Raw genomic sequence first — 112,641 nt, 5'->3', positions numbered from 1 at the left:
CGCGTCGCCGAAGCCTTCGTAGCTGGCCGACTTGGCCAGCGTGCCGTCACGGACCTGGTCGGCCACTTCGGGATCGGCCAGGGCGGCGGTCAAGGTGGTGGCGACCTCGCGCAGCACCGGTTCGCCGACGGGCCGGTCGTGCTCGGCGGCCAGCTCGCCCGCACGCCGGGCCAGCGCGTTGACCACCTGTTGACGTTGCCTGGTCAGTGTGCGTAGGTCGTCGCCGGACAGTTCCCGCTGCGCCTCGCGCAGGGCCTCACCGAGCCGCAGCAGCGCGTCCACCTCGTCGGGCGCCTCGCGGGCCAGCAGGTTCACCGTCCAGGCGGCGACGGTCGGTTTGCGCAGTTCGGCCACCGCGGCGGCCAGCTCGCTCTCGCCCGCCCGTTTGGCATGCGCGGCCCGGTCCTTGCGGGCCGCGACGAATTCACCCGGGTCGAGCCCGTACAGTTCGGCCGCGATCTCGCTGAGCCCCATACCCCGAGCCTAACCAGCGGACCGAGCTATGCGGTTCCGGTCGCGTCGGTGTCGTGGTCGGTGCGCAGCAGGAACGCCGAGGCGCGGTCGAGGACCTGCTCGCGGGTGCGGCCCTCGTGTTCGGCGGCGATCATGTAGGTGCCGACCGCCAGACTGAAGGCCAGCAGGCTGCGGGCCTCGACCTCGTCGGGGTCGGAACAGAAGGTACTCAGCAATTCTCGCAGGTAACCGATGCGATAGTTGTCGACCCGGCGCAGCCGCTCGGCCACCGCGTCGTCGCGCCGGGCCCAATCGCGCACCGCGAGGTCGATCGGGCGCAGCCGGTCGTCGGAGAAAGTGAGCACACCGGCGCGCCTGGCCTTCGCGCGTGCGTCGCCGCCCTCACGTTCCACCCGCTCCCGGACGTCGAAGGTGGCCTCGTGCTCCCAGGTGTCGAGCATCTCCTCGAGCAGCGCGTTGCGGTCGGCGAAGTGGCCGTAGAACCCGCCCTTGGTGACGCCGAGGGCCTGCGCCAGCGCCTCGATGCGGACCGCGTCGGGCCCGCCGGCGGCGAGTGCGCGCAGACCCTGCTCGATCCAGCTGGACCTCGGGGTTCGGGTGACGGCGACCATAGCTTCAGTATCGCCGACGCCGTTGACACCCGGGGCGGCGCCGCTACGATCAACGTATACGGCACCGTATATTTGCGAATTCCTGCCACACCACTGATTTCCGGGCGCCGGCCGTGTGACGGTCCGGGCCACTGACGGATGGAGACTCGACGATGCGACTCCCGCGCAGCGCACACACCTCTCGCCCCTGGCGGATCCACGAGGTGGCCCCCGATTTCCTCGTCGAGGACGTGTGGGCGCTGCCCACCCCCGGCGGACCCGGCGAGTTCGACCGCCTGGTCACCATGATCGCCGCGCCCGACCGTGCGCACGGCGAGTCACCGGAGTTGATCTATCGGGTGCTGTTCGCGATCCGCTGGAAGCTCGGCGCCCTACTCGGCTGGGACCGCGACGATTCCGGTGTCGGCGCCCGCGTCCCCAGTCTGCGCGAGCGGCTGCCCGCCGACCTGCGCGACGGGCCACGCGGTCCGTCGTTCGATTCGGTGCCGTTCCAATCGGTCTACCGCACCGATGACGAATGGGCCGCCGAGATGGCCAACCGCACCGTGCACGCGCTCATGCACATCGGCTGGGTCCCCGACGACAACGGCGGCTATCGCGGCCAGATGGCGGTCATGGTGAAGCCCAACGGATTCTTCGGCCGCGCCTATATGGCGGCGATCCTGCCGTTCCGTTATGTCCTGGTGTACCCGGCGCTGATGCGGATGTTCGCCCGTGGCTGGGAGCGCAGCGCCGAGACCGCCGTCGTCGCCACCCCTGAACCACCGGCGTCGTAAGGCTCTGCCGCACAGCGTAACTCGCGGTCGGCAGACCGCGCACACCCGCGCGCGAAATCCGCTGGATCAGCGGCGTGCACTCTGGTAGCCATAGCCGGATGACGCACCCCGCTCCGGCCCTCGCCCATACGGCTGCCACCCGGCTCGCCGAATCCTGCTCGGACACCCTCGGCACCGCGACCAGATCGGTGATCCTGCACGGCTCACTGGTGACCGGTGACTTCCGGCCGCATCGCAGTGACATCGATCTGCTGGTGGTCAGCGACACGGAACTGACCGGCGATATGCGCGTGGCACTGGAAACGTCGGTGCGGCAGGCCGAGGTCGGCCCGGCCAGCGGCATCGATCTGCATGTAGTGCTGACCGATGTCGTCGCGGCACCCACTCGCACGCCGTCCGCTCAGTTCCACATCGGCCGCTACGACGGATCTTCCCCCGGCGTCGAGGTGCAGCAGGTGATCGCGGAGGATCCCGACCTGCCCGCCGAATTGTCGATGGCCCGGCAGGACGGCCGCGCGCTCATCGGCGAGGCGCCGGCGGCGGTGATCGCCCCGGTGCCGCCCGAATGGATCGTCGAGCGCGGGCGCTACTGGTTGCGGCAGTGGCGCACCCGCCCCGATGACGCCGAGAGCGCCGCGCTCATGGTGCTCACCGCCTGCCGCATCTGGCATTTCGCCTGCACCAACCGCCATATCGGCAAGGCCGCGGCGGCCCGCTGGGCGCTCGAACGCGAACCCTCGGCGACGGCTGTTCGCCAGGCCCTCCATCAGTACCTCGACGATCCGTCCGCCTCGATCGACCCGGCGGGCATCGCCCGGGTCATCGATATCGTGCTGGACGACATCGGTTAAGGGAGCCGGCTCGGTTGGGTTCACCCGCGGCGATGGACCAGCGGCGACGCCGACATCGGTGACGCATGGTCGTGACCCCGGCCGGGCGAACAGCCATGCTCGTTCGCGTCTATCAGCGGCGACGCTGCCACCAGCGGCGTGTGGACGACCGGGCCGCAGGCGTGCCGGCCCGCGGAACTTGCTGCCGAGGCGGGGGCGTGCGTTCGGCTCGCCAGTATCCGAGGATCTCATCGGCGTCGACCGGGGCGATCGGCACATGCGGCGGGGTCGGCACCCGTATCCATCGCACGATCCGCTGATTGAGTTCGGAGACGGCCGCGCGCACGTCGCGTTCGGTGTCGAGTTCCCGTACGGACTCGCGGATCTGCTCGATATCGCGGCGCAGGACCAGTGATTCCGGCAGCATCCCGTCGGCGCGCACGCCCTCGCGGCGCAGATCGTCACGCAGCCACCAGTTCTCGTCGACCCCGGTGCCCGCGCCGGGAATCGGTTTGCCCGCGCCCGCGAGGTTCTCGAACTCACCGCGTTCGGCGGCTTCGCGCACCTGTTTGTCGATCCAGGACTCGAAGGTCAGATCGGGCGGCTTGCGCTCGGTCATGCCCCGATCCTACGGAAACGTTCGTCGCCCGATCGGCAGTCCGGCAGGCGCTGGTGATTCGTTCCGGCGTCGATCAGTGTTGCAGCGCGGCACGCAGGCCGAGTTCGATGTCGTCGAGTGCGGCCAGCGATTCGGTGAGTGTGGCGCGTTCGGCCTCGGTGAGCGGGATCTCGCGGGCGCGAGCCAGTGCCGCGACGGCCGCCTCGGTGTCGTCGGCGCGGATCGCGAGTTCGGCGCGGTAGGCCAGGGTCTCGACCAGTTCGGCTGCCGTCGCGGTCGCTTTGTCCCGCTCCAGCGCCGCGTCGAGGATCTGGGCCGCCCGCACATGTTTGCCATGGGAATCACCCATGACGACCGCGCGCGCCAGTGTCACCGACAGTTTCCCGCCGGAGGACCGCTCGGCCTCGGGTGCGGCCGCGACGATCCTGATCCAGTTCCCGCCGGGATCGATGACGGTGAATCCGGAATGGTTGTCGGCGTTCTTGCGTTTGCGCGGCCGGGTCATCCGCGGGATGCCGGAGACCAGGAGTTTGCCGTGCACCGCCCGCATACCTGCGGCGAACGCATCGAAGAGTTCCCTGGTATCGGGCACGATCACCAGGCAGGTCCCATAGGAATCCGCGGGGTCGAAGTCCGGCATACCGAAGAAGTCCAGTCGCAAATCCTCGCGCTCGAGTGACACGTACGGGTTCGGGCGGGTCTGATAGTAGGTCCGGGTGAAACCGAGCATGGCGTAGAACTCGGCCATCTCGTCGATGGACCGGCAGGGCAACAGCGGCACGGTGATCTCATTGGCCATGGTGTGTCCTTGTCGCAGGGGAATCGTCGCGGGCCGCTAGCGGTCCGGTTGCGCGGGGGTCTCGCCGGCCATAGTGAAGTCGCCTTTCTCCAGTCGCCGGATCAGTCGCTGGGTCCACGCGGCACCGGCGTCGGCGGTCGACAGCCACAGGGCGATGACCTCACCGACCGGCCCCCAGCTGTCCAGATCCGTGTCCGGTGGCAAATGTTCGGTGATGCTGCGGCGCCACTCACCCATCACGGCGGCGCGCCGCCGCAGCATCTCCAGCGCCTCATCGCGGGGTAGATCTTCGATCAGGCCGACGGCGGCGCCGAGCACATCCAGGCTGGGCTCGCGGTCCGCCAGGGCCCGGCGCAGCAGCGTGAAGTACTCGCGCTCCCCGGCGGCGGTCAGCTCGTATTCGATCCGCGGCGGTCCGCCGGCCTCCGAGGCCGCGCTCTCGTGCACGGTCAGCAGCTGCTTGGCCGCCATGCTCTTGAGCGCGTGATACACCGAACCCGACGTGGCCGTCGACCATTCGTGTGCGCCCCAGGATTCGAGGTCCGCGCGAATCTGATAGCCGTGCGCGCGGCCCCGCCGGCGCAGCGCACCCAGGACCAGCAGCTGAACGGGCTTCATGTGCACCTCCTGACGGCAACTAGCCAAATTTGGCTAGCAGGCTCCAGAGTACCGCCGCCTACGGCATTAACCAAATTTGGTTAGTCTGTGGAGGGTGACGAAGGGGTGGGACGGCCGAAGAAATCGCGAACCAGAACCGGCGACGGCTGTGGCACGCCGAACGCCCGCCGCCCGGCACCAGCCGGACGGCGGGCGTGAACCGTGCTCAGGCGGCCGCCGCTGTCGTCAGCATGCGCAGGACCTCGTCCGGGTTCGCGACATCGACCACCAGGCGGGTGAAGTCGGCTCCGGTGAGCTCGATGCGGACGCCGCGACCGTCGAAGGCGGTGTCCCAGAACTCCTTGCGGCCCTTGCCGCGGAAGGTGCCCGCGGCGATCACACCGGGGAAGAAGGTGCCGGGCGCACGCACCCAGGGCGGGCGGCGGTCGATTTCGGCGGGAGCTACGGCGGTGACCGATGCCAGATCGAACTGGATCTGCTCGCGCAGCGCCAGCAGGCGATGCGCTCCGAGCACATGAACCGTCACCGTCGTACCTGTGACCTCGAGCTCGACCATCGTGCACCTCACTATCACCGAGAGTGTTCGCTCAGTTCAGGATGCCGCTCGCGCCTGGTCGTAGCCTGTGCCGAAGCTATGAGTTCTCTCAGGTTCCGGCCGGTAGAGCGTCAGGCCGGTGGATCGTCGAGGAATCGAACGACGTCGCCGACGAGCTCCGGATGGGTCACCGCGCCCATATGACCGGTGCGCGGGTAGAGGATCAGCCGCCCGTCCGGAATGCCGTCGGCGGTGCGCCGGAATGTCTCGGCACTGTAGGAGGGGTCGCGCTCGCCGCCGATCACCAGGGTGGGCGCCGTGATCTCGCCCAGCCGATCGGTGACGTCGAATCCGTCTTCGGCCATCAGGAAGTGGTGGGTGTCGGCGGGCACCTTCGGCCGCATCAGCGGATCCAGCAGCCACATCGCCGCGCCCACCAGCCGTGCCCCAACCGGGATGGCGACAGTCACCATCGCCATATGGTGCAGTCCGCGCTTGCCCGCCAGCACCGCCTCGGCATAGCGACGCTGACCGATCCGCGTGGCCGGATCCAGCCGGCAGGCCGACGACACCACGACCAGCTTGCGCACCACCTCGGGATGGTCGGCGGCCAGCTGCAAGGCGATCGAACCGCCGGAGGACACACCGAGGACGTCGACCGGCGTGCCGAACTCGGCGCGCAGGGCATCGGCGTGCTCGGCGGCGATATCGGCCATGGTCGTACCCGCGGGTGTGCCCGGCGCCCGGCCCACCGCGTACACCCGGTAGTGGCGGGCCAGTCCGGCGAGCTTCTTCAACTCGGAGGACCGCATCCACCCGGTCGGGTTCGCGTGATCGGGGGTGAACCAGCGCAGGAACACCAGCGGCCGCCCACTGCCGAACGCCAGATACGGCATGCCGTGCCGCAATACACCCTCGGTCACCGCGAGCTGCTCGCCGTGCTTGCCCATGATCTCTCCGATCGTCGAATCACCGTCGGCGCCGACGCTAATCGCCGCCGGGCGTGATGGCGATGACCTCGCAGGTCATGGTGTCACCGCGCGGCTAGCCGAGCAGACCACCGAACATGCCGCCACTGTGCCCGGCCTCCTGGCCGCCGCCGGTGCCGCCGAGCAGCCCGCCCGGCGGCAGTTCCGAGGGCTGCACGATGACGAATCCGCGGCCGGAGAACGCGAGCGTGGTGCCTTCGCCGGTGCTGCGCCCCATGAGCCGGCCGAGACCGAACGAGTCGTTGCGTTTGATGCCGGTCTGCAGGCTGGACGACCAGGCGACCGCGGCCTGCGGGTCGGCGTAGGTGGGCTGGTCGACATTGAGCACCACCGGCGCGCCGTGACTGGTGATGGCGATGCGGCCGCGTCCGGTGAACACGCAGTTGAACAGCCCGGCATTGCTGGCGACGCCCGCGGCGCCCTGCACCCGGCCGATGTTGTAGGTCAGGGTCGAGTCGAAGGCCAGCACGTTGGCGCCGTTGATGGTGAGTCCGTCGGTGCCGTCGAGATCGATGGTGTGCACATCGGCGGCGCTGTTGGCCAGGAACAGATCGCCGCGCCCGGACACCTTCATCAGCGGTACGCCTTCGCCGGTGAGCCGCTGCTGGATGGCGCGTCCGATGCCGCCGGAGCCGAGCGCCTGGAACTGGAGCTCGCCTTGGTAGGCCACCATCGATCCGGCCCGCGCCATGACCTCGCCGTTGACGGCGACCTTGATCATCTTGCCGCCCTGTTTCTGGATGCCGACACCGGAAACCTCGGCGTGGCGCGGATCGAACAGATCGCTGTGCATCGGCAGCGCTCCTTGCTGGGACGAGAACGTGGACGGAACCGGAGGGGCGGCTGGCGGCTGCTGGACGGGCGCCGAATAGGGCTGCGGCTCACCGGGATGCGCGGGGGCACGCGGATAGGGCGGCGCGGGTGGATAGGGCGGCGCGGGCGGGTGCGGCGGCGCGATGGGCGCCTGACCACTCGGGTAGGGAGCAGCGGGCGGGTACGGCGGCGCAGCTGGGTAGGGCTGGTGGCCGGGTGCCGCCGACTGACCGGATACCGGGTTGGCGGGTGGCGGATAACCGCTGCTCGGCTGCGCGACCACGGTTGGGTCAGTGCGCGAGGGCGCGACCATCGTCTGGTCGGTCCTGGAGTGCGTGCCCGCGTGCGGAGCCGGGGCCGGTGCGGGCTCGTCGTCGACGTTCACGCCGAACGCGGTCGCGATGCCCGCCAGCCCGTTGTCATAGCCCTGGCCGACCGCGCGGACCTTCCAGCCGCCGCCGCGGCGATAGATCTCCACGCACACCACGGCCGATTCGGTGGTCAACCCGGACACCGGGAACGTGAGGGTGCCCGCGTCGGAGGCGATGGTGGCGACCAGCGAACCGGCGGCCGCGAAGGTCGCCGGGCCGGAACCGTCCAGACTGGCGGTGACGACGACGCGGTCCACATCGGCGGGCAGCGCGCTGGTCTGCACATCGACCATGTCGCCAGCACCGCGGCCGTGCCGGTAGACCACGCCGGGACCGACGGGCTGGTTGAAGAAGACGAAGTCGCCGTCGGCGCGGACCTTGCCGTCGGTGCCGAGCAGCAGCGCCGAGACGTCGACCGGCGTCGAGCAGCTCACGGTCACCGTCATCCGGTCCGCCGGCGCCGGGCGGTTTTCACCACGCGCGAGCGCGTTCACCGCCGATCACCTCGATCGCGGCCGCGCCCTGCCAATGACATGCGTTTCACGGCGTCGAGTGTGCCGCGCCCGCGCTGCGCGCGCCACTTCCGGTCCGGACGGTGGCGGCGAGCTCCTCAGAAGCTCTGCCAGCCCGGCTTGTGTGCGAGCGCGTAGCGGTAGTAGTCGGCCAGCCGCAGCGCGCTCGCGGCGGCCTCGTCGACGACCACCGTGACGTGGCGGTGCCACTGCACGATCGAGGCCGGGCAGAACGCGGTCAGCGGGCCCTCCACCGCGGCCGCGACGGCGTCGGCCTTCCGGGCGCCGAGCGCGATCAGTACCAGATGCCTGGCCTCGCCGATGGTGCCCAGGCCCTGGGTCAGCACGTGGCGCGGCACCGAATCCGGGCCGTCGAAGAAGCGTGCGTTGTCGCGGCGGGTCTGGGCGGTCAGCGTTTTGACCCGGGTGCGTGAGGTCAGTGCGGAGCTGGGCTCGTTGAATCCGATGTGGCCGTCGGTGCCGATGCCGAGCAGCTGCACGTCGATACCGCCGGCGGCGGCGATGTCGGCGTCGTAGCGCTGGGCTTCGGCGGCGATATCGGCGGCTTCCCCATCGGGGCCGAACACCTGTGCCGGATCGAGGTTCACATGGTCGGTGAATTCGGCGCGGATCACCGAAAAGTAGGACTGCGGATGGCTTTTCGGCAGGCCGACGTATTCGTCGAGCAGGAACGCCCGGCACGCGGAGAAGTCGAGGCCGTGTTCGCGATGGCGCCGGGCGAGTTCGCGGTAACTGCTCAGCGGTGAGGATCCGGTGGCGAGGCCGAGGGTCGCCGGACCGCGGCGCACATAGCCTTCGACGATATCGGCCACGGTGTGCGCGACCTGCCGCTCGTCGTCCCGGATCACGATTTCCATGCGGTTCCTTCCGTCTCGGCCGCGACGCCCGCGCGGTAGACCTGGCGTACGCGCAAGGTGGGGTCGGTGACGATCACGTCGGCCCGGTAACCGGGTGCGAGAACACCGCGTTCGTGCTCGAGGCCGAGCACCGTCGCCGGGGTACGGGTGGCGGCGGTGACGGCATCGGGCAGCGGCACACCGGCCTCGATCACGGTGTGGCGCAGCACGTCGAGCAGCCGGGCGGTGCCCCCGGCGATCGGGCCCACGGTGCCGTCGGCGGTGACCACGCGCGCCACCGCCTGCTCCACCCGCACCCGCAGCGGGCCGAGCCGGTAATCGCCGTCGCTCATGCCCGCCGCGGCCATCGCATCGCTGACCAGGGCGATCCGGTCGGGGCCGACCGTGTCGAAGACCATCGCGACGGTGCCGGGGGCCAGATGCACGCCGTCGGCGATCAATTCCACCACCAGCTCGCCGCGCCCGGCGGCGGCCAGACAGGCCGCGACCGGTCCGGGCGCCCGATGGTGCAGTGGTGGCATGCCGTTGAACAGGTGCGTGGCGGTCAGTGGCGCTCCGGCTTCGGCGATGCGGGCCGTGGTGGTGGCCGCGTCGGCATCGGTGTGCCCGAGGCTGGGCAGCACACCGTGCTCGCGCATCGCCGCGAGCAGGTCGGTGAAGTTCGCCGTTTCCGGAGCGACGGTCATCGAGCGGACGGTTCCGCGCGCGGCAAGGCAGATCCGTTCGAACAGCTCCGGGTCGCCGGGAATGATCGCCGCCGGATCCTGTGCGCCGCACCGGGCCCAGCTGAGGAACGGGCCCTCCAGATGGATGCCGAGCAACTCGCCGCGCTCCACCAGGTCGGCCAGGACCGCCGCCTGCCGCAGCAGGTCCGCCGGCGGGGCAGACACCAGACTGCCCAGCAGCCCGGTGGTTCCATGCGCACGATGGTGGGCCACGGCACGGCGCGCTCCGGCGGTGCCGGTATCGGGGAATCCGGCACCGGCGCCCCCGTGACAGTGCAGGTCGATCAGGCCCGGCAACAGGATCGAGTCGCCAGGCGGTGGTAGCGGGGTGTGGCCCGGATATTCTGCTGCCGGACCCACCCAGGAGATCCGCGCACCGTCGAGTTCGACGACGCCGTCCGCGATATCGCTGCCACCGGCTGCGCCGACGACCCTTCCGCGTAACAGCATCGGTGAGCTGTCGCCGTCCTCGCCACCGGAGCTCAGCACGGCCGCCACGTTCCCGGCGATGACCGCGGCACCTGCGGTCCGCCGAGGGTGCCGGCAGCAGTCTCGGCACCGGCAGCGGATTCGGTCACGATCACCGATCTTCCCCTGTAGCCGGGTCATCGGCCTCGACCCGCGCCTGCGACGGCGCGTCCGCACCGGGCCCCACCGCGTCGGTCGTGCGCGTGCGGGGCTCCGCAGCGCCGGTCCCGACCTCCCCGGCGCGCGTGTCGTTGCCCGCGGCGCCGATCTCGCCTTCAGCAGCCGGCGCCTCGGTGGCGCGCGGCTCTTGCTTCGCACCCGGCAGACGACGTTCCGATTCGGCTGCGGCGCCGAGGGTCTCGTCGTCGGTCTCGGGTTCGCGGCCCGGAGTGCGCAGATTCCACTTCTTGATCACGAAGCTGAACAGCAGGTAGTAGATCACGGCGTAGCCGAGGCCGATGGGGATCAGTAGCCAGGCATCGGTGGCCTTGCCGAAGTTCAAGGCGTAGTCGATGAATCCGGCCGAGAAGGTGAATCCGTCGTGGATGCCGAGGGCGTTGACCAGGGCATGCGAGGTGCCGGTGAGGATCGCGTGCACCACATACAGCGGCCACGCGACGAACATGAAGGAGAATTCCAGCGGTTCGGTGATGCCGGTGAGGAACGCCGTCAGTGCGGTGGAGAGCATGATCCCGCCGACCAGCTTGCGTTGGGAGGGACGCGCATTGCGCCAGATTGCCAGGGCCGCGGCGGGCAGCGCGAACATCATGATCGGGAAGAAGCCGGTCATGAAGGTGCCCGCGGCCGGATCGCCGGCGAAGAAGCGGTTGAGGTCACCGCGCACGATCTCGCCCTGCGCGTTCTCGTAGTCACCGATCAAGAACCACACGGTGGTATTGAGGATGTGGTGCAGCCCGGTCGGAATCAGCAATCGGTTGGCGGTGCCGTAGATTCCGCCGCCCAGCACGGAGTTCTCCGCGACGGTCTCGCCGACCCAGGTCAGCCCGGCGTTGAACAGCGGGTAGGCGAAAGCCATGAGCACGCCGATCACCAGACCGGTGACGGCGGTCAGGATCGGCACCAGCCGCCGGCCGTTGAAGAACCCGAGATAGTCGGGCAGCTTGGTGCGATAGAACCGCTGCCACAGCATCGCCGAGAGCAAACCCATCACGATGCCGGCCAGTACGCCGTAATCGATCATCGCCTGACCGCCCTTAGGGTCGGTCTCACCCTCGAGGACGATCGGTGACATCGCCTCGAAGACGCCGTCGACCACCATGTAGCCGACCACGGCGGCCAGCGCGGTCGACCCGTCGGACTTCTTCGCCCACCCGATGGCGATGCCGACCGCGAAAATCAAAGGCAGCCACGTGAATACGGCCTGTCCGGCAGCCGAGATGACGCTCGCCGCGCTTTCCAATGCCGAGAACCGGCCCAGCAGATCGTCCTGGCCGAGTCGCAGCAGGATGCCCGCGGCGGGCAGCACCGCGATCGGCAACATGAGGCTGCGCCCGAGGCGCTGCAAGCCGGCGAATGCCGCCGATTCCTTCTTCGGGCTGTCTACGACAGTCATATCGACCTTCTTCGTCGCCGGAACGCGGCGCGTCGCCGTGCTGGAGCCACCGGAGCTCACGCGCGGATCCGGCGGAAACTGGTGTGGACCGGCGTCCCGACGGGTACTGTCCGGTCATAACCAGTTGTCAGTTTGGCCAGGTAGCGGCCCGATGTCAACCAGAACATATGATCCAGGTAACACCGGCCACCGGCACGGCAGAGCCAACGAGGGAGAACACATGTCCACAGCGGACGCCATCATCAGCGGCCTCGGCGGCGCCGCCAATATCGTCGAGATCGAAGCCTGCATCACCCGGCTGCGCACCGAGGTGAAGGACGGCAGCCTGGTGGACGAGGCCGCGCTGAAAGCAGCCGGCGCGCACGGTGTGCTCAGGTCCGGTTCGGTCGTACAGGTCGTGGTGGGACCGGTGGCCGACACACTGGCCGAAGACATCGAGGACCTGCTGTGACGGTGCCCGTCCTGGCGCCACTTCCCGGGCGGGTCCTCGCACTGGCCGACGTGCCCGATCCGGTGTTCGCCGGTCAGCTCGTCGGTTCCGGCGTGGCCATCGACCCCGTCCGTGATCGCGGCGCTCTCGACGTCCGGGCGCCGATCGCGGGCAGGATCGTGAAACTGCATCCGCACGCGTTCGTCGTCCTCGGCGCCGATGGTGCCGGAGTGCTCACGCACCTGGGGATCGACACGGTGAAACTCCGGGGTGCCGGATTCGCCCTCCTCGCCGCGGAAGGCGCTGACGTCGAGGCCGGCACGCCGATCGTGCGGTTCGATCCGACCGAGATCGACGGCACCGGATATTCGGCCCTCTGCCCGATTGTGGTGATGGATTCGGCGCGCGATTCCGTCGACCCGTCGGCAGTCGGGACCGATGTCGAGACGGGTGCGACGCTGTTCGATTGGACTCCGATCCCCCGGTAATGCGGCAGGACCCGCGCGTTCACCACTCTGCCCGAACAGCATTCGGCCTCGATCTCGGCGAACGCCCTCCACCAGGCGCTCATCGAGGCCGCGCCCGGTTTCCGCGCGGTGCCCCCGAACGATCAGCGCGACGCGCGCTCGTTCCCGACCTCCATCTGCAACCGGTAGCGGTCCGATCGGTACCAGCTCTGGGTGTGCTCGACCGCGACCGCACCGCTGAACGAGGTGCGGTCGAAATGCAGTACCGGAGCGTTCTTTTTCACCCCGAGCAACGCGGCGATGCCCGCGTCGGCGGCGGTGGCGTCGACGGTCTGGGTGGCACGTTCGATCGGGCGGCCGTAGCGGTCGGCGCAGGTCTGATAGATGGAGGCGGTCAGGTCCACCTCGAGCAATCCCGGCAGCAGTCCGGCGTGGAACCAGCCGTCGTCCACGCTCACCGGATCGCCGTCGGCCAGGCGCAGCCGCTTGATGTGATAGGCGCGCGCACCGGCGTCCAGGCCGAGCGCCCGGCCCGAAGCCTCGGGCACCGTGTCCTCCTCGGCGACCAGGACCACCGTCGTCGGCTGATGGCCTTGGGCGCGCATCTCTTCGGTGAACGAGGCCAGATGCAGCCTCGACTGCACGGGCCGATGCGCCACGAAGGTGCCCTTGCCGCGCACCCGCACCAGATGTCCCTCGTTGACCAATTGCCCGATCGCCTCGCGCACGGTGATCCGGCTGACGCCGTAGTCCTGCATCAGATTGCGTTCACTGGTCAGCAGATCACCCGGCTGGAGTTCGCGGGTGCATTTGTGCAGCAGGATGGCGCGCAACTGTTCGTGTTTGGGAATCGCGCTGTCACGCAGCGGCACAGGCATCACAGCGGCTCCTTCGTCGGGGACAAGATCCACTCTCGCCGGGACCGCAGGTCCCTACCGGTACGGTCCGGTTTCCGAGCGTACTCCCCTCACCCGAGTGCCCGGCGGGTGCGCACGGCAGCGCCTGCGCGCACCCGCCCAGCGGTCAGCTCTGCACCGCGACCGGCTCCGGCACCACCGCCTGCGGCGGGCGGGCCCGCAGCAGCACCAGCCCGAGCACGGCGGCCGCGACGCTGAAGCCCGCGCTGATCCACGCCCCGGTCGACATCGCCTCGGTGAAGGCCAGCTTCGCCGGCTCGGCATAGCCGAGTTCGAAAGCGGCGCCGATGGATTCGCGGGCCGCCTCCGGCGCGTCGGAGGGCATGTTCGCGGTGAACACCCCGGCCAGCACGCTGCCGAGCACCGCGATACTGACCGCCATGCCCACCTGCTGCAAGGTGTCGTTCATGGCCGACCCGACGCCCGCGTGCTCGAGCGGAATGGCGCTCATGATCGCCGCGTAGGCCGACGGTCCGGCGAGACCGCCGCCGATGCCCATGATCAGCATGCTCACCAGTACCGCGCCGTAGCCGGTGCCCATCGCGAGCACCACGAACGCCACACCCATCACCAGCAGACCACTCACGATGAGGGTCTTGTTGCTCAATTTCTTGCCGAGGGTGGCGCCGAGCCCGTTGCACACCGCCGCCGCCACCGCGTACGGCAGCAGCGCCAGCCCGGCCTTCATCGGCCCGTAGCCGAGCACGAACTGCAGGTACTGGGTGAGCATGAACATGATCGCGCCCATGCCGAAGACCATCAGGAGAAGGGTCAGGCAGGTGCCGGTGAAATCGCGATTGCGGAACACCGCCAGCGGCAGCATCGGATGCTCGGACCGGCTTTCCCACACCACGAACGCGACCGCGGCCACCACGGCCAGGCCGATCACCGGCAGGTTCCATTCGCGTTCGATGATCACATACACCGCCGAGACCAGCGCCAGGATCGACAGCAGCACCCCGACCAGGTCGACCGGCCGCTGCTCCCCCGTCGTCTCCGGCATCAGCACCAGCGCGGCCACGATCGCCAGGATCGCCACCGGGATGTTGATCAGGAACACCGAACCCCACCAGTAGTGTTCGAGCAGGAAGCCGCCGACGGTCGGGCCCGCGACGATGCCGACCATCGACACCGTGGTCCACGCCGCCATCGCCAGCCGCCGCTCGTCCTGGTCGAAGGTCGTCATCAGGATCGACAGCGTCGACGGCATCAGCAGCGACCCGCCCACGCCCATCGCGGCCCTGGCCCCGATCACCTGCCAGGGTTCGGTCGCCAGCACCGCCGCCAGCGAGGCCACTCCGAAGATGGCCAGGCCGAGAACGAGCATCCGGCGCCGCCCGAACCGGTCCGACAGACTGCCCGCGGTGAGCAGCAGACCCGCGAACACCAGGACATAGGCGTCCAGAATCCACTGCACATCCGACGGGGTGGCGTCCAGCTCCCGGATCAGCGACGGGATCGCGAGATTCAGCACCGTGCCGTCGATCATCAGTACCAATAGGGACAGACAGAGAACGCCCAGGATCAGCCAGCGCCGGGGGTCTCGTACAACGTTCGATTCCACTCGAACAGCGTACGATAGAATCGCACAGTGTGCGAGCGGCTATAGAATGTTTCCGTGACCAAGCAGTTCAGCTCGGTATGGAGCCGCGAACCCCGCCAACCCAAGTCCTCCGGGCTGCATCGCGATCAGATCGTGCGGGCCGCGATCGAGATCCTCGACACCGAGGGCATGGAGGCGCTGAGCATGCGTAAGCTCGGCGCCCGGCTCGCGGCGGGCGCGACCAGCCTCTACTGGTATGTGTCGACCAAGGACGAGCTACTCGAGCTGGTGCTCGACGAATTCTGGGGCATGGTCCGGGTACCCGAGCCCGAACGGAACTCCTGGCGGGAGGTCTCGACCGCATTCGCCTACAGCATGCGCGAGACCATGCTGAACCATCCGTGGGTCGCCACCCTGCTGGGGCGGCTGCCCAGCATCGGCCCCAGCTCGTTGCGGCTGACCGACCGCCTGCGCCGCACCTTCGTTCGCGCCGGTTTCGAGGGCAACGACGTCTATCTGGCCACCGGGACTCTGTTCTCGTTCGTGCTCGGCCAGATCCTGCCGTTGATCGCCTGGAAGAACGCCTACGGCGATGACAATGTCGACACCTCGAATGTCATGGGGGTGCTCGAGGATCTGGGCGCCGACTATCCCGAGATGATCCACGACTACCGCAATACCGTGCCGCAGGATCTGGACGTGGCACGCGCGGTGGCCTTCGACTTCGGGCTCATCTCGGTCCTGGACGGGCTCGAGGTGCGCCTGCGCGGCGGGGCGAGCGTCGGCACACCCACCGACACGGGCAGCTCCGAGATGCGCGGCTGATCCCGGCTCCGGCGCCGAATGCGCGGCGCGTCAGTCCTGCGCGGCGTAGTCGGCGAGGATCTGCGACAGGAATTGCAGGCTCTCGGCCGGCGAGAGGGCCTGCACGCTGAGCTGATTCATCACCGACATGTACAGCTCCACATCGTGGCGCTTCTCCATGTAGAGCGAGCTGGTGAGCTGTTCGGTGTAGACGATGTCGGGCAGTTCGGGCTCCGGGAAGCGCAGGATGCTGAACGGGCCGCCGGCCGCGGAATGCCCACCGGCCGAATACGGCAGCACCTGGATGCGCACATTGGGCATGTCGGAGATGTTGATCAGGTGTTCGATCTGCTCGCGCAGCACCTTCATGCCGCCGACCGGCCTGCGTAGCGCGTTCTCGTCGATGACGGCCCACAGCGTCGGCGCTGCCCTGCGGTGCAGGATCTTCTGCCTGCGCATGCGGACCGCGACCCGGCGTTCGGTCTCGTCATCGTTGCCGAGCATGATCACCGAGCGGGCGTAGTCGGCGGTCTGCAACAGTCCGGGAATGAACTGGGCCTCATAGGTGCGGATCGTGGTGGCCGCCTGTTCGAGGCCGACGTAGGTCTCGAACCACGCGGGTAGCAGATCGCTGTAGCTCTGCCACCAGCCGGGGTCGTTGGCCTTGCGCGCCATATCGAGGTAGGGCTCGCGCTTGTCGTCGTCGGTGACGCCGTAGAGGGTGAGCAGATCGCGGATATCGCGTTCCTTGAATCCGGTGCGCCCCAGCTCGAGCCGGCTGATCTTGGCGTGCGATCCGCGAATGGCGTCCCCGGCCGCTTCCCTGCTGACACCGCAACTTTCCCGCAGCCGGCGCAACCTGCTGCCGAGCGCGATCCGGATCACTGTCGGACCACGCTCTGCCACAAGCAGTTCGACGTTGTCGCTGTTGTCCTGGTCGTTGGTCATGGACCGCCTCTGGCCGATAGTGGTTAGACCGCGATCTGCCCGGTCACACCCACCGGCTCCACCGCGTCGGTTGCAGATCCTACTCGCTCCAATAGCGAAACCACCGGAGCCCGTTACCCGTCGGCGATCGTCGCCGCGGACGGGCGGACGACGTCGCTGGACGACGTCGGCGCAGACTGGTCGGTCGCCGAGTTACCGTGCGTGTCGGCCGGGTATGTCCGATTCGGCCACCGACGACCGATGTGCACGGATTTTGCAGCGGGACAACGGCATAACTTCTTCTCGATACCGCGCGCGGCGTACGCGCGGTGCGTAGAGTCACAGTCGTGGGAGCCGATGGGAGAGGAGCCCCATGATGCCGATGGACGATGAGGATCTCGGTGGGCGTGTCGACCCTGACACGCCGAGCATTGCCCGCGTCTACGACTACGGACTGGGCGGTTCGGACTGGTTCGAGGTCGATCGTAAAGTCTACGAACACCTACTCACCGTGGTGCCCAACCAGAATGCGGTCGGCGTGGCCAACCGGCGCTGGCTCGAACGGGTGGTCCGGTACCTGACGAGTCAAGTGGGCATTACGCAGATCCTGGATCTGGGCAGCGGCCTGCCGACGCAGAAGAACACCCACGAGATCGCGCAGGAACTGGGCGCGGAGGTCATGGTCGTCTATGTCGACAACGACCCGGTGTGCGTGCGGCGCGGCAAGGAACTACTCGAGGCCAACGAGTACACCCACTTCCTCGACCTCGATCTCACCAAGCCCGACGAAGTGCTCGGCCATCCCGCGGTGAACCAGTATCTCGACCTGAGCAAGCCACTGCTGATGATGCAGTGCGGCACCTTGCATCACGTCGACGACGATCGCGATCCGGCGGGCATCATGGCCGAATACATCGACCGGCTCGCGCCCGGTTCCTACGTCATGATCAGCCACTTCTTCGATCCGGGCAGCGAGGACGAAGAGTTGCACCAGCTCGCCCGGCGTGCCGAACGGGCCCTGCACGACGAGGGACTCGGCACCGGCCGCTGGCGCACCCGCGAAGAACTGATGCCGTTCTTCGACGGGCTCGAACTTCTCGAACCGGGACTCGTACCACTCGACGACTGGTGGCCCTGGGGCCCCGACGAGCGCGAGCGCGTCCCGGACGAGTACTTGATCATCGGCGGCGTCGGCCGCAAACCGTAACTCGCACATCCTTATCCACTGTTCGCATTCGATTCACACGATGACAGGAGGCCGCAATGTCAGCCGACGCCGACACCACCACCGGCAACGCGGAGATCACCGAGCAGGACGTCCGGGACAAACTCGCCGGCATCCTCGCCACCACCAGCATCGACCTGGCGACGTCCAAAGACGGCGTGAACTGGTGCTCGAGCGCGTTCTTCGCCCACCTCGACGACGATCCGTTCCGGCTGACGCTGATCCTGGAATCGGGCGGGCGCACGCTGGACGCCTTGCGCGCCAACCCCAATGTCGGCATCAAGGTGGTCAGCGGCGGGTTCACCGATCCGTTCGCCCAGGGCCTCGGCACCGTCGAGGTGCGCGATCCGGCCGACCGGGACGAGACGTTCCAGGCGCTGGTGCAGAAGGAGCCGATGATCGAGCCGTTCTTCGCCACCCCGGTGGAAGCGCTGCTCGTGCACGTCGACTGGTGGCGGGTCACCCACATCGGCGCCGGTTGGCTGCCCGGACGGCGACTCGACCGCGTGTCGGTCTGAGCCACACCGCGTACCCTCCGCTCGCGCACGGGCGGCGAATCTTGCGTCGCCCGAATGCTTCCGGACCCATTGCCGCGACGCTCACCGCCCCCTAGGCTGAGTGAGCCGTATCACAGTTAGTGCAGAGAGAGGTTCTCGATGTCCCAACCCGCTCCCCAGACCGGTGTTCGCGTTCCGGTCGGTGTGGACACCACCCGAGCGAGCATCGCACGCGTCTACGACGTGAGCCTGGGTGGCAAAGACAACTACGACGTCGACCGCGCCGCGTTCGACATGATCCTGCAAGCCGCGCCCCGCCAGCGTGACGTGTCGAAGATGAACCGGCGCTGGCTGCACCGGGTCACCCGCTACCTCGCAGGCACCGTCGGCATCGACCAGTTCCTCGACATCGGTGCGGGTCTGCCCACCGTCGGCAACACCCACGAAATCGCCCAGAGCCAGAACCCCGAGGCGACCGTCGTCTACGTCGACAACGATCCGGTGTGCAACGCGCACGGCCGGGTGCTGCTCGAGCAGAACGAGTACACCCATTTCGTTCCGGCGGATCTCACGCAGCCCGATACGCTGCTCAAGGACGAGGAGGTCACCAGGCACCTCGATCTCGAGCGTCCGCTCGGCCTCATCCTGTGCGGCATCCTGCATCACGTGGACGACGATCTCGATCCCGTCGGCATCATGCGCCAGTACATCGACGCGCTGCCCTCGGGTTCCTACGTAGCCATCACCCATTTCTGGAACCCGAACGACGGTTCCGAGCTCGCCGATCTCGCCGTGCGCCTGCAACGCCAGTTCACCGAGATGGGCCTCGGGTCGGGCTGGTACCGCACCAAAGAGGAGATCGCGGCCTACTTCCACGATCTGGAGATGATCGAGCCGGGCCTGGTCGAACTCGAGCAGTGGTGGCCGATGGGCCCGCCGATCCGGGAACCGTTCCCCGAGGAGCGGGTGATGCTCGGCGGAGTCGGCCGCAAGCGCTGAGTCGCACGGTCACAGCGGGTTCCGCGGTCATCGTCGCGGAATCCGCTGGCCTGCCCGCCGACTCGTTCGTGGGTAGGCTGAGGCCCATGATCACGCTCAAGAAAGAAGACGGTGCCGCGGATCTGAGCGGCATCACCAAACTGAGTGTCGGGGTGAGCTGGGACCCGTCCGCGGGTGCCAGCGGCGGCGCGCTCGGCTGGGCTCGCCGCAAGCGCGGCGTCGACCTGGACCTGATCGCGATTCTCATGCAGGGGGCCGAGCCGGTGCGGTTCGCCGGACTGGACTCGCTCGACCCGCTCGGCAACGGCGCGGTCCTGCACAGCGGTGACGAGCAGACCGGCGCAGCGGCCGGCGACGACGAGACCGTGCAGGTCACCTTCGCCGATGTGCCCGGCGGTATCGACTCGATCGTGTTCGTGGCGGCGGCCTTCAAAAAGGGTTCGTCGTTCGAGAAGGCGAACAATATTTCGTTCAAGGTCTACGACGCGACCGGCGGCGACAGCCAGCAGGTGGCCGATATCTGGCCGTCGCTGCTCGGCGCCGACAATGCCAACGCGGTGGCGCGGGCCTTCCGGTCCGGTGCGAGCTGGCAGCTCGAGGTGCTCAACCGCAAGGGCAAGATCAAGCAGGGCGATAAGCAGGCGCTGTTGCGCTTCGCCATTCAGTGATCCGGGCGCGGTGGCGGGGTCTCAGGGTTCCGCCACCGTGCGCGTCGGGTGCGCGCCGCTTCGACTGCGCCGCAATCGATATCAGAAACCGCCTGGTCAGGCCGTTTCGTCGTCGGCGATGCCGAGCCCGAGATGCTCGATGTGATAGACGGCTTCGTCCAGCAGCATCGCCACGTGACTGTCGTAGAGCCGGTAGATGACGCTTCTGCCCTGCCGCGAACCGGTGACCAGCCCCATCGCCCGTAACAGTCGCAGTTGATGAGAGACCGCGGACTGTTCCATCTCGACGGCTTCGACCAGATCCCCCACCGAGCACGGGCCGTGCCGCAGCCTGGTCAGGATCCGTAGCCGGCTCGGCGTGGCCAGGGCCTGGAGAGTCGCTGCCACTGTGGCCGCCGAATCGGCATCCAGCTGGGCGGGCGGCGTAGTTCTGCCCTCGACTCCGTGTCCCACGAGATCACTGTACCTTGCGGGATTACATGAAGACATGTACATGCATTCCTGTAGTCCTATGCCGCGCTGATCTCGAACGGAGCACTCTGGCGATGTCCACCTCCCCCTTGCTCGATCGGCCGCACACCGGGCAGGTCCCGCCCCCGCGCCCGGGTCGCTCGACGGCCTGGACCTTGCCCGAGGTGCGGTGGGCCGTGGCCGCCACCGCCTTGTTCGCCGCCGGTCTGGGGGCACAGTGGTCCGGCGCACCGGCCTGGCTCGCATGGTCGCTGCTGGCAGGGTGTTATGTGACCGGCGGCTGGGAGCCGGCGCTGGAAGGCGTACGCGCGCTGCGCGATCGGACCCTCGATGTGGATCTGCTGATGATCGTCGCGGCGTTGGGCGCGGCGGCGATCGGGCAGATGGTCGACGGCGGCCTGCTGATCGTGATCTTCGCGACCTCGGGCGCCCTGGAGGCGGTGCTGACCCACCGCACGGCCGAGGCGGTGCGCGGGCTGCTCGATCTCGCACCCGACCGCGCCACCGTCGTCGACGGCGACGATGAACGAATAGTCGACGCGCAAACCCTCATGCCAGGGCAGCTGATCCTGGTCCGGCCCGGTGAGCGGATCGGTGGCGACGGCGTCGTCGAATCCGGGCGCAGCGAGGTCGATCAGGCCTCGATCACCGGTGAACCGCTGCCGGTGCCGACCGGGCCGGAAGACGAAGTCTTCGCCGGCGCCATCAACGGCACGGGCACGCTGCGGGTGCGGGTCCGGCGCGCGGCAGCCGATACGGTGATCGCCCGCATCGCCGCCATGGTGCGCGAGGCGTCCGAATCCAAGGCGGGCACCCAGCTGTTCATCGAGCGGGTCGAGCAGTGGTACTCCACCGGCGTCGTGATCGCCACGCTCGCCGTGCTGTTCATTCCGCTGGCCGCCGGCTCGGCACTCCAGCCCGCCCTGCTGCGGGCGATGACGTTCATGATCGTGGCCTCGCCGTGCGCGATCGTGCTGGCGACCATGCCGCCGCTGCTGGCCGCCATGGCCAACGCCAGCCGCCATGGCGTGCTGGTGAAATCGGCGGTGGTCATGGAGCGACTCGGCACGGTGGATACGGTCGCCTTCGACAAGACCGGCACGTTGACCGAGGGCCGTCCGCAGGTCACCGCGGTCCGCGCCGTCACCGGCGAGCTCGGTGCCGACGCGATGCTCGCGCTGGCGGCCGCTGCCGAACGCGACAGCGAACATCCGCTCGCCATCGCCATCGTCGCCGCCGCGAGAGAGCGCGGGCTGCCGCTCGCGGAGGTCACGGCGTTCGACTCGCGGCCGGGTCGCGGTGTGCGCGCCACCGTCGACGGCCGGGTGATCGAGGTGGGCCGCCCGGGCGACCTGCTGCCACCGTCCACCGAAACCGACGCTGCTCTGACGAATGCTGAATCCATTGTCGCCGAATGGGAATCGACGGGCGCGACCGCCGTGGTCGTGACCGTGGATGCCCGCCCGGCCGGTGTGCTCGCGGTCACCGACCGGCCACGTCCGGGTGCGGCCACGGCCGTGGCCGAGCTGACCGCCCGCACCGGGCACCCGCCGGTTCTGCTCACCGGGGACAACCCGCGCGCCGCGGCCGCACTGGCCGAGACTGTCGGCATCGGCGATGTCCGCGCCGGTGCGCTGCCCGAGGACAAGGTGGCGGCGGTGCGCGAGCTCGTCGGCGCCGGTCGCCGTGTCGCGGTGGTCGGTGACGGTGTCAACGACGCGCCCGCGCTGGCGGCCGCGCACGTCGGTATCGCGATGGGGCGCACCGGTTCCGATCTAGCGGTCGATGCCGCCGACGCCGTCATCGTCGGTGACGACCTCGGCACCGTCGCCGCCGTGGTCACGCTGTCACGGCGGGCGCGCCGGATCGTGGTGGCGAATCTGACCATCGCCGCCACCTTCATCGTGGCCCTGGTCACCTGGGATCTGGTCGGCACCCTGCCGCTGCCGCTCGGGGTCGCCGGGCACGAGGGGTCGACGGTGATCGTCGGGTTGAAGGGGATGCGGTTGCTCGCCGACCGCGCCTGGCGCGACGCGATGCGGCCCGGTCACGCGTGAGGCGTGGCCGGGCCGGGCGAACGCGAAGGTCAGCTGGCGGTGCGGTCTTCGGGTGAATCGTCGGGTTCGTCCACCACCACGGCCTCGGTCACCAACTCGAATTCGCCGTCGTGGCGTTCGGTGCCCTGCACGACCGCGTCGACCACCAGCTGCACGCCGAGATCCTCGCGCTGAATGATCGGGTCGGCGCGCAGGTCGCGATACAGCGACACGCACATGAAGCCCATCACCACCATGAACGGCAGTGAGACCACGGTGGTGAGCGCTTGCAGACCGGTGAGCGCGCCGCCCAGATTCGCCGGATCGGCGATGACGAGCATGATCGCCGCGACCGCGCCGGTGGCCGAACCCCAGAAGATGACCGTTGGCCGCGAGGGTTCGATGCTGCCCTTCTCCGACAGCGTGCCCATCACGATGGAGGCCGCGTCGGCGCCGGAGACGAAGAAGATCGCCACCAGCACCATCACCAGGCCGGCGGTGAACGACGCCAGCGGATAGTGATCGAGCAGATGGAACAGCGCGAAGTTCTCGTCGACCGAACCGTCGGCCTCGGTCAGGTCGCCGGTCTGGCTCTGCTGCTGGATGCCTGCCCCGCCGAAGATGACGAACCAGATCAGGCTCACCACGCTCGGCACCAGCAGCACACCGGTGACGAACTGACGGATGGTGCGGCCACGACTGATTCGCGCGATGAACATGCCGACGAAGGGGGTCCAGGAAATCCACCAGGCCCAGTAGAAGATGGTCCAGGTCGACAGCCAGGTCTCCATCGCCTCGCCGCCGGCGACCCCGGTGCGTGAGGCCATCGTCGGCAGCATGGCGATGTAGTCGCCGATGGCGGCGGGCAGGAAGTTGAGCATCACCAGGGTGGGCCCGGCGATGAACACGAACGCGGCCACCGCCAGCGCCAGCACCATGTTGATGTTGGACAGCCACTGGATGCCGCGGTCGATGCCCGAGACGGCGGAGAAGATGAAGGCGATGGTCAGGCCGCAGATGATGGCGACCAGACCGACCTTGCCGATGGCGTCGATCCAGCCGTTGAACTCCATCCCGGCCCCGATCTGCAGCGCGCCCAGGCCCAGCGATGCCGCCGACCCGAACAGGGTCGCGAAGATGGCCATCATATTGATCGCCTGGCCGCCGATGCCGTCGGCTCTGCGGCCCAGAATCGGGCGGAACACCGAGGAGATCAACTGCGAGCGGCCACGGCGGAAAGTGCTGTAGGCGATGGCCAGTCCGGCGACGGCGTAGATCGCCCACGGATGCAGGGTCCAGTGGAACAGGGTGGTCGCCATGGCGACCTCGGCGGCCTCGGGGCTACCCGGTGCGGCCGTGCCCGGTGGCGGGTTCACGAAATGCGACAGCGGTTCGGCCACGCCCCAGAACATCAGGCCGATGCCCATACCCGCGCTGAACATCATCGCGATCCAGGAGACGGTGCGGAATTCGGGTTTCTCGCCGTCGGCTCCGAGCGGGATCTTGCCGTATCTGCTTGCGGCCAGCCAGATCACATACACCACGAAGACCGTCGCGATCAGCACGAACAACCAGCCGGTATTGCTGATCACCCAGCTCTGCGCGTTGCCCGCCGCGGTGGCCAGGCCGGTCCGGTCGATGATGCCCCATGCCACGAATGCCAGCGACCCGATCGCCGTGACGCCGAAGACGAGACGGTCGAGTCCTGGTTTCGCCGGTGATCTGCCAGCAACCCGGTGCACCGTCGCTTCGGTGTCCCGGGAATTCCTGTCGGCGCCGATCGACATTGAATCGGAGTCCTTTCAGATCGCGAACGACCGCTGGTCGGCGGCAGTTCTCTTCCCGCAGCAACCGTACAGCGTTCTCGCGGCGCTGTGACGCACAACACCTGCGTCGGCACGGTCTGCGCAGCTCATCCGGCACGTCGTGACCCCTGGCGCCGGTTGAGCCGGTCCGGTCGCGGGGCCGAGTATTCGGTACCCCGCGCGTACCGCGAGCAAACCTCAGCGGGTCATGGTGTGGCGGTACCGGAGTGGCCGGGAAGCACGCAGACGGCGTCGAGTCCGAGGACGTGATTGAGGCGGCCGAAGGCGAGCCAGGACCCGATGCTCATGCTCAGCTCGACGATCTCGGCCTGGCTGTAGCAGGCCGACATCCGGGCCCAGAACTCGTCGTCGAGGTTGTGGTGGTCGAGGGCGTAGCGTTCGGCGTATTCGGCGGCCAGCCGGGTGCGCTCGTCGAAGGCGTCGGTGGTGCGCCAGTCGGCGACGGCGTCGAGGAAACCGGGATCGACCTTCTTGCCGTCGCGTTCGGTGCGCCAGTCCAGGCAGAACAGACAGCCGTTGATCTGCGCGATCCGCAGTCGCGCGGCCTCGAATTCGGCCAGCCCGAGGGTGGAGTGGGAGTAGACCGCGAGCGAGAAGTCCGACGCGGCGACGCCGATGCCGGGCACCATCTCGCCCCAGACGTAGCCGATCGGGTCCTTGCCTTCCGGAATGTCGATCCTCATGTCCGGTTCCTTCCCAGCCTGCCCACCGCCGGTCGCAGCGGGACATCGAGCGCGTCATAGAGTCCCGGCCCTGCCTCGGTGAGCCAGTCGATCGCCCCGACGAGCCGGCCGACCGCGGTGGCATTGCCGCCCGCGGCGTAGTTGCCGTCCTCATCGGTGGCCTCGATGGTGACCTCGAGGCGCGGGCGGCCCTCCACGATCACCCGGTGCGCACCGGAACCGTTCGGCGGTACCGGCCAGTCGGGTGCGCAGCTCGGGTGGATGCGGGTGATGTGTTCGATGACGATCGCCGGCTCCCCCGCGACGATGCCCTGCACCTCGAAGCGCAGCGCGCCCTGGGTGCCCGCCGCGAACTCCCCCATCGACGCCGTGCCGACCGTGGTCGCCAGTTCCCGGCGGTCGAGGGTTTCGCGGATCTCGTCGAGTTCGACGCCGAGCGCGCGGGCCATGAGCCGGATCTGGCCGCCCCACACCATCGTCGGCACGCCGGGGGCCACCATCGGCGGCGAATAATCCATCGGCTGGCCCATGCCCACCAGGTAGCGCACCGAATCGGGCTGGTCGTAGCTGGAGTAGTCGAAGATCTCCTGGCAGCGAATACCGTCGATGACGGTGCCGAGCCCGCTCATCAGCAGGGGCAGTACATCGTTGCCCCAGCCCGGATCGACCCCCGAGACGAACAGCGAGCCGCCGCCGGACTCGATGGCGGCGAGGACCTTCTCGCGCTGGTCTGCGGGTGCGTTGCGGGCGTCGTAGAACGCGTAGAGGGCGGGGGTGACGACCACCGCGCCCGCGGCGATCGCTGCGACGATATCGGCGAGGGCATCGTCCGGGCGGATGTCACCGGAGGCGGCGTAGACCACCGCCCGTGGGTTCGCGGCCAGCACCGCGGCGACATCGGTGGTGGCGGCGACGCCGAGTTCGTGGTCGAGGCCGGCCAGTTCACCGGCGTCGCGACCGGCCTTCGCGGGGTTGTGCACGATGACGTCGGTGAGTTCCAGCCCGGGATGCGCCGCGACGGCACGGATGGCCGCGCGGCCGACGTTTCCGGTGCCCCACACCGCTGTGGAGATCATCGGCCGAGTCTAGCAAGTGCTTGGTTGGCCGGAGGGTGTTTCCGACAGCCCGCCAGCCGGTCGTACGGTGGCGGTCGTGACCACCTTCAGGAAGGCCGATTCCGGGACGCATCCGGACTTCTATCCGGCCGAGGCCGCGGGACTGCGCTGGCTCGGCGCCGCGGGAGCACCGGTGGTCGAGGTGCTCTCGGTGGACAGCGCCCATATCGAATTGGTGCGGCTGCCGCACGGCCGGGCGTCGGCCGAGTGCGCCCACCGGCTCGGCCAGACCCTGGCGCGGATGCACGATGCGGGCACCGACGGCGCCGGATTCGGTTGTCCGCCTGCCGGTTTCACCGGCCAGATCTTCATCGGCAAGCGGCCGATGAGCAGCGTCGAGCACGAGCGCTGGGGTGAGTTCTACGCCACCGAGCGGGTGCTGCCGTTCCTGGCCATCGCCTATGACGCCGGGAGTGTGGACCGCGCCCAGCGCGCCGTCATCGAGCGGGCCTGCGCCGTGGTGGCCGACGGCCGCTTCGACGACGGCGAAGCGCCCTCGCGGATTCACGGCGATCTGTGGAACGGCAATGTGGTGTGGACCGGTGAGCAGGCGGTGCTGATCGATCCGGCCGCGCACGGCGGGCACCGGGAAACCGATCTGGCGATGCTGGCGCTGTTCGGCTGCCCCTCCTTCGAGCAGATCATCGAGGGGTACCAGTCGCGGCATCGGCTGGCCGACGGCTGGCGAGCCAGGGTGCCGGCGCATCAACTGCATCCACTGGCCGTGCACGCGGCCGGATATGGGCCCGGTTATGGGCAGGCGCTGCATCAGGCGGCGCTGGATACCCTGCGGCTCTGAGTCGTCGCCGCATCGTGCGACCGAGCGGGTGCGTCGGGCCGCGTGCTCGGTCGGCAGTCGGCGGTCCGGCGGGTGGCAGTCGGGCGCTCGGCGGTCCGGCAGGTGGCAGTCCAGCGCTCAGCGGTCCGGCAGGTGGCAGTCGGGCGCTCGGCGGTCCGGCAGGTGGCAGTCCAGCGCTCGGCGGTCCGGCAGGTGGCAGTCCAGCGCTCAGCGGTCCGGCAGGTGGCAGTCGGGCGCTCGGCGGTCCGGCAGGTGGCAGTCCAGCGCTCAGCGGTCCGGCAGGTGGCAGTCCAGCGGGTGGCGGATGGCGGTCCGCCGGATGGCGGTCCGCTCGATGGCGGCGGGCGCGTGGCGGTCCGGCGGTCGGCATTCGGCGACAGTCATCGGCAGCGACAGCAGCAGGCGTGCGCCCACATCGATGACGATGGTTGCCCGGACCGCCGCCCAAAGATCACCGATTGTCGTCGGGGCCGATCGGCGGTGCGGCGGCGTGCTCGACGCGATCGGTGGGCTCTATGGTTGCGGGCCGTTCCCACCGCGACGCCTCCATCACGCCCGGCACACCGTCCTGTACGACGAAGCTCGCTCTGGTGTGAATGGGCGCGCCGGGTCGCTCGACATAGGGCACCACCCGGAAATCGGTGCGCCACAGGTGCTCATCCACTTCCACCCGCACGTAGCCGCGTTGGCTGTTGTAGAACTTCATATCCGGGTTGGCCGCCAGCAGATCCCGGCCGCGGCCGGGCAGGTCCGCGCCGTCACCTCCGCTGGAGATCGAGGTGCCGGTGAATTCGGCTGCCACCACCTCGGATTCGCTCTCGGCGACGTCGCGGCGCAGGTCGGCGGCGTAGTTCTCGTGCCGGTCGCCGGTGAGTACCACCAGGTTGCGCACCGAGCGGTCGGCGGCGGCGCCGAGTATCGCCGCGCGTTCGGCGGCGTACCCGTCCCACGCATCGGTGGAGATCGACACCTCCGGGCCCGGATCGTGGTCGGTGCGGCCCATCACCACCTGATTGCCGAGAATCTGCCAGCGCGCCGGCGAGCTCGCGAAGCCGTTCAGCAGCCACTGTCGTTGCGCGCCACCGAGAATGGTCCGGTCGAGGCCGGTGGCCTGCGCGCAATCGGTGACGATCTCGCCGCCGCAGGCCTGCCGGGTGCGGTACTGGCGCGTGTCGAGCAGGGTGATCTCGGCGAGGTCGCCGAAGCGGTACCGCCGGTGCAGCCGCATATTCGGTCCCGACGGCAGCTGCGCCAACCGCAGCGGCTGATGTTCGTACATCGCCTGGAAGGCCGCTGCTCGACGGCGCAGGAACACCGTCCGCAGTGCGTCGAGATCGACCGTCGACGCGGCGGTGTCGGCGGCCCAGTCGTCGTCGACCTCGTGATCGTCCATGGTGACCAGCCACGGGAACGCCGCGTGGGCGCGGCGCAGCAGCTCCTCGGATTTGAACCATGCGTAATGCAAGCGGTAACCGGCCAGATCGCGGGCCTCGTGACGCAGCGGTGAGGGCACCCGGACGCCGCGACGACGGCCGGTCAGCGGATATTCGTAGATGTAGTCGCCCAGGTGCACGACGAGATCGAGGTCTTCGGCGGCCAGATGCCGGTAGGCGGTGTAGTGGCCGTCGTTCCAGGCCTGACAGGAGGCGTAGGCGAACCGTAGCCTCGAACCCGTCCCTGGCCGCGGGGCGGTACGGGTGCGGCCCACCGGCGACACCGCCGAACCCGCGCGGAACCGGTAGTAGTACCAGCGCTGCGGTTGCAGGCCGCCGATCTCCGGGTGCACGCTGTGGCCGAGCGCGCGATCGGCCACCACCGCGCCGCGGCGCACCACCTGCCGGAAATGCTCGTCGTTGGCGAGCTCGTAGTCGACGGTCACCGGATGCGCGGGCATGCCGCCGAGGCCGTCGGGGGCGAATGGATCCGGTGCCAGCCGGGTCCACAACACCACCCCGTCCGGGGTCGGCTCCCCGGACGCGACGCCGAGGGTGAAGGGGTCGCCGGTCCAGCGCGGCGCCCGGAACCGGGCGCCGGAGACCGCGCAACTTCCCGCCAGCGCGGCGGCCGACGCCACACCACCGAACCGCAACAGCTGCCGACGCGACAGGCCCATGGTTCATGGTGGGGGCGCCAGATCGACGGCCACTGACCTGCGCGGTGAAGCCGGCGATGACATCGGGCGAACATTCGTCGTCGACGCCTCCGACGGCGGATGTGCGGGGCGTGCTCGAGACCGGCGTGCATCGTCGGATCGTGACGTCGGCGCCCGGCTAACGCGGCTGCGCCCGTGCTCTAATGCCGTTAGCCGAGCGAAAGCCGACGCACTGATCGCGGATGCCCGGACCGGTCGGCCCAGGAGGTCCGGTTGCCGAATGTGCCGCCGTGTTGCTGCCGGGTGGACGGGTGCTCGCCGTGCGAGCGGCGGATATGCCCGACGGTGCGCAGATCGCCGGCATCTTCCGGTGCGCGCTGTAATCGCCGCGTCAGTTGGCGCTGGTCAGCACCGCGCGCAATCGCTCGGTGTCGGCCTGGGTCCAGTCCGGCGGTTGCAGGATCGCGGCCCACGAGTCGGCGATGGCGGCGTGGAAGGTGTGGCCGTACCCGTCGGGGACGTTGGTGGAGACCGCCATATCGGCCGAGACCTGAAGGAAGGTGACGATCGGGATCCAGCGGGTGCTGTCGAGGACGTCGTCGGCTCGGGGTTCGCGCAGCCAATCCGGTTCGTGCAGGGCCAGTCCCGGCGTCCACCAGGTGATGGGGTCGGAGCCGTGTTGCAGATACACCACCCGCGGGCCCGGCCAATCCGGCGTCGGGCGTTGCAGGTCGGCGGGCCGGGCCACGAAGCGCACGGTGCGGCCGTCCTGGAAGATCGGCAGCACCTGCGGCGTGCCGGGATCGCGGCGCGCGGTGACATCGCCCCAGATGACGTTGTTGCTCGTCGGACCCACGAACAATGCCCCGTCGGTGCGCGAGGTCAGATCCTGGATGCCGGAGAAGGCAGCCTCACCGCCGAAAGAACCGAGGCTTTCCCCGAACACCACGAGTTTCGGGCGATCGTTCTCCGGCAGCGTCGACCATGTCGCGTAGACCGCCTCGAACAGCGCCTGCCCGGCCTGGCGCGCCCGCGCCTGATCCACCAGGAACGACAGCCAGCTCGGCAGATACGAGTACTGCATGCTCACCAGGGCGGTGTCGCCGTTGTATAGATACTCGAGCGCCGAGGCGGTGGACTGGTTGATCCAGCCGGTGCCGGTGGTGGTGGCGACACCGATGACGGCGCGATCGAAACCACCGGCCCGATCGAGTTCGGCCACCGCCAATTCCGCCTCCTCGCGCACGGTGTCGGCCGAGGCCAGCCCGGTGTAGGTGCGGATCGGCATCATCGCCGGACGCTTATTGAATTCCGAGAGCTGCTCGACAGTCGGCCCGTTGCCGACAAAGATGCGGCCCTGCCTGCCGAGGGAATCCCAGGTCACCAGCGACCCCGGCCCGCCGGAACGTTCGGGCGCAGTGGGCGCCGGATTGTCGGCGTCGGTCTCCTGATTGACCGCGGCGAAGGTGTTGTTGAGCACCGACATCGCGCCATTGGCCACCACACCGTCGAGCACGGCCACCACCGCAAGCGCCACCAGCACGCCGCCGGCCACCACGGCGACCCGGGCGGGCAGCACCTTGGTCAGCAGCCGCGCCACCCACGCCGTCGCCGCGATCACCGCACGCACCAGCGCCACCAGGATCGCGAACACCACCACCACGACGATCAGAATGACCGGATATGACCAGATCGACAGCCCGGAAACACCCATCAGGGTGCGCAATTCGTCCTGCCAGCCCGCGAACCAGATCAGCATGAGCACCGTGCCCACCACCGCGATCCCCGCCAGCACCCACCAGGTCACCGCCCTGGTGGGGCGCGGCTGCTCGCGATGCAGCATCCAGCGGATGATCGCGGCCACCAGCACGCCGAGCCCGTAACCGATGGCGGCGGCAGCGCCGGTCACCACACCTTGGAACAGTGCGTCGCGCGGCAGCAGCGAGGGAGTCAGTGACAGCCAGGTCAGCACCAGCGCGCCGACCAGGCCACCGAATTCGAGCCGCACCACCCCGCGTCGGCTCTTCGGTGGGCCTGCCGTGTCCTCGGAATCGGCAGCGGTCCGCGTCGTCGGGGTCGTTGTCGTCTCCACTGCGCACCTCGTTCACCCAGGCCGGAGTCGACACCCGTCGACAGTTCGACCACAGTATGGTTCACATCGGCGCATAAGGTGCGCTCATCGGCGCCCGCCGCCGTCATGTCGGCACCGCGCGTGCCCGACGGGACCCGCGGTGCGCGTCATCCGGCGACGAGGTGGAGTCATGGACGCACAGCTGCGCGAATGGAAAGACGGCGGACAGTATTTCGACTTCCTCGGCTTCGAGGTGTTCTATCGGGTCGCGGGCAGCGGCCCGCATCTGCTGCTCATCCACGGCTACCCGTTCAACTCCTTCGACTGGGCCCCGCTGTGGGACCGGCTCACCGAGCGGTTCACCGTCATCGCGCCCGACATGCTCGGCATGGGCTTCTCCGCCAAGCCGGTCGCGGGCGACTACTCGGTTCCGGCCCACGCCGATATGCATGAGGCGCTGCTCGCGCACCTGGGCGTCGCCCGGTGCCATGTGGTCGCGCACGACCTCGGTGTCTCGGTGGCACAGGAGATGCTGGCACGGCACGACACCGCCGCGCAGTCGTCGACGCCGTATCGTCTGGACTCGCTGACCTGGCTCAATGGCGGTCTGTTCATCGAGGCCTATCGCCCGCGCCTGGTTCAGCAACTGCTGTCGACACCGGTGGGTGAGGTGGCGGGCCGGTTCCACAAGCTGCTGCTGACCAAGCCGGTACTGGCCCGCTCGATCGATGAGATGTTCGGCCCGGCCACCAAACCCGGCCCGCGGCTGCTCGAGCAGTTCGACCAGATCATGAACTACAACGACGGCGCACGGGTCACCCATCTGGTGGGCCGGTTCGTGCGCGACCGGCTGACCTACCGCAACCGATGGGTCCGCGCGATGCGCGAGACCGCGGTGCCGATGCGGTTGATCAACGGCCCCGCCGATCCCAATTCGGGCAGGCATATGGCCGAGCGCTACCGCGAGGTGATCCCGGACCCCGATGTGGTGATGCTGCCGGAGAACATCGCGCACTGGCCGCATATCGAGGCCCCCGACGCCGTGCTGGCCGCCGTGCTCGACCACATCGGGCGGGCGTCAGCGGCGACGACGCATGGTGAGCACGCCGGCGGCCCAGCCGACGACGAAGATCGCCAATAGCGCCACCCACATGGGTGAGGTGATGGTGATGGCCAGGATGTCGATCGACACTTTGCTGCGGTTTTGCAGGATGAAGACGACGGCCAGGATCGTCAGCACCAGCGCCAGCCATTGAGTGGGCGATACTCGCTGCAAGAACGAGCGCTTCTCGGTGGAATTCATGGCCACTCCCATCTACCCGACAGGGCTTTGCCTCAGTATGACCGCTGCGTACCCGCGCAACCGGGTAACGACCCGTGCGCGAATGGGCGGGACCGTCCGGCTGTCAACGCCCCTGCCGCTGGTGTAACGGGTGCCGCAGCCTCGACGCTGTAGTCAGTGGGGGTCACGTCAACTCGCGCCGACACATAAGAGGTTCTCCCATGGTTCATCCGACCGTCGTCCCGTCGAACCCGATCGAGGCCATCCTGATGGCCCTGTCCTGGCTGGTCTGCTCGATTTCGGCAGGAGAAGGCTGCGCGATCATCCAGTGATGCGCGGCGGCGGCCTCCGGTCCCGCGCCGGAGGCCGCCGGCATGTCCGGAACTGTCGGCTACGGCTGGTAGTAATGGAGCGGTGACTGCGGACAACGGCCCTGCTCCCGATTCCGGCGACCCCGAGATCGACCCCGAACTGGTCGAACTGGCCACCGCGGTCTTCGCCCTGGCGCGCACCGGTGCGGCAGCTCAGCTGGCCGCCTACCTCGACGCCGGTGTGCCGGTGAACCTCACCAACGAGCGCGGCGACACTCTGCTCATGCTGGCCGCCTACCACGGTCACCGCGAGGCGGTCGGCGTGCTGCTGGCCCGCGGCGCCGACCCCGACCGCGCCAACGACCGCGGCCAGACCCCGCTGGCCGGGGTGGTGTTCAAGGGTGAGACCGAGATCGTGCGCGATCTGCTGGCGGCGGGCGCCGATCCGGATGCCGGAACTCCCTCCGCGCGCGAGGCCGCGACCATGTTCGGCAAGACCGAGCTGGTCGAGCTCTTCGGCTGACGGCCACCGCGCCCGAACGACGACCAGGCGCCGGCACCACGACGCGACCCGGGAAGAACCCGACGCACCACCGCTGACGGCGTTACGATGCGCACATGGCGCACTCCGCCCCGCCTGCCTCCGGGGTGACCGTCCAGTCCGACCGGTCGCCGGAGACATCGCGTGGCAACCAGGTCGCCGAGGTCGTCGAACGATTCGCCCAGGCCTGGCAGGAGGGCGACAGCCCGCCGGAGCTGCGCAGTTATCTCCCCGACGCGCCCGCGATCCGGCGGGTCTCGCTGATCGAACTGATCAAGATCGATCTGGCCAACCGCTGGCAGCGCGGCACCGCGCCGAAACGGCTGGCCGAGTACGTCGACGAACTACCCGAGCTGCGGACCTGGCCGCTGCCGCCGGACCTGATCTACGAAGAGTTCCACCACCGCCGCCGCTCGGGTAGCTCGGTAGACGTCGACGAGTACACCGCCGCCTATCCCGAACAGGCCGAACAACTTTCGCAACTGCTGACCACCGAGGACTATCACAGCACGCTGCTCGGCGGGCGGGCCGAACCGGCGAATCTGGATGAGCTCGAGGTCGGTCAGCGCATCGACGACTTCGATCTGATGACCAGCCTCGGGCGCGGCGCGTTCGCCCGCGTCTTCCTGGCCCGGCAGCGGTCCATGCAGCGGCTGGTGGCGGTGAAGATCTCCCGTGACAAGGGCACCGAACCGCAGACGCTGGCCCAGCTCGACCACGACTACATCGTGCGCGTGTTCGATCAGCGCGTGATCGACGGACCCGGGTTGCGGCTGCTGTACATGCAGTACGTGCCCGGCGGCACCCTGCTCACGGTGCTGGAGCGGGTGCGCAACACACCGGTGGCGCAGCGCAACGGACAGCTGCTACTCGACGTCATCGACTCCGTGCTCGCGGGCAAGGGCGAGATCCAGCCGGCCGAATCGCCGGTGCGTGCCGAACTGGCGAAGCTGTCCTGGCCCGAGACGGTGGCGTGGCTGGGTCGCCGGCTCGCTCAGGCGCTGGACTACGCGGGCGGGGTCGGTGTGCTGCATCGCGACGTCAAACCGGCCAATGTGCTGCTGACCGCCGAGGGTGTGCCGAAGCTGGCCGATTTCAATATCAGCTTCAGCGGCAACGTCTCCGGTGACAGTCCGGTCGCCTATTTCGGCGGCTCGCTGGCCTATATGTCGCCCGAACAGCTGTCGGTGGTGCATCCGGACCGGCCCACCGCCGCCGCCGACCTCGACACCCGCAGTGACCTGTACTCGCTGGCGGTGGTGCTGTGGGAGTTGCTGACCGGGCGCAAACCCTTCGGCGACGAGAACGCCACCGGCGGTGATCGCACGGCCCTGGACTCGATGCTGGACCGGCGCGCGCACAGCCCACAGGATCTGCCCTACGCCGATCTGCCGCCCGGCACGCCCGCCGCCCTGCAACGCGCGCTGGTGCGGGCGCTGGAACCGGATCCGGCCAAACGCTGGGAACGCGGGGCCGATATGGCCCAGCAGTTGCAGGTGTGCCTGGACGCGCGTGCCCGCGATCTGGTGGACCCGCCGCCGGGCAGCGCGCGGCTGCGGGCCCGCAGCTGGGTGCATCCGATCATGGCGCTGGCCATCGCGGTGCCCAACCTGCTGGCGATTCTCTACAGCTACAACCACAACCGGACGCTGATCATCAGCAAACTCGACGCCGACGCGCAACGGACCTTCGACCGCGTCGCCTGGACCAGCTACGGCGTCGGCTTCCTGATCGGCGCGATCGTGACCATCGCGCTGGTGATGCATCTGTGGCTGATCATGTACGGGCTGCGCCACGGCAAGGCCTACGACGCGGCGGCGCTGGCACGCGCCCGCTCCGACACCCTGCAACTGGCCAGCCGCAATGTGCTCACCTGCTTCGTGCTGTGGGTGATCACCGGTATCGCGGTGCCGGTGTCGGTGCAGCTGTCCGGCAGCCAGATCAGCGCCGAATCGTCGGCGCATTTCTTCCTCACCCAGATCGTCTGCGGTGCGATCGCCATGGCGTACCCGTACTTCCTGGTGAGTTTCTACGCGGTGCGCTGCTTGTATCCGGCGTTCCTTCCGCTGGGCGGGCTCGGCGCCGACGACAGCAGGCAGCTGCGCGCACTGGACCGGCGCAGCACCTATTTCCTGACCGTCGCCGCCGCGGTGCCGCTGCTCGGCGCGGCCGGGGTGACCTTCATCCCGTCGGCCGATATCGATTCGGTGATCGTGCCGCTGCGGGTGCTGTGCTTCGGCGGGGCGCTGGCCTTCGTCGGCGTGTACTGGTTGTTCCGGATGCTGGAGCGGGATCTGGCCGCGCTCGAACGCATCGTCACCCACTGAAACGCCGCGAAATCGCACGCTTCGGCGAGTACGGTATAGCCGCCGCGCGGGGTCGAGCGCGGTGATCGGGTATCGGGGAAAGGCGGGGCTAGACATGATCGAACCGGTTACGTCCGCGGTCGCACCGGCGACCGGCACACCTTCGGTCGCCGGGCCCGAACTACCGTTGGCCGCCCGCTATCGCAGCGCCGACCCGATCGACTGGCACGGCAGCATGGTGTATCCGATGTACACCGAACAGCTCACCGGTTCGGCCACCACCCTCACGCTGACCCTGCTGTCGGCGACACCGCCGCCTGGATTGCGCGGGCTCGGCATGGGGCTGTCCATGGTCGACGGCTATGTAGGCGTCGACCGGCGCAAGCTGGCGGGGGTGGACGTCTGGCGTGATGCCCTCGAACGCGGGATCACCGTCGAACTGTCGGCGGCGAACCGTGGGGCGCTGTATTCGCTGACGCCGGTCTGGCGCGATGCCGACGGGACCGCCCGGTCCTGGTCGGGCAACTACGGCATCGTCGTCGAACGCGCCGCGAGCGGGCGCATCGTGTTGTGGTGCAGCCTGGGCGCGGGCCCACCGCATTTCGCCGACCTGGTGGTGGAGGTCAGCGCCGCGTCCGCCGACACCACCCCGATGCCCGCGGCGGGCGGATCGGCGCCGCGCATCGTCCGTGCCGCCGGCACCCGCCGTCCCTCGGGTGCCCCGGCGAGCGCCGAATCCCCGCTGAACTCCGATGCCGACTCGCCCGGCCGACGCGACTACCGCAGTGCGCTCTACGAGCTCGGTGTCGCGATGTTCGCCCGGGGCGAAGAGGAGCAGGCGTGCGAGCTGTGGTCGCAGGCGGCGGCCGGTGGGCATGGTGCGGCCGCCTACGACCTCGGCGTGGTGCGGTTCCGCCAGGGCGAGTTCGACGAGGCCGAACGCTGCTGGCGCATCGCGGCCGAGCAGCGGGGTGTGCGGGCGATGGCGGGGCTGGCCGAACTGCTGGAGCGGCGCGGCGCCACCACCGAGGCACAGTTGTGGCGCACGCGCGCGATCACCGCGAAGACCGTGGCGGAATCGCTGTCGCGGCGCGCGGTGTGAACGCCGGAAATTCGGTGGACGCGACCTCAGGCGCGCGTTTACCGTGACCGGCATGAGTGGCATCACAGGTCAGCACGCGGTGTGCGCGGCCGGCGTGTACTTCATCCGCCTGCGCACGGTGGCCCGGGCCCTGCCTGTGCACCGCATCGCGCGCTGACCAGACCGCTGATCGCGTCGAACACTCCCCCGCGGTTCTGGTAACCGTCGTCTCCACGTGCCCTGGCATGGGTCCGGGCGAATCACGCCTTCCTGATTCGTCCACTCCATTCGGAGGACTCCATGTCCCGCAAACGTTTCCCCCCGCATGCCCGCGGCACGAGCACGCGTAAGCAGCTGTCGCAGAATTTCCTCGCCGACCCGCGCGCCGCGCAGACCATCGTGCGCGCGGCCTGCGTCGACCCCGGGGACCTGGTGCTGGAGATCGGCGCCGGGGACGGCATGCTGACCCGTCGGCTCCTCGACCACGGCTACCGGGTGATCGCCTACGAGAAAGACCGCTACTACGCTCGTCGACTGCGCGCCCGTTACGCGGGCGATCCGCGAATCCGGGTGATCCACAACGACTTCCGTCGCGCGATCGCACCCACCGTGCCGTTCGCGGTGATCGCCAACATCCCCTTCGGGATCAGCACCGACATCCTGCGCTGGTGCCTGGACGCCGATCACCTCAGCTCGGCGACGTTGCTCACCCAGCGCGAGTTCGCGCGCAAGCACTCCGGCGATTACCACCGGTGGAGCAAATTGACCGTCACCCATTGGCCCGCGATGACGATGACGCTCGGCCCGCATATCGGCCGTGGCAGCTTCGACCCGGTCCCCCAGGTCGACGCCGCCATCCTGCGCCTGGCCCGCCGCCCCCACCCGCTGCTGACCGGCCCGTCAGCGGCCGACTACCGCACGCTGGTCGAACTCGGCTTCTCCGGTGTCGGCGGATCGCTGGCGGCGTCACTGCGCCGCCGCTTCCCCGCCACTGCGGTCCGCTCGGCCTGCGCCGCAGCGGGAATCGAGGTGGACGAACCGGTGGGGCTGGTGCACCCGGACAGCTGGATCACCCTGTACCGCCACCTGCGCCGCGTGCCCGCACCCGCCCGGTGACACGCAGCGGCGGCGGGAAGGGTGGATTCCCTTCCCGCCGCCGTCAGGACGCGACCGTCGGCTCAGATCGGCGTGAAATCGCGGCTGGCGATGTAGGTCGGGCGCCGCGCCGGAGCCGCGAACGGCTCCTCCAGGGTGTTCTCCACGCTGTTGAACACCAGGAAGATGTTCGAGCGCGGGAACGGCGTGATGTTGTTGGCCGACCCGTGCATGATGTTCGAATCGAACACCAGCGCCGACCCGGCCCGCCCGGTGAACTGCGCGATCCCGTACTTGTGCGCCAGGTCCTCGATATCGGCCTGGGACGGCACCCCGATCTGCTGCTCCCGCAACGATTCCCGATAGTGATCGGCCGGTGTCGCACCCTGGCACGGCACGAAGGTGCGGTGCGAACCCGGCATCACCATCAGGCTGCCGTTGAACGGGTAGTTGTCGGTCAGTGCGATGGAGATGCTGACCGCGCGCGGGGACGGCATGCCGTCTTCGGCGTGCCAGGTCTCGAAATCGGAGTGCCAGTAGAAGCCCGTCCCACCGAAGCCGGGCAGATAGTTCACCCGGCTCTGGTGCAGATAGACCTCCGACCCGAGGATCTGGCGGGCCAGCCCCGCCACCCGCGGCTCGGCCGCCAGTTCCGCGATCGCGGAACTGAGCTTGTGCACCTCGAACACCGATCGCACCTGATTCGAGGATTTCTCCACAATCACCCGCTCGTCGCCGCGCAGTGCGGGATCGCCGGCGAGCCGGCCGATCTCCCCGGCGAAGCGCGCGACTTCCTCCGGGGTGATCAACTGGTCAAGGATCGTGTACCCGTCGGTGTCGAATCCGGCGAGCTCGGGTGCCTCGATTCGACCCCACACCGTCGCGTCGTGGCGCTCGAGGTGCGGCGCCGGTTCCGGGGTGCGGGTCGGGTAGTGATCGATCCGGTGATGTGCCAACGTCGCGTCCTTTCTCAGCTGGCCGGAACGGCGACCAACGGATAGACGCCGTTCTCGTCGTGAACCTCCTGCCCGGTGACCGGCGGATTGAACACGCACATCATGCGCATCCGGGTACGCACCTCGAGCTGGTGCTTTTCATGGCCGTCGAGCAGATACATCGAACCGGGGCCCAGTTCGTAGGTCTGGTTGTTGGTCAGATCGGTCAGGGTGCCCTCGCCCTCGACCAGCCAGACCGCTTCGATGTGGTTCTGGTAGTGGAAGACGTGGGTCGTTCCTGCCTCGATGGTGGTCTCGTGGAAGGAGAACCCCACCCGGTCACCGCCGAGCACGATCCGCTTGCTGCGCCAGCCGGTGCCGGCCACATCGCGGTCGGTTCCGGTGATTTCTTCGGTGGTACGCACGATCATGGGTGGCCTCCTCAGGCGCCGCAGACGGTGTGGACTGCGCCGGTCAGGATCTGCAATCCATGGTCGAGCTCGTCCTCGGTGATGGTCAAGGGGGGCAGCAGCTTCACGACCTCGTCGGAGGCGCCGGAGGTCTCAGCCAGCAGGCCGCGTTCGAACGCGACCTGGCAGACCTTGCCCGCCTGCGAGGCGTCGTCGAAGACCAGGCCGTGCACCAGGCCGCGCCCGCGGGTCGAAATGCCCGGCAGGCCCTCGCTGATCGCGCCGAAGGCCTGGGCGATCTGCTCACCCTTGGCCTCGGTGGCGGCTTGCAGCGCGCCGTCGGACCAGTAGTGCTCGAGCGCCACCTGCGCGGTCACGAAGGACGGGTTGTTGCCGCGGAAAGTGCCGTTGTGCTCACCCGGGGCCCAGACGTCGTGCTCGGGCTTGAACAGCACCAGCGCCATCGGCAGGCCGTAGCCGCCGATCGACTTGGACAGGGTGACGATATCGGGGGTGATGCCCGCCGACTCGAAGGAGAAGAACGGGCCGGTGCGCCCGCAGCCCATCTGCACATCGTCGACGATGAGCAGGATGCCGCGCGCCTCGCACAGGCTGGCCAGGTGCCGCAGCCACTCCGCCCGCGCCAGGTTCACTCCACCCTCACCCTGCACGGTCTCCACGATGACGGCGGCCGGACGGTCCAGGCCCGAGGAGGAGTCGTCGAGCACCCGCTCCATCCACTGGAAGTCGGCGGTGGTGCCGTCGAAATAGCCGTCGTAGGGCATCGGCGTGGCATGGTTGAGCGGCACGCCGGCACCCGCGCGCTTGGCGGCGTTACCGGTCACCGACAGCGCGCCCAGGGTCATGCCGTGGAAGGCGTTGGTGAAGCTGAGCACGGTCTGGCGGCCGGTGACCTTGCGGGCCAGCTTCAGCGCGGCCTCGACGGCATTGGCGCCGGTCGGCCCGGGGAACTGCACCTTGTAGTCCAGCCCGCGCGGAGCCAGCAGCGTATCGCGCACGGTTTCCAGCAGTTTCCGCTTGGCGACGGTGGACATATCCAGCCCGTGCGTCACACCGTCGGAGGCGATGTAATCGATGAGGGCCTTCTTGAGGATGGGATTGTTGTGCCCGTAGTTCAGGGCGCCGGCGCCGGCGAAGAAATCGAGAAAATCCTTGCCCTCTTCGTCACGCAGCCAGGCGCCTTTGGCGGTTTCGAAAACCGTGGGCCAGGAGCGGCAGTAACCACGCACATTCGATTCCAGTGCGTCGAAGATCGTCGTGTCAGCGGTGATCATCATAGATCCCTTTCAGTTTTACGGGCGATCGGTGCGATTCGGTACAGGTCCTCGGCGATATGGCTGTCGGGAAAATCGCCAGGAGTGAACAACTCGGTCTTGGTCATCTCCGCTCCGCGGCGCCGCGCCAATGCGGCGAACATCGCGATGGAGGCCGGGTTGTCCGGTGAGACGGTCGTCTCCAGGGCATCGACGCCGCGTCCGACGGCGTCGATCAGGTTGTCCACCAAGCGATCCAGCATCGCGACGCCGAGTCCGCGACCACGCTGATCATGATCGACGGCGACCTGCCAGACGAACACGGTGCGCGGGGCCTCCGGGCGCAGATACCCGATCACGAAGCCGGCGACCCGGCCGTCGACCTCGGCCACGACCGAGGTGGCGGCGAAATCGCGGCACCACAGCAGATACGCGTAGCTGGAATTGGTGTCCAGCACCTGCGAATCCTTGGCGATTTCCCACAGGCGCGCCCCGTCGCGAATTTCCGGGGTCCGCAGAACCGGGGCGCCGGCGGGCTGCCGGTGCGATCCGGAACGGGTCGCCGCGGAATCGACGCGCGCTGGGTCGTCGTCGGTGTGTGTGGGCAAAGCTTGCGTTGACATACAACTCCGAGGTCGATGTTCAGTACTTTCCCAGGCTTACGAATGAACTTTGAGCTGACCTGGTCGAGGACTTTACGATTGTGTTACGGCCGTGTGACGCCGTTCATGAACTCCGCATTTTCGGGATATACCTCACGTTTCAATTCACTCGATGGCGGGCAAGTGAATGGTGAATCGCGCGCCGCCGCCGGGGCGTTCGCCGCATTCCACCGTGCCCTTATGAGTGGCGACCGTCTCGGCCACCAGCGCCAGTCCGATTCCGGTGCCGCCGTCGGCCTTGCGGCGGCTGGTGCGTGCGGTGGCGAACCGTTCGAAGATGCGGTCACGGTCGGCCGGTGGCACGCCGGGGCCCGCGTCGTCGACGGCAATGACCGCATGATCGCCCTCGCGGTGCACGGTGACCGCGACGACTCCCCCGCCGTGCCGGTCGGCGTTCTCCAGCAGGTTCACCACCGCGCGTTCGAGTTCGAGTTTGCGGCCGCGGACTACGACGTCCTCGGTCACCGTCAGCAACTCCACCGGATGCCTGCTGTCGCGCAGGGTGTGGGTGAGCAGCTCGGCCACCGACAACGGGTCGGCGTCGCCGTGATGCATGCCCGCCTCGACCCGCGCCAGCGCCAGCAGGTCGTCGAGCAGCCGTCGCAGATGATCGACCTCGGCGGTGACCAGGGCCAAGGCCCGGCGCGAGCGTTCGGGCAGATCGTCGCTATGCCGGTTCAACACCTCCACGCTGGCGGTGAGGGTGGTCAGCGGGGTCCGCAGCTCATGGCTGACATCGCCGAAGAGCCGGTGTTCGCGGTCGATGCGCCGTTGCAGCGAATCCACCATCCGGTTGAACGAGTCGACGGTGCTGGCCAGGTCCTGGTCGTGGGTGTCGGGCAGGCGGATGCCGAGATCACCGGAGGCGATCTTGGCCGCCGCCTCGGCGACATCACGCAGTGGCCGCAGGACGCGGCGCCCGACCCAGATCCCGACCGCGGCGCCGAGCGTCGCGGCCAGCAGCGCACAGCAGATCACCAGCACCGGACGGTTGACGACACGCTCCCCGAGGGTGACGCCGTCCTCGCCCAGCCGGGCGAAGACCAGCAGCACCAAGGCCAGCGACATCAGGCCCGAGGTCGCCGCGAAGGCGATGGTGACCCGGCCCCGCAGACTCCACAGGCCCGGGTCGAGCCGGGTGCGGACGCGTTCGGCGTTCGTCATCGACGCTGAGATGGGCGGCCCGCTCAGCGCTGTACGTCGAGCCGGTAGCCGAGACCACGCACGGTGACCACGATCTGCGGGTCGGAGGGATCGCGTTCGATCTTGGTGCGCAGGCGGCGCATATGCACGTCGACGATGCGCTCGTCGCCGAAGAAACCGCGGTCCCAGACCCGCTCGAGCAGCACCGATCGGCTCAGCACCCGCCCCGGCACCTCGGCCAGCTCGCACAGCAGGCGGAACTCGGTCAGCGTCAGCGCGATCTCCTCATCGCCGCGGCGGACCGCGCCGCCGTCGGGGGCGAGGATCAGCGGTGCGTCGGGGTCGGCGTCGAGCACCACTTCGACCGGCGCTTCTCGCCCGGCCGAGAGCTGGGCGCGGCGGCGCAGCGCCCGCATCCGGGCGGTGATCTCCTTGATTTCGAAGGGTTTGGTGACGAAGTCGTCGGCGCCGGCTTCCAGTGCCGCCACCACGTCATGGGTGTCGTCGCGGGCGCTGACCACGATGATCGGCACATCGTGATCACGGCGGATCTCACGGATGCAGGTGAACCCGTCCATGCCGCCGAGCATCAGGTCGACGATCATCACATCGGGTACGCCGTTGCTGCGCAGATGGGTGAGCGCGTCCTCGGCCTGCTCGGCTTCTTCGACGTCGTAGCCCTCGTCCTCCATGGCCAGACGCAATGCGCCTCGGACCCTGTCGTCGTCTTCCACGATCATCAGGCTCGCGCTCAATATTCAAATCCTTTGCAGATACGCGGGGCGCATCGCGGTGCGGAGGTTCGCATCCCCAGACCGACGCGATGTTCCGCTTTTCAGCTTTTCTCGAGCAACTTTCCGGTAACAGTAGTGCCCTGTATGCCCGATTGCTAAACCTTGCGTGAGATCGCTCACCGAACCGGTCGGTCGGGACGCTCCAATCGGAAGAAGTTGCTCGGGCTGCCGTCGGGGCGTCGTTCCTGGTAGCGGAAGCACAGCTGACGTGCGTCGAAAGTGGCGAACCAGTCGTCCCAGTCGACGGGCAGCAACCCCGCGCCACCGTAGCGGGGGAAGTCGAACCGCAACACTTCGACGCGTCCGTTGTAGTCGCTGCCCGGCATGGTGGCCGGGTTGGCGCCGCGCCTCTCGGCCCAGCGACGGATGACGTCGTGGTTGGTGGTGACCATGGTCTGTCCCGGACCGGCCGATGGTCCACCGTTCATGACGAACCTCCTCGCGGTAGGTGCGTGCTAGCGGTCACCGATGAGCGAACCGTCGAGACGATCGCACCGGCTCGCCGACTTGATACCCGTGCCCGTCCGGCGACAAACCACCGGACAGGCAGCTGTCCGCCGATGCCCTGGTGGAGGGGGTCTCGATTGTTTCGGCGGTCGCGGGGTACTCGGCGATTGTCACCATCCGGACACTCACCCCGGATCATCGACCGGAAGGAGCACGCGATGGCAGCCGGGCCCGACGATTCGACCAGGGGTTTCCACCGGGACTCCCCGCACGTCCCCGAACATCATTTCCCCGACGACACCCGAACCACCCGCGCACATGCGGGTGAGGCGATGGAGGACGTGCGCAACTGGCCGGGCATCGTGATGTGCGCCCTCGGGCTGGTGGCGGTCGCGCTGACCTTGACGGCGGCCGGCTACGGCTACGAGGGCTGGGCGATCGTCGGCGGTATCGCCGCGGCCGTCCTGCTGATCGGCGGCGCGGCCGTCATCGCGCTCGAACACCGCCGGGTGAAGGCGATGCACGGGCACAAACTCACCGACCAGCAGGGTCACTGACCGTTTGCCACCGTGCGCCGGACCGGCTCAGGTGGGTCCAGGACCACCCACCGGCACCAGCGCCACGGTGATGTTGTCGCCGCCGCCGCACGCCACCGCGTAATCGGCCAGATCCCTGGCCGCGTGGGCGGGCGGCTTCGCCGTGGCTATCGCGGCCAGCGCGACCGGATCGGGCAGATAGTTCCACAGCCCGTCGCTGCACAGCAGCAGCACGCCCGGGCCCGTGCACCGGAAGCTCTGCACGCTGCGGCTCGACCACGGTTGCTGGTCGTAATCGGCGCCGAGCCAGCGCAGCAAGGTGTGCGCGCGGGGGTCGTTCATGGCTGCGGTTTCGTCCATGGCACCCGCGTCGACGAGAGCCTGGGCCCAGGAATCGTCCAGGGTGAGCCGCCGGGAGGCGGGCTCGGCCTCGTCGTGTTCGCCGTCGCCGGGGACCAGCCAGTAGGCGCGGCTGTCACCGACATTGGCGACGGTGATCGTGGCGTTGCCCGCGCCGTCGTCGTGCACGATGGCTCCGACGTAGGTGCACGAGGGTGAGTCGCCGTCGATCGAGGCGATGTCGCGGACCGCGCCTGCCGCGGCGGCCAGGCCCGCGGTGGCCGCATCGTCGACGGGCCTGCCCTCGGCCAGCGCGTTCAGGCAGGCGTCGACGCCGGTGCGGGCGGCGGTGCCGGAGGCCGCCTGCGGATTCGGTGAGGACGACACGCCATCACAGACCACGGCCACCGTCACCGGTGCGCGGCCGGGCGCGGGGACACCGACGCCCGCCGCGACCGCGTCCTCGTTGCGCGCGTGCGCCACACCGCGGTCGGTGACCAGCACGACGGCGCCGAGATCGGCCTCGAACCGGTCCGGCGGACCGGGCACATGAGCGCGACCGGGGTGGACGGGCCGGGCGCCCGGTTCGGCCGTGGCCTCGGCCTGCGGCAGGGCGACACGTCGCACCGGCCGCGCCCCACCGCCCGCCGCGGAGGCCTGCGACGGCGCGGGGATCGGGGTGGTCAGGAACTCCGGGCTGCCCAGGCCCGCACCGGCTTCCGGGCTCACCTGCTCACCGCCGATCGCACCGCGTCACCGGCACCCGATCCTCGTCCACGAGGTGGCAAAGCCCTTCTGTCCCAGCGGCTGTTCACCGATTCCCCAGGCTGCACCGCGCCCCCCTTCTGATCATGGTTGTCGATCGACGATAGTACGGGAGCGGTAGCCGGGTGTGCCCACAGATCGCCACGATGGGTCCTCGCTGTGCGCCGGCCGGATCAGCCGCGCTCGCGCACGGCCGTGACGGCCTTGCGTGCTGCCACCAGTACCGGGTCCCAGACCGGCGAGAACGGCGGCGCGTATCCGAGATCCAGCGCCGTCATCTGCTCGACGGTCAGCCCCGCGGTGAGCGCCACCGCGGCGATATCGACGCGTTTGCCCGCGCCCTCGCGGCCGACGATCTGCACCCCGAGCAGCCGGCCGGTGCGCCGCTCGGCGAGCATCTTCACCGTCATCGGTTCGGCGCCGGGGAAATAGCCGGCGCGGCTGGTCGATTCGATGGTGACGCTCACGTATTGCAGGCCGATGGCGCGGGCGTCCTTCTCCCGCAGCCCGGTTCGCGCCACCTCGAGGTCGCAGACCTTGCTCACCGCGGTGCCGACCACCCCGGGGAAGGTCGCGTAGCCGCCGCCGACATTGGCGCCGATGATCTGGCCGTGTTTGTTGGCGTGGGTGCCGAGGGCGATATGACGGTCGACGCCGGAAACCAGATCCAGCACCTCGACGCAGTCGCCGCCGGCCCAGATGTCGTCGCGGCCGCGTACCCGCATGGACAGGTCGGTGAGCAGGCCGCCGTGCGCGCCCAGGGGAAGGCCCGCAGCCTCGGCGAGGGTGGTTTCCGGCCGCACCCCGATGCCGAGAACTACCACGTCGGCCGGGTATTCGGCCTGTGCGGTGACGACCGAGCGGGCGCGGCCGTCATCGCCGGTGCCGATCGCGGTGACTTCGGCATTGCCGACGATCTTCACCCCCATGCCGCCCATGGCGGTCCGTACCAGTGCGCCCATATCGGGATCCAGCGTCGACATCGGCTCCGCGCCACGGTTGACCAGGGTGACCTCGAAACCGCGGTTGATCAGCGCCTCGGCCATTTCGACCCCGATATAGCCGGCGCCGACCACGACCGCACGCCGGCCCTTGGCGCGCTCGAGGGTATCGATCAGCGCCTGGCCGTCGTCGAGGGTCTGCACCCCGTGCACGCCCTCGGCGTCGATGCCAGGCAGCGGCGGGCGGATCGGGCGGGCGCCGGTGGTGATGACGAGTTTGTCGTAGCCGGTCCAGGATTCGTCACCGGTGTCCAGTGCCCGAGCGCGCACCCGGCGCCGGTCGGTGTCGATCTCGACGACCTCGGTGCGTACGCGCAGATCGATGGCGCGGGACCGATGTTCCTCCGGTGTGCGCGCGATCAACTCGTCGCGGTCGGTGACGTCACCGCCGACCCAGTACGGGATGCCGCAGGCCGAGTAGGAGGTGAAATGCCCGCGTTCGAAAACGACGATCTCCAATTCGCCGGGCCCGCGCATCCGGCGCGCCTGCGAGGCGGCGGACATGCCCGCCGCGTCACCGCCGATGACCACCAGTCGCTCGCTCATACAGTCACGCTACCGAGCGGGCGTTGCCGTCGGCGGTATTCGGCACGCCACCGGTGGATAGTGGCCGATGACGACGGCGCCGGTCGAGTCCCGCAGGACCCGACCGGCGCCGGACATCGAATCAGGCCGTGCGCGTGCCGATCAGCGGCAGCCGCTCGGCGGCCTTGCCGAGCACACCGCGCGGGCTCGCCGGACGCAGACCGGTCACCGTGGCGCCCGCCGCGTCGGTGAACACCAGCGCGTCGTCCTCGACGGGGCTGTTCCGCAGGTAGGCGCGGTCGCGGTAGTAGTTGTTGATCACCTTCCACGGTCCGCGCGCACCCTGGCGCGGCATGACGCCGTCGCCGCGCTGGATGTAGCCCGAGGTCAGGGCACCGCCCATGAGCGAATCGGAGGACCGGTCGGCCTCGGTGGCGCGCGGAACGACCTGGGTGAAACCCTTGTCGCGCATGTAGTTCAGCAGCTTGCAGAAGTACTCCGCGGCCAGGTCGGCCTTGAGCGTCCAGGAGGCATTGGTGTAGCCGAGCACGACCATCGCGTTGGGCACACCCTCGAGCAGGGCGCCCTTGTAGAGCACCCGGTCACGGGTGGCCACCGGCTCACCGTCGACCTCGAGACTCGCCCCGCCGAGCATCTGCACGTTCAGGCCGGTCGCGCTGATGATGATGTCGGCGGGCAGTTCCTCGCCCGAGGACAGCTTGATGCCGGTCTCGGTGAAGGTCTCGATGGTGTCGGTGACGATCGAGGCCTCACCCGACTTCAGCGCCTTGAACAGGTCGCCGTTGGGCACCACGCACAGGCGCTGGTCCCACGGGTTGTACTTCGGCGTGAAATGGCGCATGTCGACATTGGGGCCGACGGCCAGGCGCACCGCCGACAGCAGCAGCTTGCGGGCCACCTCGGGCTGCTTGCGCGACAGCTCGTAGGTCGCTCGCTGCAAGGCGATATTGCGGGCGCGGCCCAGCTTGTAGGTCAGCGCGGCGGGAATCCGGGCGGCGTTGAAGCCGACCGAGACCGGGTCGTCGCTGGGGATGGCCGCGATGTAGGTGGGCGAACGCTGGAGCATGGTCACGTGCTCGGCGTCCTCGGCCATGGCCGGGATCAGGGTGATCGCGGTGGCGCCGGAGCCGATGACGACCACGCGCTTACCCTTGTAATCCAGGTCCTCGGGCCAGTGCTGCGGGTGCACCAGCCGGCCGCCGAAGCGCTCCTGACCGGGGAAGGTGGGCTGGTAGCCCTTGTCGTAGTCGTAGTAGCCGGTGCAGCCGATGAGGAAGTTGCTGGTGTAGATCTCGGTCTCGCCGGTCTGCTCGTTGAGCGCCTCGACCGTCCACTGGCCTGCCTCGCTGGACCAGCTCGCCTTCACCATCTTGCGGCCGAAGCGGATGTGCTCGGTGACGCCGTACTCGGCGGCGGTCTCCTCGACGTAGCGGCGGATGCTCGGGCCGTCGGCCAGCACCTTGGTTCCGGTCCAGGGGCGGAATCCGTAGCCGAAGGTGAACATGTCCGAATCGGAGCGGATGCCCGGGTAGCGGAACAGATCCCAGGTGCCGCCGATGGCGGTGCGCCGCTCCAGGATGGCGAAGCTGCGCCCGGTCTGCTCCTTGGCCAGATGACAGGCCGCGCCGATTCCGGACAGGCCAGCGCCGATGATCAATACGTCGACATGCCGCGTCATTGAGTTCCTCGTCTGGTCGCACTCGGACGCCTTCGACCGAGTTCCATCTGACTTTACACTTAGTCAGATGCCTGGAATCATGACAGAATGTCGGCCGTGAGTCCAGCGCGCGTCTACGGGGGCCTGACCGCCGAGCAGCGACACGATCAACGTCGCGCTCGGCTGATCGAGGCCGCCACCCTGCTGCTGGGCACCCGCGGCGCCGCCGAGACCACTGTCACCGCCGTCTGCGCGGAAGCCAAGCTGACCTCGCGGTACTTCTATCAGCACTTCAGCGACCGGGACGCGCTGCTGCGCGCGGTGGCCGTCGAGCTGGAATCGATCCTGCGCCGCGAGGTGGAACTGGCCGCCCCCGCCGACGGCGCCGCCCCCGACGAGGTCGCGCGGGCGACGGTCGGCGCCTTCGTCCGGATGATCGCCGACGATCCGGTGATGGCGCGGATCCTGTTCATCGAATCCGCGGCCGAACCTGTCATGCGCGAGCTGCGCAGCGAGATCATGACCCGGTTCACCGACCTGGTGCTCGCGCATGCCCGCCGCTATCTGAACCTGGCCGAATCCACCATCGCGGTGGCCCATCTGGGGTCGACGCTGGCCGTCGGCGGCCTGTTCGAGGTGCTGCGGCGCTGGCTCGACGGCGAACTCGACTTCGACGCCGAGCAGATCATCGAGCACAGCGCGGGCCTGTTCGGTTTCCTCGCCGCCTATGTGAGCGTCGTGCAGCCGGATTAAAACCGCGCTGGTTTCAACCCGTGACCCGGCGCCGCCGGCATTCGACGATGAGCGGATGAGCCTGTCGTTTCATTGGTTCCTGCCCACCTACGGCGACTCCCGCGGTCTCATCGCGGGCGGTCACGGTACCGCCATGTCCGGCGACCGGCCGGCAAGCCTGCGTTATCTGAATCAGATCGGCGCCGCCGCCGAGGACAACGGTTTCGAAGCGGTACTGACGCCGACCGGTGCGTGGTGCGAGGACGCCTGGTTGACCACCGCCATGCTGGTCGAGACGACCGAGACCTTGAAGTTCCTGGTCGCGTTCCGGCCCGGGTTGATCAGTCCCACGCTGGCCGCGCAGATGGCGGGCACCTTCCAACGCCATTCGCGTGGACGGCTGCTGTTGAACGTGGTGACCGGTGGTGAACCGCATGAGCAGCAGGCCTACGGCGATTTCCTGGACAAGACCCAGCGCTATGCCCGCACGGGTGAATTCCTCGATGTGGTCCGGCAGTTGTGGACCTCGACCGAGCCGGTGGATTTCGACGGCGAACACATCCAGGTGCGCGGGGCGCTGCTGAACAACCGCCCCGATCCGGTGCCGCCGATCTTCTTCGGCGGCTCCTCCGAGCCCGCCGGTCCGGTGGCCGCGCGGTACGCCGACGCCTACCTCACCTGGGGTGAACCGCTGCTGGCGGTGAGCCGCAAACTCGAATGGATTCGCGGACTGGCCGCCGAGCAGAGGCGCAGGCTCGATTTCGGGCTGCGCATTCACGTCATCAGCCGCGACACCTCCGAAGAAGCCTGGGCCGAGGCCGACCGGCTGCTGGCCGGAATCGACCCGGCCGACGTCGAACGAGTGCAGGCCAATCTCGCGCGCAGCGAGTCCGAGGGGCAGCGGCGGATGCTCGAACTGCACGGCGGGCGCACCGACCGGCTCGAGATCGCGCCGAATCTCTGGGCGGGCGTCGGGTTGGTGCGCGGCGGCGCGGGCACCGCCCTGGTCGGCTCCCATGCCGAAGTCGCCGAGCGCATCGCCGAATACGCCCGCCTCGGCATCGACCACTTCATCCTCTCCGGCTACCCGCACCTCGAGGAGGCGTACTGGTTCGGCGAAGGCGTGCTGCCGATCCTGGAACGCAAGGGTTTGTGGCGGCATCCGCATCGGCGTGAATTCGCGTCCACCGGGACGCCTTTCGCGGCGTCCGCCAGTAGCTGAGGGGCGTGGAATGGCAGCCGGTGCAGGTGTGCACCGGCTGCCACGTCGCGACAACCGCAGTTCCGCAGACCGGCCGGTCGGTCCGCGGCGCCTTCCCGATAGGCGCCGTCACGTGCGCTATTCGCGTCGACCGGTTATGCCCGCACACGAGTTCACCTGCGAGAATAGCGATCCCACGGCTCTGGCACGGCCCGGTTTCGGCAGTTCGTGCAAACACGCACAGTGTGCGCGGATAGAGCGTGGACCGCCCTGGCAGGACGTGCACCGGCGGTTCCACGTGAATCACCACTCCCCCAGGCTTTTTCGCAGCCGCATCGCCCCGGCGTGCCCCGAGACAGCTGTAACGAGATCAGCGCGCCATCCTGTCACTCCGCATCCCGGACGGCATCGCGCGTCACGCTGCCCTGCCGATCACCAGGGCACCCGTCCCGCGCGGTCGAAGTACCCTCCGGCCGGTCTATCCGGGCCGACGGTGGCCAGCCGGATGATGGGTCGGTCCCTTCCGTGACGGTCCAGCCGCGAGGCCTGCTCGCCGACCGACTACGCCGCCACATGCTTGTGCTGGGGTCCTGGCCTCGGAGTTTGTCGTTTCAGCGGCGAGCCTTGTCGTAGGCTGCGTTCAATTGCTGCTGCAGGGGGTGGCCTTCATCACCAGCCCTATCGGGATGCAGGCAGGTGGTCAGGGCCTTGAAGACAGACTTGCGCAGAGTAGGGCCGACTGCATCGAACAATGTTTCTGCCCAGCCGTTCATGGGCGTCGATACGTTTGTCGCCGACCTCAGCTGTTCTTGCAGTTCATCGCGTTCGTCGATGAGCTGCTGGATCTGCTCGTGTTGCCGGCGTGCGGCGTCGTTCATGGCTCGGAACTTTCGTTCCCAGTACTCGGCGGTACGGCGATCGCCGCCATCCGGCGGGTTCGGGTTCAGCGTGTTTGGCTTGGTGACCGCTGCTCCGAGCTGCTCGAACTCTGCGCACAGGTCGGCCATGATTCGAGTACCGGCGTTGACTCGCCATGACATGTTCACCGCGTCCCAGTGGCGACCACGGGGAACTGCCTTTTTCATCGCATTGAGGAGCTCTGGATCACGGTGGGTGAAAGACACAATCCACTCGCCTTCGGCATCCTCAACGGTGACACTCGCTCTCATCTGGCCCCACCCATTCCGTACAGCCTCCGAACTGCCTCGAACTTCCAGGATGCGCGAAGCGCGATGTGTGCAGCCTTTTCGGTATCGGCGCATCAGTTCGCGATCCTGGGTGACCGATCCTGATCTGCGCCTATCTGCGAATCATGTTACCCGGCAGATGCTTTCGTCCGAAACATCCGATCTCGCGCTACACGTTCTCCGGATGAGCTCGCATCCGACCGGCATGTCTGTAGCGCACGAGAGTCTGTTTCACGGCATCGGTGACCGGTGGTTCGTCGGTGAGCGCAGTCCAGGTATAGGCGTCGTGTTCGGTAAGGCGGATCGGTTCCGGGGCGAGGCACTCGACGGCGAAATTGAACTGACGGCTGCGCTTCCCGCTGCCGGACCGGTAGTCGAAACTGTCGATATAGGGGCCGACTCCGGAGACCCGCAACCCTGTCTCTTCCTCGACCTCACGCTCGACGGCCCGCTCGAGGCTCTCGCCGGGTTCGACCTTGCCACTCGGCAGCTCCCAGATGCCGCCCATGAAATCGTCGCCGGGACGGCGTAGCAGCAGTACGCGGCCATCGTGTTCGACGACAGCACCCACAACGAGCTGCTGGACTCCGTCGCGTTCTGCTTGCGCGGTGAGGTCTTCGATGCGGGTCGGCATTCTGCTCATCCTGTCAGGTCGTCAGAGTTGCGGATGCTCCTTTTTCGATGCCTCGATTGCCGGCTGCGGGCAGGCGCGGGCGTGCCGGTGAGGGTCGATAGGGTCGGGTGGTGACCTGGATTGTCGGCTTCGACCTGGATATGACGCTCATCGACTCGCGTAAGGGAGTGGCGCGGGCGATCGATGTCGTGGCCGCTGAGTTCGGGCTGGAGTTGCGTGGTGGTGAGCTCGCTGAGCGGCTCGGGCCGCCGTTGGCGATGATTCTGGCTGATGCTGGGGCTCCGGAGGAGTTGATTCCGGAGTTGGTTGCTCGGTATCGCGAGCTCTATCCGGAGGTCATCGGCGAGGTTCCGGCGATGGCTGGGGCGGACGCGGCGATCGATGCGGTGGTCGGCGCCGGTGGGCGGGTGGTTGTGGTGACCGGGAAGTATCAGCCGCATGCCGAGCTGCATGTCGATCATCTCGGCTGGCCCGTCGACGTCGTGGTGGGCGAGCTGTGGTCGGATGGGAAGGCGACGGCGCTGCGGGAGCATGGGGCGCGGGTCTTCGTCGGCGATCATGCGGGCGATATGCGGGGTGCGCGGGCGGCGGGGGCGTACGGAGTGGGCGTGGTGACCGGGCCGTGCTCGGCCGAGGAGCTGGGCGCGGCCGGCGCCGACGTCATCCTGGCGAATCTGACCGAGTTCCCGGCATGGCTGGCGGGGTTCGATGGTGCCGTGGGATCCGCTCGCCGTGTCTGACAAGCCACCTACGCACGCGGCCCTGATCATCCGAGCAGGCTGCCACCACTCGTCGATGGCCGTCGGCGGGCGACCGCCGGAGGCTCGCGTGGCCGCACCGAAGTACCGGGCGCGCGACGGGGTCACCACACGCTTCGCCAGTCCGTTGACCGGACTCGGCCGGGCGTGGCCCGAAGGGAAGGCATCGGCGCCGCAGTAGCAAATGCACCGAGGTGCCGCATCGGAGCGCGCCGATCGCAGCCCGCGCCAGGACACACGACCCCGGTACGTTGGAGCGGGTGAGCGCCGATCCCTACTGGAATCACAACACCCACTACCACCCGTGGCTGATCGCGCAAGTACCCGAAACCGCGCGCACCGCAATCGATGTCGGCTGCGGCGACGGGCTGCTGGCGTCGAAACTCGCCACCCGGTGTGAGTCGGTTCTCGGCGTCGATGTGGACGGCGGGATCATCGCCGACGCCCCCACGCCGGCGAATGTTCGTCTCACGCAGGGTGATTTCCGGGAGCTGGACCAGACCTTCGATGTCGTGACGGCGGTGGCGACCTTGCATCACGTCCCACTGGTCGAAGGTTTGACGGCGTTGCGTGATCTGGTGGCGCCCGGCGGCACGCTGGCGGTGGTCGGACTCTGGAAGATGAGCGTCCGCGCCGACGCCGCGTACCTTCCGCTGTTACCCGCGATCTGGGCGATCGGTAAGTGGCACGGCGGCAGCAGGGGGCCGGGTTTCACCTGCCGTGATCCCGAGGACACTCTGCCCGAGATCCGCTCGGCGGCCGCCGAATTGCTGCCTGGTGCGCGGATCCGGCGCAGGATGATGTGGCGTTACACCTTGCTGTGGCGCAAGCCTGCCTGATCGGGGCGGGCTCGCGCGCACGCGGCGGCCTGTCGTGGTGGTCGACGTCGGGCGCCGCGTGGCGCGCCGGTGGGCGGCTCAGCGCAGCTGTTCGATCACCGGGGCGAACGCGTCCATGTACGGCTCGAGCACGGTGATGTAGGAGATACCGAACTGTTCGCGGCGTTCGCGCAGCCGCTGCGCCATCTCGGCGGGCGTGCCGAACAGCAGGGTGGGCAGTTCTTCGGGGTCGCCATCGAGCAGCGCGGAACCGTATGTGTCCAGCAGGGCGGCGCGTTCGCTCGGCGGAACCACCGCTTGCACCAGGATATTGAGCTCGACGCGGTCGGCGCGCTCCCCCAGCAACTCTCGCACATACCCGACCCGCTCGGTGATGCCCTCGACATCGGCCAGTGTCAGCGTCCCGCCGGCCCCGGTGGCAGCGCCGGTGAAACCGACGACGTCGGCCTCGGTGGCAGCCAGCCGCAGCAGCCGATCGCCCCAGCCGGCGATGAGCAGCGGCGGCCCACCCGGCTGCACCGGGCGCGGCTGATACTCCGGGTCGGCGAACAGCTTCCGCAGCGTGGCGACGGTGTTCTCGAGGTGAGCCACCCGCCGGCCGCCGGTGCCGAACGGGATGCCCGCCGCCTCGAACTCGTCCTTCACATACCCCGCACCGAGGCCGAGTTCGATTCGCCCGTCGGTGAACTGATCCACCCCGGCCACGTCCCGTGCCAGCAGCGCCGGGTTGTAGAACGGCGTGTTCAGCACGAAGGTATTGAGCCGGACTCGCTCGGTGGCCTCGGCGCCGAGCACGATCGACGGGAACGGCGCGGGCAGTCCGAGATGATCGGCCACGCCGACCACGTCGTAGCCCTGCGCTTCGGCCCGGCGGCATTTGGCGATCCACGCCTGCCTCGACTCCGGGACCACCATGTTCACGCCGAATCGGAATTCATGTTGTGCGCTCACCCCTCTTGTCTACCAAGGCGACATCGGCGATCACAGCCCGCCCACGCACCCAGGCAGGGCAACGCGGGCGGGCATGATGCCACGCGAGGCGACCCGCAGTCAGCAGGCGACGAATGCGGCGGCGGCGATGCTCGCCCCAGACAGCGCGGCCGCCGACGCCGCGGCTCGGCCGGACCTCCACCAGCCGGATCCCTGCCGCACGGCGACGGAACGAGCTCGTCGCCGTCCGGCGTCGGAGTCGGCCCTGCTCCTCCCCTCGCGCCGGCGCAACCGGCGAACCAGCCCGAGGGTCGCGACGATCAATGTTGCGGTGATCATGAGCGGATCTCCTTACGCGTGCGCCGGTTCGGCCGCATCGGAGCGCGCGCCCGCGGGCTTCGGCACCACACCGAGCGCCAGCAGGCTCTCGGCCGTGTCGCGCACCGAATCCCGGACCGGACGCATGGTCCAGCCGAGCTCGCGTTCGGCCCGTTCGGCACTGAGTCGCTCGACCAGCCCCAGCGACGGCACGGTGAGCCGCACCGTCTTGTCCACCACCGCGATGGCGCGGACCAGCAGGTCGGGCAGTTGACGGGTCGGCACCCGGAACCCGCGCGGCCCGAATTCCTCGGCAAGCAGGCGCCCGAGATCTCGCATCCAGAGATGTTCGCCCGCACAGATATACCGTTTGCCCGCCGCCTCCGGCGTTTCCATGGCCAGCCGGTGCGCGACCGCGAGATCGCGCACGTCCACCGTCGCCCAGCCCACCCGCGGCGAGCCGGGCACCTGACGGCCGAGCAGCATTCGCACGGGTTCGTGGGAGGTGCTCGTGGCCGTGGAGAGCGCGGGGCCGAGGACCATGCCGGGATTCAGGACCGTCAGTTCGGGACCGTCGGGGTTCTCGGCGGCGAAGTCCCAGGCCGCGCGCTCGGCGAGGGTTTTGCTCTTCTGATAGGCCGGGCTGCGCTCCACAACGGTCCAGTCGGCCTCGGTGCGCACCGCGTCGGTGCGGTGGCCGTGGGCGATGGCGGCGATCGAGGAGGTCAGCACCACCCGCCGCACCGTGCCCGCGGCCGCGGCCGCCCGCAACACCCGCAGGGTGCCGTGCACAGCGGTGTCGATCATCTCCTGTTCGTCGTCCGGCGGTGCGGACGGGAACGGTGAGGCGACATGCAGGACGTAGTCGCAGCCGGAGACGGCGGCGGCCCAGCCCTCGTCGCGGTCGAGATCGGCTGCGGCGAAATCGATCTCACCGCCGGCACGCTCGGCGAGCTCGACCAGGTGCTCGCGCTTGCGGGTGTCGGCGAGGCTGCGCACGGTGCCGCGCACCGCGTATCCGTGGTTCAGCAGTTCGGCGATGACGTGGCCGGCGATGAATCCGGTGGCGCCGGTGACCAGTACTCGTGTGCCCATGATGTCTACCCATCGAGAGGAGGAAGAACCCGACGCATCTAAGCGCCGCTCAGATAATCTAAGCACTGCCCAGATTGGTTTGTCCAGTGCCATTCGCTTACGCTCGGACGGTGACCCGGACCTCGTATCACCACGGCGCCCTGCGTGAGGCCTTGCTCGCGGCCTGCCTGCGGCTGATCGAGACCGAGGGCATCGCGGCGGTGAGCCTGCGCCGGGTGGCCCGCGAGGCCGGCGTGAGTTCCGGTGCGCCCTACCACCATTTCGCCGACCGGGCCGCGCTGCTGGCCGATCTGGCGACCGAGGGTTTCCGCAAGCTCGGCGACGAGGTGGCCGCCGCCAGGGACGCCGCGCCCACTCCCCTGGCCGGATTGACCGCCATCGCCGACGCGTATGTGCGCTTCGCCCGGGACAACCCCGGCTACTTCCGGCTGATGTTCCGGCCGGAGCTGTCACAACCCGACAAGCACCCCGAGACCCGGGCCGCCGGTGAGGCCGCTTTCGCCGTTCTGTCCGGCACCGTCGCCGATTGTGTCGCCGCGGGCGAGCTACCCGCGGGCAAGGCCGACACCCTCGCGGTCACGCTCTGGGGCCTGGCCCACGGTCTGGCGTCGCTGTGGCTGGACGGGCAGCTGGACAAGCGCAGTGCGCTGATGGGCACCACCGCACCCGAACTGGTGGCCGACATCATGGGCACCTTCAATGCCCTGATCGCTCCCGGCTCCTGAAACAACCGGCTTGCGCCCGCGCGCGGCGGCCCGCATCCTGAGCACGTGTTCGTCGCGCCCCGTTATGGAACGGGTTCCCTGTCCGATCTGTTTCCCTCCGTCCTGGCCGGATTCGGGGTCCCCGGCGAGCGCGATCGCCTCGGGCTCGAACTCGGGGTGGACCGGGTGTGTGTGCTGCTGATCGACGGTCTCGGCGCCGACGCGCTGGCCGAGCACGCCGAAGTGGCGCCGTTCCTGTCGGGGCTGTCCCCCGCCGTGCTGACGGCCGGATTCCCGACCACGACGGCAACCAGCGTCAGTTCCCTCGGTGCGGGTGTGCCGCCCGGTGAGCACGGCATCGTCGGCTATCTGCTGCGGGTGCCGGGCCAGGACCGGTTGTTCGATCCGCTGGGCTGGCGGCTGTTCGGCGCCCAGCACAAGGGCGACCTGCTCGACCAGCTCGTGCCCGAGCAATTCCAGCCCGGCGCAACCGTCTTCGAGCGAGCCGCCGCGCACGGCCTCACCGTGACGCAGGTGGCGCCGCGCTATCAGGCCGGCTCCGGATTGACCCGCGCTGTGCTGCGCGGGTGCGCCTTCCGGCCCAACTTCTCGGTCGGCGACCTGGTCGCGGGCGTGGTCGAAGCGCTTGCCGGACCCCGTTCGCTGGTCTACGCCTACCACGGCGAGCTCGACACCACCGGGCATGTGCGCGGGCCGTCCTCGCAGGCGTGGTTGCTGGAGCTGGCGCACGTGGACCGGATCGCCGCCGATATCGCCGCGCGGATGCCCGCGGGCTCGGCGCTGATCGTCACCGCCGACCACGGCATGGTGGAACTCGGCGACACGATCGACTTCGATGCCGAACCCGGCCTGCGCGAGGGCGTGCACCGGCTCGGCGGGGAACCGCGCGCACGCCACGTCTACACCACCGATGGCGCCGTCGAGGATGTGATGGCGGCCTGGCGCGAACGCCTCGGCGCCGGATTCCAGGTGCTGTCCCGCGCGGAGGTCATCGACTGCGGCTGGTTCGGGCCGACGGTATCGCCGCAGGTCCGCGAACGGATCGGGGACCTGGTCGTGGTGGCGCGCGATACCGGCGGGGTGGTGCGCACTCACGCCGAACCGCTGCAATCGGCGCTGCCCGGCCATCATGGTTCGCTGACCCCGGCCGAGATGAACGTCCCACTGCGCGTGTTCACCGGCTGAGCGCGGGCCCGGTGTCGGCCGGGCCGCCTAGGCTGTAGCCAACGGCCGGGCGAGGTGGCCCGGCGCGCCGACCAGGAGGATCACATGAACGCCACCATCGCACGGACCGGCCTCGCCTGCACGGCCGCGGCCGCCGCGCTGTTGCTGGCCGGCTGCAACGACATCGAACGCGCGCTCAACCGCGGCGGCGACACGCCCTGCCGGGAGTACGTCCAGCAGGACCCGGACACCAAGCGGATGACGATCACCAAGTTCATCAAGCAGAATTCGGGCATCGATTCCGAACCGGCGGGCACCGCCGTGGACGCCACGATCATCCAGGTGGATCTGCTGTGCGGTGCGCAGCGCAATGCCGAGACCCCGATCAAGAACGCCGACGTGGCGGGCATCTTCATCACCAAATGACGCACCGGTGATCGTTGTGCGGCAAAGCGTCCCGCGAGCGGGTTCGCCTGCGCGAGGATAGGACGCGCAAGCAGGCCGGTCGGGGCCCGACCGGTGACCCGGACGACGAGAAGGACTGCGTGTGGCACGGTTTCGCACCCTGACCCAGCAGCGCACCGATCTCGAAAAGGAATGGGAACGCGTGGCCACCGCCTCCGGCGCCGCCGTGCGGACCCCGAACACCTTGCTACGCAGTGAGGTCGCGCAATCGTGGCGGCGCTCGCTGACCACGGTCGACCCGGGGTGCACCGGCGCACCGGGTCTCGATGATATCGGCGAGCGGTGGGCGCGCTCGCCGCTGCGCGCGCCGGTCACCGAGTTGTCCGGTGCGCTCAACGACGTCGCCGTCGACGCCGGCTACCTGGCCGCTGTCACCGACGCCTCCGGCGCGATCCTGTGGTCCGGTGGTGACCGGGCGGTGCGCCGGCGCGCCGAGCAGGTCAATTTCGCGCCGGGTGGCTGCTGGGACGAGGCCCATATGGGCACCAACGCGGTCTCGATGTCGCTGCTGACCGACGCCCCGAGCACCGTGTTCTGCGCCGAACATCTGGTGGCGGCGCTGCACGGCTGGGTGTGCTATTCCGCTCCGATCCACGCCCCCGACGGCAGGCAGGTCGGCGCACTCGACCTGTCCAGTTCCTGGGACCGGTCCCACCCGCTGGTCATGTCGTCGGTGCGGGCCCTGGTCACCGCGGTGGAGACCATGCTGCGCAGCGCGCAAGCACCGCCGCCGGCCGGACTGCGCCTGGAATGCCTGGGTGAATCACGCCTGACCCGCGACGGATTCACCGTGCCGCTGCGGCCACGTCAGCTGGAGATCCTCACCCTGCTCGCCCTCGAACCCGACGGGTTCACCCCCGAACAGCTGCACGCCGCGCTCTACGGCGACCGTCCGGTCACCGCCGCCACCCTCAAGGCCGAGGTCTCGCATCTGCGCCGCGCCACCGGCGGGCACATCGGCAACCGCCGCTACCTGCTCACCGGCCCGATCTCCTGCGACGCGGTCGACCTGCTGGCCGCCATCGCCGCCGGCGACACCACCTCCGCGGTGTGGCTGTACCGGGGTGCACTGCTGCCGGGGTCGGACACGCCCGGCATCGCGCAGTGGCGCGCACACCTTGAAGTCGGGGTCCGCAATGCGGTACTCACCAGCGACCGCGCCGATCACGCCGTCGCCTTCGGTGAGCGCGTCCCCGGCGACGTCGAGGTCCACGAGCACGCGCTGCGGCTGCTGCCGCCCGGCGATGTGCGCCGAGCGGTCGTCACCGCTCGGCTGCATACCGCCTTGCGCACCTGACATCTCGGCGACCGGGCTGCGCCGCCGCCGGCCGTCGGCTGCTCATCCGGCCAGCCGCCATCCCTGCGCCCGCTTACGTTCCCGCCAGAACTCGGCGCATGTGCCGGGTTGGCCGATCAGTTCCTCGTGCGTTCGTTGCATGATCCGCCCATCGTCGTGCACCAGAATCTGGTCCGCGGCCGCGATGGTGTGCGGGCGATGGGTGGCAATCAGCGTCCGTCGAGCCCGCGTTCGGCGGTCAGCGCGACGGCGGCGTCGGTGATGGCCGCCGCCGTCAGCCCGGTGCGGTAGGCGCGCCGAGACACGTCGGGTCAGCCGCGGTTCTTGGCCGGGCGGTTGGTGGCTTCGCGGCGTTCGGCTTCCTTGGCCTTGATGCGGGCGTTCTCGGCCTGCACGGCGGCGTAGTTCTCGCGTTCACGCACCAGCCATTCCGGCGGGTCGGCGAGCAGGGCCGCGATCTCGTCGGCGGTGAGGGCGTCGGAGACTTCGGCGCGGGCCAGGCCGCTGTTGGAGACGCCGAGCTTACGGGCGGTGATATCGCGCGGGAAGGGGCCGGTGCGGCGCAGGTCGGTCAGCCACTGCGGCGGGTCGGTGCGCAGCTTGTCGAGCTCGGCCCGGGAGATCGGGGTGGTGCGGAATTCCTCGGGGGCCGCCGGAAGATAGATGCCGAGTTTGTTCGCCGCCGTCAGCGGCTTCATGGTCTGCGGTTTCTTGTCCGGGCTCACCGATACAGCGTACTGGGCACGTGGGTAGGCAGGTAGCGGCGGGCTGTGCGCATCGCCCGGCACGTGGTGCGCATACGCTGATACGAATGAGCCGCTTCGCTTCGATCGATATCGTGCGTCTGCGCTGGTTCGTCGCGGTCGCGGAGGAGTTGCATTTCGCGCGGGCGGCGAAGGCGCTGAATATTTCGCGCCAGAAGCTCAGTCACACCGTCATCGAGTTGGAGAACGAGCTCGGCACCAAGCTGTTCGTGCCGGGCGCGAGCCCCACGCAGCTCACCGAGGACGGCGCCGAGCTACTGGCGGAGGCGAAGCAACTGCTCGCCGCAGCCGAGGCCGCGCCCACCGGTGCCGCACCGGCCGAGATCACCGGCCTGCGCGTAGGTTTCGTTCCCGGTGTCACGGTGTCGAAATGGCAGCGGGTCTGGGCCGAACGGTTCCCCGAGATCCCGCTGGAACTCGAACCGATCGCGCAGGCCGATCAGCTCACCGCCCTGCGGGACGGCCGGGTCGATATGTGTTTCGTCCGGCTCCCCGTCGACGACGCGGGACTGAGCGCGATCCCGCTCTACCACGAGCTGCCCGTGGTTGTGGTCCCGAAGGACCACCCGATTTCGGTGTTCACCGAGGTCACCACCGCTGATCTGGCCGGGGAGCAGCACCAGGACACCAGCGATCTCGATCGTGCCGCGGGCAGTATCGAACTGGTGGCCGCCGGGGTGGGCGTGGCGATCGTGCCGCATTCGATCGCTCGGCTGCACGCTCGCCGCGATGTGGTGTACCGCACGGTCACCGACGCGCCCGGAACCGATATCGCGTTGGCGTGGCCGTCGGAGCAGACCACCGATCTGGTCGAGGAGTTCATCGGCGTGGTGCGCGGCCGCTCGCCACGCAGTTCCCGGTCGCCGTCGGCGGATCGCCCCAACGCGGCGCCCTCGCGCACCGAGAAAAAGCCGCCCGCGAGTAAGAAGCCGGGGAAGAACGCTGCCGCGAAGCCGCGATCGACCGGGGCGCGCGCGGGCGCCAAGAAACCCACTCGCCGGCGCGGGCGTTAGGCCGCTGGGCCGCTGGCCACCCTCCACCTCGCCGCCGCGTATCAACAGCCCATGCAGGGTTGAGGGCGGACGCACGCCCGCCCTCAACTGCTGCTCGACGTCGAGACACCGCCTAGCGCCGCGGCGGCGGTGTCAGTTTCCAGTTCTTGTGCTTGCTCCACCATTCGGCGGTGCGGCCCGTTCCCTCCTCCCGGCTGGAGCCGCGCAGGTGGCCGTCTTCGAACCAGGAGCCTTGGTAGACACCGGTTTTCCCGTCGGACCAGTGAATCGTGAACCGGATCAGCCGGCCTTGGATCTGACCGCCGACGACCTCACCCCAGGACGTGCTGGTGTTGGCGAATCCGTTGAACGACATGATCGTGTTCGCGGCGTTGGTTTCCCGCCAGGTGACCTTGACGCGGAATCCGATGGGTTGATCGGTGGTGTTGGACAGGCGCTGGTGCACCTCCCAGGTGGTCTGCAGATCCACCGAGCTGGGTGGTTGCGCCCCGGCCGGGACGGTTCCGGTCATCGTCAGCGCGGCGATCGTGCCGAGTATCAACAGCCACGCCGCCGAACCACGTCTGAGGACGGCGGCGATACCGCCGGTGGACGGGCCCGTCCGGTGTGCGGGCGCGATGCGAGTGAACATTGGGTCTCCACAGGTGTACAGGTGGCGCAGGATTTCTCGATGCTTCGGCCCGGTATCGGGCCGCCGCCCCGGACTGTGCGGCAAACCTGGGAGTTCGCCCCGTCGCCCGGCGCCTTCATGATCAGCGGCCGGTACGGGGCTTGACTATCCCGGCAGCGCGGGTTGTATCCCGCAGACGCAGTCGGTCCCGGCTCAGCAGCGCAGTGTGGTGGACGGGCTGACTCCCCAGCGTTTCCGATACAGGGCCGAGAACCGCCCGAGGTGCCAGAAACCCCAGTCGGCGGCGATGGCCGCGACCGTGGTCGTGGTGGGGTCGGCGGCGGCGAGGTCCGCGTGCACTCCCACGAGCCGGGCTTCGCGCGATCGCTCGGTCGGGGTGGTGTCGAGGTACCGGCGGAACCCTTCCTGGAGGGTGCGCACCGAAAGGCCTACCGCGGCAGCGATATCGGCGACGGAAGGCAGATCACGCGCCCGCTCGACGATCAGTTGTTCGGCGCGGCGAATGGGCCGCGGCGTCGCAGTGCCCGCATCCGAGCCGAGGAGCAGCTCCGAGTAGCTGTTCGGCTGAGCCAGCAGAAACTGCGTCATGATCAACTGTTCGACCTGTGGCCGCAATCGTGCGTCGCGGAGCAGGCCCGGCCCCGCCGCGTCCGCTTGCACCATGCGCAGTGTTTCGAGCCAGGTCCGGACCGCGGGCGACCGAAGCTGCATCGCCTGCGACATCCGCAACGGGCCATTCGGCGCCCGCCCCAGCATCCGCAGCAGGTGGGTGTCGAGCGCGTGCCGGTCGAATCGGACGAGCAGATACCGGCTGCTGTCGTGCGCCGCCATATCCAGCGGTACGTCCGGCTCGGGAACCGAGGCGACAGTGGTATCGGATGCGATATCGCGGCTTCCCGCACGCACGCGAACCCAACCGAACAACGGGATCTGGACAAGGCGGAAGGTCTCTGTCGGTTCGGATCTGACCCGCACCTGGACCCCGTACTGCAAATGGGCGAGGCCGACGTTCCCGACGCCGAGGAAATCGCACCGGGCGTCCATCATGCCCGCGCCCGGATCGAGCCGGTGGTCCCGGAGTACGCCACCCATCCGCACCCGGGCTTCTTCGGCGTCATCGGTGCGGAACAGGCGATGCCGGGTCAGCGGTTCGATATCCATGACCACCCCAGATGCACAGCACCGCCCGAAGAGAACGCTTGATTATACCGCTCGAGACATCGCCCGGCGGCCCTTCGGCGGGCGCCAACGTGATACCAACCTTCGCCCTCCATAGTTTCCGGCATCGAGGATGTCCGCCGCAGTCACGAGGAGGAGCGATGTGCTGGTTCGAACCCGGATCCGAGACCGCCACGAGCTGCGCCGCGGGCCCCGCACGCTGATGCCGGACCGCAGTGTCCGCGGCGACGCCACCGAGGCGGCGCGCTCGGTGTTGCGGCACGTCATCGACCAGCACGGCCCGGTGGTGCTGATGCTGAGTCCGGGCGCGACGGCCCCGATCTGCCTGCGCGCCCGCGATTTCCGGCCCGACGAGGGCGACGTGCTGGTCGCCCGGCTGCCCTGGCATACCGAGTTCTGGATGAGCGGAGACAACTACGCCCGTTACGCCCGCGATCATCTCACCATCGATGTCGGCCCGGACCCCGGCGACGCCGCGGCGAGTGCCTCGCTCGAAATCGCCGAGGGTCACCGGTTCGTGCTGCGGGTGCGGCCACTGGATGCCAACGAGGCGGCCGCGGCGGCAGCCGCTCCCCCGCCTCGCACGGGTGCCGACCGCCTGCGCTGATTCAGCGATAGGGGTCGGTGATCTCACGCAACCGGGTCAATGCCCGGCGCAGCTGCGCCGTCGCCCGCGGTCCCAGGTGCCGGGCCCATTCGGTTTCGACCTCGGCGGCCACGGCATTGGCCACCGCGGTCGCGCGCTGCCCACGCGCCGACAGCCGCACCAGTCGCGCGCGACCGTCGGTGGGGTCGGGCACCCGTTCGACGTAGCCCGCGCGCTCGAGCTGGTCGACGAGGAAGCCTGCGGTCTGCTTGGTGACCTGCGCCTGCTCGGCGAGGTCGGTGAGCCGGGTGCCGTCGGGACCGATGCGCTGCACGATCCGGGCCTGCGCGAGGGTGATGTCGGCGTATCCCGCTTCGGCCAGGGCGGCGAAGACGCGATTCTCCATGGACCGATACGGCAGGAACAGCAGCAGCCCGAGCGGCGGCTCGTCGGCGGAACGCTCCACGCCCGCCCCCTTCCACACTCTTGCGACAAGTCAGATTCACTGACTAAAATAGTCAGCGACACTGATTAATTCTACGGGCTCGCCGTTTTGCCGGCGAATCCTTGACTGGCAGGTAATGGCGATGGACCGGGAACAGAGCTGGTGGGTAATCGAGCAGCAGCGCCGCGCCATCGCCGCCCTGCTCGGTGAGCTCACCCCCGCCGAATGGGATACCCCGTCACTGTGCGCGGGCTGGCGGATCCGTGACGTGGCCGCCCACATCGCCATGACCACCCAGCCATTGTCGCTGTGGACGATCCTGCGCGAATTCGCCCGCGCCCGCAGCGATTACAACGTCGTCGTCGACACCACGGCGCGCGAGCACGCCCGTCGTCCCACCGCCGAACTGGTCGCCGAGATCGCCGATACGGCCGCAAGCCGAGAGCTGCCGATGGTCACCAACTATCGCAACGTCCTCTTCGACATCATGGTGCACGGCCAGGACATTTCCCGCCCGCTCGGCCGCCCGATCGCGATCCCCGCCGAGGCCGCCGCGGCGGCCGCCGCCCGCGCCTATTCGGTCGGCTGGCCTGTGTGGAAACGCCGCCGCCTCGACGGTTTCCGGCTCAGCGCCACCGATACCGCGTGGTCGGTGGGTCAGGGCAGGCCGATCGAGGGGCCCATCGTCGCGCTGCTGCTGCTCATCACCGGCCGGCCGGCCGCACTCGAGCAGCTCACCGGCGCAGGTGTCGCCGAGATCGCGGCACGCTTGGCTCCGCGCGGCTGATTCATCTCAGGGCTGGGCCGGATGCTGCTCGAGCCACAACCGCGCCCGGCGCGGCGAGGCACGGGAAAGCCAGGCGTCTTCGATGATCTCGGCGAGTTCCTGCCGGGTCAGCCGGCCCAGATGCGCCGCCCGGACCAGCACCGACGGGTGACCGTCGAAATGCGAGGTGGTGAAGAACGGGGTGGTGCGGTCCTGGATCAGTGCCAGTTTGTCGCCTTCGGAGGGCACCCAGAACATGATCACGTCGTCGTACTTCTCCCCCGTCTCGGGATCGACGGCGTCGGGACGCGGGGTACGGAAGAACACGAACGATTTGCCGCCGACCTGGTAGACGGCATTGCCACGCGGGCCGTCCACACGGGTCACATGCGGCATCGCGGCGGCCAGTTCGTGCACATCGGCCAGGCGCGCCGGCCGTGATCGACTCGGCATGCCGCCAGGGTAGGCCCGGGCGGCACGCCGAGTCGACGGTTCAGCGTCCCGGCAGGAAGCGCAGGTTGCGGGCGATGGTCATCAGGAACCGCTGCCACTTGTCCTGCGACAGCATCGGCGGCGGGTCCAGGTTCATGAACCGGGTGACGACGATCGTCTGCGGTTCGGTGAACTTCAGCAGCCCGTCGGCGCCATGCCTGCGGCCGACACCGGAAATCCCCATGCCGCCCATCGGCGCACCGGTCGTCCCCCACGCCGGCGCGTAGCCCTCGTCGACGCAGACGGTGCCCGCCCGCAGCCGCTGCGCGATCTGCTCGCCCTCCGCGGGGCTGGCCGCCCACACGCTGGCGTTGAGGCCGTACTCGGTGTCGTTGGCCAGTCGCACCGCCTCGTCGACCGAATCCACCGGGTAGATCGAGACCAGGGGGCCGAAGGTCTCGTTGCGGCCGCACTCCATCTCGTCGGTCACCTCGGCGAGCACCGTCGGTTCGAAGAACAGCGGACCGAGGTCGGGACGCGCCTTACCGCCGGTGAGCACCTTGGCGCCCTTGGACGTCGCGTCGGCGACGTGCTTGGACACCGTCTCCAGCTGGGATTCGGAGATCAGCGACCCGATATCGGTGGAGAAGTCGTAGGCCACACCGAGTTTCGCGGCCTCGGTCGCGGCCACGAACTTGGCGGTGAACTCCTCGGCGATGGACCGCTCGACATAGATCCGCTCGATCGAGATGCACAGCTGTCCGGCGTTGGAGAAACACGCGCGCACCGCCGCCTTGGCCACCTTGTCCAGGTTCGCCCCGCGGGTGACGATCATCGGGTTCTTGCCGCCGAGTTCGGCCGAGAACCCGATCAGCCGCTTACCGCACTGCTGAGCCAGGGTCTGCCCGGTGGCCGAGGAGCCGGTGAACATCAGGTAGTCGCAGGAGTCGACGATCGCGGTGCCGACCACGGTGCCCGGTCCGGTCACCACGGCCAGCAGGTCACGCGGCAGACCCGCCCGGTAGAGCAGTTCGGCACCGGCCAGCGAGGAGAACGGGGTCTGGCTGTCGGGCTTGACCACCACCGCGTTGCCCGCGAGCAGCGCCGGGATCGAATCGCCGATGGACAGCACGAGCGGGTAGTTCCAGGGCGCGACCACACCGACGACGCCCTTGGGCTGGGTACGCACCTGCGCCCGGTTCAGCACCGGGAACGCGCCGGGCACCTTGTGCGGTTCGAGCAGCCCCGGCGCGACCCGCGAGAAGTAGCGGGCGGCCAGCATCAGGCCCATGACCTCTTCCTGGGCGGCCCAGCGCGCCTTACCGGTCTCGGCCTGGATGACGTCCATCAGGTATTCGCGTTCGTCGACGATCAGCGCGCGATAACGCTCGAAGACGGCGGCGCGTTCGGCGGCCGGGCGCGCGGCCCAATGTGCTTGGGCGGCCCTGGCTCTGGTGAACGCGTCGGCGACATCCTCGGCAGTGCCGACCGGGACCGTGCCGAGCGGGCGGCCGGTGAACACCTCGGTGATGGTTCTGGTGGGGCGTGCCTCGGCGCCGTCGATCGCCGCGAGGGCGCTCAGTCGGGCGAAGACGTCGGCTTCCGGCGCGGGCATCGTTGCCTCCTCGATGTGGGTTACTCGTCGGTACACACAATCTACCCACACCGGGCGTGCGATGGTGCCGGGTGTCACAATCGCGCAGCTCGCGCGTTGACCGACCGCGCTATTCCGCCGCGGTCTCCGATGTCAAATCCGGTCCCGGTCAACGGGACCCGAGTCCCGATTCGGTCACGATGTCGCTTACGGTGTGCCGATGTTCAGAGCGAGGCTCGGTGTCCGGACCCGGATACTGGCGATCGCGCTCATTCCGAGCCTGACTCTGCTGGTGGTCGGCGTGGGCGCAGCGGGATACCTGGTCGACCGGGGCAATCACGGTAAACAGTGGGCCGAGGCGATGCAGTCGGCGATCGACCCCACCCGTCAGCTGCTGAACGCGATCCAGCAGGAACGCAGGCTCACCCTCGCGCACCTGGCCGGTGATCCGAACGCCGCCGCCGAACTGGCCACCACCCGCCCACGCGTCGATGCCGCCTTCCAGGCCTTGATCGAGGCGTCCAACCCGCTGCGCGAACTGGATTCGGAGACCATCGGCGACAACGTCGGCGATTTCGTGACCCTCGGCCAGCAGCTGGCCCTGGTGCGCACCGGCGCCGACGCGCGAGCCCTGCCCACCCCGGACGCCTACACCTTCTACACCCGGGTGCTCGACGTCATCACCATCGGCACCCAGCTGGCCCAGCGCTCGGCGCCGGACCCGGCCGTGGTGGTGCAGCTGGCGCTGTCGACCCGGCTCATCTACGGCATCGAGGCCGTCTCGCGCAGCAACGCGCTCGCCGAAGCGGCGCTGGTCGACGGCAGTGGTGTGGTCGCGCTGCCGGAGGAATTCGTCGCTCAGGTCGGCGCGCACCACACCATGCTGCCGCAGCTGGCAGGCGAACTCGAACCGGCCTATCGCGACAAGATGCAGGCCCTGCTGGCGAGCCCGGCCTGGCAGCGGCTCTCGGCCATGGAGCACGCGCTGATGCAGCGCACCATGGATCCGCCCACCGAGTCGAGCGGATCCGGCGGGCAGACCGGCACCGGTTCCGGCCGCACGACCAGCCGCGGCACGTCCGACGACACCCCGGTCCCGCTGCCGTCGACCATCGAGGAATGGCAGGCCGCTGCCGCCGAGGTCGACAACGCGCTGCTCGATATCTGGGACCTGCACAACACCAATGCCCAGCAGCTGGCCCGCGATTCGGCCACCGAATCGGCGGCGGCCTCACTGGCTCTCGGTGTCACGGTCGTGCTGATGAGCCTCATCGCCTTCCTGGTGTCGCTGGTGCTGGCCAACCGCTTCATCCGGCGGCTGAAGCGGATGCGCGACCAGACCCTCGCGCTCGCCGACGAACGGCTGCCCGACATGCTGCGCCGGCTGCGCGACGGCGAGCCGGTCGACCCGGAGCAGGAAGCGCCCCGCCTGGATTTCGGCCGCGACGAACTGGGCGCGGTGGCCACCGCCTTCGAGCACGCGCACGCCGCCGCGGTCACCGCCGCCATCACCGAGGCCCGCACCCGCGAAGGTGTGCGCGCGGTCTTCCTGAATATCGCTCACCGCAGCCAGATCGTGGTGCATCGCCAACTGGAGATCCTCGACGCCGCCGAACAGCGCGAAGAGGATCCGGCCATGCTGGAGACGCTGTTCCGGCTCGACCATCTGGCCACCCGTGAACGCCGCAATGCCGAGAACCTGATCATCCTCGGCGGCGGTGAACCGGGCCGTCGCTGGCGCAACCCGGTGCCGCTGATCGACCTGGTGCGCAGCGCGATCGGTGAGACCCTCGACTACACCCGGGTTCGCCTCGGCACGCTGCCGCAGTCGCGAATCGCCGGCAACGGTGTGGCCGACCTGGTGCATCTGCTGGCCGAACTGGTCGACAACGCCACCTCGTTCTCGCCGCCGCAATCGCGGGTCGAGGTCACCGGCAACATCGTCGGCAAGGGCCTGGTCGTGGAGATCAGCGACCAGGGCATGGGAATGGACGCCGACGAGCTGGCGCGGGTCAACGAGATGCTGGCCGACCCACCGGATTTCGGGGTCGCCTCGCTGTCGGCCGATTCCCGGCTCGGGCTGTTCGTCGTCGGCCAGCTGGCCGCACGCCACGACATCTCGGTGCGGTTGAGCGAATCCGACTACGGCGGCGTGCGGGCGATCGTGCTGGTCCCGTCGAAGCTGCTGCTGCCGGGCGAGACCGGGCCCGCGCCCAGCGACCCGGTGACCGAGCCGCGACGTCGTCCGGCGCTGCCCGCGCCGAGCGAACCGGCGACGCGCGCCGTGGAATCGGCGCCCGCCCAGACCGCGACCCTGCTGGCCGACCCGCCGCCCGCGCAGGCACCGCAGCCGGCCGAGCCCGCATCGCACCCGGCCGAGCCGGTGCAGCGCACCGCCGACGGTCGTCCCGCTTTACCCCGGCGCAACCGGCAGACTAGTCTCGCACCGCAATTGGCGCAGCCGGTGACCCCGCAGCCCGCCGCGCAGCGACCTCGTACCGCCGAACAGGCCCGAGACCTGATGTCGGCCATCGAAAACGGCACCAGACAAGGTCGTAAGCCGCTGCCCGCCGACGATTCCGTCGCGCAGGCACCGCCGAGCTCGACCCCGAAGGAACAGGAAGGCTAAGTGTCCACTTCCCCCGCAAGTGATCTCAACTGGCTGCTCGACGATCTGGTCGAACGGCTGGCCGGCGTCCGGTACGCGGTCGTCCTGTCCACCGACGGTTTGCTGCTCGGTCATTCCGCCGGTATCGCCCGCGAGGACGGCGAGCATTTCGCCGCCATGTCCTCCACGCTCTACGGTCTGGCCCGCAGCGCGGGCAGCCGGTTCGACGGCGGCGGGGTGCGCCAGGCCGTCATCGAACTCGACCGCGCCGTGCTGTTCGTGACCGCCGCCGGTGACAACGCATGCCTCGCTCTACAAGCCTCGGAGAACGCGAATCTGGGCATGGTGGCCTATGAGATGAACCTGACCGTGCAGCGGGTGGGCAACTACCTGTCGACCACCGCGCGCAACGGCGCCGCCGAGGTCGAATCACAGGCGTGATGTGGTGAGTTCGTTATGACGCGTATGGGTGAGCCGTGGTTCGACGAGGCGGCGGGTCCGCTGGTGCGGCCCTATGCGGTGACGCGTGGGCGCACCATGGGCGCCGCCCACGATCTGGACATGCTCACCGCGGTCGTCGCGGCGCGTCCCGCACCGACCATGCGGCGTGTCGAACCCGAATACGCGCAGATCGTCGCGGCGTGTGCGCAGCCGCGATCGGTGGCAGAGGTGGCAGCCACCTTGAAACTGCCACTGGCAGTGACCAAGATTCTCGTCGGAGATCTGATCGGTGACGGGCACCTGATCTTCCGGGCTCCGGTGCAACCGGAGGCCGGGCCCGGCGACCTCAACGTATTGCGAGCGGTACTGGATGGAATCCGAAAAATTTGACCCTGCCCGGCTCGACCCGAACGGGGTGCCGCATCTGGCTGCCTCGGTGAAGGTTCTCATCGCGGGCGGATTCGGTGTCGGCAAAACGACACTGGTGTCGGCACTGAGCGAGATCACGCCGCTGCGCACCGAAGAGATGATCACCGAGATGAGCGCCGGGGTCGACGACCTGTCCGGTGTCGAATCCAAGACCACCACCACGGTGGCACTGGATTTCGGCCGGATCACCATCGACAGCGACCTGGTGCTGTACCTGTTCGGTACGCCGGGACAGGACCGGTTCTGGTTCCTGTGGGATGAGCTGGCCCGCGGCGCCCTCGGCGCGGTGGTGCTCGCCGACACCCGCAGGCTCGGCAACTCCTTCGCCGCCATCGACTACTTCGAACGACGCAAACTACCGTTCCTGGTGGGCGTCAACTGTTTCGACGGCGCACCCCGCTACACCACCGACGAGGTCCGCGACGCCCTCGACCTCGACCCGGAAACACCGGTCATGCTCTGCGATGCCCGCGACCGCGTCTCGTCGAAGAACGTGCTGCTCAGCCTGATCGAGCACCTCATCGACCGAGCGACCCGGGCTCACGTCACCACCTGATCGCCGGGCGACCGCGACCGCGATCGCCGTGGTGACGTGTACGGCACCCCGAACGCGAGCCGGCTGCGGGTCCGATCGTTGCCGGATGGCTCGGCGCGCCGCCGGACGGTTGCGCGCCCACGCGAACCCCGATGCGGGCGAGGTCAGTTGGCGAGCCGTTCGGTGGCGAGGTGGTGGCCGCGGATGCCGTCGACGGTGAGGTCGTCGAGGCAGCCGGTGAGGCGGCGCTCGGTGTGCGGGCCGAGGGCTGGTTCGAGGACCACGGTCCAGCGGGTGCCGTCGTGGCGCGGGCCCGCGACGAGGCGGACGTGGTTGGCGATGCTGGCGCACTCCTCCCACAGGCGCAGGGCCGCAGCCGCGGCGGGGTGACGGGACTCGGCGGTGAAATGGATGAGGGTGCGACTGCCGGTGGGTCCGCGGTCGGTTCGGAATTTCATGCTCGACGACAGCGCGGTGATGCCCGCGGCGGCCACCACCGCGAGCAGCGCGAGCACCAGGATGCGGCGCACCGCTCACCACCTGGGGTCGGTCAACGGCCCGCGCAGCAGCTGTAGCCGGTCCGGAGCGGGGGTCAGGAATCCGTCGTCGGGTAGGCGCAGCCGGTCGAGTCCCGCGAGGATGCGCCGTTCGGCCGAGGGGCCCGCCGTCATCCTGGCGAGACGTTCGACCAGCCACGCCACGCCGGTCAGCAGCACCCCGCCGGCGAGCAGCACCGGGACGAACACCGAGAGCCGATCCGGGCGACCCAGCCAGGCGAATCCGACCTGCGAGGCCGGCTCGGCCGCGTGCACGATGCGCGCGGTGCGTTCGCGTTCGGCCCGGCTCCGGTCGTAACTGCCGTCGCCGAGCTCGTGCTGGATGGCCCGCAACCGCTTGATCAGCACCATCGCGACCAGCGCGATCTCGGCCGCGATGAACAGCGTCGCGGTCAGGATGGCGCGGTTCCATTCCCACCGGTACAAATACACGAACACGTAAGTGCCGGTGGCGATCAGCGAGCCGATCGCCAGCAGCATGCCCAGTCCGCGCGCGTTCATCGCCGCACCTCCGCATCGCCGTTCACCCGCACCGAGCCGGTGCGCCCGTCGAGTTCGACCACCGCACCGTCCGGCAACCGCCTGGTGGCGTCCGGATACCCGACCACCACCGCGACACCTTGTTCGCGCGCCAGGATCGCGACATGGCTGAGCGGACTGCCGGTTTCGGCGATCAACCCGGCCAGGCGCGGCACCACCACCGCCAGGCGCGGATCCAGATGGCGCACCACCAGCACCGATCCCGGCGGCGGATTGTCCCCGATATGCACCACACCGCGCCCGCTGCCACCACCGGCACCCACACCCCCATCGCCGGACCCGGACCGCTCGCCCACCGGGACGGGCCAGCCGTCCTCGGCGAGCCGGAATCGCGCGGGCAGATGAACGGCGACGTCGGTGGCCGAGCCCGTCTCGTCGGTCGATCGGCCGGCAGAGCTGCGATCCTTGCCGCATTCGGTCAGCGGCCCGCCGCTGGGCGGACCACCCCACGAACCTGTCGTGCGCGGCGCGTCCTGAACCGTGCCTTCCGCAGGTCCCACGCCATCCGCCAATCGAGCACCATTCACCAGGCCCACGCCGTCCGCCGGTCCCGGAGCCCCCGCCGGACGCGGCGACCGACGACCCCGGGTCGCAGCAACCACCTCATCCAAGCTCAGCAAGGCGATCGATGCGGCCGAGTCCACCACGCCGTCGGCGGCGAGCCGACCCCCCAATTCCCACGCCGCACGCGCGCCGAGCTCCTGCACCCACCGGGTCCGCAGCCGCAATGCCTCACGGGCGAGCGCCAATTCACCGACAGGGTGGTCGACATCCGGCAGTTCGGCGCCCTCGGCATCCGGTGGCGCGGCGGGCTCACCGATACGAGGTGGCGTGAGCGCGAGTACCACCGGGAACTCCTCGATCACCCGGTGGACGGGCACTGCCTCGGCCCGGGCTCTGCCGAGCGCGGCCAGCGCCAGCGCGGCCGCCGTCGGCGCGGGCTCATCGGCACCCGCGAGCATCCCCGCCAGGGCTTCGTACCCGTGCAGCGCGGTGAGTGCGGTGCGCGAGTTGTCCAGGATCGCCAGCAGGTGTGCGCGGCTCAGCTCCGTCAGCGGCGGCACCGCGGCCAGGTCGCCATCCACCCGTTCGCAGATGCGGCGCGCGAGCCGCGGCATCGCGGCCGCCAGCCGCCCCACCCGCATGGCGGCGCCGAGTTTGCGTGCCCCCGGCCGGGGATCGAGCCGGTCGATCAGCCGGCGCCGCGGCTGGATGGCACCCAGGAGTTCCAGGTCGGCCACGGCGATCCCGAGCACACTGGTCGCGACCGGAGATTCGCGAATGCGTTGTGCCGGTGCGGCGCCGGTCAGTTCCAGCGCCACACGCAGCCCCTCGGCCAACGGCCTGAGCCACAGGTCCTGTTCGAGGGGGCGCAGCGGATCGGGGAAGGTTTCCGCCAGGGGGCCGGGACCGAGCACCGGTCCGGTGACGCGTCCGTGCAGCGTGGTGATCGGCCGGGCCTGGAGCAATCGGACGTTTCCTGCGGCGTCCACCGCCCATTCGATATCTTGCGGGCACCCGAACATGCGCTCGGCGCGCAACGCCATCCGAATCACCTTGCGGCGCACCGACCCGGGCAACCCTGGCGCGTCGTGCGCGACGACCCGCCGCACCCGCCCGGATCGGGTGAGCAGTGCCGTCCATCCGTCTTCGGCGCCGCTGACCACCGCATCCGGTCCGCCGCGCACCGCGGTGATCATCATCCGATCGGTGCGCCCGGTGACCGGGTCGGCGGTGAACACCACCCCGCCCCAGCTTGCCGCCAGGAACGGCTGCACCAGCACCGCCATCGGCGCGGAACCCGCGGCCTCGGTGGGCGCGGGTGCGGTGGCGGAGGCCAGCACCTCGTCGACGGCTTCCCGGAAGCGCGGCCAGCCCCGGACCCCGAGCACCGAGGTGAACATGCCCGCCATGGACTGTTCGGCGCCGTCCTCGGCGACCGAGGACGAGCGCACCACCAGCGGGCGGGTGCCGCCGCCGGACAGCTTGCGCCACAACAGTTCCGGTGAATGCTCGGGCTCGGACCACGCGGTGGTCAGCACGAAACCGTCGAGGACCGGCAGCCCCATGGCGGCGGCCTCGGCGAGTGCGGCGGCCTTGGCGCCGGTCAGGTCCGCGTCGCGGGCGCGTGGATCGGCGAGTGTGACGATGCCGGGGCGGGTCGGGGCGGTGATGAGGGTCATCGGGGGGCACCCTTCGATATGGAAACGACGTTGTTTCGATCGGCCCGTTCGGTGCGGTCAGCGCCGCGCGAGATCGGGCACGCGCCGCGGGGGCTGCGCAGTGCTGGATCGGCATCGACGCCGTGGTTCCGGCCACAACGACCTCCTAAGAGGAGATGGGTCCTCCGCTTACCTGAATTCCAGTGTTGCGCCCCGGATCCCCGGCGTCAAGGAAGGAACGTTCGTTTTGTAGTCACACAGGTCACGGCCGCCGGGCCTGGATGATCAGGCAACATCCAGGGTACGATGCCGTGCCGTCGTCCAGTGTGGCTCGCGCACAACGTTATTCATCGGCAACGCCGTCGCGATCGCCATGTTCACGCACAGGTAGTCGGCTGCCACGCATTCCTTCGCCCCGAGAGTTCGGGGCTGCCGCCGCCGCGCGGCCCGGACGATACTGGCGGCACCTCGATTCGAACGGAGCCGTCATGGTCGTCACCCGAGCTTGCGCCGCAGTTCTCGTCTCCACCGCCCTCGTCACCGGCGCGGGTATGGCCGCTCCCGCTGCGACTGCCGCGCCCACCGGCTCCGCCGATTCCGGTTCGGCGACCTATGCGCGCGACTTCGTCCAGCTGATCGTGTGCTTCTTCCGCGGTGAACTGGTGGGCTCGAAGGCACCGCTCTGCTGAGCAGACCCCAGGTCAGCGCGGCGGTGGCGTGTGCGATCGACCGCGCCGGTCAGCGCAACAGCCCGGCGGCGGCGAGTTCGTCGAACAGCAGCTGATCCACCGGCGGTACCAGTGCGCGATCGCCGTAGCCGAACCAGGCGAGCGCCTCGATCTCACTGCTCGCGGTGAGTGTGCCGCGGTAGTCGGCGGTGTAGCAGCTCATCCGCACCGAGAAGGCGCCGTCGGCGGCCTCGTACACCCCGACATGCGCGGCGGTCTCGGGCAGCAGGGCGACCGTCAGCTCCTCTTCGATCTCCCGCACCAGCGTTTGCAGATCGGATTCGCCGTGCTCCCGCTTGCCGCCGGGGATGTAGAAGACATCCTTGCCGCGCGGGCGCGCACACAGGATCTTGCCGTCCTCGATGCGCACCCACGCCACCGTGTCGATGAGTTCGGTCGCCAGCCCGTCGGTCATCGTCGCAGCCTATCGGCCCGGCGCCGACGCCACCGGGCCGGTAGGGCGGTTCAGCGGCTGAGTCGCTGGAACCGGCGCACCGCGAGCGGCAGGAAGACCGCGGTGATGAGGATCGGCCACACCACGGCCATCAGCACCGCATGCTGCTCGATCCAGGAATCGCCCGCACCTACCGGGGTACCGAACAGCTCCCGGCTGGCCGCCACGGTGGAGGAGATCGGGTTCCAGGCCGCGATGACGCCGAGCCAGTCCGGCATCAGCTGCGGTGCGACGAAGATCGAGGAGATCATCGTCAGCGGGAAGGCGACCGCGAACAGCCCACCCGCGGCCTCCGGGTTCGGCACCAGCAGCCCCAGCCACACCCCGACCCAGATCAGCGCGAACCGCAGCCACAGCAGCAGCATGAAGGCCGCGATGACGCCGAGGATGCCACCCTCGGGCCGCCAGCCGATGACCAGGGCGGTGAGCATCAGGATGGTCAGCTCGGCGCAGGCCACCAGCAGATCGGTGACACCACGCCCGGACACCACCGCCGACGGCGACATGGGCATCGACCGGAAGCGGTCGATCACGCCGTTGGTGGCGTCGTAGACCATCACCGTCGCGGTATTGATGAAGCCGAAGGCCATCGTCATGGCGAACATGCCGGGCATCAGGAAGGTGCGGTAGTCGCCGCCGCCCGGCACCGTCATCGCCGAACCGAACACATACCCGTACAACAGCACCGACAGGATCGGAAAGCCCAGCTGCCAGGCGATATTCACCGGCTGACGCTGATAGTGGGTGAGCCCGCGGCGCACCACGTTCCAGCAGTCGGCCACCACCCAGTAGCCGCGGGAGCGAGCGCGCAAGGGCGCGAGATCAGCTGTCGCGGTCACGCCGCCACCTCCTCGGTCGCGGCCCGATGGCCGGTCAGTTGCAGGAACACATCATCGAGGCTGGGCCGGCGTAATCCGATGTCCTCCACCGTGATTCCCTGATCCTGGAGCGTGCGCGCCACCTCGGTGAGTGCGGCGACCCGATCGGTGACGGGTGCGTGCACCCGGCGCTCGGCGTCGTCGACATCCGGTTCGCCGACACACACCCTGGCCACCACCTTCGCGACGGCGGGCAGATCCGCGATATCGGCGGCCACCACCTCGATGAGGTCGGCGCCGACGGTGTTCTTCAACCCGTCCGGAGTGTCGTCGGCGATGGCGCGCCCGGCATCGATCACGGTGATGCGGGAGGCGAGCTTATCGGCCTCCTCCAGGTACTGGGTGGTCAGCAGCACGGTCGTCCCGTCGGCGACGAGCGCGCGCACCGACTCCCACACCTCACCGCGGCTGCGCGGGTCGAGACCGGTGGTGGGTTCGTCGAGGAACAGCACATCCGGCGCGAGGATCATCGACGCGGCCAGGTCGAGCCTGCGCCGCATGCCGCCGCTGTATTTGCCGACACCGCGATCGGCCGCGTCGACCAGATCGAAGCGCTCGAGCAGTTCGGTCGCTCGGCTGCGGGCGCGGCGACCGCCCAGATGGAACAGCCTGCCGAACATCTCCAGGTTCTGCCGGCCTGTCAGCACTTCGTCCACGGCGGCGTACTGCCCGGTCAACCCGATCCGGGACCGCACTTCGCGCGGTTGGCGCGCGACATCCAGCCCGGCCACCGTGGCCCGGCCGCCGTCGAGCCGGATCAGCGTCGACAGGATGCGCACGGCGGTGGTCTTGCCCGCACCGTTGGGTCCGAGCAGGCCGTGCACGGTGCCGCGACGCACCGTCAGATCGAACCCGTCGAGTGCGTGCTTGTCCCCGTATCTCTTTCTCAAACCCTCGGCCACCACGGCGTATTCGCTCACAAAACCCTCCGTACCCATGGAACGAACCAGAACTGGGTACATCGTACCCTATTACGGGTACGATGTACCCAGTTAATTTTTCCGGGGCCTGAGCCGGGCGATAGGGTGACGATCATGGCGAGCACCGAGACCAGCGGCAGCGGCGATATCAACCGCACGCTCGAACTGCTGTGGGACACCGGTCCCCGGCCGAGTCGAGGCCCCAAGCCGGGGCTGACGCTGGACCGGATCGTCGAGGCCGCCATCCAGGTCGCCGACACCGAGGGACTCGAGGCGGTGACCATGCGACGCGTCGCCACCGAATTGGGCACCGGCACCATGACGCTGTATCGCTATCTGCCGGGCAAGGCCGAGCTGCTCGATCTCATGCTCGACCGGGTGCAGCGTCCCGATCACGACGTGACAGCCACAGACGGGTGGCGGGCCGCGCTCGAGCAGGTCGCCCGGGGGACGCTGGCGTTGTATCGCCGCCATCCGTGGTTGCTCTACGTCAACCAGGCACGGCCGATCATGGGGCCCGGCGCCGTGGAGAGCATGGAGGTCGTGCTGTCGGCGATCAAGCCGATGGGATTGACCGATGTGGAGCTGATCTCGGTGATCGTCATGATCGACAACTTCGTCGTCGGCGCCGCCCGCGCGGAGGTCTTCCAGCAGGAGGCGCTGCGCACCACCGGGATGACCGACGCCGAATTCTGGCAGGCGCAGCTACCGATGCTCGAGCGGGCGATGAACAGCGGACGGTATCCGACCATGGCCGGTCTCGAGGAGAACGCCTTCGACCAGGATTTCGATCATTTCGGGTTCGGATTGCAACGCATACTGGACGGACTCGCGGATCTGGTCGAGGAACGCGCGCGGGGCTGATCGGCTCCGGGGCGCGGCGTGGTCGATCCGAGTCACCACGCCGTTGCCGGGTCGGTCGGCGTCGGATCGTCCCGCGAGCGCCCTGCGACGCCGACGACCATTCCGCCGGCCCGATCGGTGTCGAATTGGCCAGGCAGATCGCCGAATCAGCCACCACCACGTGGACGCCGGCCGAGACGGTCGCCCGGCCGCAGCGACACCGGCGTCGGCCTCTCGACGCGCGCGGTCGGTTAGGCTGCCCGGAGGGTGAGGCGACCGCGTCCGGTGGCCTCGGCCAGATGGGCCAGCGCGTCGGCGAGTTGGGCGCGGGGAACGCGCGCGCCGTCGAACATGGCGACGGCGACCTCGTCGTCATCGGTGAGTTCCCAGGTGCCCGTGATCCGCCCGCGCGCGACCACGATCGGCGCGATCCAGCCGGCGGTCCGGCTCACCTTCGCGCGATGCTGCGCCGGAAGTAGTTCCTGATCGCCGGTGCCGGGTCCGAGCACGTATTGGTCGAACGCGCCGAGCAGCTGCACCGAATCGTCGGGTTCGGTGGCGGCGAGTTCCTCTGCGTGTGCGGTCAGGACGTAGGCGCGCCTGCCTTCGACGTCGACCTCGGTGAGCTCCTCCCCCAGCTCGGCGAACCAGCCGCGCACCCTGGTCTTGCGGTGCGCGCCCCGGCTGAGCCAGGCGTCGAACGCTTCGGGGGTGGCGGGGCCGTAGGCGCCGAGGTAGGCGGTGACCGCGGTGCGAGCGGCCGCGTCGACGTCGGTCACCGGCCGCCAGCCGGGCAGCGAGGCCGGACTGGTGAAACTCACCTTGGTGCCGCGCGCCGGGCCGTGACAGAGCACCCCTTGCCAGGCCAGCGGTTTGAGCAACGCGCCCCAGCCCGAACGCAGTTCGGTCGCGTGCACGGCGAAGGCCGGATCGGCGGCGATCTGTTCGACCAATTCCTCGCGGGTGAGAATCTGGGTTTCGAGCAGCTCGCCGACCTTGTCCGCGAGCGCCGCCACCTGCGCGGGCGTGGCCCCGAAGGTGCGCTGCCAGGACGGTTTCTCCCAGGTCCGCGCGGCGGCGAGCAGGGTGAGGCAGGCGGCGGCGGTCTCGGAGGTCATGGCGTGCAGCGTGCCGCGCATCGCCCAGGTCTTGATCAGCTCACCGTCTGCGAGAGCCCGTGCGACAGCCCCGGATTCGGGGGTGCTGGTGCGCAGCGCCGCCGCGAGTTCGGCCGAGGACGCCACCTGCGCTTGCAAGCCGCACAGCCGCGCCGCGATCTCGACCGCGTCCACCGCCGTGCGGGGCCGCACGTATTGGCGCCGCAGCCGCCAGGCGAAGACCTGGTCCCAACTCACCCGCATCGCACATCCCCTTCTCCTGCTGCCCGGCTCCCTGTCCGGCATCGTCCGACCCTAATCGCCGGCACCGACAATTCGCCGTGCCCTGCGGCCACCACAGGTGAATGCCATCGCGTGGGCGCGGAGCCGGATGAACGCAACTCGCCGTCCCGCGCCGCAGTGCGGCAGCCGACGCCGAGGCCGAGGCCAGCGCAGCCTTTCACACCAGTGCGCCGGACGGAATTCCCGGAACCACGCGCGTACTGGCGTACCTTCCCGGTCACCGGGGCCGGGCGGCCGAGCCCCCGGGACCGCGCGCGTACTGGCGTACCAACTCACCGAGGTCGCCGGACTCGGACATGTGCGAGTCCTGCCTCCGGCGCCACGACAACCTTGCGTGAGCCCAGCCGGATGCCCTACCACTCCCGTCGCGGTCTATGTACGCACGCCGTGGGTCGCCGACGCTCAGAACACACTCACGCAGAACAGCACACAAGCGGCGGCGGTCACCAAACCCCCGACGGTCGTCAGAATGACGCCGAGCAACGCGGTCCTGGTGGTCGCCCGGCGCACCGCACCCGCAGGCGCCGCCAGTCGCTGTGCCCGCGCCAGCACAGCCGTGCCCGCGGCGCCCAGCGCGCCCGCCGGGGTTCGCGTGTCCGCGTCGACGATGGCGAGCAGCCCGCCCAACAGCGGCTCGCGGCCGTGTTCGCGGGCTGCCGCGTCGTCGGCACACATCTCCAGCAACCGGCCGACCTCCGCCGAACCGTGCCGCAGCACCCCGAGCCGCGGCGCCATCGCGGCGATCCCGGTGAGCGCGGCGCTCAACACGCCATGCCTGCCGGACAGGTGGGCGCGTTCGTGCGCCAGCACGGCGGCGAGCTGATCGTCGGTGAGTGCGGCCAGCGCACCGGTGGTGACCACGATGGTGTCGGGTCGCCCGGGCACGGCGTAGGCCTGCGGTTGCGGCGCGTCCAGCACAACGGCGGGAAGTCCAGGCATGCGCCGTCCGACCATGCGTACCGCCCTGGCGTGTGCGCGGGTCCGGCGGCGCATCCGCACCAGCGTCCGCAGGCTCCGCCATCCCAGCGCCCCGGCCGCGACGGCCACCAGAATCGCGAGCGCGAAGGTGACCAGGCGCCCGGCCGGGTGGTCGTAGGGATGCACGGGCATGCCGAACACCGCGTAACAGGCGCGGATGGCCTCGTCGGAGTGCCGCCACACGGTGGCGTGTTCGATCACGAACACGGCGGCCGCCGCCGTCCAGGCGGCCAGCGCGCTCGCCACGGTCACCACCCACGCCAGCACACCGAGGCGCGGCGCTGTTCCGGTCCGGGTGAGCCGGCGCAGTACCGGCGGACCGGCGACGGCCACCCCCGCGCCGTACAACAGCAGCGTCGTCGCGAGGGTCACGCCGGTCCAGGGGATTTGCGCGCGGTCAGCCGTCGCAGCGCGGCACGCAGGCCCGCGGACTCCTCGTCGCTGATCCGGTCGACGAAATGGCTGAGCACCAGATCGGAGCGCCCGCCCGAGCCCAGCGCCTCGAGCATGAGCCGGGCACTGTGTTCTTCCCGGGTGAGCGTCGGCCAGTAGCGGTAGGCCTTGCCCGCGCGCTCCCTGGCCAGCCAGCCCTTGCGATGCAGATTGTCCATCGTCGACATGACCGTCGTGTACGCGATATCGCGGGAGGCGCACAACTCCTCGTAAATGTCGCGGACGCTGGTCGTCTCGGTGTCCCGATCCCAGATCCGATCCATGATCACCGCTTCGAGATCACCGAACCCACGCACCGTGCCGACTCCCTCATCACTGGCCCGCATCCGTCTCATCGTGCGCTCAGCGTACTCGCCGGCCACCATTGCTACGTACCCGAACCGTAGATCGGCAAACCATGGGCAGCGAAACATGTCGGACCCTCATGCGAACATATGTTCGTGTCCGACCCCGCGCCCGCCGTCTCAGGCCGGGCGGCCGAGCCGGCGAGCTCGCGCCGTCCGCGGATCACCGCGCGCACGGACGCCTCGATCCTGCATGCCGATCTGGACTCGTTCTACGCCTCGGTCGAACAACGCGACGATCCCACACTGCGGGGCAGACCGGTGCTCGTCGGCGGCGGCGTCGTGCTGGCCGCCAGCTACGAAGCCAAGGCGCTGGGCGTGCGGACGCCGATGAACTGCGGCCAGGCCCTGCGGCTGTGCCCGCACGCGGTGGTGGTGCCGCCACGAATGTCGGCCTACGCCGAGGCCAGCAAGGCGGTCTTCGAGATCTTCCGCGACACCACGCCCGTGGTGGAAGGCATTTCCATCGATGAGGCCTTCCTGGACGTGGCGGGTCTGCGCCGCATCGCCGGGCCGCCGCAGGGTATCGCCGAGCGGCTGCGTGCCCGCGTTCGCGCCGAGGCCGGGTTGCCGATCTCGGTGGGCATCGCCCGCACCAAATTCCTGGCGAAGGTGGCCAGCGCCGTCGCCAAACCCGATGGCCTGCGCTTGGTGGAACCCGATCGGGAACTGGAATTCCTGCATCCGTTGCCCGTCGAGCGGTTGTGGGGCGTCGGCGTGGTCACCGCGGCGACGCTGCATCAGCACGGGATCACCCGCGTCGGGCAGCTCGCCGAACTCGGCGAATCGGGCCTGCGGTCGATGCTCGGCCCCGCCGCCGCCCGGCATCTGTACGCCCTGTCGTGGGCCCGCGATCCGCGCCGGGTGGAGACCGGCAAACGCCGTCGCTCGATCGGCGCCCAGCGCGCTCTCGGCCGCCGCCCACGCCCGCCCGAGGAACTCGCCGCCTATCTCTACGGTCTCGTCGACCGGCTGGGCCGTCGCCTGCGCGGTGCACGCCGGGTGTCGCGAACGGTGGTGCTGCGCTTGCGTTTCGACGATTTCACTCGCGCCACCCGCTCGCACACCCTGGCCGAGGCGACCGACGACACCGAAACCATCCGCAATGCCGCGCGCATCCTGTTCACCGCCGCCCTGCCGCTGATCCAGGAGCGCGGCATCACCCTGATCGGGCTGGCACTGACCAATCTGGAGGACGCCGATGCCGTGCAGCTGACGTTGCCTTTCGAGGCACGCCCGACCGCACCCCTGGACGCCGCCCTCGACGATCTGCGCCGCCGTTTCGGCTCCGGCGCCGTCACCCGGGCCGCGCTCCTCGGCCGCGGCGAAGGCCTGTCGGTGCCGCTGCTACCCGACTGAGAATTTGCTCAAAGATTGCCCGACAGGGTTTTTCGTCGTATTCTGGGCCAGGCAGGTTCGGGGGAATCCGCGGCCGACGAACCGCCACACCGTCCGCCGCCGCACCGAGGAGAACCACCGATGCCGTACGCGATTCTCGGCCTCATCACCCTTGCCCTGTGGGTGTACTGCCTGGTCGACATCATCACCTGCCCCGATACCGGTATCCGGCATCTGCCGAAGATGGGCTGGCTGCTCGTCGTCGTCCTCGTTCCCACCGTCGGCGCACTGCTGTGGTTGTTTGCCGGGCGTCCGCTGCACGAGCCGCGCCCGCGTTCCACCACCCGGTTCGCCGAATACGACCGCCCCGGGCGCCACGTCGCCCGCAACGCCGACGATGACGAGGAATTCCTGCGCGCGCTGCGCGAACGCGCCGAATCCCAGCGCCGCGAAGCGCGCCGCCAGGAGGAGCAGCGCCAGGCCGAGGAGCGCCGTCGCCACGAGGCCGGCGAACTCTGACCTCAACGCATGACGCCTCCGGATCTCACCGCGCCGCGGTGGGCCGCTTGTCCATCAGCCGCAGAATCAGCGGCGTGAAGATCAACTGCATGGCCAGTTCCATCTTGCCGCCCGGTACGACGATGCAATTGGGTCGCGACATGAACGAGTCGTGCAGCATCGACAGCAGATACGGGAAGTCGATCACCTTCGGGTCGGCGAAGCGGATCACCACGAAACTCTCATCCGCCGTCGGAATCGACCGCGCGATAAAGGGATTCGAGGTGTCCACGGTCGGCACCCGCTGAAAGTTGACGTAGGTGCGGGAGAACTGCGGGCAGATGTACTTCACATAGTCGGGCATGCGGCGCAGGATCGTATCGATCACGGCCTCACTGGAATAGCCGCGTTCGGTCTTGTCCCGGATCACCTTCTGCGTCCACTCCAGGTTCACGATCGGCACCACCCCCACCAGCAGATCGGTGTAGCGCGCCACATCGACGGTGTCGGTGACCGCCGCACCGTGCAGTCCCTCGTAGAACAGCAGATCGCTGCCGGGCGCCAGATCCTCCCACGGGGTGAAGGTGCCCGCGGGCTGGCCGTAGGGTTTGGCCTCCTGCTCGTCGTGCAGATACCGGCGCACCGCACCCACGCCGGTCTGCCCGTAGTCGCGGAACAAGCGCTCCAACTCCGGCAGCAGATTCGCCTCCTCCCCGAAATGGGAGAAGGTGGTGTTGCGGTTCTGCTCGGCCTCGGCCATCGCCAGCTTCATCTCGTTGCGGTCGTAGCGATGAAACGAATCCCCCTCCACGATCGCGGCATTGATGCCCTCCCGGCGGAAGATCTCCTGGAACGTGCGGGTGACGCTGGTGGTGCCCGCACCGGAGGATCCGGTGATGGCGACGACGGGATGTTTGACCGACATGGGCCCTCCTCGGTGACCGGACAACAGATCGACGCCGCTAGCGCCCGGCCGAGCGGAACAGCGAGCGGGTGCCGAACAGCGAGGTGTCGAAATTCGGGCCCGCGTCGGGTTCGCGGTGGTAGCGCTCGATGCGTTCGACCTCGTTGCGGGAACCGAAGATCAACGGCACCCGCTGATGCGGGTCGCCGGGCACTACTTCCAGTACCCGCGCACTGCCCGTGGAGGCGGCGCCGCCGGCCTGTTCGACGATGAAGGCGATCGGGTTGGCCCCGTAGAGCAGCGACACCCGGCCCGGGCCCGCGCCCGGTCGGGTATCGCGCGGGTACAGATACACCCCGCCCCTGGTCAAGATGTGGAAGGTGTCGGCGACCAGTGACGCCACCCAGCGCATATTGAAATCGCGCCCGCGCGGCCCGTCCACGCCGTCGAGGCATTCGTGGACGTAGCGGCGTACCGGCCGTTCCCAGAAACGCTCGTTGGCGGCATTGATCGCGAAACCCGAGGTGTCCTCGGGGATACGCATCTGCGGATGGGTCAGCACGAACGCGCCGATCTCCCGGTCGAGGGTGAAGCCGTCCACCCCGCTGCCGGTGGTCAGCACCAGCATGGTGGCCGGGCCGTACAGGGTGAATCCGGCGCACACCTGCCGGGTTCCCGGCTGACAGAAACCGTCCTGCTCGGCGCGCAGCACGCTGAAAATGGTCCCGACCGGCAGGTTCACGTCGATATTGCTGGAACCGTCGAGCGGGTCGAAGGCGAGCAGATACTTGCCGCGCCGCTGCCCCCGCGGCACCCGGTGCACCTCGCTGAGCTGCTCCGACAGCAAGGCCGCCAGATGCCCGGTCCACTGGGTCTCGGAGATCATGATGTCGTTGCTGAGGGCGTCGAGTTCACGTCGCGCCGTCGGCGCACCGCCCGATGCGGCGCCGGCGCGGGTGGCCAGGATCGCGCCACGGGTCACCTGATTGGCGATCAGTTTGGTCGCCGTCGCCACCACATTGACCAGGGCCGAGAACTCACCGGACGAGCCGGGATGCCGGTGTTCCTCCTCGATGGTGTAGCGGGTGAGTGTCTTCCATCCTTCGGGCATCGCGGTGCCCTCCTCATCCGCTGGGTTCGGCGGGGGCGGGCGCGCCGAACACACTGCTGCCGTAGACGTCTGCCTCCGTCAACGTGGTCAGGTCGGCTTTGGTGAGCGGGCGCCCCAGCTCCACCAGCCGCCGCGCCTGCCGCAACCGGCAGCGGTCGATCGCATTGCGCACGCTGCGCGCATTGGAGAACCGCGGCCTGCTCATCCGTGCGGTGAGGTAATCGGCGAACGCGGTGTGCGCGGCCTCGTCGAACCGGAAGTGCTCCCCCGCCACCATCAGCTCGGCGATCCGCAGCAGTTCGGCATGGGTGTAGTCGTCGAACTCGAGGTGGTGCGCGACCCGCGACGACAAGCCGGGATTGGCGGAGAAGAACCGGTCCATCCGATCGGGGTAACCGGCGAAGATCACCACCAGGCTGCCGCGTTCGTTCTCCATCTCCTGCAACAGGATCTCGATGACCTCCTGGCCGTAGTCGCGTTCGTTCTCCGGCCGGAACAGGTAGTAGGCCTCGTCGATGAACAGCACCCCGCCCGCGGCCTTGGCCAGCGCCTCCTTCGTCTTCGGTGCGGTGTGGCCGATGAACTGCCCCACCAAGTCATCGCGAGTGACGGTGTGCACCTTGGGCGTGCGCACATAGCCGAGCGCGTGCAACATCTGCGCCATCCGCAGCGCCACCGTCGTTTTCCCGGTGCCTGGACCGCCGGTGAAACTCATGTGCAGGGTCGGACGTGAGGATTCCAGTCCGAACCGTGCGCGGGCGCGCTCGATGAGCAGCAATGCCGCGATCTCGCGCACCCGTCGCTTGACCTTCGTCAGCCCGACCAGTTCGGCGTCCAGAGCGGTCAATACCTGCTCGACGTCGCCGGTGGCCACGTCCGCGGCCAGGTCGAGGACGGCATCGTCGGCCAGTACTTCCTCCGGCGCGGCCGCCTCCGAGTCCGCGGGCACCGCCCGCACCGGCCGGGGATCCTCGACCCCGGGCCGATGCAGCCGGAAACCGGTGGCCGCGCGATCAGTCGGCATACCGGGCACCCGGCCGGGCCTCGGCCGCGTAGGAGTGCAGGCTGTAGCGCTGACGCCGGTCGGAACCCTCCACGCGGCGCAGGGCGAAGCCCGGCTCGTCCGGTGGACGCTGGACCAGGAAACTCAGCGCGGTGGTCTGCCTGCCGTAGCTGGCGTCGTAGGCCAGCACCCGCACGTAGTGGCGCGGGAATGTGGCCCGGCAGGCGTTGATCTCGGCCAGCACCCCATCGGGTTCGTCGAGATCGAACAGCGGCAGCCCCCACATCTCCCAGTAGGCATTGCGTGGATGCGGATCGTCGGTGTACTCGATCGAGACCGGCCAATTGTTGAGCAGGGCGTAGCGGACCTGGGCGCCGATCTCGGCGTCGGTCAGGTCGGGCAGATACGAGAAGGCTCCGTGACGCAGATACATGGCATGTCCTCCAGTGGTCTTCGCCGCTCAGTGGGTCGCCGTCGGCACCGCGTCGGGTGCGTCGGTGGAGGTGTAGTCGAAACTGACTTCACCCCAGGTCGCCAGCGCAACGTCGAGTGGGCGGTTGGCTGCGGCCGCTTTGCGCAGCACCTCCGGTCCCTCGCGCAGCAGATCGCGACCCTCGTTGCGGGCCTGCACGATCGCTTCCAAGGCCACCCTATTGGCCTCGGCGCCCGCCGCTATTCCCAGCGGATGACCGATCGTGCCGCCGCCGAACTGCAAGATCACATCATCGCCGAACAGCTCCACCAGCTGGTGCATCTGCCCGGCGTGGATGCCACCGGAGGCCACCGGCATCACCCCGGGCAAGCTGGCCCAGTGCTGCTCGAAGAAGATCCCGTTGGCCGGCTCGACGGGGATGGCGTTCTCCCGCAGGGTGTCGTAGAAGCCTTTCGTGGTGGCCGGATCACCCTCGAGCTTGCCGACCACCGTGCCCGCGTGCAGATGGTCGACGCCGATCAACCGGCACCATTTGGCCAGCACCCGGAAACTCACCCCGTGTGTCTTCTGCCGGGTGAAGGTGGAATGGCCCGCTCGGTGCAGATGCAATAGCACGCCATTGCGCCGCGCCCAGTGCGACATCGATTGCATGGCGGTGTATCCCACCGTCAGATCCATCATGATCACCACGCTGCCCAGTTCCTTGGCGAACTCGGCCCGCTCGTACATCTGCTCCATGGTGTCGGCGGTGACGTTGAGGTAGTGGCCTTTGATCTCACCGGTCTCGGCCATCGCTCGGTTCACGCCCTCCATCGCGAATAGGTAGCGATCACGCCAGCGCATGAACGGCTGCGAGTTGATGTTCTCGTCGTCCTTGGTGAAGTCGAGCCCGCCTTTGCACGCCTCGTACACCACTCGGCCGTAATTGCGTGCCGACAGACCGAGTTTCGGCTTCACCGTAGCCCCGAGCAGTGCCCGGCCGTACTTGTTCAGATACTCGCGCTCCATCACCGTGCCGTGCGGCGGGCCCTGAAAGGTCTTCACATACGCGACCGGAATCCGCATATCCTCGAGCCGCAATGCCAGCAAGGGTTTGAAACCGAAGACGTTGCCGATCACCGAGGAGGTGAGATTGGTGATCGAACCTTCCTCGAACAAATCGAGGTCGTAGGCGATGTAGGCGAAGTACTCCCCCGGCCGGCCGGGCACCTCGTCGATGCGATAGCACTTGGCCTGGTACTTGCTGTGCGCGGTGAGCCGATCGGTCCACACCACCGTCCATGTGGCAGTGGAGGATTCGCCCGCCACCGCCGCCGCGGCCTCGATCGGATCGACACCCGGTTGCGGTGTCACCCGGAACACGGCCAGCACATCGGTATCGGAGGGCTGGTAGTCGGGGGCGTAGTACCCCATCGAGGCGTAGGACTGGACGCCCGGATCCCAACGGTCACGCTCGGTTTCGTCGGCCATCATTCCTCCTGCTCACGGGGGTGAACGCCTTGCGATGTCCAGGATGACGGCCCGTGGCAGGACAAACAATTTGAATGTTTGCCGAAAAACTCAACCGTTTCATCGGGTTTGCTACCGTCTGTCAATGGGGAGAGTAAGTGCGGCAAGGATGGAAACCTTCCTGGTCGTCTCCCGCACCGACAGCATCCGCCGCGCCGCGAGTCAACTGCATGTCACCGAGGCGGCCGTGTCCGCCGCCGTCGCGCATATCGAGAAACAGCTGGGCGCCAAGCTGATCGCCAAATCCGGCCGCGGCATCATCCTCACCGAGGCGGGCCGGGTCTACGCCGACTACTGCCGCGGCATCCTCGGACTGATGCAGGAGGCGCACGCCGCGGTGCGCCGCGCCGACTCCGGGCGGCTGCGCATCGGCGTGGTCGCCACCGCGGGCGAGTACGTGCTCCTGCGCCCGCTGGCGGCGTTCCGCAACCGCTATCCGGAGATCGAGCTGAGCCTGTCGATCCATCCGCGCGATGTGCTGTTCCTCGAATTGCAGCACCACGAGACCGATCTCGTCATCGCCGGGCGCCCACCCCGCGACGCCGGGCTGGTCACCCGCGCGCGACGCCCGAGCCGGCTCGTCGTCGTCGGACCCGCCGCGCGCGCCTGCGATCCGATGCGCGCCACCTGGCTGCTGCGCGGGCGCGGCTCCGGCACCCGAGAGGCCACCCTGAGCCTGCTGGCCCAGTTGCAGATCGACCCGCCCACCCTCACCCTCGGCTCCCACGGGGCGGTGCTCGCCGCCGCGCGGGAAGGGCTCGGCGTCACCCTCATCCACGGCGACGCGGTGGGCGAGCACCTCGACTCCGGCGCGCTGCGGGTGCTTCCCGTCGACGGCACGCCGCTGGACCGGCCCTGGCATGCCATCACCACCCGCAACCCCAGCCCCACCACCCGCCTGTTCCTCGCCCACCTGCTCGACCCGGCTCAGGTGGGCGCGGATGCCTTCCGGCCGTCCTGAGCGCGACACCCCGATCCGGCGGGTCCATCGAACGACACGGCCGATCTCGGCGAACGTGCCACCAACCACCCGACCACGGACGTACCATGCCGACGTGGCCGATGCGAAAGATCCCGCCGCGCTGCGGGTCCTGGTCTACAGCGACGACGCCGACACCCGGAGCCAGGTGATGCTGGCCCTGGGCAGACAGCCGCATCCGGACCTACCGGAGCTGGAGTATCTCGAGGTCGCCACCGCCGATGTGGTGATCGAGCAGATGGACGCCGGCGGCATCGATCTGGCCATCCTCGACGGTGAGGCCACCCCCGCGGGCGGGCTCGGGATCGCCAAACAGCTCAAGGACGAGCTCGCGCACTGCCCGCCGCTGCTGGTGCTGACCGGACGCCCGGACGACGAATGGCTGGCCCGCTGGTCGCGCGCGGAAGCGACGGTCACCCATCCGATCGATCCGATCCAGCTCACCGACACCGTCGTCAGCCTGCTGCGCGGCCGCCCGGCCGCCTGAACTGCGGAGACGACGCGCCCGCGGATTGCCCCGTTTCGGTCATAAATGTCAGTGCCTAATTCGATCAAAGATCGCGACGAATCGCCGGGTCCGGCCCCGGATCGGTTGTAGGCTGTGCTCTAGCTCACATGAGCGCGGGAGATGACATGACGACCCGCAACGCCAGGTTCGCACCAGCCCACCCTCGCCCACTACGGCGATGACGCGACCCCGGCGACGCGGACCACCGCATCGACCGCCCGCACCCCGTTCGAGGACGGACGGCAACCCCGCCCGCCCCGTTCGCAAGGAGGGGAAGTGCAGTCGTGAATACCGAGGTGCCGATTCTCGTGCTCGGCGCGATCGCTACCGCGTTCGCGCTGGGCTCGGTCGCTATCGCGGCCCTCATCGGGCCCAAACGCTACAACCGGGCCAAGCTCGAGCCCTATGAATGCGGCATCGAGCCGACACCGCACGCCGTGGCCGGCGGGCCGGGAAACGTTACCGGGCAACGCTTCCCGGTGAAGTACTACCTCACCGCGATGCTGTTCATCATCTTCGATATCGAGATCGTGTTCCTGTATCCGTGGGCGGTCCACTTCGATTCGCTCGGTCTGTTCGGTCTTGCCGCGATGGCTCTGTTCATCGTCAATGTCTCGGTCGCCTACGCCTACGAATGGCGCAGAGGCGGCCTGAGCTGGGACTGAGCCGACCGGCGCCGAACACCTCGCACCGCGCTCCCCGCCCTGCGGGGACGATCCAGGAGAAGCAGTCGATTATGGGTCTCGAAGAAAAACTGCCCAGCGGTTTCGTGCTCAGCACCGTCGAGTCGATGGCGGGCTACCTACGCAAGGGCTCGCTCTGGCCTGCCACCTTCGGGCTGGCCTGCTGCGCCATCGAGATGATGGCCACCGGCGCCGGGCGATTCGACCTCGCCCGGTTCGGGATGGAAGCCTTCCGCGCCTCCCCACGCCAGGCCGATCTGATGATCGTCGCGGGCCGGGTGAGCCAGAAGATGGCGCCGGTGCTGCGTCAGGTCTACGACCAGATGACCGAACCGAAATGGGTGCTCGCCATGGGGGTCTGCGCATCCTCCGGCGGCATGTTCAACAACTACGCCATCGTCCAGGGCGTCGACCACGTGGTACCGGTCGACATCTACCTCCCCGGCTGCCCGCCGCGGCCGGAGATGCTGCTCAACGCGATCATCGCGCTGCACGAGAAGATCCAGCAGATGCCGTTGGGCGTCAACCGCGAAGAGGCCATCCGCGCCGCCGAACAGGCCGCCCTCGCCGCCACGCCCACCATCCGGATGGAAGGGCTGCTGCGATGACGGCCGGCGATCCGCACGGCGGCTCCGGCGACGAGGTGATCGGCGTCCGGCACGGCATGTTCGGGGCCGAGGGCACCGGCGACACCTCCGGCTACGGCAGGCTCATCCGTCAGGTCAGCCTCCCCGGCGGCACGCCCCCGCCCTACGGCGGATATTTCGACGCCCTCGTCGAGTCGCTGCGCGCTGCCCTCGCAGAGGTCGGGCTCGACTTCGAGGCCGCCGTGGAGAAAGTGGTGGTGTTCCGCGACGAACTCACCCTGCACGTACGGCGCGCGGAGCTAGTCGCGGTGGCCCGGGCGCTGCGCGATGATCCGGCGCTGCGGTTCGAACTGTGCCTCGGCGTCAACGGCGTGCACTACCCCGACGACGCCGGACGCGAACTGCACGCGGTCTATCACCTGATGTCGATCACGCACGGGCGCCGGGTCCGGATCGAGGTGTCCGCGCCCGACGCCGACCCGCACATCCCGTCGCTGTATCGGGTGTATCCCACCACCGACTGGCACGAACGCGAGACCTACGACTTCTTCGGCCTCCAGTTCGACGGGCACCCCTCACTCACCCGCATCACCATGCCCGACGACTGGCGCGGACACCCCCAGCGCAAGGACTACCCGCTCGGCGGGATCCCGGTCGAATACAAGGGCGCGCGTATCCCGCCGCCCGACGAGCGGAGGGCTTACAGCTGATGAACAACACCGACACCCACGCCGCCGGAGCCGACACCGACGATCTCGGTACCCCCTCCCATCCGGTCCCCGCGCCGCCGCCCGAACCTACGACGGTCACCGTCGGCGGCCAGGACTGGGACGAGGTGGCCGAAGCCCTGCGTGGCGCCGGCGAGGAACGCATCGTCGTCAATATGGGCCCGCAGCATCCGTCCACGCACGGTGTGCTGCGGCTGATCCTGGAGATCGAGGGCGAAACCGTCACCGAAGCCCGCTGCGGCATCGGCTATCTGCACACCGGCATCGAGAAGAATCTCGAGTTCCGCAACTGGACCCAGGGCGTCACCTTCGTCACCCGGATGGACTACCTGTCACCGTTCTACAACGAGACCGCCTACTGCCTCGGGGTGGAGAAGCTGCTCGACATCACCGAGCAGATCCCCGAGCGCGCCACCGTCATCCGGGTGCTGTTGATGGAGCTCAACCGGATCTCCTCGCATCTGGTGGCGTTGGCCACCGGCGGGATGGAGCTGGGCGCGCTCACCCCGATGCTGTTCGGATTCCGGGAACGCGAGCTGATCCTCGACGTCTTCGAGACCATCACCGGCCTGCGCATGAACCACGCATATATCCGGCCCGGCGGGCTCGCCCAGGATCTGCCCGACGATGGCGTCGACAAAGTGCGCGAATTGCTGGCGCTGCTACCGAAGCGGCTACGCGATATGGAACATCTGCTGACCCAGAACCCGATCTGGAAGGCCCGCACCCAGGACATCGGCTATCTGGACCTCACCGGATGCATGGCGCTCGGCATCACCGGACCGGTGCTGCGCGCCACCGGACTGCCGCACGATCTGCGCAAGGCCGCACCCTATTGCGGTTACGAGACCTACGAATTCGACATCCCGACCACCACCGGCTGCGACTGCTACGGCAGGTATGTCATCCGCGTCGAGGAGATGAAGGAATCGCTCAAGATCGTCGAGCAGTGCCTGGACCGGCTGCGGCCGGGGCCGGTCATGATCGACGACAAGAAGATCGCCTGGCCCGCCGACCTGGCCTTGGGCCCCGACGGTCTCGGCAATTCGCCGCGGCATATCGGCAAGATCATGGGCTCCTCGATGGAGGGGCTCATCCACCACTTCAAGCTCGTCACCGAGGGCATCCGGGTCCCGGCCGGGCAGGTGTACAGCGCGGTCGAATCGCCGCGCGGCGAACTCGGCGTGCACATGGTCAGCGACGGCGGCACCCGACCGTACCGGGTGCATTTCCGCGATCCCTCGTTCACGAATCTGCAAGCGGTGGCGGCGATGTGCGAAGGCGGCATGGTGGCCGACGTCATCGCCTCCGTCGCCAGTATCGACCCGGTGATGGGCGGTGTGGACCGATGAGGCGATATCCGCTCCGGCCGCAGGCACCGGCTGCGAAGGAGGCCCGATGACCGAGATCCTGTTGCGGCTGACCACCAAGCCCGCGCCCTACCCGGCCGAGGTGCACGCGCGGCTGGCCGCCGACGCGGCGCAGATCATCGCGCGCTATCCGCATCCGCGTTCGGCGCTGCTGCCGCTGCTGCATCTGGTGCAGTCCGAGGAGGGCCACGTCTCCGGGACCGGCATCGAATTCTGTGCCGAGCAACTGGGTTTGACCGCGGCCGAGGTCACCGCGGTGGCGACGTTCTATTCGATGTACCGGCGCACCCCGACCGGCGATTATCACGTGGGCGTGTGCACCAACACCCTGTGCGCGGTGATGGGCGGCGACGCCATCCTGGCCGCGCTGCGCGAACACCTCGGGATCGCGCACGGTGAGACCACCGACGACGGCGCCATCACCCTCGAACACATCGAATGCAACGCCGCCTGCGATTTCGCGCCGGTGATCATGGTGAACTGGGAGTTCTTCGACAACCAGACCCCGGAGTCGGCGCGCGCGCTGGTGGATTCGCTGCGGTCGGGCGCGCAGGTCACCCCGACTCGCGGGGCGCCGCTGTGCACCTTCCGGGAAACCGCCCGCATCCTCGCCGGCTTCCCCGATGAGCGTCCCGGCGTCCTGGACGGCATTCCCGGCCCGGCCACCCTGGCCGGACTGCACACCGCACGCGAGCAAGGCATGCAAGCCCCCGCCGTGCATCCGGAGGGTGGGCAGCAGTGACACTCACCCCGGTACTCACCCGCCATTGGGAAGATCCGCATTCGTGGACCCTGGACACCTACCGCAGCCATGACGGCTATCAGGCGCTGCGCATCGCGCTCGGGATGTCACCCGATCAGGTCATCAGCACCGTCAAGGACGCAGGCCTGCGCGGGCGCGGCGGCGCGGGCTTCCCCACCGGCATGAAGTGGAGTTTCATCCCGCAGGGCCCCGAACCCGACGGCACGATGAAACCGCATTATCTGGTCGTCAACGCCGACGAGTCCGAACCGGGCACCTGCAAAGACATTCCGCTGATGCTCGCCACTCCGCACGCGCTGATCGAGGGCGTCATCATCGCCGCCTACGCCATCCGCGCCGGGCACGCCTTCATCTATGTGCGTGGCGAAGTGGTTCCGGTGCTGCGCAGGTTGCAGGCCGCGGTCGCCGAAGCCTACGCGGCCGGGTTGCTCGGCCGCGACATCCTCGGCTCCGGTTACGACCTGGAGCTCATCGTGCACGCCGGGGCCGGCGCCTACATCTGCGGTGAGGAGACCGCGCTGCTCGACTCGCTCGAGGGCAGGCGCGGCCAGCCGCGGTTGCGTCCGCCGTTCCCGGCCGTCGCCGGGCTGTACGCCTGCCCGACCGTGGTCAACAATGTCGAATCCATCGCCAGCGTCCCGCCGATCATCCGCAACGGGATCGCCTGGTTCCGGTCCATGGGCAGCGAGAAATCGCCCGGGTTCACGCTGTATTCGCTGTCGGGGCATGTGACCAGGCCCGGCCAGTACGAAGCGCCGCTCGGAGTGACTTTGCGCGAGCTGCTCGGTTACGCGGGGGGCGTGCGGGCCGGGCACGAGCTGAAGTTCTGGACGCCCGGCGGCTCGTCGACTCCGCTGTTCACCGCCGAGCATCTGGACGTCCCCCTCGACTACGAGAACGTCGCCGCGGCCGGATCGATGCTCGGCACCAAGGCCTTGCAGATCTTCGACGACACCACCTGCGTGGTGCGTGCGGTGCTGCGCTGGACCGAGTTCTACGCCCACGAATCCTGCGGCAAATGCACACCCTGCCGTGAAGGCACCTATTGGCTGGTGCAGCTGCTCACCCGGCTGGAGGCAGGCCGGGGCACCGCGGCCGATCTGGACAAGCTGCTCGACATCTGCGACAGCATCAACGGCAAATCCTTCTGCGCGCTCGGCGACGGCGCGGCCAGCCCGATCGTGTCCTCGCTGACCTACTTCCGCGACGAATACGCCGAGCATCTGCGCCGCGGCGGCTGCCCGTTCGATCCGGCGCGCAGCACCGCCTGGGCCGACAGCGATACCCGAGAGGTGATCCGATGACCGCGACCGTGCGCACCGACACCAGCGACATGGTGCCCGCCGACCTCGTCAGCGTCACCATCGACGGCACCACCGTCAGCGTGCCCGCGGGCACCCTGCTCATCCGCGCCGCCGAACTGATCGGCATCCAGATCCCCCGCTTCTGCGACCATCCGCTGCTCGAGCCGGTCGGCGCCTGCCGTCAATGCCTGGTGGAGGTCGACGGACAGCGCAAACCGGTGGCATCGTGCACCATGGCCGTGTCCGACGGCATGGTCGCCCACACCCAGCTCAGCTCGACCGCGGCGGAGAAGGCGCAGCGCGGAGTGATGGAGCTGCTGCTGATCAATCATCCGCTGGACTGCCCCGTCTGCGACAAGGGCGGTGAATGCCCGCTGCAGAACCAGGCCATGTCCACCGGCTCGGCCGAATCGCGCTTCGACGGGGTGAAACGCACCTTTCCCAAACCGATTCCGCTGTCCACGGCGGTGCTGCTGGACCGGGAGCGGTGCGTGCTGTGCGCCCGATGCACCCGCTTCTCCCAGCAGATCGCCGGCGATCCGTTCATCGAGCTGCTCGACCGCGGCGCCCTGCAACAGGTGGGCACCGCACAGGCCGAACCACTCGACTCCTATTTCTCCGGCAACACCGTGCAGATCTGCCCGGTCGGCGCGCTCACCGGCACCAGCTACCGGTTCCGGGCCCGGCCGTTCGACCTGGTGTCGAGCCCGAATGTCTGCGAGCACTGTGCCTCCGGCTGCGCCCAGCGCACCGATCACCGGCGCGGCAAGGTGCTGCGCCGCCTCGCTGGTGACGACCCGCAGGTCAACGAGGAATGGAACTGTGACAAGGGCCGGTGGGCTTTCGCGTACGCCACCGAACCGGATCGGCTGACCACCCCGCTGGTGCGCGGGCCCGACGGCGAGCTCGCGCCCGCGTCGTGGTCGCATGCGCTGGCCGTGGCCGCGCGCGGATTGGCCGCGGCGATATCGAACACCGGTGTCCTGGTGGGCGGCCGGGTCACCATGGAAGACGCTTACGCCTACGCCAAGTTCGCGCGCCTGGTGCTCGGTACCAACGACATCGACCTGCGTGCCCGCGTCCATTCGGCCGAGGAAGCCGATTTCCTCGCCGCGCGCGTCGCCGGGCAGGGCCTGACCGTCGGTTACGACGATCTCGAAGCCGCGCCGGTGGTGCTGCTGGCCGGTGTCGAACCGGAGGAAGAATCGCCCATCGTCTATCTGCGATTGCGTAAGGCCGCCCGCAAGCGCGGCCTGCCGGTCTATTCGATGGCGGCCTATGCCTCCCGCGGGGTGCAGCGGATGTCGGCGACCCTATTGCCGACCGTCCCCGGCGCCGAACCGAACCTGTTCGAGGCGATCCGCACCGGCGGTGCGCAGGCCCGCGAAAGCACCGGTGCCACTGTCGATTCCATCCGGCTGGCCGAACTCGCGCAGCTGCTGCGGCAGCCGGGCGCGGTCATCATGGTGGGTGAGCGGCTGGCCGGAATCCCCGGTGCGTTGTCGGCCGCCGTGCGCCTGGCCGACGACACCGGCGCCGCACTGGCCTGGGTGCCGCGGCGGGCCGGTGAGCGCGGGGCGATCGAGGCCGGCGCGCTGCCGGGGCTGCTGCCCGGCGGCCGTCCGGTGTGCGATCCCGAGGCCAGACGTCAGATGCACGATGTCTGGGGTGGTGAGATTCCGGTCGCCGCCGGCCGTGATACGGCCGGAATCCTGGATGCGGCAGCCGGACTCGCGCTCGTCGTCGGTGGGGTCGAGATCGCCGATCTGCCGGACCCGAAGGCCGCGCTCGCCGCGCTGCGGGCCGCCCCGTTCGTGGTGAGTCTGGAACTGCGCCGCAGCGAGGTCACCGACTGCGCCGATGTGGTGTTCCCCGTGGCCTCGGCCATGGAGAAGGCGGGCACCTTCCTGAATTGGGAGGGCAGGCCGCGCGCGTTCGAGGCCGCGCTCGGTGAGTCCACGGTGCGGCGCACCTCGGCGCCGCTGTCGGATCTGCGGGTGCTGCACACCCTGGCCGCCGAGATGGGTACACCGCTCGGGTTACCCGACGTCGCGACCGCCCGAGCCGAACTCGCCGGACTCGGCGCCTGGAATGGCGCCCCGGCCCCGGCACCGGCGCACCTGCCGCATCCGGTGACCCGCCCCGGCCCCGGCACCGCGGTGCTGGCCGGCTGGCGGATGCTGCTGGACGCCGGACGCATGCAGGACGGTGAACCGAACTTGGCAGGCACCGCGCACCCCGCGGTGCTGCGGCTTTCGCCCGCCACCGCCGCCGAAATCGGTGCCGAGAACGGCGAACCGGTCACCGTCGCCACCGAACACGGTGCGCTCACCCTGCCCCTGGTGGTCACCGACATGCCCGACCGGGTGGTGTGGGTGCCGCTCAACGCACCCGGTCACCCGGTGTACACCGCGTTGGCGACCCACCCGGGCGGCGTCGTCCAGTTGCGGCGGGCCGGGCTGGAAATGGAGGTCGAAGGCCATGAATGAGCTGTCCGGTCCGGTGGTGCTCGCCCAAGCCGCGGACGGGCCCGCGGGCTTCGGCACCGACCCGCTGTGGCTGGTGCTGCTGAAGGCCGTCGCCGTCTTCGTGTTCCTGCTGCTCACGCCGATGATCGCGGTACTGGCCGAACGCAAGATCGTGGCCCGCATGCAGATGCGCATCGGCCCCAACCGCACCGGCCCGTTCGGCAGTCTGCAATCGATTGCCGACGGGGTGAAGATGGCCCTGAAGGAAGACATCGTCCCGGCCATCGTCGACAAACCGATCTACATCCTGGCGCCGGTGCTCGCCGCCATCCCGGCGTTCATGGCCTTCGCGGTCATCCCGTTCGGGCCGCAGGTGTCGATCTTCGGGCACACCACGCCGCTGCAATTGACCGATCTGCCGGTCGGTGTGCTCTACATCCTGGCCATCACCTCCATCGGCGTCTACGGGATCGTGCTGGCCGGTTGGGCCTCGGGTTCGACGTATCCGCTGCTGGGTGGGTTGCGCTCGACTGCGCAGGTCATCTCCTACGAGATCGCCATGGCGCTGTGCTTCGCCGCGGTGTTCCTGCTCGGCGGCACCATGGCCACCTCCGGCATCGTGGCCGCCCAGCACGGCACCTGGTACGCCTTCTTGTTGCTGCCGTCGTTTCTGATCTATTGCGTGTCCATGGTCGGCGAGACCAACCGGGCACCGTTCGATCTGCCCGAAGCCGAGGGCGAGCTGGTCGGCGGCTTCCACACCGAGTACTCCTCGCTCAAGTTCGCCATGTTCATGCTCGCCGAATACATCAATATGGCGACGGTGTCGGCGCTGGCCACCACCCTGTTCCTGGGTGGCTGGGCCGCGCCGTGGCCGCTGAACATGTGGTCGGGCGCGAACTCGGGCTGGTGGCCGCTGCTGTGGTTCACGCTCAAGGTGTGGACGTTCCTGTTCGTGTTCATCTGGCTGCGCGGCACACTGCCCCGGCTGCGCTACGACCAGTTCATGAACCTCGGCTGGAAGCTGCTGATCCCGGTCTCGCTGCTGTGGGTGATGGTGGTGGCCACCGCGCGGGTCCTGGAACTCGAGGGCTACCACGTGCAGACGCCGATTCTCGTCATCGGCGGGCTGCTGGTATGTGGGCTGATGGTCGGGCTGTTCCTGCGGGCGGGCCGTGCGCCGGGGGCACCACCCGAGGTCGAGGAACCGGTGCCTGCCCAGGACCGTTCCACCAGTGGCACCGGCGTTTTCCTCGGCTTCCCGACACCGCCCTTGCCGGAGCGGCCCTCCCATACCGTGCCCGAGGGTGGCCTGTTCGAACCGCTGGCCGGTTTCGCCGTCACCGCGGCCACCATGTTCAAAAAGCCCAACACCGAGTTCTATCCGGAACAGAAGGTGCCGACCGCCGCCCGCTATCACGGCCGTCATCAGCTCAACCGGTACGCCGACGGACTCGAGAAGTGCATCGGCTGCGAGTTGTGCGCGTGGGCCTGCCCGGCCGACGCCATCTACGTCGAAGGCGCCGACAACACCGAGACCGAGCGCTACTCCCCCGGTGAACGCTACGGCCGCGTCTATCAGATCAATTACCTGCGCTGCATCGGCTGCGGCCTGTGCATCGAGGCCTGCCCGACGCGCGCGCTGACGATGACCAACGACTACGAACTGACCGACGACAACCGCGCCGACCTGATCTATGAGAAGGACCGGCTGCTCGCCCCGCTGGAACCGGGCATGACCGCACCGCCGCACGACATGCGCCCCGGTACCACGGTGGCCGACTACTACACCGGTGCCATCGACGGCACCGAACCGGAACGCTCCCCCGCGGCGGCGGGCACCGGCGCGGACGGAGGCACTCGATGACCGTCATGACCCACCTCGCGGCGGCGGCGCCGCTGGCCGCGGAACCGATCACCCGCACCGGCACCGGCGAAGCGGTACAGTTCTGGATCCTCGCACCGCTGGCGGTGATCGGCGCGCTCGGCATGGTCTTCGCCGCCAAAGCCGTGCATTCCGCGATCTGCCTGGCCGCCACCATGATCGCGCTCGCCGTGTTCTACATCGCGCAGGACGCGCTGTTCCTCGGTGTCGTGCAGATCGTGGTGTACACCGGCGCGGTGATGATGCTGTTCCTGTTCGTGCTCATGCTCGTCGGCGTGGATTCGGCCGAATCCCTGCGTGAGACTCTGCGCGGGCAGCGCATCGCGGCGGCGGTGGTCGGCCTCGGGTTCGGGTTGCTGTTCATCACGGGCATCTCGCACGGTGTGCGCAATTCCGGAATCGCCTTCCCCGCCACCGGATTCCCCGGCCGCGACGTCATCGGCGAGCTGGCCGAGTTGATCTTCGTCCGCTATGTGTGGGCCTTCGAACTCACCGGCGCGCTGCTGATCGCCGCCACCATCGGCGCCATGGTGCTGGCACATCGGGAGAAGTTCGGGCCGCAGCTCGGCCAGCGCGAGATGTCGCGGCGCCGCTTCCGCGATCCCGAACACGCCAGGCCCACACCGCTACCGACGCCAGGGGTGTACGCCAGGCACAACGCCGTCGACGTCCCCGCGCGCCTGCCCGACGGTTCGTTCGAAGAGCTGTCGGTGTCGACCATCCTGCGCCACCGCCGCACCCGGGCACTGACCGAGGCCGCCGTCATCTCCGTCGGCACCACGCCCGAACCGAGCGAACCGGTGCGCGGCGAGTCCCGCACCTCCGAGGAGAAAGGGAGCCGGTGAATCCCGAGAACTACCTGTTCCTGTCCGCGCTGCTGTTCACCATCGGCGCCGCCGGTGTGCTGCTGCGCCGCAACGCCATCGTGGTGTTCATGTGCATCGAGCTGATGCTCAATGCGGTGAATCTCGCCTTCGTCACCTTCGCCAGGATGCACGCCAACCTCGACGGTCAGGTCTTCGCGTTCTTCACCATGGTGGTCGCCGCCGCCGAAGTGGTGGTCGGCCTGGCGATCATCATGACCATCTTCCGCGCCCGCCGCTCGACCTCGGTCGACGACGCCAACCTGCTGAAGTTCTGACGTGGATACCGCAACGCTGTGGCTGCTGCCCGCCCTGCCCCTGGCCGGCGCCGTCATCCTGCTGCTCATGGGGCGCCGCGCCGACGCCTGGGGTCATCTGCTCGGCTGCCTGACCGCGCTGGCGTCCTTCGCGGTGGCGGTCGTCGCGTTCGCCGCCATGCTCGGGCGCGATGATGCCGCCCGCCCCATCGAACTGGATCTCTACCACTGGGTTCCGGTCACCGGGTTGAATATCGACCTCGGACTGCAACTCGACCAGCTGTCGATGTGCTTCGCCCTGCTGATCACCGGTGTCGGCTCGCTGATCCACATCTACTCGGTCGGCTATATGAGCCACGATCCGGCGCGCAGGCGGTTCTTCGCCTACCTCAACCTGTTCCTGGCGGCCATGCTCGTGCTGGTGCTGGCGAACAACTTCCTGGTGCTCTACCTCGGCTGGGAAGGCGTCGGCCTGGCGTCGTATCTGCTGATCGGGTTCTGGCAGGAGAAGCCCTCGGCGGCAACGGCGGCCAAGAAGGCGTTCGTGGTCAACCGGGTCGGCGATATGGGGCTGGCGCTGGCGATGTTCGTCATGTTCGCCACCTTCGGGTCCATCGGTTTCAGCGAGGTCTTCGGCGCCGCACCCGAGGCGAGCGAAGCCACGCTCACCGCGATCGGGCTGTTGTTGCTGCTGGCCGCCTGCGGCAAGTCGGCGCAGGTGCCGTTGCAGTCCTGGCTCGGTGACGCCATGGAGGGCCCGACTCCGGTGTCGGCACTCATCCACGCCGCCACCATGGTCACCGCCGGTGTGTACCTGATCGCCCGCGCCAACCCGGTCTTCGATCTCGCGCCCAACGCGCAACTGGCGGTGGTGCTCGTCGGTGCGGTGACGCTGCTGTTCGGTGCGATCATCGGCTGCGCCAAAGACGACATCAAGAAGGCGCTGGCCGCCTCGACCATGAGCCAGATCGGGTACATGGTGCTCGCGGTCGGCCTCGGGCCCGCGGGCTACGCCGTGGCGATCATGCACCTGCTGACCCACGGTTTCTTCAAGGCCGGGCTGTTCCTCGGCGCCGGATCGGTCATGCACGCCATGGACGACGAGACCGATATGCGCCGCTACGGCGGGCTGCGCACGCTGCTGCCGATCACCTACGTGACCTTCGGGCTGGGCTATCTGGCCATCATCGGCGTGCCGCCGTTCGCCGGGTTCTTCTCCAAGGACCGCATCATCGAGGCCGCCTTCGCCGAAGGTGGGGCCGCAGGCCTGGCACTCGGCGCGGTGACCCTGCTCGGCGCCGGGCTCACCGCCTTCTACATGACCCGCGTCATGTTGATGACGTTCTTCGGCGAACGCCGCTGGAAGCCCGACACCCATCCGCATGAGGCACCGGCGGTGATGACCGGTCCGATGATCCTGCTGGCGGTCGGGTCGGTGGCCTCCGGTGCGCTGCTGGTGTGGGGTTCGGCGTTGCAGAACTGGCTGGAGCCGGTGGTCGGTTCGCATCACGGCGAGCCCGCACTGCCGGTTCCGGTGATCACGGCGCTGGCGTTGCTGGTCGTCGCCGCCGGCGTCGGGGTCGCGTATCAGCAGTACGCGCGCCGTCCGATTCCGGAGACCGCACCGCAGCAGGTCTCCGCGCTCACCGTCGCCGCCCGCAAGGACCTCTACGGCGACGCGGTCAACGAGGCCGGACTGATGCGGCCGGGACAGCATCTGACTCGTTCGCTGGTCTTCGTCGACAACCGCGGCATCGATGGGCTGGTCAACAGCACCGCCGCGCTCATCGGCGGCCTGTCGGCCCGGATCCGGCGGGTGCAAACCGGTTTCGTGCGCTCGTATGCGCTGTCCATGTTCACCGGCGCGGCCCTGGTGGCCGCCGCCCTGCTGGCGGTGAGGATCTGGTGACTGATTTTCCCTGGTTGACCACGCTGTGGCTGCTGCCCGTCGCGGGTGCGGTGGTCGTGCTGCTCTTGCCCGCCGCGCAGCGGGTGCTCGCGCGCTGGGTGGCGCTCGGGTTCTCGGTGGCGGTGCTGGTGGTGGCCGTCCTGCTCGCCACCCGTTTCGAGCCCGGCGGTGAGCAGTTCCAGTTCGTCGAATCACACAGCTGGATACCGGCTTTCGGCGCCGGCTACACCCTCGGCGTCGACGGCATCGCGCTGGTGCTGGTGTTGCTCACCACCGCGCTGGTGCCGCTGCTCATCGTGGCGGGCTGGAACGACGAGCGCGAGGTCGGCAGCGGACGGCGGGTCGCGCACACCTATGTGGCGCTGACCCTGCTGGTCGAGGCCATGGTGCTGATGTCGTTCCTGGCCTTGGACATTCTGCTGTTCTACGTGTTCTTCGAGGCGATGCTGATCCCGATGTATTTCCTCATCGGCGGTTTCGGCCCGCGCACCGACGATGTGGCCGTGCGGGTGCGGCGCGCACGGGCGGCGGTGAAGTTCCTGCTCTACAACCTCCTCGGCGGGCTCATCATGCTGGCGGCGGTGATCGGGCTGTATGTGCTCACCGCACAGCAGGGCCTCGGCGAGGGGACGGCGGGCACCTTCGATTTCCGCACCGTGGTCGCGGCGGCGAACGCCGGTGAGCTGGGCGCCGATCCGGCCTTGCTCAATGCCCTGTTCCTCGGGTTCATGTTCGCCTTCGCGGTGAAGGCGCCGCTGTGGCCGCTGCACACCTGGCTGCCCGATGCCGCGGTCGCGGCGACGCCGTCGAGTGCGGTGCTGATGATGGCCGTGGTGGACAAGGTCGGCACGTTCGGCATGCTGCGCTACGGGCTGCTGCTGTTCCCCGACGCCACTCAGACCTACGCGCCGCTGCTGGTGACGCTGGCGGTGATCGCGATCATCTACGGCGCGCTGGTCGCGATCGGCCAGACCGATGTGATGCGGCTGATCGCCTACACCTCGATCTCGCATTTCGGGTTCATCATCCTCGGCATCTTCGCGCTGACCAGCCAGGCCCAGACCGGGGCGACGCTGTACATGGTCAACCACGGCATCTCCACCGCGGCCTTGTTCCTGATCGCGGGGTTCCTGGTGTCGCGGCGCGGTACGCGGCTCATCGCCGATTACGGCGGAGTGCAGAAGGTCGCGCCGGTGCTGGCCGGCACCTTCCTCATCGCGGGTCTGGCGACGTTGTCGCTGCCGGGGCTGGCGCCGTTCGTCAGCGAATTCCTGGTCCTGGTCGGCACGTTCAGCCGCTATCAGGTCGCGGCGATCGTCGCCACCGGTGCGCTGGTGCTGGCCGCGATCTACGTGCTGTGGGTGTACCAGCGGATGATGACCGGCCCGGTCACCGAGGGCAACGAACGGATCCGCGATCTGCTGCCGCGTGAGCTGGCGGTGGTGGCGCCGCTGATCGCCGCGCTGATCGTGCTCGGGGTCTATCCGAAACCGGTCACCGACTTCATCGATCCCGCGGTCACCCAGACCCTCACCACGGTCGGCATCTCCGACCCCGAACCGTCGGCCCCGGCGCAGACCGAGGCGGGCACAGCGACCACCGGAGGTGGGCACAAATGAGTGGTGACCTCGACGCCGGTCTCGTCCTCGCGGCGACCGTCCCCGCCCCGAGCATCGAATACGGCATGCTTTCGCCGATGCTGATCGTGTTCGGCGCGGCTGTGATCGGTGTGCTGGTCGAGGCCTTCGTGCCGCGACGGTTGCGCTACCCCACCCATATGACGCTGGCCCTGGCCGCGTTGATCGCCGCGCTGGTGGCGGTGATCGCGCTCGCGGGCACGCAGACCACAGCCGCGATCGGCGCCGTCGCCGTCGACGGGGTAACGCTGTTCCTGCAGGGCACGCTGCTGGTGGTGTCGATTCTCGGGGTGCTGTTCATCGGTCAACGCGCCACGCCGCGTTCGGGTCCTGGCACCTGGTCGCGTACGGCGGCACGCCCGGCGTTGCAGCTCGAGGCGTTCACCCCGCAAGCTTCGGCGGTGCCGGGCAGCGGTGCCGAAAAGGCCGCGGCCGCCGCGGGTGTGACGGCGACCGAGGTGTTTCCGCTGACGATGCTCGCGGTGGGCGGGCTGCTGCTGTTCCCGGCCTCGAACGATCTGCTGACCATGTTCGTCGCGCTCGAGGTGCTATCGCTGCCGCTGTATCTGCTGTGCGGGCTGGCCCGGCGCAAGCGGCTGCTCTCGCAGGAGGCGGCGCTGAAATACTTCCTGCTCGGCGCGTTCTCCTCGGCGTTCTTCCTCTACGGGGTCGCCCTGCTCTACGGCGCGACGGGCACCGTCCGGCTCGGCGGCATCGCCGACGGGATCGCCGCCGACTCCGGTGACGCCACCCTCGCCCTGCTGGGGGTGGCGATGCTAGCAGTGGGCTTGCTGTTCAAGATCGGTGCGGTGCCGTTCCAGTCCTGGATTCCCGACGTGTACCAGGGCGCCCCGACGCCGGTGACGGCGTTCATGGCCGCCGCCACCAAGATCGCCGCCGTCGGCGCGCTGCTGCGGGTGCTGCAGGTGGCGGTGCCGGGGCTGGCCGATGACTGGCGGCCGGTGCTCGGCGCAGTGGCCGTGGCGACCATGATCGTCGGTGCGGTCATGGCTATCACCCAGACCGATGTCAAACGGATGCTGGCCTATTCGTCGGTGGCGCATGCGGGTTTCCTGCTGACGGCTCTGGTGGCCGCCAACGACGCCGGGGTGTCGTCGGTGCTGTTCTATCTGCTCACCTACGGCCTGAGCACCCTCGGTGCGTTCGCCCTGGTGAGCCTGGTCCGCGACGCCTCCGGCGACGAAGCGACCTCGCTGGAGCGCTGGGCCGGGCTCGGCCGCCGATCCCCCTGGCTCGCCTCCGGTTTCGCACTCCTGTTGCTCTCCTTCGCCGGTCTGCCACTGACCAGCGGGTTCGTCGCGAAGTTCGCCGTCTTCCAGGCCGCGGCCGAGGGCGACGCCGGCTATCTGGTCATCGTCGGTGTGCTGGCCAGCGCCGTCGCCGCCTTCTTCTACATCCGGGTGATCGTGCTGATGTTCTTCACCGACCCACCCGCGGACCCGCCGGTGATCACCGCACCGAGGGTGACAGGCGGCGTCATCGCCGTCACCGTCGTCGTCACCGTCGTGCTGGGCATTCTCCCCCAGCCGCTGCTGGATCTCGCCTCGGACGCCGCGAATTTCGCCAGGTAGCAACCGGTTGCCGGGCACCCGCGCTACGGGTCGGATCGCCGGCGAGGCCCGCTGGGCGTCAGCCGGCAGCCCGCGCGGATACGGCCGGCGCGACCTCGGTCCGCTCGCGTTCCTCGGCCTGCCTGCCCAGCCGTTGTGCGATGACGGCGCAGGCGATCAGCTGCAACTGGTGGAACAGCATGAGCGGCAACACCATCAGGCCGACGTCGGTGCCGCCGAACAGCACCGCCGCCATCGGCAGGCCGGAGGCCAGGCTCTTCTTCGATCCGGCGAACAGGATGACGATCCGGTCCTCGCGCGGGAACCCGAACAGCCGGCCCGTGCCGGTCGCGATACCGGCCACCACAGCGAACAGCACCGCCGACACCGCGAGCAGCACGAGGATGTCGCCGACGCCGACCTTGCTCCAGATGTCCTCGCGCATACCGGCACTGAACGCCGCGTAGACCACCAGCAGGATGGATCCGCGGTCGACCAGTTTCACCGGCAGCGCGTGCCGGGTCAGCCACTGCCCGATCCACGGCCGCGCCAGCTGTCCGAGCAGGAACGGCACCAGCAGCTGCCCCACGATCGCCACCGCGGCGCCCGGGTCGATACGGGCCTCACCGGTCGTGTGCATCAACGCCACCACCAGCAGCGGCGTCAGGAACACCCCGAGCAGGTTGGAGAACGACGCGCTCACGATCGCCCCGCCGACATTGCCGCGTGCGATGGAGGTGAAGGCGATCGAGGATTGGACGGTCGAGGGCACCAGGCACAGGAACAGCACCCCGGCATAGAGCTGCTCGGACAACACTCCCGGCACCAGGACCCGCAGCGCCAGCCCGAGCAGCGGAAACACCACGAAGGTCGTCACGAGGATCACGGTGTGCAGGCGCCAGTGTTTGACGCCCTGCCAGGCTTGGGCGGGTGAGAGGCGGGCGCCGTAGATGAAGAACAGTGCGGCGATGGCGGCCTTGGTGGCCCAATCCAGCACCACCACCCCGGCGCCGGTGGCCGGAAGGATCGTCGCGACGCCGACCATCGCGAAGATCGCGAGGACGAAACCATCGATCGAGAACTTGCTGAGCAACCGCACCAGTAGCACGGTAGGCGGCCGCGATCCATCGGGGAATACGATAGCTGCTATATCAGCTATTACGATTCGCGATAGCGAGGTGTTCGGAAGTGTTCGATCCGGTTCTGCTGCGCAGTTTCGTCGCGGTCGAGCAGCACGGTGGTTTCACCGCGGCGGCGCGTCAGCTCGGGCTACGCCAGCCCACGGTCAGTGGGCACGTCGCGAAGCTGGAACGCGAACTCGGGCGCGAGCTGTTCCTGCGTGACACCCATTCGGTCACGCTCACCTCCGACGGTGCGGCCATGCTGGGCTTCGCGCGCGAAATCCTCGACGCGCAGAGCCGGGCGGCGCAGTATTTCGGCGGCGAGACCGTCACCGGCCGCATCCGCTTCGGCGTCTCCGAGGATCTGGTGGCCGAGACGCTGCCGGAGATCCTGCGCGAGTTCCGCCGCGACTATCCGCGCGTCGACCTGGACATGTCGGTCGGGCTCAGCGAGGAGGTGCACGCGCGGCTGCGCCGCAACCACCTCGATCTCGCGTTCGTCAAACGCAGGCCGGGCGAACAGCACGGCCGCTTGGTCTTCAGCGATCGGCTGGTGTGGGTGGGCCCGGCCGGCGCGCAGCCGCCCGTGCCCGGCGAACCGGTACCCGTGGTGACCTACCTGCCGCCCAGCCTGACCCGCGACGCCGCCTTGCGCACCCTCGATCGCGCCGGGCGTACCCATCACATCGCGTGCACGACCAAAGGCCAGCTCGGCCTGCGTGCCGCGGTGCTCGCCGGCCTCGGGTTCGCGGTGCACAGCGAGAGCCTGCTGCCCGCGGACCTCTATCCGGTGCACGGCCTGCCGAGCCCGGGGACCACCGAGTTCGTGCTGATCAGCACCGCGCGCCGGGCCGCCTCCGCACCCGAACGGGCATTGACCCGCGCCATCGTGGAGAACATCGACCGGTTGCGGTTCACCCGCCGCTGAGTGGGACCGCAGCCGGGTGTGAGTTGACGATGTAAAACATCGGTGTTTAGTTGTGTCGATGGGTGTCGAGAAAGTGGCTGTGGTCACCGGCGCCACGTCGGAGATCGGCGCGGCGCTGTGCCGGCGGCTGGTGACAGCGGGCGTCTGCGTGGTCGCCGCCGACGGCGACGCGGAGCGGCTGCGCCAGTTGTCGCGGGGCCTCGACGGCGCCGCCCGCTACACCCAGGTGGTCGATCTCGCCGACGACGACCGGGTCCGGCGCCTGCTCACCGGCACCGTCGCCGATCTGGGCCGCCTCGACTATCTGTTCAATACCGCCGATCTGCGCATCGACGGCGACGTCGGCGCGCTGCCGCTGAGCTGGTGGCACGACATGGTCGATGTGGACCTGTGGGGCATGGTGCACGGAACCCGGCACGGATACGCGTTGATGCGGGCGCAGGGGTTCGGTCATATCGTCAACACCGTGTCGGTGGCCGGGTTGCTGCCGACGGCCCGATCGGTGGCGTACGCGATGACTCAGCACGCGGTGGTCGGGCTGACCACGTCGCTGCGGGCCGAGGCGGCGGGCAGCGGCGTGCGGATCAGCGTCGCGGTTCCCGGTGCGACGCCCACGCCGTCCGCCCGGCAGCCGCGGAAGATGGTGCGGCGCAGGCCCGTCGACAGCCTCTCCCCGGACCGGGCGGCCTGCGCGATCATGCGTGGCATGCGCCGCAATCAGCAATACATCATCGTGCCGCGCTACAGCCGCGCCATGATCGCCGCCTACCGATGGTTCCCGAACCTGATGGGCGGGTTGCTCGCCCCGCGCGACAGGTGAGACCACGCCCGGCCGGTGTCCTCGGCGGCTGATTCCCCGCGCCGTGGCGCTGATCCGGCAGTCGGCGTGCCCGCATCCCAGACGACGCCCGAGCCGGGAATCATCGTGTGGGCAAGCCGCCCGCCTTCTGGGCTCGAGTCGCCGGAGTCTCCCGGGCGGCATGCTCGCTCGTACCGGACGCGTCGACCCGGCCCGATCATCGTGCCGTCGCTCGCGAGTAGTTCCAGCTGCGCCAGGTGTCGGCGGGCAGTCGGTCCCGGATCGGGTCGGCGATGACGGCGCGCAACTCGGCGGGCAGGCGGTCGGTGGCAGGCACGATATCGGCGGAGAGCCCACTGAGATAGCCGATGTCGAGGTCGTGTCCGTTCTGCCAGCGGTCGATGTTCTTGTCGGCGATGATGCGTTCCGGGTCCAGCATGGCCAGCGCCAGCAGCGTCACCATGGCGGTGCCGACGACCGCGCGCCCCAGCCGCCTATACCGCAACCGCAGCACCGCGACCAGCACCAGCAAATACACCGAGCCGATCCACAGCTCGCAGGTCAGCACCAGCAGACGCAGCACGGTGAAACCGTAGGCCTGCTGATAGGTCCACATCCGGGTCAGCGCCGACGCCACGATGATCAGCGACAGCACCGCCACCGCCGACAGCAGGACCCGCAACCACAGCCGATCCGGCCCCGAATCCTTTGCCGCCCAGCGCAAGACGATCGCCACGACGATCAAGGTGAGGATGGTGACGGTCGACAACTGCCAGAAGCCGCTGCGCGCGTACTCGGCGTAGGTGAGGCCGGCGGTGCGCTGCACATAGTCGTCGCCGCCGAACATGGCCACGAACTGGACCGCCACGAACACCGCGAACAACACCGTCAACGCGGCCACCGGCAGCGCCCATTCGGTGCGGCGCAGACGTCGTCCGGACTCCGGTGCGTCGCCCGACGCGCGCCGAGGCGGGCCGGCGATCACGTAGAGCGCACCGACCGTGCCGAGCGCCGCGATGACGAACATCAGGATCCACTGCGATACCGCGGCCGAATCGATGGCGGGCACGAGGCTTTCGACCATATGGGCGAAGGTCGCGTCCGCACTGCCGAGCAGCGGAACGAACACCGCGAGCAACAGCGCGGTCGCCGCCACTGACCCAGCCAGCCGCGTGCCCCGCTCGCGTCCCGGCCCCTGGATTCGCCGCGCACCCGCATACAGCCACGGCAGGCTCCGCCCCGCCTCGATGGGAACCGCGAACATGTCGTACCGCAGCCCGAACACCGACCGCGGCCCCACCGCCGCCAGCGACCCCGCGGCCGCCGCGGCCAGCACACATAACGTGAACAGCCATCCGGCCGCCCGCAACGCGCCGACCGCGAGCAACGCCGTCGCCAGCACCGTCCACCAGAGACGACCGGCCGGGAACCGCGCGGCTGGGTCATTGTCGGTGGCCGAGCCGCCGCTGCGGCGCGACCGGTGGACGACGGTCGCGACGGCCGCGACACCGACGCCGCCGGCCAGCAACCAGCCGACGCCGGGCCGATCCGTCGGGATCAACGTCGCAGCGCCGAGACCCGAAACAGCCGCAGCGGTAAGCAATCCCGACGGCTGGGCGACCTTCCGCCACCGCGGCGGCGGTTTCGGCGCGGCGGCCGGCGGCATCGGCGTCACCGGTGGACGGGCGCTCGGCAGTGTCACCGGCACTGCACCCGCCGGTGGTGGGAGGACCTGGGTGCTCGGGTCCGCCCACACCGCTGTCGACGTCGCGCCGGCGGTAGTCCCAGCTTCGGCCGCAGTCGACGCACCACCGGCCTTCGCCGATGATCCAGCAACAGCCGCCGGCGACGAAACCGCACCGGACGCGGGCCGATCACCCGCCGCACCCGCCGCTGCACCAGCCGAATCCGGCACCGTATCCGTGACATCGTCCGACGCAGCCCTCACCGAATCTTCCTTCGCGGCCATCGCACCGACGGCGTCGGATCCCCGCAACGCCTGCGACGCCGGATCTTTCGGCTCAGGTGCTGCGGGCTCGGGCCCGTGACCGACGGTCGACGACGGCTCCACCGGCGCAACCACCACCCCACCGTCGGACGCTGCCTGCGCGGCGACGGCGTCAGGCCCTTGCGACGCCCGCGAAGCCGAGTCCTGCGACCCGCGTAGGTCAGCCATCGCGCCCGGGCTCACCGTCGATGGCGCCTCACCTGGCGCTACCGCGGCCGCCGCGGATGGGTCGACAGCGTCGGATCTGTGCGGCCGCTGCGCAGCTGTGTCCGCCGACGTGGGCGCTTCGGGCTTCGCGCCTGGACCGACCGCCGACGACGCATCCACTACCGCGTCGTCGGCCGCCGTCGGCGCATCGACGGCGCGGGAGTGGTCCGGCATCGCTGTGGTCTTGTCGTCGGGCTCGAATTCTTTGGGCATGGGTGTCCCCTCCTGTGGGTGTGCGGGATCGCCCCGGGACCAGGCCGGTCCGGGGTGTGGGTGGGTACGGGTCAGTGGCCGGGCAGGATCACTCGGATGCGGGAGCCGGGGTCGGCGACGGCGATGGTGCCGCCGTGCAGGTCGACCACCCAGCGGGCGATGGCGAGGCCGAGGCCGGTGCCGCCGCCGTCGGCGCGGCCGCCGCGGGTGAAACGGTCGAAGATGTGGGCGCGTTCGGCGGTCGGGATGCCGGGGCCGTCGTCACCGACGTCGATGACGACGCGGTCCGGTTCGCCGCTCACCTCGATGCGCACCTCACCACCGGCCGGGCCGTGCCGCGCGGCGTTGTCGAGCAGGTTGAGCAGCACTTGATGCAACCGTGCACGGTCGGCGAACACGCACACCCCGCCGGGACGCACGTCGGTCCGGAACCGCACCCCGCGGCCGAGCGCGGCGGTGGTGACCTCGGCTTCGGCGACCACCTCGGCCAGCAGCGGCTCGATCGGGAACCGTTCCCGGTCCAGCGGCAGGGCACCGGCTTCGATGCTGGACAGATCGAGCAGTTCGGTCACCAGCAGGCCGAGTCGCTCGGTCTGCGCGAGCGCCGTGCGCAGGGTGCGCGGATCCGGTTGCGACACACCGTCGACCAGGTTCTCCAGCAGCGCGTTCAAGGCCGTGACGGGCGTGCGCAGTTCATGGGAGACGTTGGCGATCAGCTCGCGACGCTGCCGGTCGGCGGCGGCCAGATCCGCGGCCATCTGATTGAACGCCTCGGCCAGCTCACCCACCTCGTCACGGGAGCTGGCCCGCACCCGGCGGCTGTAATCGCCATGCGCCATTCGTTTGGCGGCCGCGGTCATCTCCCGCAGCGGCCTGGTGATGCCGTGCGCGAGCACCTGCGAGGTGACCAGGGCGATCGCGGTGGCGGCGAGGGTTGTGCGTGGCGGTAGCCAGCCGATTTGCAGCCGGAAGTAGCCGAAGGCCACGCCGCCCGCGCACAGCATCAGGATCGCCAGTTTCAGTTTGATCGAGCGCACCGGATCCAGCGGCCGCGGCAGCGTGTCGGCGATCCGGCGGGCCAGCTGCCGCCACCGATCGGCGCCGGTCATCGCGCCTCGAGCGCGTAGCCGACGCCGTGCACGGTGCGGATCAGGTCGGCGCCCAGCTTGCGGCGCAGCGCCTTGATATGGCTGTCCACCGCGCGACTGCCCGCCGCGTCGGCCCAGTCCCATACCTCCTCCAACAGCCGTTCCCTGGCGAGCACCGCGCGCGGACGGCGCGCCAGCCGCGCCAGCAGATCGAATTCCAGCGGCGTCAGCTGGGTTTCCACCCCGCCCCGCCACACCCGGCGCTCATCCAGGTCGATGCGCAGGTCACCGACGACGAGCGCGGCGCCGTCTCCCCCGGCGCTGCGCTCCACCCGCCGCAGCAGCGCGTGCACGCGTGCGGTCAGGATGCGCAGTGAGAACGGTTTGGTGAGATAGTCGTCCGCACCGACACCGAGCCCGACCAGCTGGTCGGTTTCGTCGGTGCGCGCGGTGAGCATGAGCACCGGCACCGGGTGCGCGGCCTGGATGCGCCGGCACACCTCGAGCCCGTCGAAGCCGGGCAGCATCACGTCGAGGACGACCAGATCCGGCCGGCGGGCTTCGGCGGCGGCGACCGCGGCCGGTCCGTCGTGGGCGAGTTCGACGACGAACCCCTCCGCCCGCAAACGGGCGCCCACCGACTCGGCGATGGTGATCT

General features: G+C 69.0%; 115 protein-coding genes and 1 pseudogene (2 of these 116 only partly in view). 55 read left to right on the top strand and 61 right to left on the bottom strand.

Annotation, left to right across the window (positions count from 1 at the left end):
• Together FEK34_RS17585 and FEK34_RS17580 are read right to left on the bottom strand one after the other, a co-directional pair.
• Window positions 1-474 carry the 5' portion of a hypothetical protein gene (locus tag FEK34_RS17585; RefSeq protein WP_138448876.1) on the bottom strand. The gene continues 396 nt to the left of window position 1, outside the view, so only the first 474 of its 870 coding nucleotides appear in the window; its start codon is at window positions 472-474; the stop codon falls past the left edge of the window.
• Between the two features lie 26 nt (window positions 475-500).
• Window positions 501-1,085, bottom strand: coding sequence for a TetR/AcrR family transcriptional regulator (locus tag FEK34_RS17580; RefSeq protein ID WP_138448875.1), 585 nt, complete (start codon window positions 1,083-1,085; stop codon window positions 501-503).
• Window positions 1,086-1,237: 152 nt separating this feature from the next.
• Between FEK34_RS17580 and FEK34_RS17575 the strand changes: the two genes are divergently transcribed.
• Together FEK34_RS17575 and FEK34_RS17570 are read left to right on the top strand one after the other, a co-directional pair.
• Window positions 1,238-1,861 carry a DUF2867 domain-containing protein gene (locus tag FEK34_RS17575; RefSeq protein WP_138448874.1) on the top strand — a complete coding sequence of 208 codons (624 nt, stop codon included), beginning with the start codon at window positions 1,238-1,240 and terminating at the stop codon, window positions 1,859-1,861.
• Window positions 1,862-1,959: 98 nt separating this feature from the next.
• Window positions 1,960-2,712 carry an aminoglycoside adenylyltransferase domain-containing protein gene (locus FEK34_RS17570; protein WP_138448873.1) on the top strand — a complete coding sequence of 251 codons (753 nt, stop codon included), beginning with the start codon at window positions 1,960-1,962 and terminating at the stop codon, window positions 2,710-2,712.
• Between the two features lie 112 nt (window positions 2,713-2,824).
• Here the strand turns inward: FEK34_RS17570 and FEK34_RS17565 are convergent, their stop codons facing one another.
• The 9 genes and pseudogenes from FEK34_RS17565 to FEK34_RS17525 form a co-directional block, all read right to left on the bottom strand.
• Window positions 2,825-3,310 (bottom strand): DUF1992 domain-containing protein, encoded by a 486-nt coding sequence (locus FEK34_RS17565; protein ID WP_138448872.1) that lies wholly within the window; start codon window positions 3,308-3,310, stop codon window positions 2,825-2,827.
• Window positions 3,311-3,383: 73 nt separating this feature from the next.
• On the bottom strand, window positions 3,384-4,109 hold the full coding sequence (locus FEK34_RS17560) for a VOC family protein (RefSeq protein ID WP_138448871.1): 726 nt from the start codon (window positions 4,107-4,109) through the stop codon (window positions 3,384-3,386).
• A gap of 36 nt (window positions 4,110-4,145) precedes the next feature.
• Window positions 4,146-4,727, bottom strand: a complete 582-nt coding sequence (locus FEK34_RS17555) for a PadR family transcriptional regulator (protein ID WP_138448870.1) — start codon at window positions 4,725-4,727, stop codon at window positions 4,146-4,148.
• A 205-nt stretch (window positions 4,728-4,932) separates the two neighbouring features.
• Entirely contained in the window at window positions 4,933-5,283 is a 351-nt protein-coding gene (locus FEK34_RS17550; protein ID WP_138448869.1) for a hypothetical protein, read from the bottom strand.
• 110 nt (window positions 5,284-5,393) lie between these two features.
• On the bottom strand, window positions 5,394-6,212 hold the full coding sequence (locus FEK34_RS17545; protein ID WP_138448868.1) for an alpha/beta fold hydrolase: 819 nt from the start codon (window positions 6,210-6,212) through the stop codon (window positions 5,394-5,396).
• Between the two features lie 94 nt (window positions 6,213-6,306).
• Window positions 6,307-7,929, bottom strand: coding sequence for an AIM24 family protein (locus tag FEK34_RS17540; RefSeq protein WP_138448867.1), 1,623 nt, complete (start codon window positions 7,927-7,929; stop codon window positions 6,307-6,309).
• A gap of 116 nt (window positions 7,930-8,045) precedes the next feature.
• Window positions 8,046-8,825 carry a glucosamine-6-phosphate deaminase gene (gene nagB / locus FEK34_RS17535; protein WP_138448866.1) on the bottom strand — a complete coding sequence of 260 codons (780 nt, stop codon included), beginning with the start codon at window positions 8,823-8,825 and terminating at the stop codon, window positions 8,046-8,048.
• Entirely contained in the window at window positions 8,813-10,000 is a 1,188-nt protein-coding gene (locus FEK34_RS17530) for an N-acetylglucosamine-6-phosphate deacetylase (protein ID WP_138449138.1), read from the bottom strand. Before FEK34_RS17530 ends, nagB begins: the two co-directional genes overlap by 13 nt.
• Window positions 10,001-10,376: 376 nt before the next feature.
• Window positions 10,377-11,591, bottom strand: a pseudogene (locus FEK34_RS17525) (PTS transporter subunit EIIC); the annotation flags it as partial.
• Between FEK34_RS17525 and FEK34_RS31275 the strand changes: the two are divergent.
• A complete protein-coding gene (locus FEK34_RS31275) occupies window positions 11,485-12,042 on the top strand; it encodes a glucose PTS transporter subunit EIIB (protein ID WP_349292438.1) in 558 nt (185 codons plus the stop codon). The pseudogene FEK34_RS17525 and the gene FEK34_RS31275 sit on opposite strands and share 107 nt — an antisense overlap.
• The gene (locus tag FEK34_RS17515) at window positions 12,039-12,509 is read left to right on the top strand and encodes a PTS sugar transporter subunit IIA (protein ID WP_138448864.1); all 471 of its coding nucleotides are present in this window, start codon (window positions 12,039-12,041) and stop codon (window positions 12,507-12,509) included. The genes FEK34_RS31275 and FEK34_RS17515 overlap by 4 nt, the downstream gene beginning before the upstream one ends.
• Window positions 12,510-12,631: 122 nt before the next feature.
• Here FEK34_RS17515 and FEK34_RS17510 read toward each other — a convergent pair whose 3' ends face one another.
• Window positions 12,632-13,369 carry a GntR family transcriptional regulator gene (locus tag FEK34_RS17510; protein WP_138448863.1) on the bottom strand — a complete coding sequence of 246 codons (738 nt, stop codon included), beginning with the start codon at window positions 13,367-13,369 and terminating at the stop codon, window positions 12,632-12,634.
• Between the two features lie 142 nt (window positions 13,370-13,511).
• Window positions 13,512-14,969 (bottom strand): MFS transporter, encoded by a 1,458-nt coding sequence (locus FEK34_RS17505; protein WP_138448862.1) that lies wholly within the window; start codon window positions 14,967-14,969, stop codon window positions 13,512-13,514.
• A 54-nt stretch (window positions 14,970-15,023) separates the two neighbouring features.
• On the opposite strand from FEK34_RS17505, the gene FEK34_RS17500 reads away from it, so the two are divergent.
• Window positions 15,024-15,773 carry a TetR/AcrR family transcriptional regulator gene (locus FEK34_RS17500; protein ID WP_138448861.1) on the top strand — a complete coding sequence of 250 codons (750 nt, stop codon included), beginning with the start codon at window positions 15,024-15,026 and terminating at the stop codon, window positions 15,771-15,773.
• A 30-nt stretch (window positions 15,774-15,803) separates the two neighbouring features.
• On the opposite strand, the gene FEK34_RS17495 is transcribed toward FEK34_RS17500, so the two are convergent.
• Window positions 15,804-16,700 (bottom strand): helix-turn-helix domain-containing protein, encoded by an 897-nt coding sequence (locus tag FEK34_RS17495; protein ID WP_138448860.1) that lies wholly within the window; start codon window positions 16,698-16,700, stop codon window positions 15,804-15,806.
• A gap of 355 nt (window positions 16,701-17,055) precedes the next feature.
• Here FEK34_RS17495 and FEK34_RS17490 point away from each other — a divergent pair, with 355 nt between their 5' ends.
• From FEK34_RS17490 to FEK34_RS17475, 4 genes are all read left to right on the top strand, one after another.
• On the top strand, window positions 17,056-17,886 hold the full coding sequence (locus tag FEK34_RS17490; RefSeq protein ID WP_138448859.1) for an SAM-dependent methyltransferase: 831 nt from the start codon (window positions 17,056-17,058) through the stop codon (window positions 17,884-17,886).
• Window positions 17,887-17,942: 56 nt separating this feature from the next.
• Entirely contained in the window at window positions 17,943-18,422 is a 480-nt protein-coding gene (locus FEK34_RS17485; RefSeq protein WP_138448858.1) for a pyridoxamine 5'-phosphate oxidase family protein, read from the top strand.
• 138 nt (window positions 18,423-18,560) lie between these two features.
• A complete protein-coding gene (locus FEK34_RS17480; protein ID WP_138448857.1) occupies window positions 18,561-19,400 on the top strand; it encodes an SAM-dependent methyltransferase in 840 nt (279 codons plus the stop codon).
• A gap of 86 nt (window positions 19,401-19,486) precedes the next feature.
• On the top strand, window positions 19,487-20,068 hold the full coding sequence (locus FEK34_RS17475; RefSeq protein ID WP_138448856.1) for a TerD family protein: 582 nt from the start codon (window positions 19,487-19,489) through the stop codon (window positions 20,066-20,068).
• Between the two features lie 96 nt (window positions 20,069-20,164).
• Here the strand turns inward: FEK34_RS17475 and FEK34_RS17470 are convergent, their stop codons facing one another.
• Entirely contained in the window at window positions 20,165-20,521 is a 357-nt protein-coding gene (locus FEK34_RS17470; protein ID WP_036537043.1) for an ArsR/SmtB family transcription factor, read from the bottom strand.
• Window positions 20,522-20,613: 92 nt separating this feature from the next.
• On the opposite strand from FEK34_RS17470, the gene FEK34_RS17465 reads away from it, so the two are divergent.
• Window positions 20,614-22,596, top strand: a complete 1,983-nt coding sequence (locus FEK34_RS17465) for a heavy metal translocating P-type ATPase (RefSeq protein ID WP_138448855.1) — start codon at window positions 20,614-20,616, stop codon at window positions 22,594-22,596.
• Between the two features lie 29 nt (window positions 22,597-22,625).
• On the opposite strand, the gene FEK34_RS17460 is transcribed toward FEK34_RS17465, so the two are convergent.
• Window positions 22,626-24,362: a BCCT family transporter gene (locus FEK34_RS17460; protein WP_138448854.1), complete on the bottom strand. Its 1,737-nt coding sequence runs from the start codon at window positions 24,360-24,362 to the stop codon at window positions 22,626-22,628.
• Between FEK34_RS17460 and FEK34_RS31175 the strand changes: the two genes are divergently transcribed.
• The gene (locus FEK34_RS31175) at window positions 24,328-24,453 is read left to right on the top strand and encodes a hypothetical protein (protein ID WP_283206611.1); all 126 of its coding nucleotides are present in this window, start codon (window positions 24,328-24,330) and stop codon (window positions 24,451-24,453) included. The genes FEK34_RS17460 and FEK34_RS31175 overlap by 35 nt on opposite strands.
• 133 nt (window positions 24,454-24,586) lie before the next feature.
• Here the strand turns inward: FEK34_RS31175 and FEK34_RS17455 are convergent, their stop codons facing one another.
• Complete coding sequence (locus FEK34_RS17455; protein WP_138448853.1) at window positions 24,587-25,084, bottom strand: carboxymuconolactone decarboxylase family protein; 498 nt, start codon at window positions 25,082-25,084, stop codon at window positions 24,587-24,589.
• Window positions 25,081-26,160 carry an NAD(P)H-dependent amine dehydrogenase family protein gene (locus tag FEK34_RS17450; RefSeq protein WP_138448852.1) on the bottom strand — a complete coding sequence of 360 codons (1,080 nt, stop codon included), beginning with the start codon at window positions 26,158-26,160 and terminating at the stop codon, window positions 25,081-25,083. The genes FEK34_RS17455 and FEK34_RS17450 overlap by 4 nt, the downstream gene beginning before the upstream one ends.
• Before the next feature lie 67 nt (window positions 26,161-26,227).
• On the opposite strand from FEK34_RS17450, the gene FEK34_RS17445 reads away from it, so the two are divergent.
• The gene (locus tag FEK34_RS17445) at window positions 26,228-26,998 is read left to right on the top strand and encodes a fructosamine kinase family protein (RefSeq protein WP_138448851.1); all 771 of its coding nucleotides are present in this window, start codon (window positions 26,228-26,230) and stop codon (window positions 26,996-26,998) included.
• A 267-nt stretch (window positions 26,999-27,265) separates the two neighbouring features.
• On the opposite strand, the gene FEK34_RS30035 is transcribed toward FEK34_RS17445, so the two are convergent.
• The 3 genes from FEK34_RS30035 to FEK34_RS17435 all read right to left on the bottom strand — a co-directional run bounded on the left by FEK34_RS30035 (window position 27,266) and on the right by FEK34_RS17435 (window position 31,182).
• Window positions 27,266-27,412 (bottom strand): hypothetical protein, encoded by a 147-nt coding sequence (locus tag FEK34_RS30035; RefSeq protein WP_171048262.1) that lies wholly within the window; start codon window positions 27,410-27,412, stop codon window positions 27,266-27,268.
• 37 nt (window positions 27,413-27,449) lie between these two features.
• Complete coding sequence (locus FEK34_RS17440) at window positions 27,450-29,111, bottom strand: alkaline phosphatase D family protein (RefSeq protein WP_138448850.1); 1,662 nt, start codon at window positions 29,109-29,111, stop codon at window positions 27,450-27,452.
• Window positions 29,112-29,481: 370 nt separating this feature from the next.
• A complete protein-coding gene (locus FEK34_RS17435) occupies window positions 29,482-31,182 on the bottom strand; it encodes an alpha/beta hydrolase (protein ID WP_249359323.1) in 1,701 nt (566 codons plus the stop codon).
• 169 nt (window positions 31,183-31,351) lie between these two features.
• On the opposite strand from FEK34_RS17435, the gene FEK34_RS17430 reads away from it, so the two are divergent.
• Window positions 31,352-32,302: an alpha/beta fold hydrolase gene (locus FEK34_RS17430; protein ID WP_138448849.1), complete on the top strand. Its 951-nt coding sequence runs from the start codon at window positions 31,352-31,354 to the stop codon at window positions 32,300-32,302.
• Here FEK34_RS17430 and FEK34_RS17425 read toward each other — a convergent pair.
• Entirely contained in the window at window positions 32,240-32,464 is a 225-nt protein-coding gene (locus FEK34_RS17425) for a hypothetical protein (RefSeq protein WP_249359321.1), read from the bottom strand. The two genes, FEK34_RS17430 and FEK34_RS17425, sit on opposite strands and share 63 nt — an antisense overlap.
• Window positions 32,465-32,857: 393 nt before the next feature.
• Here FEK34_RS17425 and FEK34_RS17420 point away from each other — a divergent pair, with 393 nt between their 5' ends.
• The 4 genes from FEK34_RS17420 to erm all read left to right on the top strand — a co-directional run bounded on the left by FEK34_RS17420 (window position 32,858) and on the right by erm (window position 37,798).
• Window positions 32,858-33,277, top strand: a complete 420-nt coding sequence (locus FEK34_RS17420) for an ankyrin repeat domain-containing protein (protein ID WP_138448847.1) — start codon at window positions 32,858-32,860, stop codon at window positions 33,275-33,277.
• Window positions 33,278-33,372: 95 nt separating this feature from the next.
• The gene (locus tag FEK34_RS17415) at window positions 33,373-35,622 is read left to right on the top strand and encodes a serine/threonine-protein kinase (protein ID WP_138448846.1); all 2,250 of its coding nucleotides are present in this window, start codon (window positions 33,373-33,375) and stop codon (window positions 35,620-35,622) included.
• A 94-nt stretch (window positions 35,623-35,716) separates the two neighbouring features.
• Window positions 35,717-36,703 carry a tetratricopeptide repeat protein gene (locus tag FEK34_RS17410; RefSeq protein WP_138448845.1) on the top strand — a complete coding sequence of 329 codons (987 nt, stop codon included), beginning with the start codon at window positions 35,717-35,719 and terminating at the stop codon, window positions 36,701-36,703.
• 279 nt (window positions 36,704-36,982) lie between these two features.
• Complete coding sequence (gene erm / locus FEK34_RS17405) at window positions 36,983-37,798, top strand: 23S ribosomal RNA methyltransferase Erm (RefSeq protein WP_138448844.1); 816 nt, start codon at window positions 36,983-36,985, stop codon at window positions 37,796-37,798.
• Between the two features lie 62 nt (window positions 37,799-37,860).
• Here the strand turns inward: erm and thpD are convergent, their stop codons facing one another.
• The 7 genes from thpD to FEK34_RS17370 all read right to left on the bottom strand — a co-directional run bounded on the left by thpD (window position 37,861) and on the right by FEK34_RS17370 (window position 43,423).
• The gene (gene thpD / locus FEK34_RS17400; protein ID WP_171048261.1) at window positions 37,861-38,733 is read right to left on the bottom strand and encodes an ectoine hydroxylase; all 873 of its coding nucleotides are present in this window, start codon (window positions 38,731-38,733) and stop codon (window positions 37,861-37,863) included.
• Window positions 38,734-38,747: 14 nt separating this feature from the next.
• Window positions 38,748-39,143 carry an ectoine synthase gene (locus tag FEK34_RS17395; RefSeq protein WP_138448843.1) on the bottom strand — a complete coding sequence of 132 codons (396 nt, stop codon included), beginning with the start codon at window positions 39,141-39,143 and terminating at the stop codon, window positions 38,748-38,750.
• Between the two features lie 11 nt (window positions 39,144-39,154).
• Entirely contained in the window at window positions 39,155-40,417 is a 1,263-nt protein-coding gene (ectB, locus tag FEK34_RS17390; protein ID WP_048833438.1) for a diaminobutyrate--2-oxoglutarate transaminase, read from the bottom strand.
• On the bottom strand, window positions 40,417-41,019 hold the full coding sequence (ectA, locus tag FEK34_RS17385; RefSeq protein WP_249359319.1) for a diaminobutyrate acetyltransferase: 603 nt from the start codon (window positions 41,017-41,019) through the stop codon (window positions 40,417-40,419). The genes ectB and ectA overlap by 1 nt, the downstream gene beginning before the upstream one ends.
• A gap of 144 nt (window positions 41,020-41,163) precedes the next feature.
• Entirely contained in the window at window positions 41,164-42,222 is a 1,059-nt protein-coding gene (locus tag FEK34_RS17380) for a sensor histidine kinase (RefSeq protein ID WP_138448842.1), read from the bottom strand.
• Window positions 42,223-42,245: 23 nt separating this feature from the next.
• Window positions 42,246-42,956, bottom strand: coding sequence for a response regulator transcription factor (locus FEK34_RS17375; protein ID WP_138448841.1), 711 nt, complete (start codon window positions 42,954-42,956; stop codon window positions 42,246-42,248).
• 155 nt (window positions 42,957-43,111) lie between these two features.
• The gene (locus FEK34_RS17370; RefSeq protein ID WP_014351414.1) at window positions 43,112-43,423 is read right to left on the bottom strand and encodes a hypothetical protein; all 312 of its coding nucleotides are present in this window, start codon (window positions 43,421-43,423) and stop codon (window positions 43,112-43,114) included.
• Window positions 43,424-43,660: 237 nt separating this feature from the next.
• Here FEK34_RS17370 and FEK34_RS17365 point away from each other — a divergent pair, with 237 nt between their 5' ends.
• Entirely contained in the window at window positions 43,661-43,999 is a 339-nt protein-coding gene (locus FEK34_RS17365) for a hypothetical protein (RefSeq protein ID WP_138448840.1), read from the top strand.
• A 27-nt stretch (window positions 44,000-44,026) separates the two neighbouring features.
• Here FEK34_RS17365 and FEK34_RS17360 read toward each other — a convergent pair whose 3' ends face one another.
• The 3 genes from FEK34_RS17360 to FEK34_RS17350 form a co-directional block, all read right to left on the bottom strand.
• Window positions 44,027-45,046 (bottom strand): PP2C family protein-serine/threonine phosphatase, encoded by a 1,020-nt coding sequence (locus FEK34_RS17360; protein ID WP_138448839.1) that lies wholly within the window; start codon window positions 45,044-45,046, stop codon window positions 44,027-44,029.
• A gap of 209 nt (window positions 45,047-45,255) precedes the next feature.
• Window positions 45,256-46,629, bottom strand: a complete 1,374-nt coding sequence (locus FEK34_RS17355; protein ID WP_138448838.1) for an FAD-dependent oxidoreductase — start codon at window positions 46,627-46,629, stop codon at window positions 45,256-45,258.
• Window positions 46,630-46,750: 121 nt separating this feature from the next.
• Window positions 46,751-48,307, bottom strand: coding sequence for a flavin-containing monooxygenase (locus FEK34_RS17350; RefSeq protein ID WP_138448837.1), 1,557 nt, complete (start codon window positions 48,305-48,307; stop codon window positions 46,751-46,753).
• Between the two features lie 96 nt (window positions 48,308-48,403).
• Here FEK34_RS17350 and FEK34_RS17345 point away from each other — a divergent pair, with 96 nt between their 5' ends.
• Together FEK34_RS17345 and FEK34_RS17340 are read left to right on the top strand one after the other, a co-directional pair.
• The gene (locus tag FEK34_RS17345) at window positions 48,404-49,039 is read left to right on the top strand and encodes a TetR/AcrR family transcriptional regulator (RefSeq protein ID WP_432760959.1); all 636 of its coding nucleotides are present in this window, start codon (window positions 48,404-48,406) and stop codon (window positions 49,037-49,039) included.
• A 55-nt stretch (window positions 49,040-49,094) separates the two neighbouring features.
• The gene (locus FEK34_RS17340) at window positions 49,095-50,240 is read left to right on the top strand and encodes an LLM class flavin-dependent oxidoreductase (RefSeq protein WP_138448835.1); all 1,146 of its coding nucleotides are present in this window, start codon (window positions 49,095-49,097) and stop codon (window positions 50,238-50,240) included.
• Between the two features lie 590 nt (window positions 50,241-50,830).
• On the opposite strand, the gene FEK34_RS17335 is transcribed toward FEK34_RS17340, so the two are convergent.
• Window positions 50,831-51,388 (bottom strand): hypothetical protein, encoded by a 558-nt coding sequence (locus FEK34_RS17335; protein ID WP_138448834.1) that lies wholly within the window; start codon window positions 51,386-51,388, stop codon window positions 50,831-50,833.
• 187 nt (window positions 51,389-51,575) lie between these two features.
• Entirely contained in the window at window positions 51,576-52,040 is a 465-nt protein-coding gene (locus FEK34_RS17330) for an NUDIX domain-containing protein (protein WP_138448833.1), read from the bottom strand.
• A 110-nt stretch (window positions 52,041-52,150) separates the two neighbouring features.
• On the opposite strand from FEK34_RS17330, the gene FEK34_RS17325 reads away from it, so the two are divergent.
• Window positions 52,151-52,780, top strand: coding sequence for an HAD family hydrolase (locus tag FEK34_RS17325; RefSeq protein ID WP_138448832.1), 630 nt, complete (start codon window positions 52,151-52,153; stop codon window positions 52,778-52,780).
• A gap of 278 nt (window positions 52,781-53,058) precedes the next feature.
• Entirely contained in the window at window positions 53,059-53,637 is a 579-nt protein-coding gene (locus FEK34_RS17320) for a class I SAM-dependent methyltransferase (RefSeq protein ID WP_249359317.1), read from the top strand.
• A gap of 78 nt (window positions 53,638-53,715) precedes the next feature.
• On the opposite strand, the gene FEK34_RS17315 is transcribed toward FEK34_RS17320, so the two are convergent.
• From FEK34_RS17315 to FEK34_RS17305, 3 genes are all read right to left on the bottom strand, one after another.
• On the bottom strand, window positions 53,716-54,588 hold the full coding sequence (locus FEK34_RS17315; protein ID WP_138448831.1) for an LLM class F420-dependent oxidoreductase: 873 nt from the start codon (window positions 54,586-54,588) through the stop codon (window positions 53,716-53,718).
• Between the two features lie 99 nt (window positions 54,589-54,687).
• Entirely contained in the window at window positions 54,688-54,906 is a 219-nt protein-coding gene (locus FEK34_RS17310; protein WP_138448830.1) for a hypothetical protein, read from the bottom strand.
• Window positions 54,907-54,918: 12 nt separating this feature from the next.
• The gene (locus FEK34_RS17305; protein ID WP_138448829.1) at window positions 54,919-55,980 is read right to left on the bottom strand and encodes an SDR family oxidoreductase; all 1,062 of its coding nucleotides are present in this window, start codon (window positions 55,978-55,980) and stop codon (window positions 54,919-54,921) included.
• A 110-nt stretch (window positions 55,981-56,090) separates the two neighbouring features.
• Here FEK34_RS17305 and FEK34_RS17300 point away from each other — a divergent pair, with 110 nt between their 5' ends.
• From FEK34_RS17300 to FEK34_RS30030, 5 genes are all read left to right on the top strand, one after another.
• Window positions 56,091-56,705 (top strand): TetR/AcrR family transcriptional regulator, encoded by a 615-nt coding sequence (locus tag FEK34_RS17300; protein WP_138448828.1) that lies wholly within the window; start codon window positions 56,091-56,093, stop codon window positions 56,703-56,705.
• A 45-nt stretch (window positions 56,706-56,750) separates the two neighbouring features.
• Window positions 56,751-57,890, top strand: coding sequence for an alkaline phosphatase family protein (locus FEK34_RS17295; RefSeq protein ID WP_138448827.1), 1,140 nt, complete (start codon window positions 56,751-56,753; stop codon window positions 57,888-57,890).
• Window positions 57,891-57,974: 84 nt separating this feature from the next.
• Window positions 57,975-58,295 (top strand): hypothetical protein, encoded by a 321-nt coding sequence (locus tag FEK34_RS17290; RefSeq protein ID WP_138448826.1) that lies wholly within the window; start codon window positions 57,975-57,977, stop codon window positions 58,293-58,295.
• A gap of 121 nt (window positions 58,296-58,416) precedes the next feature.
• Window positions 58,417-59,631 (top strand): helix-turn-helix domain-containing protein, encoded by a 1,215-nt coding sequence (locus tag FEK34_RS17285; RefSeq protein ID WP_138448825.1) that lies wholly within the window; start codon window positions 58,417-58,419, stop codon window positions 59,629-59,631.
• A 126-nt stretch (window positions 59,632-59,757) separates the two neighbouring features.
• Window positions 59,758-59,922 carry a hypothetical protein gene (locus tag FEK34_RS30030; RefSeq protein ID WP_171048260.1) on the top strand — a complete coding sequence of 55 codons (165 nt, stop codon included), beginning with the start codon at window positions 59,758-59,760 and terminating at the stop codon, window positions 59,920-59,922.
• Between the two features lie 20 nt (window positions 59,923-59,942).
• On the opposite strand, the gene FEK34_RS17280 is transcribed toward FEK34_RS30030, so the two are convergent.
• On the bottom strand, window positions 59,943-60,356 hold the full coding sequence (locus FEK34_RS17280) for a DUF5997 family protein (protein WP_171048259.1): 414 nt from the start codon (window positions 60,354-60,356) through the stop codon (window positions 59,943-59,945).
• Between the two features lie 86 nt (window positions 60,357-60,442).
• On the opposite strand from FEK34_RS17280, the gene FEK34_RS17275 reads away from it, so the two are divergent.
• Window positions 60,443-61,408 carry a LysR family transcriptional regulator gene (locus FEK34_RS17275; protein ID WP_138448824.1) on the top strand — a complete coding sequence of 322 codons (966 nt, stop codon included), beginning with the start codon at window positions 60,443-60,445 and terminating at the stop codon, window positions 61,406-61,408.
• Window positions 61,409-61,520: 112 nt separating this feature from the next.
• Here FEK34_RS17275 and FEK34_RS17270 read toward each other — a convergent pair whose 3' ends face one another.
• Both FEK34_RS17270 and FEK34_RS17265 read right to left on the bottom strand, forming a co-directional pair.
• On the bottom strand, window positions 61,521-62,039 hold the full coding sequence (locus FEK34_RS17270; protein ID WP_138448823.1) for a hypothetical protein: 519 nt from the start codon (window positions 62,037-62,039) through the stop codon (window positions 61,521-61,523).
• 192 nt (window positions 62,040-62,231) lie between these two features.
• Window positions 62,232-63,200, bottom strand: coding sequence for an AraC family transcriptional regulator (locus tag FEK34_RS17265; RefSeq protein ID WP_138448822.1), 969 nt, complete (start codon window positions 63,198-63,200; stop codon window positions 62,232-62,234).
• A gap of 160 nt (window positions 63,201-63,360) precedes the next feature.
• On the opposite strand from FEK34_RS17265, the gene FEK34_RS17260 reads away from it, so the two are divergent.
• Complete coding sequence (locus tag FEK34_RS17260) at window positions 63,361-63,825, top strand: DUF779 domain-containing protein (RefSeq protein WP_171048258.1); 465 nt, start codon at window positions 63,361-63,363, stop codon at window positions 63,823-63,825.
• Window position 63,826: 1 nt separating this feature from the next.
• Here the strand turns inward: FEK34_RS17260 and FEK34_RS17255 are convergent, their stop codons facing one another.
• Window positions 63,827-64,270 carry a MarR family winged helix-turn-helix transcriptional regulator gene (locus FEK34_RS17255; protein ID WP_432760958.1) on the bottom strand — a complete coding sequence of 148 codons (444 nt, stop codon included), beginning with the start codon at window positions 64,268-64,270 and terminating at the stop codon, window positions 63,827-63,829.
• Window positions 64,271-64,391: 121 nt separating this feature from the next.
• Between FEK34_RS17255 and FEK34_RS17250 the strand changes: the two genes are divergently transcribed.
• Window positions 64,392-65,036: a maleylpyruvate isomerase family mycothiol-dependent enzyme gene (locus FEK34_RS17250; RefSeq protein WP_138448820.1), complete on the top strand. Its 645-nt coding sequence runs from the start codon at window positions 64,392-64,394 to the stop codon at window positions 65,034-65,036.
• 6 nt (window positions 65,037-65,042) lie between these two features.
• Here FEK34_RS17250 and FEK34_RS17245 read toward each other — a convergent pair whose 3' ends face one another.
• Together FEK34_RS17245 and FEK34_RS17240 are read right to left on the bottom strand one after the other, a co-directional pair.
• Window positions 65,043-65,468 carry an MmcQ/YjbR family DNA-binding protein gene (locus FEK34_RS17245; RefSeq protein ID WP_138448819.1) on the bottom strand — a complete coding sequence of 142 codons (426 nt, stop codon included), beginning with the start codon at window positions 65,466-65,468 and terminating at the stop codon, window positions 65,043-65,045.
• 40 nt (window positions 65,469-65,508) lie between these two features.
• Complete coding sequence (locus FEK34_RS17240; RefSeq protein ID WP_138448818.1) at window positions 65,509-67,062, bottom strand: succinic semialdehyde dehydrogenase; 1,554 nt, start codon at window positions 67,060-67,062, stop codon at window positions 65,509-65,511.
• 199 nt (window positions 67,063-67,261) lie between these two features.
• Here FEK34_RS17240 and FEK34_RS17235 point away from each other — a divergent pair, with 199 nt between their 5' ends.
• Genes FEK34_RS17235 through FEK34_RS17220 form a run of 4 tightly spaced genes read left to right on the top strand, consistent with a single transcriptional unit; the run spans window position 67,262 to window position 71,075 of the window.
• A complete protein-coding gene (locus tag FEK34_RS17235; RefSeq protein WP_138448817.1) occupies window positions 67,262-69,670 on the top strand; it encodes a sensor histidine kinase in 2,409 nt (802 codons plus the stop codon).
• Complete coding sequence (locus FEK34_RS17230) at window positions 69,671-70,090, top strand: roadblock/LC7 domain-containing protein (RefSeq protein WP_138448816.1); 420 nt, start codon at window positions 69,671-69,673, stop codon at window positions 70,088-70,090.
• A gap of 15 nt (window positions 70,091-70,105) precedes the next feature.
• Window positions 70,106-70,480 carry a DUF742 domain-containing protein gene (locus FEK34_RS17225; protein ID WP_138448815.1) on the top strand — a complete coding sequence of 125 codons (375 nt, stop codon included), beginning with the start codon at window positions 70,106-70,108 and terminating at the stop codon, window positions 70,478-70,480.
• Window positions 70,461-71,075, top strand: coding sequence for a GTP-binding protein (locus FEK34_RS17220; RefSeq protein ID WP_048833441.1), 615 nt, complete (start codon window positions 70,461-70,463; stop codon window positions 71,073-71,075). The genes FEK34_RS17225 and FEK34_RS17220 overlap by 20 nt, the downstream gene beginning before the upstream one ends.
• A gap of 143 nt (window positions 71,076-71,218) precedes the next feature.
• Here FEK34_RS17220 and FEK34_RS17215 read toward each other — a convergent pair whose 3' ends face one another.
• Genes FEK34_RS17215 through FEK34_RS17205 form a run of 3 tightly spaced genes read right to left on the bottom strand, consistent with a single transcriptional unit; the run spans window position 71,219 to window position 74,334 of the window.
• Entirely contained in the window at window positions 71,219-71,584 is a 366-nt protein-coding gene (locus tag FEK34_RS17215) for a hypothetical protein (protein ID WP_138448814.1), read from the bottom strand.
• 3 nt (window positions 71,585-71,587) lie between these two features.
• The gene (locus tag FEK34_RS17210; protein ID WP_138448813.1) at window positions 71,588-72,112 is read right to left on the bottom strand and encodes a hypothetical protein; all 525 of its coding nucleotides are present in this window, start codon (window positions 72,110-72,112) and stop codon (window positions 71,588-71,590) included.
• Window positions 72,109-74,334, bottom strand: coding sequence for a PEP/pyruvate-binding domain-containing protein (locus FEK34_RS17205; protein ID WP_138448812.1), 2,226 nt, complete (start codon window positions 74,332-74,334; stop codon window positions 72,109-72,111). The genes FEK34_RS17210 and FEK34_RS17205 overlap by 4 nt, the downstream gene beginning before the upstream one ends.
• A gap of 467 nt (window positions 74,335-74,801) precedes the next feature.
• Here FEK34_RS17205 and FEK34_RS17200 point away from each other — a divergent pair, with 467 nt between their 5' ends.
• Window positions 74,802-75,002, top strand: coding sequence for a hypothetical protein (locus tag FEK34_RS17200; RefSeq protein ID WP_138448811.1), 201 nt, complete (start codon window positions 74,802-74,804; stop codon window positions 75,000-75,002).
• Window positions 75,003-75,051: 49 nt separating this feature from the next.
• Here FEK34_RS17200 and FEK34_RS17195 read toward each other — a convergent pair whose 3' ends face one another.
• From FEK34_RS17195 to FEK34_RS17185, 3 genes are read right to left on the bottom strand one after another with little or no spacing between them, the layout of a single operon-like run.
• Window positions 75,052-75,456, bottom strand: coding sequence for an NUDIX hydrolase (locus FEK34_RS17195; protein WP_171048257.1), 405 nt, complete (start codon window positions 75,454-75,456; stop codon window positions 75,052-75,054).
• 50 nt (window positions 75,457-75,506) lie between these two features.
• Window positions 75,507-76,334 (bottom strand): ABC transporter permease, encoded by an 828-nt coding sequence (locus FEK34_RS17190; protein WP_138448810.1) that lies wholly within the window; start codon window positions 76,332-76,334, stop codon window positions 75,507-75,509.
• Entirely contained in the window at window positions 76,331-77,311 is a 981-nt protein-coding gene (locus FEK34_RS17185) for an ATP-binding cassette domain-containing protein (protein WP_171048256.1), read from the bottom strand. Before FEK34_RS17185 ends, FEK34_RS17190 begins: the two co-directional genes overlap by 4 nt.
• A 96-nt stretch (window positions 77,312-77,407) precedes the next feature.
• On the opposite strand from FEK34_RS17185, the gene FEK34_RS17180 reads away from it, so the two are divergent.
• Entirely contained in the window at window positions 77,408-78,157 is a 750-nt protein-coding gene (locus tag FEK34_RS17180) for a TetR/AcrR family transcriptional regulator (RefSeq protein WP_138448808.1), read from the top strand.
• A 230-nt stretch (window positions 78,158-78,387) separates the two neighbouring features.
• Here the strand turns inward: FEK34_RS17180 and FEK34_RS17175 are convergent, their stop codons facing one another.
• The 3 genes from FEK34_RS17175 to FEK34_RS17165 all read right to left on the bottom strand — a co-directional run bounded on the left by FEK34_RS17175 (window position 78,388) and on the right by FEK34_RS17165 (window position 81,293).
• Complete coding sequence (locus tag FEK34_RS17175) at window positions 78,388-79,497, bottom strand: DNA glycosylase AlkZ-like family protein (RefSeq protein WP_138448807.1); 1,110 nt, start codon at window positions 79,495-79,497, stop codon at window positions 78,388-78,390.
• Between the two features lie 441 nt (window positions 79,498-79,938).
• A complete protein-coding gene (locus FEK34_RS17170) occupies window positions 79,939-80,886 on the bottom strand; it encodes a M56 family metallopeptidase (RefSeq protein WP_138448806.1) in 948 nt (315 codons plus the stop codon).
• The gene (locus FEK34_RS17165) at window positions 80,883-81,293 is read right to left on the bottom strand and encodes a BlaI/MecI/CopY family transcriptional regulator (RefSeq protein WP_014351457.1); all 411 of its coding nucleotides are present in this window, start codon (window positions 81,291-81,293) and stop codon (window positions 80,883-80,885) included. Before FEK34_RS17165 ends, FEK34_RS17170 begins: the two co-directional genes overlap by 4 nt.
• A 108-nt stretch (window positions 81,294-81,401) precedes the next feature.
• Here FEK34_RS17165 and dinB point away from each other — a divergent pair, with 108 nt between their 5' ends.
• Together dinB and FEK34_RS17155 are read left to right on the top strand one after the other, a co-directional pair.
• Complete coding sequence (gene dinB / locus FEK34_RS17160; protein WP_249359316.1) at window positions 81,402-82,670, top strand: DNA polymerase IV; 1,269 nt, start codon at window positions 81,402-81,404, stop codon at window positions 82,668-82,670.
• A gap of 120 nt (window positions 82,671-82,790) precedes the next feature.
• Complete coding sequence (locus FEK34_RS17155; protein WP_138448805.1) at window positions 82,791-83,168, top strand: PLD nuclease N-terminal domain-containing protein; 378 nt, start codon at window positions 82,791-82,793, stop codon at window positions 83,166-83,168.
• Window positions 83,169-83,193: 25 nt separating this feature from the next.
• Here the strand turns inward: FEK34_RS17155 and FEK34_RS17150 are convergent, their stop codons facing one another.
• Genes FEK34_RS17150 through FEK34_RS17130 form a run of 5 tightly spaced genes read right to left on the bottom strand, consistent with a single transcriptional unit; the run spans window position 83,194 to window position 88,068 of the window.
• The gene (locus tag FEK34_RS17150) at window positions 83,194-84,072 is read right to left on the bottom strand and encodes a phosphoribulokinase (RefSeq protein ID WP_138448804.1); all 879 of its coding nucleotides are present in this window, start codon (window positions 84,070-84,072) and stop codon (window positions 83,194-83,196) included.
• Between the two features lie 37 nt (window positions 84,073-84,109).
• Window positions 84,110-85,162, bottom strand: a complete 1,053-nt coding sequence (locus FEK34_RS17145; RefSeq protein ID WP_138448803.1) for a class 1 fructose-bisphosphatase — start codon at window positions 85,160-85,162, stop codon at window positions 84,110-84,112.
• 13 nt (window positions 85,163-85,175) lie between these two features.
• Window positions 85,176-86,186: an AAA family ATPase gene (locus FEK34_RS17140; protein ID WP_138448802.1), complete on the bottom strand. Its 1,011-nt coding sequence runs from the start codon at window positions 86,184-86,186 to the stop codon at window positions 85,176-85,178.
• On the bottom strand, window positions 86,176-86,598 hold the full coding sequence (locus FEK34_RS17135) for a ribulose bisphosphate carboxylase small subunit (RefSeq protein ID WP_138448801.1): 423 nt from the start codon (window positions 86,596-86,598) through the stop codon (window positions 86,176-86,178). Before FEK34_RS17135 ends, FEK34_RS17140 begins: the two co-directional genes overlap by 11 nt.
• Window positions 86,599-86,625: 27 nt before the next feature.
• Window positions 86,626-88,068, bottom strand: a complete 1,443-nt coding sequence (locus tag FEK34_RS17130) for a form I ribulose bisphosphate carboxylase large subunit (RefSeq protein WP_138448800.1) — start codon at window positions 88,066-88,068, stop codon at window positions 86,626-86,628.
• A 124-nt stretch (window positions 88,069-88,192) separates the two neighbouring features.
• Here FEK34_RS17130 and FEK34_RS17125 point away from each other — a divergent pair, with 124 nt between their 5' ends.
• The 15 genes from FEK34_RS17125 to nuoN all read left to right on the top strand — a co-directional run bounded on the left by FEK34_RS17125 (window position 88,193) and on the right by nuoN (window position 105,640).
• On the top strand, window positions 88,193-89,068 hold the full coding sequence (locus FEK34_RS17125; protein ID WP_249359314.1) for a LysR family transcriptional regulator: 876 nt from the start codon (window positions 88,193-88,195) through the stop codon (window positions 89,066-89,068).
• A gap of 94 nt (window positions 89,069-89,162) precedes the next feature.
• Complete coding sequence (locus tag FEK34_RS17120) at window positions 89,163-89,573, top strand: Rv3143 family two-component system response regulator (protein WP_138448799.1); 411 nt, start codon at window positions 89,163-89,165, stop codon at window positions 89,571-89,573.
• A gap of 305 nt (window positions 89,574-89,878) precedes the next feature.
• Window positions 89,879-90,259, top strand: coding sequence for an NADH-quinone oxidoreductase subunit A (locus tag FEK34_RS17115; RefSeq protein WP_138448798.1), 381 nt, complete (start codon window positions 89,879-89,881; stop codon window positions 90,257-90,259).
• 71 nt (window positions 90,260-90,330) lie between these two features.
• The gene (locus tag FEK34_RS17110; RefSeq protein WP_014351468.1) at window positions 90,331-90,885 is read left to right on the top strand and encodes a NuoB/complex I 20 kDa subunit family protein; all 555 of its coding nucleotides are present in this window, start codon (window positions 90,331-90,333) and stop codon (window positions 90,883-90,885) included.
• Window positions 90,882-91,574, top strand: coding sequence for an NADH-quinone oxidoreductase subunit C (locus FEK34_RS17105; protein WP_138448797.1), 693 nt, complete (start codon window positions 90,882-90,884; stop codon window positions 91,572-91,574). Before FEK34_RS17110 ends, FEK34_RS17105 begins: the two co-directional genes overlap by 4 nt.
• A complete protein-coding gene (locus tag FEK34_RS17100) occupies window positions 91,574-92,944 on the top strand; it encodes an NADH-quinone oxidoreductase subunit D (RefSeq protein WP_249359313.1) in 1,371 nt (456 codons plus the stop codon). Before FEK34_RS17105 ends, FEK34_RS17100 begins: the two co-directional genes overlap by 1 nt.
• Before the next feature lie 46 nt (window positions 92,945-92,990).
• Window positions 92,991-93,704: an NADH-quinone oxidoreductase subunit NuoE gene (gene nuoE / locus FEK34_RS17095; RefSeq protein WP_138448796.1), complete on the top strand. Its 714-nt coding sequence runs from the start codon at window positions 92,991-92,993 to the stop codon at window positions 93,702-93,704.
• Window positions 93,701-95,029 (top strand): NADH-quinone oxidoreductase subunit NuoF, encoded by a 1,329-nt coding sequence (gene nuoF, locus FEK34_RS17090; protein ID WP_138448795.1) that lies wholly within the window; start codon window positions 93,701-93,703, stop codon window positions 95,027-95,029. Before nuoE ends, nuoF begins: the two co-directional genes overlap by 4 nt.
• Window positions 95,026-97,518: an NADH-quinone oxidoreductase subunit G gene (locus FEK34_RS17085; protein ID WP_138448794.1), complete on the top strand. Its 2,493-nt coding sequence runs from the start codon at window positions 95,026-95,028 to the stop codon at window positions 97,516-97,518. The genes nuoF and FEK34_RS17085 overlap by 4 nt, the downstream gene beginning before the upstream one ends.
• Window positions 97,511-99,364, top strand: coding sequence for an NADH-quinone oxidoreductase subunit NuoH (gene nuoH / locus FEK34_RS17080; RefSeq protein ID WP_138448793.1), 1,854 nt, complete (start codon window positions 97,511-97,513; stop codon window positions 99,362-99,364). The genes FEK34_RS17085 and nuoH overlap by 8 nt, the downstream gene beginning before the upstream one ends.
• Window positions 99,361-100,227 (top strand): NADH-quinone oxidoreductase subunit J, encoded by an 867-nt coding sequence (locus tag FEK34_RS17075; RefSeq protein ID WP_138448792.1) that lies wholly within the window; start codon window positions 99,361-99,363, stop codon window positions 100,225-100,227. Before nuoH ends, FEK34_RS17075 begins: the two co-directional genes overlap by 4 nt.
• Window positions 100,224-100,523: an NADH-quinone oxidoreductase subunit NuoK gene (gene nuoK / locus FEK34_RS17070; protein ID WP_036536861.1), complete on the top strand. Its 300-nt coding sequence runs from the start codon at window positions 100,224-100,226 to the stop codon at window positions 100,521-100,523. Before FEK34_RS17075 ends, nuoK begins: the two co-directional genes overlap by 4 nt.
• Window position 100,524: 1 nt before the next feature.
• Window positions 100,525-102,411 (top strand): NADH-quinone oxidoreductase subunit L, encoded by a 1,887-nt coding sequence (gene nuoL, locus FEK34_RS17065; RefSeq protein WP_138448791.1) that lies wholly within the window; start codon window positions 100,525-100,527, stop codon window positions 102,409-102,411.
• Window positions 102,408-104,030, top strand: a complete 1,623-nt coding sequence (locus FEK34_RS17060; RefSeq protein WP_138448790.1) for an NADH-quinone oxidoreductase subunit M — start codon at window positions 102,408-102,410, stop codon at window positions 104,028-104,030. The genes nuoL and FEK34_RS17060 overlap by 4 nt, the downstream gene beginning before the upstream one ends.
• The gene (gene nuoN / locus FEK34_RS17055; protein ID WP_138448789.1) at window positions 104,027-105,640 is read left to right on the top strand and encodes an NADH-quinone oxidoreductase subunit NuoN; all 1,614 of its coding nucleotides are present in this window, start codon (window positions 104,027-104,029) and stop codon (window positions 105,638-105,640) included. The genes FEK34_RS17060 and nuoN overlap by 4 nt, the downstream gene beginning before the upstream one ends.
• Window positions 105,641-105,698: 58 nt before the next feature.
• On the opposite strand, the gene FEK34_RS17050 is transcribed toward nuoN, so the two are convergent.
• Window positions 105,699-106,718, bottom strand: a complete 1,020-nt coding sequence (locus FEK34_RS17050; RefSeq protein WP_138448788.1) for a bile acid:sodium symporter family protein — start codon at window positions 106,716-106,718, stop codon at window positions 105,699-105,701.
• An 89-nt stretch (window positions 106,719-106,807) separates the two neighbouring features.
• Between FEK34_RS17050 and FEK34_RS17045 the strand changes: the two genes are divergently transcribed.
• Together FEK34_RS17045 and FEK34_RS17040 are read left to right on the top strand one after the other, a co-directional pair.
• Window positions 106,808-107,668 carry a LysR family transcriptional regulator gene (locus FEK34_RS17045; RefSeq protein ID WP_138448787.1) on the top strand — a complete coding sequence of 287 codons (861 nt, stop codon included), beginning with the start codon at window positions 106,808-106,810 and terminating at the stop codon, window positions 107,666-107,668.
• Window positions 107,669-107,726: 58 nt separating this feature from the next.
• The gene (locus tag FEK34_RS17040; protein WP_138448786.1) at window positions 107,727-108,488 is read left to right on the top strand and encodes an SDR family NAD(P)-dependent oxidoreductase; all 762 of its coding nucleotides are present in this window, start codon (window positions 107,727-107,729) and stop codon (window positions 108,486-108,488) included.
• 196 nt (window positions 108,489-108,684) lie between these two features.
• Here FEK34_RS17040 and FEK34_RS17035 read toward each other — a convergent pair whose 3' ends face one another.
• The 3 genes from FEK34_RS17035 to FEK34_RS17025 all read right to left on the bottom strand — a co-directional run.
• Window positions 108,685-110,169: a DUF4153 domain-containing protein gene (locus FEK34_RS17035; RefSeq protein WP_249359311.1), complete on the bottom strand. Its 1,485-nt coding sequence runs from the start codon at window positions 110,167-110,169 to the stop codon at window positions 108,685-108,687.
• A gap of 797 nt (window positions 110,170-110,966) precedes the next feature.
• Window positions 110,967-112,004, bottom strand: coding sequence for a HAMP domain-containing sensor histidine kinase (locus tag FEK34_RS17030; RefSeq protein ID WP_138448785.1), 1,038 nt, complete (start codon window positions 112,002-112,004; stop codon window positions 110,967-110,969).
• Window positions 112,001-112,641 carry the 3' portion of a response regulator transcription factor gene (locus tag FEK34_RS17025; protein WP_138448784.1) on the bottom strand. The gene runs 43 nt beyond the window's last position, so the window shows 641 of its 684 coding nt (coding positions 44-684); its start codon lies beyond the right edge, outside the window — the gene reads right to left on this strand; its stop codon occupies window positions 112,001-112,003. Before FEK34_RS17025 ends, FEK34_RS17030 begins: the two co-directional genes overlap by 4 nt.

Source organism: Nocardia cyriacigeorgica (assembly GCF_005863245.1).
In the GTDB taxonomy this organism is placed as follows: Bacteria; Actinomycetota; Actinomycetes; order Mycobacteriales; family Mycobacteriaceae; genus Nocardia; species Nocardia cyriacigeorgica_C.
This window is presented reverse-complemented; position numbering and strand designations above follow the sequence as displayed.

Coding starts and splice junctions, on each gene's coding strand:
- FEK34_RS17310 (WP_138448830.1), bottom strand. CDS start 54,906: ATGATCACCGCAACATTGATCGTCGCGACCCTCGGGCTGGTTCGCCGG.
- FEK34_RS17485 (WP_138448858.1), top strand. CDS start 17,943: ATGTCAGCCGACGCCGACACCACCACCGGCAACGCGGAGATCACCGAG.
- FEK34_RS17425 (WP_249359321.1), bottom strand. CDS start 32,464: ATGAATTCCACCGAGAAGCGCTCGTTCTTGCAGCGAGTATCGCCCACT.
- FEK34_RS17085 (WP_138448794.1), top strand. CDS start 95,026: ATGACCGCGACCGTGCGCACCGACACCAGCGACATGGTGCCCGCCGAC.
- dinB (WP_249359316.1), top strand. CDS start 81,402: ATGTTCGTGTCCGACCCCGCGCCCGCCGTCTCAGGCCGGGCGGCCGAG.
- FEK34_RS17105 (WP_138448797.1), top strand. CDS start 90,882: ATGACGGCCGGCGATCCGCACGGCGGCTCCGGCGACGAGGTGATCGGC.
- FEK34_RS17480 (WP_138448857.1), top strand. CDS start 18,561: ATGTCCCAACCCGCTCCCCAGACCGGTGTTCGCGTTCCGGTCGGTGTG.
- FEK34_RS17240 (WP_138448818.1), bottom strand. CDS start 67,062: ATGCCCGCGCCGGAAGCCGACGTCTTCGCCCGACTGAGCGCCCTCGCG.
- FEK34_RS17465 (WP_138448855.1), top strand. CDS start 20,614: ATGTCCACCTCCCCCTTGCTCGATCGGCCGCACACCGGGCAGGTCCCG.
- FEK34_RS17200 (WP_138448811.1), top strand. CDS start 74,802: ATGGTCGTCACCCGAGCTTGCGCCGCAGTTCTCGTCTCCACCGCCCTC.
- FEK34_RS17570 (WP_138448873.1), top strand. CDS start 1,960: ATGACGCACCCCGCTCCGGCCCTCGCCCATACGGCTGCCACCCGGCTC.
- FEK34_RS17245 (WP_138448819.1), bottom strand. CDS start 65,468: ATGCCGAGTCGATCACGGCCGGCGCGCCTGGCCGATGTGCACGAACTG.
- FEK34_RS17545 (WP_138448868.1), bottom strand. CDS start 6,212: ATGGGCAAGCACGGCGAGCAGCTCGCGGTGACCGAGGGTGTATTGCGG.
- nuoN (WP_138448789.1), top strand. CDS start 104,027: ATGAGTGGTGACCTCGACGCCGGTCTCGTCCTCGCGGCGACCGTCCCC.
- FEK34_RS17330 (WP_138448833.1), bottom strand. CDS start 52,040: ATGCCGACCCGCATCGAAGACCTCACCGCGCAAGCAGAACGCGACGGA.
- ectB (WP_048833438.1), bottom strand. CDS start 40,417: ATGATCACCGCTGACACGACGATCTTCGACGCACTGGAATCGAATGTG.
- FEK34_RS17180 (WP_138448808.1), top strand. CDS start 77,408: ATGGCGAGCACCGAGACCAGCGGCAGCGGCGATATCAACCGCACGCTC.
- FEK34_RS17250 (WP_138448820.1), top strand. CDS start 64,392: ATGGACCGGGAACAGAGCTGGTGGGTAATCGAGCAGCAGCGCCGCGCC.
- FEK34_RS17030 (WP_138448785.1), bottom strand. CDS start 112,004: ATGACCGGCGCCGATCGGTGGCGGCAGCTGGCCCGCCGGATCGCCGAC.
- FEK34_RS17210 (WP_138448813.1), bottom strand. CDS start 72,112: ATGAACGCGCGCGGACTGGGCATGCTGCTGGCGATCGGCTCGCTGATC.
- FEK34_RS17270 (WP_138448823.1), bottom strand. CDS start 62,039: ATGTTCACTCGCATCGCGCCCGCACACCGGACGGGCCCGTCCACCGGC.
- FEK34_RS17145 (WP_138448803.1), bottom strand. CDS start 85,162: ATGCCCGAAGGATGGAAGACACTCACCCGCTACACCATCGAGGAGGAA.
- FEK34_RS17265 (WP_138448822.1), bottom strand. CDS start 63,200: ATGGATATCGAACCGCTGACCCGGCATCGCCTGTTCCGCACCGATGAC.
- FEK34_RS17415 (WP_138448846.1), top strand. CDS start 33,373: ATGGCGCACTCCGCCCCGCCTGCCTCCGGGGTGACCGTCCAGTCCGAC.
- FEK34_RS31275 (WP_349292438.1), top strand. CDS start 11,485: ATGCCCGCGGCGGGCAGCACCGCGATCGGCAACATGAGGCTGCGCCCG.
- nagB (WP_138448866.1), bottom strand. CDS start 8,825: ATGGAAATCGTGATCCGGGACGACGAGCGGCAGGTCGCGCACACCGTG.
- FEK34_RS17305 (WP_138448829.1), bottom strand. CDS start 55,980: ATGGGCACACGAGTACTGGTCACCGGCGCCACCGGATTCATCGCCGGC.
- nuoH (WP_138448793.1), top strand. CDS start 97,511: ATGAATGAGCTGTCCGGTCCGGTGGTGCTCGCCCAAGCCGCGGACGGG.
- nuoE (WP_138448796.1), top strand. CDS start 92,991: ATGACCGAGATCCTGTTGCGGCTGACCACCAAGCCCGCGCCCTACCCG.
- FEK34_RS17495 (WP_138448860.1), bottom strand. CDS start 16,700: ATGACCAACGACCAGGACAACAGCGACAACGTCGAACTGCTTGTGGCA.
- FEK34_RS17370 (WP_014351414.1), bottom strand. CDS start 43,423: ATGAACGGTGGACCATCGGCCGGTCCGGGACAGACCATGGTCACCACC.
- FEK34_RS17550 (WP_138448869.1), bottom strand. CDS start 5,283: ATGGTCGAGCTCGAGGTCACAGGTACGACGGTGACGGTTCATGTGCTC.
- FEK34_RS17460 (WP_138448854.1), bottom strand. CDS start 24,362: ATGTCGATCGGCGCCGACAGGAATTCCCGGGACACCGAAGCGACGGTG.
- FEK34_RS17575 (WP_138448874.1), top strand. CDS start 1,238: ATGCGACTCCCGCGCAGCGCACACACCTCTCGCCCCTGGCGGATCCAC.
- FEK34_RS17365 (WP_138448840.1), top strand. CDS start 43,661: ATGGCAGCCGGGCCCGACGATTCGACCAGGGGTTTCCACCGGGACTCC.
- FEK34_RS17155 (WP_138448805.1), top strand. CDS start 82,791: ATGCCGTACGCGATTCTCGGCCTCATCACCCTTGCCCTGTGGGTGTAC.
- FEK34_RS17395 (WP_138448843.1), bottom strand. CDS start 39,143: ATGATCGTGCGTACCACCGAAGAAATCACCGGAACCGACCGCGATGTG.
- FEK34_RS17225 (WP_138448815.1), top strand. CDS start 70,106: ATGACGCGTATGGGTGAGCCGTGGTTCGACGAGGCGGCGGGTCCGCTG.
- FEK34_RS17565 (WP_138448872.1), bottom strand. CDS start 3,310: ATGACCGAGCGCAAGCCGCCCGATCTGACCTTCGAGTCCTGGATCGAC.
- FEK34_RS17410 (WP_138448845.1), top strand. CDS start 35,717: ATGATCGAACCGGTTACGTCCGCGGTCGCACCGGCGACCGGCACACCT.
- FEK34_RS17195 (WP_171048257.1), bottom strand. CDS start 75,456: ATGACCGACGGGCTGGCGACCGAACTCATCGACACGGTGGCGTGGGTG.
- FEK34_RS17530 (WP_138449138.1), bottom strand. CDS start 10,000: ATGCTGTTACGCGGAAGGGTCGTCGGCGCAGCCGGTGGCAGCGATATC.
- FEK34_RS17580 (WP_138448875.1), bottom strand. CDS start 1,085: ATGGTCGCCGTCACCCGAACCCCGAGGTCCAGCTGGATCGAGCAGGGT.
- FEK34_RS17130 (WP_138448800.1), bottom strand. CDS start 88,068: ATGGCCGACGAAACCGAGCGTGACCGTTGGGATCCGGGCGTCCAGTCC.
- FEK34_RS17150 (WP_138448804.1), bottom strand. CDS start 84,072: ATGTCGGTCAAACATCCCGTCGTCGCCATCACCGGATCCTCCGGTGCG.
- FEK34_RS17490 (WP_138448859.1), top strand. CDS start 17,056: ATGCCGATGGACGATGAGGATCTCGGTGGGCGTGTCGACCCTGACACG.
- FEK34_RS17560 (WP_138448871.1), bottom strand. CDS start 4,109: ATGGCCAATGAGATCACCGTGCCGCTGTTGCCCTGCCGGTCCATCGAC.
- FEK34_RS17165 (WP_014351457.1), bottom strand. CDS start 81,293: ATGCGGGCCAGTGATGAGGGAGTCGGCACGGTGCGTGGGTTCGGTGAT.
- FEK34_RS17355 (WP_138448838.1), bottom strand. CDS start 46,629: ATGAGCGAGCGACTGGTGGTCATCGGCGGTGACGCGGCGGGCATGTCC.
- FEK34_RS17455 (WP_138448853.1), bottom strand. CDS start 25,084: ATGAGGATCGACATTCCGGAAGGCAAGGACCCGATCGGCTACGTCTGG.
- FEK34_RS17140 (WP_138448802.1), bottom strand. CDS start 86,186: ATGCCGACTGATCGCGCGGCCACCGGTTTCCGGCTGCATCGGCCCGGG.
- erm (WP_138448844.1), top strand. CDS start 36,983: ATGTCCCGCAAACGTTTCCCCCCGCATGCCCGCGGCACGAGCACGCGT.
- FEK34_RS17450 (WP_138448852.1), bottom strand. CDS start 26,160: ATGATCTCCACAGCGGTGTGGGGCACCGGAAACGTCGGCCGCGCGGCC.
- FEK34_RS17340 (WP_138448835.1), top strand. CDS start 49,095: ATGAGCCTGTCGTTTCATTGGTTCCTGCCCACCTACGGCGACTCCCGC.
- FEK34_RS17135 (WP_138448801.1), bottom strand. CDS start 86,598: ATGTATCTGCGTCACGGAGCCTTCTCGTATCTGCCCGACCTGACCGAC.
- ectA (WP_249359319.1), bottom strand. CDS start 41,019: ATGTCAACGCAAGCTTTGCCCACACACACCGACGACGACCCAGCGCGC.
- FEK34_RS17555 (WP_138448870.1), bottom strand. CDS start 4,727: ATGAAGCCCGTTCAGCTGCTGGTCCTGGGTGCGCTGCGCCGGCGGGGC.
- FEK34_RS17430 (WP_138448849.1), top strand. CDS start 31,352: ATGGACGCACAGCTGCGCGAATGGAAAGACGGCGGACAGTATTTCGAC.
- FEK34_RS17125 (WP_249359314.1), top strand. CDS start 88,193: ATGGGGAGAGTAAGTGCGGCAAGGATGGAAACCTTCCTGGTCGTCTCC.
- FEK34_RS17235 (WP_138448817.1), top strand. CDS start 67,262: ATGTTCAGAGCGAGGCTCGGTGTCCGGACCCGGATACTGGCGATCGCG.
- FEK34_RS17275 (WP_138448824.1), top strand. CDS start 60,443: ATGAGCCGCTTCGCTTCGATCGATATCGTGCGTCTGCGCTGGTTCGTC.
- FEK34_RS17220 (WP_048833441.1), top strand. CDS start 70,461: ATGGAATCCGAAAAATTTGACCCTGCCCGGCTCGACCCGAACGGGGTG.
- FEK34_RS17335 (WP_138448834.1), bottom strand. CDS start 51,388: ATGAGAGCGAGTGTCACCGTTGAGGATGCCGAAGGCGAGTGGATTGTG.
- FEK34_RS17110 (WP_014351468.1), top strand. CDS start 90,331: ATGGGTCTCGAAGAAAAACTGCCCAGCGGTTTCGTGCTCAGCACCGTC.
- FEK34_RS17350 (WP_138448837.1), bottom strand. CDS start 48,307: ATGACGCGGCATGTCGACGTATTGATCATCGGCGCTGGCCTGTCCGGA.
- FEK34_RS17175 (WP_138448807.1), bottom strand. CDS start 79,497: ATGCGGGTGAGTTGGGACCAGGTCTTCGCCTGGCGGCTGCGGCGCCAA.
- FEK34_RS17100 (WP_249359313.1), top strand. CDS start 91,574: ATGAACAACACCGACACCCACGCCGCCGGAGCCGACACCGACGATCTC.
- FEK34_RS17440 (WP_138448850.1), bottom strand. CDS start 29,111: ATGGGCCTGTCGCGTCGGCAGCTGTTGCGGTTCGGTGGTGTGGCGTCG.
- FEK34_RS17040 (WP_138448786.1), top strand. CDS start 107,727: ATGGGTGTCGAGAAAGTGGCTGTGGTCACCGGCGCCACGTCGGAGATC.
- FEK34_RS17185 (WP_171048256.1), bottom strand. CDS start 77,311: ATGGGTACGGAGGGTTTTGTGAGCGAATACGCCGTGGTGGCCGAGGGT.
- FEK34_RS17075 (WP_138448792.1), top strand. CDS start 99,361: ATGACCGTCATGACCCACCTCGCGGCGGCGGCGCCGCTGGCCGCGGAA.
- FEK34_RS17290 (WP_138448826.1), top strand. CDS start 57,975: ATGAACGCCACCATCGCACGGACCGGCCTCGCCTGCACGGCCGCGGCC.
- FEK34_RS17205 (WP_138448812.1), bottom strand. CDS start 74,334: ATGACCCTCATCACCGCCCCGACCCGCCCCGGCATCGTCACACTCGCC.
- FEK34_RS17475 (WP_138448856.1), top strand. CDS start 19,487: ATGATCACGCTCAAGAAAGAAGACGGTGCCGCGGATCTGAGCGGCATC.
- FEK34_RS17380 (WP_138448842.1), bottom strand. CDS start 42,222: ATGACGAACGCCGAACGCGTCCGCACCCGGCTCGACCCGGGCCTGTGG.